Annotated in this window: 76 protein-coding genes and 1 pseudogene; 34 read left to right on the top strand and 43 right to left on the bottom strand. The window is 35.1% G+C overall.

What is annotated here, in order from left to right; translation table 11 throughout:
* Positions 1-307 precede the first annotated feature (307 nt).
* From EKM02_RS08370 to EKM02_RS08320, 11 genes are all read left to right on the top strand, one after another.
* On the top strand, positions 308-3,322 hold the full coding sequence (locus tag EKM02_RS08370; protein WP_126454111.1) for a tetratricopeptide repeat protein: 3,015 nt from the start codon (positions 308-310) through the stop codon (positions 3,320-3,322).
* A gap of 74 nt (positions 3,323-3,396) precedes the next feature.
* Positions 3,397-4,260: a PhzF family phenazine biosynthesis protein gene (locus EKM02_RS08365; protein ID WP_126454110.1), complete on the top strand. Its 864-nt coding sequence runs from the start codon at positions 3,397-3,399 to the stop codon at positions 4,258-4,260.
* 66 nt (positions 4,261-4,326) lie between these two features.
* A complete protein-coding gene (locus EKM02_RS08360; protein ID WP_158614732.1) occupies positions 4,327-6,132 on the top strand; it encodes a TonB-dependent receptor in 1,806 nt (601 codons plus the stop codon).
* A gap of 123 nt (positions 6,133-6,255) precedes the next feature.
* Positions 6,256-6,705 (top strand): hypothetical protein, encoded by a 450-nt coding sequence (locus EKM02_RS08355; RefSeq protein WP_126454108.1) that lies wholly within the window; start codon positions 6,256-6,258, stop codon positions 6,703-6,705.
* A 269-nt stretch (positions 6,706-6,974) separates the two neighbouring features.
* The gene (gene asnB / locus EKM02_RS08350; RefSeq protein WP_126454106.1) at positions 6,975-8,651 is read left to right on the top strand and encodes an asparagine synthase B; all 1,677 of its coding nucleotides are present in this window, start codon (positions 6,975-6,977) and stop codon (positions 8,649-8,651) included.
* A gap of 172 nt (positions 8,652-8,823) precedes the next feature.
* Complete coding sequence (locus tag EKM02_RS08345; protein WP_126454104.1) at positions 8,824-10,449, top strand: amidohydrolase; 1,626 nt, start codon at positions 8,824-8,826, stop codon at positions 10,447-10,449.
* Between the two features lie 442 nt (positions 10,450-10,891).
* Positions 10,892-12,508, top strand: a complete 1,617-nt coding sequence (asnB, locus tag EKM02_RS08340) for an asparagine synthase B (protein ID WP_126454102.1) — start codon at positions 10,892-10,894, stop codon at positions 12,506-12,508.
* Between the two features lie 184 nt (positions 12,509-12,692).
* Positions 12,693-14,636 carry a DNA topoisomerase (ATP-hydrolyzing) subunit B gene (gene gyrB / locus EKM02_RS08335; protein WP_126454100.1) on the top strand — a complete coding sequence of 648 codons (1,944 nt, stop codon included), beginning with the start codon at positions 12,693-12,695 and terminating at the stop codon, positions 14,634-14,636.
* Positions 14,637-14,722: 86 nt separating this feature from the next.
* The gene (gene mdh / locus EKM02_RS08330; RefSeq protein WP_126454098.1) at positions 14,723-15,658 is read left to right on the top strand and encodes a malate dehydrogenase; all 936 of its coding nucleotides are present in this window, start codon (positions 14,723-14,725) and stop codon (positions 15,656-15,658) included.
* Between the two features lie 226 nt (positions 15,659-15,884).
* Positions 15,885-18,857, top strand: coding sequence for a protein translocase subunit SecDF (secDF, locus tag EKM02_RS08325; protein ID WP_126454096.1), 2,973 nt, complete (start codon positions 15,885-15,887; stop codon positions 18,855-18,857).
* Between the two features lie 134 nt (positions 18,858-18,991).
* Positions 18,992-19,606, top strand: a complete 615-nt coding sequence (locus EKM02_RS08320) for an acyloxyacyl hydrolase (protein ID WP_126454094.1) — start codon at positions 18,992-18,994, stop codon at positions 19,604-19,606.
* Positions 19,607-19,666: 60 nt separating this feature from the next.
* Here EKM02_RS08320 and lgt read toward each other — a convergent pair whose 3' ends face one another.
* The 5 genes from lgt to EKM02_RS08295 form a co-directional block, all read right to left on the bottom strand.
* Positions 19,667-20,620, bottom strand: a complete 954-nt coding sequence (gene lgt, locus EKM02_RS08315; protein WP_126454092.1) for a prolipoprotein diacylglyceryl transferase — start codon at positions 20,618-20,620, stop codon at positions 19,667-19,669.
* 54 nt (positions 20,621-20,674) lie between these two features.
* Positions 20,675-20,932 carry a membrane protein insertion efficiency factor YidD gene (gene yidD, locus EKM02_RS08310; RefSeq protein WP_126454090.1) on the bottom strand — a complete coding sequence of 86 codons (258 nt, stop codon included), beginning with the start codon at positions 20,930-20,932 and terminating at the stop codon, positions 20,675-20,677.
* 75 nt (positions 20,933-21,007) lie between these two features.
* Positions 21,008-22,486, bottom strand: a complete 1,479-nt coding sequence (gene cysS / locus EKM02_RS08305; protein WP_126454088.1) for a cysteine--tRNA ligase — start codon at positions 22,484-22,486, stop codon at positions 21,008-21,010.
* Between the two features lie 141 nt (positions 22,487-22,627).
* Entirely contained in the window at positions 22,628-23,299 is a 672-nt protein-coding gene (folE, locus tag EKM02_RS08300) for a GTP cyclohydrolase I FolE (RefSeq protein ID WP_126454086.1), read from the bottom strand.
* 225 nt (positions 23,300-23,524) lie between these two features.
* A complete protein-coding gene (locus tag EKM02_RS08295) occupies positions 23,525-24,730 on the bottom strand; it encodes a pyridoxal phosphate-dependent aminotransferase (protein WP_126454084.1) in 1,206 nt (401 codons plus the stop codon).
* Positions 24,731-24,857: 127 nt separating this feature from the next.
* On the opposite strand from EKM02_RS08295, the gene EKM02_RS08290 reads away from it, so the two are divergent.
* Entirely contained in the window at positions 24,858-26,186 is a 1,329-nt protein-coding gene (locus tag EKM02_RS08290) for a PDZ domain-containing protein (RefSeq protein WP_126454082.1), read from the top strand.
* A 196-nt stretch (positions 26,187-26,382) separates the two neighbouring features.
* Here the strand turns inward: EKM02_RS08290 and EKM02_RS08285 are convergent, their stop codons facing one another.
* On the bottom strand, positions 26,383-26,769 hold the full coding sequence (locus EKM02_RS08285) for a DUF1573 domain-containing protein (RefSeq protein ID WP_126454080.1): 387 nt from the start codon (positions 26,767-26,769) through the stop codon (positions 26,383-26,385).
* Positions 26,770-26,986: 217 nt separating this feature from the next.
* Between EKM02_RS08285 and EKM02_RS08280 the strand changes: the two genes are divergently transcribed.
* Positions 26,987-29,680 carry a valine--tRNA ligase gene (locus EKM02_RS08280; RefSeq protein WP_126454119.1) on the top strand — a complete coding sequence of 898 codons (2,694 nt, stop codon included), beginning with the start codon at positions 26,987-26,989 and terminating at the stop codon, positions 29,678-29,680.
* A 91-nt stretch (positions 29,681-29,771) separates the two neighbouring features.
* On the opposite strand, the gene EKM02_RS08275 is transcribed toward EKM02_RS08280, so the two are convergent.
* The 5 genes from EKM02_RS08275 to EKM02_RS08255 all read right to left on the bottom strand — a co-directional run bounded on the left by EKM02_RS08275 (position 29,772) and on the right by EKM02_RS08255 (position 37,382).
* Positions 29,772-30,320: a PepSY-associated TM helix domain-containing protein gene (locus EKM02_RS08275; protein WP_126454078.1), complete on the bottom strand. Its 549-nt coding sequence runs from the start codon at positions 30,318-30,320 to the stop codon at positions 29,772-29,774.
* Positions 30,321-30,835: 515 nt separating this feature from the next.
* Complete coding sequence (locus tag EKM02_RS08270) at positions 30,836-31,963, bottom strand: PepSY-associated TM helix domain-containing protein (RefSeq protein WP_126454075.1); 1,128 nt, start codon at positions 31,961-31,963, stop codon at positions 30,836-30,838.
* A gap of 63 nt (positions 31,964-32,026) precedes the next feature.
* Positions 32,027-34,174, bottom strand: coding sequence for a TonB-dependent siderophore receptor (locus tag EKM02_RS08265; RefSeq protein WP_126454073.1), 2,148 nt, complete (start codon positions 34,172-34,174; stop codon positions 32,027-32,029).
* A gap of 188 nt (positions 34,175-34,362) precedes the next feature.
* Positions 34,363-34,842 (bottom strand): DUF6265 family protein, encoded by a 480-nt coding sequence (locus EKM02_RS08260; protein WP_126454071.1) that lies wholly within the window; start codon positions 34,840-34,842, stop codon positions 34,363-34,365.
* 248 nt (positions 34,843-35,090) lie between these two features.
* Positions 35,091-37,382 (bottom strand): DNA topoisomerase 3, encoded by a 2,292-nt coding sequence (locus tag EKM02_RS08255; protein WP_126454069.1) that lies wholly within the window; start codon positions 37,380-37,382, stop codon positions 35,091-35,093.
* A gap of 847 nt (positions 37,383-38,229) precedes the next feature.
* Between EKM02_RS08255 and EKM02_RS08250 the strand changes: the two genes are divergently transcribed.
* Positions 38,230-39,666 (top strand): glycosyltransferase, encoded by a 1,437-nt coding sequence (locus EKM02_RS08250; RefSeq protein WP_126454067.1) that lies wholly within the window; start codon positions 38,230-38,232, stop codon positions 39,664-39,666.
* Positions 39,667-40,129: 463 nt separating this feature from the next.
* Here the strand turns inward: EKM02_RS08250 and EKM02_RS08245 are convergent, their stop codons facing one another.
* Positions 40,130-40,429: a hypothetical protein gene (locus tag EKM02_RS08245; RefSeq protein ID WP_126454065.1), complete on the bottom strand. Its 300-nt coding sequence runs from the start codon at positions 40,427-40,429 to the stop codon at positions 40,130-40,132.
* Positions 40,430-40,780: 351 nt separating this feature from the next.
* Between EKM02_RS08245 and EKM02_RS08240 the strand changes: the two genes are divergently transcribed.
* From EKM02_RS08240 to EKM02_RS08225, 4 genes are all read left to right on the top strand, one after another.
* Positions 40,781-41,944, top strand: coding sequence for a helix-turn-helix domain-containing protein (locus tag EKM02_RS08240; RefSeq protein ID WP_126454064.1), 1,164 nt, complete (start codon positions 40,781-40,783; stop codon positions 41,942-41,944).
* Between the two features lie 701 nt (positions 41,945-42,645).
* Entirely contained in the window at positions 42,646-43,722 is a 1,077-nt protein-coding gene (gene prfA / locus EKM02_RS08235) for a peptide chain release factor 1 (protein WP_126454063.1), read from the top strand.
* A gap of 173 nt (positions 43,723-43,895) precedes the next feature.
* Entirely contained in the window at positions 43,896-44,723 is an 828-nt protein-coding gene (pyrF, locus tag EKM02_RS08230) for an orotidine-5'-phosphate decarboxylase (RefSeq protein WP_126454062.1), read from the top strand.
* Positions 44,724-44,924: 201 nt separating this feature from the next.
* Positions 44,925-45,737 (top strand): ABC transporter substrate-binding protein, encoded by an 813-nt coding sequence (locus EKM02_RS08225; RefSeq protein ID WP_199734623.1) that lies wholly within the window; start codon positions 44,925-44,927, stop codon positions 45,735-45,737.
* Here the strand turns inward: EKM02_RS08225 and EKM02_RS14905 are convergent.
* Entirely contained in the window at positions 45,732-45,881 is a 150-nt protein-coding gene (locus tag EKM02_RS14905; protein ID WP_199734621.1) for a hypothetical protein, read from the bottom strand. The two genes, EKM02_RS08225 and EKM02_RS14905, sit on opposite strands and share 6 nt — an antisense overlap.
* Before the next feature lie 106 nt (positions 45,882-45,987).
* On the opposite strand from EKM02_RS14905, the gene EKM02_RS08220 reads away from it, so the two are divergent.
* Positions 45,988-46,773 carry an alpha/beta fold hydrolase gene (locus tag EKM02_RS08220; RefSeq protein ID WP_126454115.1) on the top strand — a complete coding sequence of 262 codons (786 nt, stop codon included), beginning with the start codon at positions 45,988-45,990 and terminating at the stop codon, positions 46,771-46,773.
* Positions 46,774-47,046: 273 nt separating this feature from the next.
* On the opposite strand, the gene purU is transcribed toward EKM02_RS08220, so the two are convergent.
* Positions 47,047-47,901, bottom strand: coding sequence for a formyltetrahydrofolate deformylase (purU, locus tag EKM02_RS08215; protein WP_126454061.1), 855 nt, complete (start codon positions 47,899-47,901; stop codon positions 47,047-47,049).
* 240 nt (positions 47,902-48,141) lie between these two features.
* Between purU and EKM02_RS08210 the strand changes: the two genes are divergently transcribed.
* From EKM02_RS08210 to EKM02_RS08200, 3 genes are all read left to right on the top strand, one after another.
* The gene (locus tag EKM02_RS08210) at positions 48,142-51,594 is read left to right on the top strand and encodes a methylmalonyl-CoA mutase family protein (protein WP_126454060.1); all 3,453 of its coding nucleotides are present in this window, start codon (positions 48,142-48,144) and stop codon (positions 51,592-51,594) included.
* A 334-nt stretch (positions 51,595-51,928) separates the two neighbouring features.
* Complete coding sequence (locus EKM02_RS08205) at positions 51,929-52,801, top strand: alpha/beta hydrolase (RefSeq protein WP_126454059.1); 873 nt, start codon at positions 51,929-51,931, stop codon at positions 52,799-52,801.
* A gap of 194 nt (positions 52,802-52,995) precedes the next feature.
* Entirely contained in the window at positions 52,996-53,496 is a 501-nt protein-coding gene (locus EKM02_RS08200; RefSeq protein ID WP_126454057.1) for a hypothetical protein, read from the top strand.
* A gap of 59 nt (positions 53,497-53,555) precedes the next feature.
* Here the strand turns inward: EKM02_RS08200 and EKM02_RS08195 are convergent, their stop codons facing one another.
* Positions 53,556-54,521: a TerC family protein gene (locus tag EKM02_RS08195; protein WP_126454056.1), complete on the bottom strand. Its 966-nt coding sequence runs from the start codon at positions 54,519-54,521 to the stop codon at positions 53,556-53,558.
* A 299-nt stretch (positions 54,522-54,820) separates the two neighbouring features.
* Between EKM02_RS08195 and EKM02_RS08190 the strand changes: the two genes are divergently transcribed.
* The 3 genes from EKM02_RS08190 to EKM02_RS08180 all read left to right on the top strand — a co-directional run bounded on the left by EKM02_RS08190 (position 54,821) and on the right by EKM02_RS08180 (position 58,942).
* Positions 54,821-57,010 carry a glutamine synthetase III gene (locus tag EKM02_RS08190; RefSeq protein WP_126454054.1) on the top strand — a complete coding sequence of 730 codons (2,190 nt, stop codon included), beginning with the start codon at positions 54,821-54,823 and terminating at the stop codon, positions 57,008-57,010.
* A gap of 331 nt (positions 57,011-57,341) precedes the next feature.
* Positions 57,342-58,520: an AIR synthase related protein gene (locus EKM02_RS08185; RefSeq protein ID WP_126454052.1), complete on the top strand. Its 1,179-nt coding sequence runs from the start codon at positions 57,342-57,344 to the stop codon at positions 58,518-58,520.
* A gap of 62 nt (positions 58,521-58,582) precedes the next feature.
* Positions 58,583-58,942 (top strand): hypothetical protein, encoded by a 360-nt coding sequence (locus EKM02_RS08180; RefSeq protein WP_126454050.1) that lies wholly within the window; start codon positions 58,583-58,585, stop codon positions 58,940-58,942.
* Positions 58,943-59,458: 516 nt separating this feature from the next.
* On the opposite strand, the gene EKM02_RS08175 is transcribed toward EKM02_RS08180, so the two are convergent.
* The 3 genes and pseudogenes from EKM02_RS08175 to EKM02_RS08165 form a co-directional block, all read right to left on the bottom strand.
* A complete protein-coding gene (locus tag EKM02_RS08175) occupies positions 59,459-61,303 on the bottom strand; it encodes a PLP-dependent transferase (RefSeq protein WP_126454048.1) in 1,845 nt (614 codons plus the stop codon).
* A gap of 249 nt (positions 61,304-61,552) precedes the next feature.
* On the bottom strand, positions 61,553-62,020 hold the full coding sequence (locus EKM02_RS08170) for a hypothetical protein (RefSeq protein ID WP_126454046.1): 468 nt from the start codon (positions 62,018-62,020) through the stop codon (positions 61,553-61,555).
* Positions 62,021-62,101: 81 nt separating this feature from the next.
* Positions 62,102-62,429: pseudogene (locus EKM02_RS08165) on the bottom strand (IS1595 family transposase); the annotation flags it as partial.
* Positions 62,430-62,715: 286 nt separating this feature from the next.
* Between EKM02_RS08165 and EKM02_RS08160 the strand changes: the two are divergent.
* From EKM02_RS08160 to EKM02_RS08145, 3 genes are all read left to right on the top strand, one after another.
* Complete coding sequence (locus EKM02_RS08160) at positions 62,716-63,108, top strand: hypothetical protein (RefSeq protein WP_126454044.1); 393 nt, start codon at positions 62,716-62,718, stop codon at positions 63,106-63,108.
* 635 nt (positions 63,109-63,743) lie between these two features.
* Complete coding sequence (locus EKM02_RS08150) at positions 63,744-64,535, top strand: sensor histidine kinase (RefSeq protein WP_126454041.1); 792 nt, start codon at positions 63,744-63,746, stop codon at positions 64,533-64,535.
* Between the two features lie 3 nt (positions 64,536-64,538).
* Entirely contained in the window at positions 64,539-65,204 is a 666-nt protein-coding gene (locus EKM02_RS08145) for a response regulator transcription factor (RefSeq protein WP_126454039.1), read from the top strand.
* Between the two features lie 153 nt (positions 65,205-65,357).
* Here the strand turns inward: EKM02_RS08145 and EKM02_RS08140 are convergent, their stop codons facing one another.
* Positions 65,358-66,056 carry a DUF547 domain-containing protein gene (locus tag EKM02_RS08140; RefSeq protein ID WP_126454037.1) on the bottom strand — a complete coding sequence of 233 codons (699 nt, stop codon included), beginning with the start codon at positions 66,054-66,056 and terminating at the stop codon, positions 65,358-65,360.
* A 310-nt stretch (positions 66,057-66,366) separates the two neighbouring features.
* Here EKM02_RS08140 and EKM02_RS08135 point away from each other — a divergent pair, with 310 nt between their 5' ends.
* Positions 66,367-67,626: an asparagine synthetase B gene (locus EKM02_RS08135; protein ID WP_126454113.1), complete on the top strand. Its 1,260-nt coding sequence runs from the start codon at positions 66,367-66,369 to the stop codon at positions 67,624-67,626.
* A 194-nt stretch (positions 67,627-67,820) separates the two neighbouring features.
* Here EKM02_RS08135 and EKM02_RS08130 read toward each other — a convergent pair whose 3' ends face one another.
* The 7 genes from EKM02_RS08130 to EKM02_RS14775 all read right to left on the bottom strand — a co-directional run bounded on the left by EKM02_RS08130 (position 67,821) and on the right by EKM02_RS14775 (position 73,431).
* On the bottom strand, positions 67,821-68,624 hold the full coding sequence (locus EKM02_RS08130) for an endonuclease/exonuclease/phosphatase family protein (protein ID WP_126454035.1): 804 nt from the start codon (positions 68,622-68,624) through the stop codon (positions 67,821-67,823).
* 353 nt (positions 68,625-68,977) lie between these two features.
* Positions 68,978-69,394, bottom strand: coding sequence for a hypothetical protein (locus EKM02_RS08125; protein ID WP_126454033.1), 417 nt, complete (start codon positions 69,392-69,394; stop codon positions 68,978-68,980).
* Between the two features lie 128 nt (positions 69,395-69,522).
* On the bottom strand, positions 69,523-69,675 hold the full coding sequence (locus tag EKM02_RS14785; protein WP_158614731.1) for a hypothetical protein: 153 nt from the start codon (positions 69,673-69,675) through the stop codon (positions 69,523-69,525).
* Between the two features lie 171 nt (positions 69,676-69,846).
* Positions 69,847-70,299, bottom strand: coding sequence for a hypothetical protein (locus tag EKM02_RS14995; protein WP_148103538.1), 453 nt, complete (start codon positions 70,297-70,299; stop codon positions 69,847-69,849).
* A 507-nt stretch (positions 70,300-70,806) separates the two neighbouring features.
* Complete coding sequence (locus EKM02_RS08115; protein ID WP_126454029.1) at positions 70,807-71,475, bottom strand: response regulator transcription factor; 669 nt, start codon at positions 71,473-71,475, stop codon at positions 70,807-70,809.
* A 10-nt stretch (positions 71,476-71,485) separates the two neighbouring features.
* The gene (locus EKM02_RS08110; protein ID WP_126454027.1) at positions 71,486-73,210 is read right to left on the bottom strand and encodes a tetratricopeptide repeat protein; all 1,725 of its coding nucleotides are present in this window, start codon (positions 73,208-73,210) and stop codon (positions 71,486-71,488) included.
* 56 nt (positions 73,211-73,266) lie between these two features.
* Positions 73,267-73,431 carry a hypothetical protein gene (locus EKM02_RS14775; protein WP_156063249.1) on the bottom strand — a complete coding sequence of 55 codons (165 nt, stop codon included), beginning with the start codon at positions 73,429-73,431 and terminating at the stop codon, positions 73,267-73,269.
* Positions 73,432-73,769: 338 nt separating this feature from the next.
* On the opposite strand from EKM02_RS14775, the gene EKM02_RS08105 reads away from it, so the two are divergent.
* Positions 73,770-74,630 (top strand): hypothetical protein, encoded by an 861-nt coding sequence (locus tag EKM02_RS08105; RefSeq protein ID WP_126454025.1) that lies wholly within the window; start codon positions 73,770-73,772, stop codon positions 74,628-74,630.
* Between the two features lie 104 nt (positions 74,631-74,734).
* Here EKM02_RS08105 and rplT read toward each other — a convergent pair whose 3' ends face one another.
* The 4 genes from rplT to thrS all read right to left on the bottom strand — a co-directional run bounded on the left by rplT (position 74,735) and on the right by thrS (position 78,107).
* Complete coding sequence (gene rplT / locus EKM02_RS08100) at positions 74,735-75,079, bottom strand: 50S ribosomal protein L20 (protein ID WP_035633036.1); 345 nt, start codon at positions 75,077-75,079, stop codon at positions 74,735-74,737.
* A 171-nt stretch (positions 75,080-75,250) separates the two neighbouring features.
* A complete protein-coding gene (gene rpmI, locus EKM02_RS08095; RefSeq protein ID WP_022827375.1) occupies positions 75,251-75,448 on the bottom strand; it encodes a 50S ribosomal protein L35 in 198 nt (65 codons plus the stop codon).
* 138 nt (positions 75,449-75,586) lie between these two features.
* A complete protein-coding gene (gene infC / locus EKM02_RS08090; protein WP_370273076.1) occupies positions 75,587-76,144 on the bottom strand; it encodes a translation initiation factor IF-3 in 558 nt (185 codons plus the stop codon).
* Between the two features lie 16 nt (positions 76,145-76,160).
* Positions 76,161-78,107, bottom strand: coding sequence for a threonine--tRNA ligase (gene thrS, locus EKM02_RS08085; RefSeq protein WP_126454023.1), 1,947 nt, complete (start codon positions 78,105-78,107; stop codon positions 76,161-76,163).
* 430 nt (positions 78,108-78,537) lie between these two features.
* On the opposite strand from thrS, the gene EKM02_RS08080 reads away from it, so the two are divergent.
* Positions 78,538-79,110: an FAD-dependent oxidoreductase gene (locus tag EKM02_RS08080; protein ID WP_126454022.1), complete on the top strand. Its 573-nt coding sequence runs from the start codon at positions 78,538-78,540 to the stop codon at positions 79,108-79,110.
* Between the two features lie 529 nt (positions 79,111-79,639).
* On the opposite strand, the gene EKM02_RS08075 is transcribed toward EKM02_RS08080, so the two are convergent.
* Positions 79,640-80,701: a DUF3810 domain-containing protein gene (locus EKM02_RS08075; RefSeq protein ID WP_126454020.1), complete on the bottom strand. Its 1,062-nt coding sequence runs from the start codon at positions 80,699-80,701 to the stop codon at positions 79,640-79,642.
* Between the two features lie 109 nt (positions 80,702-80,810).
* Here EKM02_RS08075 and EKM02_RS08070 point away from each other — a divergent pair, with 109 nt between their 5' ends.
* Positions 80,811-82,274: an aminoacyl-histidine dipeptidase gene (locus tag EKM02_RS08070; protein WP_126454018.1), complete on the top strand. Its 1,464-nt coding sequence runs from the start codon at positions 80,811-80,813 to the stop codon at positions 82,272-82,274.
* Positions 82,275-82,628: 354 nt separating this feature from the next.
* Here the strand turns inward: EKM02_RS08070 and EKM02_RS08060 are convergent, their stop codons facing one another.
* From EKM02_RS08060 to EKM02_RS08030, 7 genes are all read right to left on the bottom strand, one after another.
* The gene (locus tag EKM02_RS08060; RefSeq protein WP_126454015.1) at positions 82,629-83,396 is read right to left on the bottom strand and encodes a carboxypeptidase-like regulatory domain-containing protein; all 768 of its coding nucleotides are present in this window, start codon (positions 83,394-83,396) and stop codon (positions 82,629-82,631) included.
* A gap of 88 nt (positions 83,397-83,484) precedes the next feature.
* Positions 83,485-85,407 (bottom strand): DEAD/DEAH box helicase, encoded by a 1,923-nt coding sequence (locus tag EKM02_RS08055; RefSeq protein WP_126454013.1) that lies wholly within the window; start codon positions 85,405-85,407, stop codon positions 83,485-83,487.
* Positions 85,408-85,611: 204 nt separating this feature from the next.
* The gene (locus EKM02_RS08050; protein ID WP_126454011.1) at positions 85,612-86,190 is read right to left on the bottom strand and encodes a non-canonical purine NTP diphosphatase; all 579 of its coding nucleotides are present in this window, start codon (positions 86,188-86,190) and stop codon (positions 85,612-85,614) included.
* A gap of 270 nt (positions 86,191-86,460) precedes the next feature.
* On the bottom strand, positions 86,461-87,474 hold the full coding sequence (locus tag EKM02_RS08045) for a M28 family metallopeptidase (RefSeq protein WP_126454009.1): 1,014 nt from the start codon (positions 87,472-87,474) through the stop codon (positions 86,461-86,463).
* 215 nt (positions 87,475-87,689) lie between these two features.
* Complete coding sequence (locus tag EKM02_RS08040; RefSeq protein WP_126454007.1) at positions 87,690-88,460, bottom strand: dienelactone hydrolase family protein; 771 nt, start codon at positions 88,458-88,460, stop codon at positions 87,690-87,692.
* Positions 88,461-88,571: 111 nt separating this feature from the next.
* A complete protein-coding gene (locus EKM02_RS08035; protein WP_234423165.1) occupies positions 88,572-90,665 on the bottom strand; it encodes a penicillin acylase family protein in 2,094 nt (697 codons plus the stop codon).
* 125 nt (positions 90,666-90,790) lie between these two features.
* On the bottom strand, positions 90,791-91,243 hold the full coding sequence (locus EKM02_RS08030) for an Lrp/AsnC family transcriptional regulator (RefSeq protein ID WP_126454003.1): 453 nt from the start codon (positions 91,241-91,243) through the stop codon (positions 90,791-90,793).
* A gap of 231 nt (positions 91,244-91,474) precedes the next feature.
* On the opposite strand from EKM02_RS08030, the gene rocD reads away from it, so the two are divergent.
* Together rocD and EKM02_RS08020 are read left to right on the top strand one after the other, a co-directional pair.
* Positions 91,475-92,758 (top strand): ornithine--oxo-acid transaminase, encoded by a 1,284-nt coding sequence (rocD, locus tag EKM02_RS08025; protein WP_126454000.1) that lies wholly within the window; start codon positions 91,475-91,477, stop codon positions 92,756-92,758.
* 11 nt (positions 92,759-92,769) lie between these two features.
* Positions 92,770-93,732, top strand: coding sequence for an arginase (locus tag EKM02_RS08020; protein ID WP_126453998.1), 963 nt, complete (start codon positions 92,770-92,772; stop codon positions 93,730-93,732).
* Positions 93,733-94,103: 371 nt separating this feature from the next.
* Here EKM02_RS08020 and arsB read toward each other — a convergent pair whose 3' ends face one another.
* The 5 genes from arsB to EKM02_RS07995 all read right to left on the bottom strand — a co-directional run bounded on the left by arsB (position 94,104) and on the right by EKM02_RS07995 (position 97,036).
* On the bottom strand, positions 94,104-95,198 hold the full coding sequence (gene arsB / locus EKM02_RS08015; RefSeq protein ID WP_126453996.1) for an ACR3 family arsenite efflux transporter: 1,095 nt from the start codon (positions 95,196-95,198) through the stop codon (positions 94,104-94,106).
* Between the two features lie 2 nt (positions 95,199-95,200).
* Positions 95,201-95,833 (bottom strand): low molecular weight phosphatase family protein, encoded by a 633-nt coding sequence (locus EKM02_RS08010; RefSeq protein WP_126453994.1) that lies wholly within the window; start codon positions 95,831-95,833, stop codon positions 95,201-95,203.
* 15 nt (positions 95,834-95,848) lie between these two features.
* Positions 95,849-96,319: a DUF6428 family protein gene (locus EKM02_RS08005; RefSeq protein WP_126453992.1), complete on the bottom strand. Its 471-nt coding sequence runs from the start codon at positions 96,317-96,319 to the stop codon at positions 95,849-95,851.
* 19 nt (positions 96,320-96,338) lie between these two features.
* Positions 96,339-96,671, bottom strand: coding sequence for an ArsR/SmtB family transcription factor (locus EKM02_RS08000; protein ID WP_126453990.1), 333 nt, complete (start codon positions 96,669-96,671; stop codon positions 96,339-96,341).
* A gap of 104 nt (positions 96,672-96,775) precedes the next feature.
* Positions 96,776-97,036, bottom strand: coding sequence for a heavy-metal-associated domain-containing protein (locus tag EKM02_RS07995; protein ID WP_126453988.1), 261 nt, complete (start codon positions 97,034-97,036; stop codon positions 96,776-96,778).
* Between the last annotated feature and the right edge of the window lie 422 nt (positions 97,037-97,458).

Raw genomic sequence — 97,458 nt, 5'->3', positions numbered from 1 at the left:
AAACAATGGAAAGACTAATCATTGCTGGAGTTAATCATCAATGGAATGAATTATAGGTAACTAAACGGACAAGCATAAATTTATTAAAGTAAAGATATTTTTAAGGTGTTAAGCCAAAACTCGTTGTCCGTTACTATTGTGTTAACGGATCCGGTGGTCAGGTTATTAAAAGGTATAATAATTGGTCAATCTGTTTTAAGAAGGTTAAATTATAAACGGTTAAAAAAAATATTCATAATAAAAACCAATCGCAATTCGTTATAAAGATCAGAATGCAATACATTTGAATTATTAAAATAAAACCACAATGCGTAAAATTTCTTGGCTTTTCTGTAGTTTCTTCATTAGTAGCACTATCAGTATTTCGGCACAAAAATCAACTATTTATACCCACGATTTAAAGGATTTCAACAAAGCGGTTTCGTTGTTTAACGAAGAACAATATGCATCGGCACAAATTATTTTTAATAAAGTAAAAGAATCCGCCGGCACCGATGAATTAAAATCAGATTGTGCCTATTATGTGGCAAATTGCGCCATTCGTACTAATCAAGCCAATGCAGATCAGATGATGGAACGCTTTGTTTCGGATTATCCTACGAGTGTCAAACAAAATCAAGCGTATATCGAGGTGGCACAGTATCATTTTAGTTTGGGAAATTACCCCCAAGCCCTGCAATGGTTTGACAAAGTGGATGAAAGGAATCTGAGCAGAAAGGAGCAAGACCAGTTTAATTTTCAAAAAGGGTATAGTTTTTTTAATGCCAAAAAGAAAAAAGAGGCAACTGTTTATTTTAATAAAGTGGTGAATGCTCCTGAATATGGTTCGCAAGCTAAATATTACTTGGGATTCATGGCCTATGAAGGAGATGATTATAAGCAAGCGACAAAATATTTTGACGCCGTTTCCGGAGAAGAAAAATACAAGGAAAAACTGTCTTATTATCAGGCGGATATGAATTTTAAATTAGGAAATTTCCAAAACGCAATTGATTTAGGGGAAAAAGCAATGGCCAAATCAAATCCTTTAGAAAAATCGGAATTTAATAAAATCATTGGCGAAAGCTATTTTAATTTAAAAAAATACGATACCGCAATTCCCTATTTAGTTGCTTATCAAGGTAAAAAAGGAAGATGGAATAATACGGATTTTTACCAATTAGGATATGCGTATTACAAACAAAAAGACTACGAAAACGCCATTTCTCAGTTCAATAAAATCATAGGTGGGAAAGATTTTGTTGCACAAAACGCCTATTATCATTTGGGGGAAAGTTACCTCAATACAAACAAGAAACAGCAAGCTTTAAATGCTTTCAAAAATGCTTCGGAAATGTCATTTGACGAAGCAATACAGGAAGATGCGGGTTTGAATTACGCTAAATTAAGCTATGAACTTGGAAATTCCTATCAAAGTGTGCCTGCAATTTTGCATGCTTTTTTGAAGAAATACCCCAATAATGCCAACCGTTCAGAAATAGAAAGACTCTTGATTGATTCTTATATTTCTTCTAAAAACTATAAAGAGGCCTTAGTAATATTGGAAAAAAACAAATCCCCTGAAAACAAATTAGCGTACCAGAAAGTTACTTTTTTCAATGGGTTAGAATTGTATACAGACGGTGATTATCCGGAAGCCTTGACTATGTTTACGCAGTCTATGAACGAACAGAAAGATCCGTATTTTACTGCCAGAGCGGCTTTCTGGAAAGCAGAAACAGAATATGTTTTGAATGATTTTAAAAATGCGTTGTTGAGTTTCAAACAATTTGCAGGCTTTGCACAAGCCTCAAAAACTCCTGAATATAAAAATCACAATTACACGATTGCGTATGCCTATTTCAAATTGAAAGAGTACGATCAGGCAGGGAATTATTTCGAAAATCAGATTGAAAAAGCACCAGAGGATAAAGTGCGTTTGAATGATTCGTATTTGCGTTTGGCAGATTGTCGTTTTGTAACCTCAAAATACGGTCCCGCAATGGATGCGTACTCTAAAGTGATAGCCTCTAAAAGTGTCGATGCGGATTATGCGTATTTTCAAAAAGCAATTTCCTATGGATTTATGGATAAAAACGATAAAAAAATAGAGGAATTGAATGCTTTTTTACAATTGTATCCAAAATCGGGTTACCGAGATGATGCTTTATTTGAACTAGGGAATACATATGTTGCCGAAAATAAAAATGATTTGGCTTTAAAAGCATATGAGCAACTGAATACAGAATTAAAAAAGAGTTCTTTTGCCTCAAAATCTATTTTGCGCCAGGGATTAATTTATTTTAATTCAGACAGGAATGATCAGGCAGTAGTGAAGTTTAAGAAAGTAGCGGCTGAATTTCCTCGGTCTCCGGAGGCATTAGAAGCAGTAGCTGCAGCCCGATTAATTTACGTAGATACGGGCCGAGTAGATGAATATGCAACTTGGGTACGTACCCTAGATTTTGTGGCTGTCACGGATGCAGAGCTGGATAATGATACATTTGAAGCTGCCGAAAAACAATTTCAACAAAACAATACCAAACAGGCAATTACAGGTTTTAGTGGGTATTTAAGTCAATTTTCGCCAGGAATACATGCCTTAAAGGCTAATTATTACCTGGCGCAATTGTATTTTTCTGAAGGATCTGAAAGCAAATCAATTCCTAATTATGAATTTGTAATAGCCCAATCCAGAAGTGAATTTACGGAGCCATCTTTAGTGCGTTTGGCACAGTTTTTTCTGAAAAATAAGGAATATGACAAAGCAATTCCGGTATTGTCCCGTCTAGAAAACGAAGCAGATGTTTCTCAGAATAAAACATTTGCACAATCCAATCTGATGAAATGTTTTTATGAAAATAAGGACTATTCAAATTCAGTAGTGTACGCGGAGAAAGTCTTAATGAATCCAAAGACTGATGATAATGTCAAAAGTGATGCGCAAATTATCATTGCACGCGCAGCAATGCAAACTGGTGATGAAGCCATAGCACGAGCGGCTTATGCCAAAGTAATGACAATTGCTAAGGGGGAATTAGCGGCCGAAGCCCTGTACTACGATGCTTATTTTAAAAATAAAGAAGAAAATTTTGAAGCTTCTAATGTTGCCGTTCAAAAATTAGCCGAAAATTATGCGAGCTATAAGTATTTTGGAGCCAAAGGATTAGTCTTAATGGCGAAAAATTTTTACGGACTCAAAGACAGCTATCAGGCGACTTACATTTTAGAAAACGTCATTCAGAATTTTACTGATTTTCAGGATGTAGTTTCAGAGGCACAAACTGAATTAGACAGAATCAAAGCGGAAGAGTCCAAAACAAATGCATCGATAACTAAATAAAGCTGTGAGTGGAAGTTAGAAAAACAACCAAAATCAACGCGAAAAAATAACTGAAAATCAAAAAAACATACGGAATGAATCTACCTTTTTACATCGTTGATGTTTTTGCAGAAAATAAATATACAGGCAATCAACTCGCGGTTTTTTTAGGGGCTGATTTCTTGAGCGACCAGCAGCTGCAGACAATTGCCCGCGAAATCAACTTTGCCGAAAGCACCTTTATTACTAAGCTTCAACCGGAGAATAAAACTGCTGCGATTAGGATTTTCACACCAGACCACGAAATGCAGTTTGCAGGCCATCCGATCATAGGAACATCATGGGTTTTGATGCATAAAATATTTGAGAATAAACCTGAAAAGATTTCGCTGTCGGTTCCAATTGGTGAAATTCCGGTACATCAATCGGGAGATTTGGTTTGGCTACAGGCGGCTCAACCGGAGTTTTTGAATACTTTTTTAACGGAAGATTTTTTATCCTTCAGCAATTTAAGCAAAGCTGATTTTGAGGATAAATTTCCCATTCAGGAAGTGACTACAGGAAGCGCTTTTGTGATTGTTCCTATTAAAAGTAAAAAGGCACTAGAGCATTTGATTCTTGATAAGGATAAAATGAACGAATGGCTGCATTCACACTGCAAAACCAGTCATAGAGCGTTGTATTTTTATTGTTTGGTAGAAAAAAAGCTGAGTAGCAGGATGTTTTGTATTGAAGCGAATCAGCTTATAGAAGACGCGGCTACGGGAAGTGCGAGCACGTGTTTACAGGCTTTTCTTTTAAAATATCACTCGCCGGAAATTCAAATGATTAATCATCAGGGCGATTTTATAAACAGAGCCTCTCAGATTTATTTCGATGGAAAATTAGCTGAAAATCAGTTTGATATTAAAATTGGGGGAAAAACACAATACCTCGCAAAAGGAGAATGGGAAGTGTAACGTACCGGTTAAAAATGCAGTAGTAAAAAAAGTAGCAGTAGGAAGTTAGCAGTAAAAAAATAAAACATGACATTTAAAAACAAAGTAATATCGGTTATAAATAATAGCGTAACGTTTTCGGATCCGTTCCCTTTGGGGAGCGTTGGGTTGGGGATTTTATTTCTTTTCGTTTCTCAAGTTTCATTTGCACAAAAGAAAGAGCAAATAGGTACCGAGACCGTAAATGTAGTCAAACCCTACACACCAACCATATTAGATGCTTTCAAAGTGAAGGAAACACCGCCGCTGGACCAAGAAGATAATACGAAAAAGGAAACCGTAAAGTATACTATTTTCTCTTTCCCGGTAGCATCAACTTTCACGCCGTCTAAAGGAAAAGCAGCAGGTGTAGAGAAAGAAAAAGAAGCCGTTTTGTTTCAAAACTACGCCACATTTGGTGTAGGGAATTACGGAACCTTTATAGGGGAATTATATGTGAATCATGACCTTAATGCTACGGATTATATTGGTGGCATGTTTCGGCATCACTCCTCCCAAGGGGGTATTGAAAATGTGATTCTGGACGATCGTTTTTATGACACTTCGATTGATTTGATGTATGGATCAAATCGAAAAGAAGTTTCATGGAATCTGGATTTAGGATATCAAAACCAAACTTACAATTGGTATGGATTACCGGCTGATTTTGGTACTACGCTGGCGCCTCAGGACAGAGCAATCTTGATCAGTGGAATCAGGCCACAGCAATCCTACAGTACGCTGACGTTAGGAGGAAATGTAGACTTTAACGAAAGTTTTTTTAATAAAATGAGTCTGAAATTTAATCATTTTTCTGATATTTTTGATTCTTCAGAAAATAGGTTTTACGCCAAGCCAACTGTAGAATTTGATGTGATGGATAGTGCTGTAAAAACGGACTTAATCGTAGATTATGTTGGTGGAAGTTTCAATAATAATTATTTAAATACCAATACAGAACCAATCAAATACGGTTTTACAAATCTGGGAATTGCACCTAGTTTTGTGATGCAGGAGGAGGATTGGACACTGAATATTGGTGCCGCTATTTTTTATAGTCTGGACAATCAAAACAGCAATAATAAATTTTTTGTGTATCCAAAATTTAACGCTTCCTATAATGTTGTTGGTGATTTGATGATTTTTTATGCGGGAGCCGAAGGAAATTTAAAACAAAACTCGTACCAGGACTTTGTAGATGAAAATCCTTTTTTGTCACCAACACTCGCTATTGCACCTACGGATCAGCAGTATGATGTTTTTGCAGGATTAAAAGGGAAATTGACTAATAATATGAGTTATAATATAAGAGGTTCCTATATTAATGAGCGCAATAAGGCGTTGTTTAAAAGCAATGATTACAATGAAAATGCAACCAATCAGGACTATGCTTTTGGGAATTCTTTTCAAGTGGTGTATGACGATATGAGAACATTGAATTTTTATGGAGAAGTAAAAGCTGATTTTTCTAAGAACGTGACTTTTGGAATCAACGGAAGCTTTAGCAGTTTTACAAATGATTTTCAACAAGAAGCGTGGAATTTGCCGGCTATAAAATTAAATTCAAGCTTGGATGTTAACATAACAGAGAAGTGGTTTGCTGGTACAAATGTGTTCTATGTGGGCGAGCGAAAAGATTTTCAGGTTAATACCAATGTGGTGACTAACGCTGCTCCTGTAACTTTGAAGTCTTATTTTGATGTCAATGCAAATGTTGGTTACAAATATAGCGACCGATTGACTGCTTTCGCCAGAGCCAATAATATCACTAATAATGCCTACCAAAAATGGCAAAATTATCCAGTGCAGGGATTTCAGGTGATTTTAGGCGTGAACTATAAATTTGATTTTTAATCCCTACCCCAGCCCTCCCCGAAGGAGAAGGAGCCGAAAAGTAAAACAATCTTCGCTTTTTTTATTTAAAAACTTTGAATGCCCGACAGGGTTTTGAACCCTTTCAGGCATGTAAATCTACTTATGACTTTCAAACAAAAAATACATACCCATTACCTGCAATTAGTTCAGGATCGAATCGATGTTTTCAAAGACATGATTGTGGCACTTACCGAAGATTCTAAAAACGATGCTAAAGGTTCAGCCGGAGATAAACATGAAACCGCTTTGTCTATGATGCACATTGAGCAGGAAAAACTCAATCGTAAATTGAGAGAAGTACTGGATCAAAAAACAGTTTTGGATAAAATTGATGCGACTGTAATCGCCGAAACGATTATTGTGGGGAGCTTGGTAAAAGCGAACGGAATCTATTTGTACCTGAGTGTGGCACTTCCTAAAATCAATGTCGAAGGAATCAATATTATCGCATTATCACCACAATCACCTTTGGGAAATAAACTGATGGGAAATCAAGAAGGATTTACTTTTGAGATAAATGGTACGAAGTATTTGGTTGAGGATATTAAATAAAAATCCGTTATTTACATCCGTCTCATCCGCGTCCCATTTTACAATCCGCAACTTCAATTCTATTTTTAGCGCCTTTCCATTACGGTTTAAACGTAAATTCTATTTTTTAGTTATAAATTATAACTAAAAAGAGTATTTGCGTTTTTCAATTAGAACTATAACTTCATCTTTGCCCTATCAAAATGAACAAAGCAGGTTTCTTTTATAACTTGACTCGAGAGTTTTACTCGAACAGGCGAAGCAAACCTTAAACTTTAAACAAAAAAATTATGTGCGGAATAGTATGTGCCTTTGATTTAAAACAAAAAGCGGAAGTTTTAAGACCGCAAGTATTAGAAATGTCTAAAATTATCCGTCATCGTGGACCGGACTGGAGTGGAATTTTTAGTAATGAAAAAGCCATTTTGTCTCACGAACGACTGGCAATCGTTGATCCTGCTTCAGGGAAACAACCGTTGTTCAGTGAAGACAAACAACTTGTTTTAGCCGCAAATGGTGAAATTTACAACCACAGAGAATTACGTAAACAATTTGAGGGTAAATATAACTTTCAAACCGAAAGTGACTGCGAAGTAATTCTAGCACTTTACAAAGAAAAAGGGCCTCATTTTATAGATGAAATGAATGGGATTTTTGGATTTGCTATTTATGATGTCGAAAAAGACGAGTATTTTGTTGCTCGGGATCACATGGGAATTATTCCATTATACATAGGTTGGGATGAACACGGAACTTTTTATGTGGCTTCTGAATTGAAAGCATTAGAAGGCTATTGTACTAAAATTCAATTGTTTCCTCCAGGACATTATATGTCAAGTAAAGATGGCGAATTTGTACAATGGTATAAAAGAGAATGGATAGATTATGATGCTGTAAAAGACAACGTAACCAGCATTGATGAAATCAAAGTGGCTTTAGAAGCTGCTGTTCACAGACAACTAATGAGCGATGTACCTTATGGTGTCTTGCTTTCAGGAGGTTTAGATTCCTCGATTACTTCGGCTGTCGCCAAAAAATATGCGCAAAAACGTATCGAATCCGGAGATGTTGCCGATGCTTGGTATCCGCAATTGCATTCTTTCTCGGTGGGATTAGAGGGCTCTCCGGATTTAGCTGCGGCGCAAATAGTTGCGGATCATATTGGAACCATTCACCACGAAATTAAATTCACTATTCAAGAAGGGTTAGATGCAATTAAAGATGTAATTTACAACTTGGAGACTTACGATGTGACTACAATAAGGGCGTCGACACCAATGTGGTTGATGGCAAGAGTTATTAAATCGATGGGTATCAAAATGGTATTGTCAGGTGAAGGAGCAGATGAACTTTTTGGAGGATATTTGTATTTCCACAAAGCGCCAAACGCGAGAGAGTTTCACGAAGAAAACGTACGTAAATTAGGTAAATTGCACATGTACGATTGTTTACGAGCGAACAAAAGTTTAGCCGCATGGGGAATTGAAGGACGTGTTCCATTTTTAGATAAAGAATTTATGGATGTGGCGATGCGCGTTAATCCACAAGATAAAATGATCAATACAGAACATCCTATGGAAAAGTGGGTGGTTCGTAAAGCTTTTGAAGAGATGTTGCCGCCAAGTGTAGCTTGGAGACAAAAGGAACAATTTAGTGATGGTGTCGGTTATGGGTGGATTGATACGTTAAAAGAAGTTGTCGCTGTTGAAATTTCGGATGAACAATTAGCAAATGCTAAATATAAATTTCCGTTGCAAACTCCTACTTCAAAAGAGGAATATTATTACCGTTCGATTTTTCATGAGCATTTTCCAAGTGATGCAGCTGCTTTGTGTGTGCCGCAAGAAGCAAGTGTGGCGTGTAGTACAAAAATTGCATTGGAATGGGATGAAGCGTTCAAAAACATGAATGATCCGTCCGGAAGAGCGGTGGCAAGTGTGCATGATGATGCGTATGCAAAAGCATAAATACAATTAAATAAGATTTTATAAATAGATAAAACGCTCTCCATTTTGAGAGCGTTTTTTTATGAGAAATATATTTCGAGAGTAGTTTAGAATTTGAAAAAACGTTATAATTACACATTGTCTAAAATAATTAGGAGGAGTTCTTTATATTAGCAAAACTAAAATGTTTATTATGAGAGATATTACTTTATTCTTTGTTTTATTTTTATTGATTTCGTGTGATCAAAAAAATAAGATTTCCGTTGATACCATTATTACCGGTGCCACTATTTACACTGTCAATAACTCCTTTGAGAAAGCTTCGGCTATGGCAATCGATGAAGGTAAAATTATCGCTATTGGGACTAATGGTGAAATTTCAAAACAATATGAATCCAAGAATACGATAGATGCGGAAGGCAAATTCATTTATCCAGGCCTGATTGATGCGCATTGCCATTTTTATAGCTATGGATTGAGCTTGCAGGAAGCGGATTTGCGCGGTACCAAAAGCATGAACGAAATAATTTCCCGTTTAAAGGCTTTTCAAAAAGATAAAAATCTAACCTTTATTGTGGGTAATGGTTGGGATCAAAACGATTGGAAAGTTAAAAAATATCCAACAAAAGCAGATTTAGATGTTGCGTTTCCTGATATTCCTGTAGTTTTAAATCGAATCGACGGTCATGCCATTATTGTGAATAGTAAAGCTTTGAAGTTAGCAGGAATCACAAAGGATACGAAAGCTGTTGGTGGTCAGATCGAAATTGCAAACGGGGAGCCAACAGGAATTTTAGTAGACAATCCAATGGAATTAGTGTTCAAAATAATTCCAAAACCAACTCGTAAAACACAAATAGCCGCTTTGCTTGATGCCGAAAAAGTGATGTTTGATTACGGATTGACGACTGTAAATGATGCAGGATTGGATCCGGACATTATTCACTTGATGGATAGTTTGCAAAAGGCAAAAGTGATGAAGCTTAATGTATATGCAATGATTACTGCAAATCAAAAAAACATTGATTTATACTTAAAAAAAGGAATTTATAAAACAGATAATCTAAATGTGCGTTCCTTTAAAATGTATGGTGATGGTGCCTTGGGTTCGCGTGGCGCGTGCATGCACAAACCGTATTCCGATAAGCCAGGCGAATATGGCGCTTTGTTGGCACCAATTTCTGGATTAAGCGATGTAGCTAGACAAATTGCAGCTTCAAATTTTCAGTTGAATACGCATGCCATTGGCGATTCAGCAAATACGGTGATTTTGAAAATTTACAGAGAAGTTTTGACAGGCACAAAAGACCGAAGATGGAAAATTGAGCACGCTCAAGTTTTGCGTGAAGCGGATTTTGACTATTTCAAATTTGGAATTATTCCTTCGGTTCAACCCACGCATGCCACATCTGATATGTATTGGGCTGAAGACAGATTGGGAAAAGCAAGATTGAAAAATGCCTATGCTTATAAAAAATTACTTCAAAAAGCTGGAATGGTAGCTCTTGGAACTGATTTCCCAGTAGAGGAAGTGAATCCGATGCTTACTTTTCATGCTGCTGTAGCCAGAAAAGACAGTAAGGAATATCCAAAAGGTGGTTTCCAAATGGAAAATGCGTTGACTAGAGTTGAAACTTTAAGAGGAATGACTATTTGGGCCGCCTATTCTAATTTTGAAGAAAAAGAAAAAGGAAGTCTGGAAGTAGGAAAATGGGCTGATTTTGTGATGTTTGACCAGGATTTAATTATGGTGAAAGAGAATATGATAGTAAAAATGAAACCAACGAATACCTATTTAAAAGGTCAGAAAGTGAAGTAATTGAATTGTCAGCCTTTTATAATTTACGATTAATTCTGCAAACAATAGCATTTTGTAGAATACATTGTTAAAACATAGGAGTCATATAAGTTTTTAATTTGAATAAAATTAAATAAAACTAAAAGTTCATTTAAGTAAAGTCACATAGCCTTGCAAAGAACTTTTTTAACTTATTTTCCTTTTAATAACGATTTGAGAAACTGACTTTTTTAAACTTACATGACTTATATGTTTAAAATTAATGCTGTTTATTTTAAAATGTAGCGATAATTTACAGCTGTAATAGAATATTTTAATTTATTGGTATTTGAATTACATTTTTAAGACAAAATGCATCTTTTTGTTTTAAATAGTAACTAAATATCATAATTGTGTTTTGTATTTGTAACTGCTATTGCATATTTGTCGACTTAGAATTGGGAAAAAATAAAAATATAGAGTTATGTGCGGAATATTAGCCATTATCGGAAGAGGAAAAGAGGAACAATTGTTTGGAGCACTTTCAAAAAGAATGACGCATCGTGGTCCGGATGAAAGTGATTTACATGTTACTGAAAAAGGGCATATTTTAAGTCACGAACGATTGTCTATAATTGATTTACATTCTGGAAAACAACCGATACAAGGCACAAAAACGGCCTATATGGTTCATAATGGCGAAATATACAATCATCAGGAATTGAGAGATGGTGTGTTGAAAAGGCATGCTTTTAGAACCAAATCAGATTCAGAGGTTATTGTGCATTTGTACGAAGAGTTTGGATACGATTTTTGCAATATGCTGGATGGCGACTGGTCTTTTGTGGTAGTAGATGGCGATGATTTTATTGCCGGCAGAGATCCAATGGGAGTGAAACCGTTGTATTATGGTTTGGACGAAAGAGGAAGGATCTATTTTTCCTCCGAAATGAAACCTATTGCGGATCAGTGTAAAACATTTTCTACTTTTCCTCCGGGACATTATTATACTCAAAAAACAGGTTTTGTGAAATATTACAAACCGGAATATGAAGATTATTTAAAAGCCGACCAAGAATTAGATTTGGATTTAATCAGGGAAACGTTGACTGAAGCAACTCGTAAGCGTTTAATGAGCGATGTACCCATTGGAGTGTTGCTTTCAGGAGGATTGGATTCTTCATTAACATCAGCAATTGCTTCTAGGTTATTGGCGGAAAGCGGCAAAAAATTACAATCATTTTCTATTGGATTAAATGCGGATGCGCCAGATGCTGCGGCTGCCAGAAAAGTAGCGGAATTTTTAGGGACTGAACATCATGAAATTCATTTTACTGTTGCAGAAGGAATAAAAATCTTAGATAAATTAATCTGGCATTTAGAAACGTATGACGTGACTTCGGTTAGAGCAAGTACACCAATGTATTTCTTGTCGAAAGCGATTACGGATTTAGGTGTAAAAGTGGTGCTCTCAGGCGAAGGAGCCGATGAGATTTTTGGGGGATATTTGTATTTTAGAAATGCACCTTCGGCGGAGGATTTCCAAAAGGAAACTATTGAAAGAGTACAGAAATTGTTTACCGCCGATTTGTTAAGAGCGGACAAATCAACGATGGCGCACGGATTAGAAACCAGAGTTCCGTTTTTAGACAAAGCGTTTTTGGATGTGTCAATTCGCATTAAAGCCGAAGAAAAGATGCCTAAAACGTACGATGGAAAAGAAAAATACATTTTAAGAAAAGCATTTGATACGCCTGACAATCCGTATCTGCCGGAAGAGGTTTTGTGGAGACAAAAAGAACAATTTTCGGATGGAGTAGGATACAATTGGATTGATGAATTAATTGATTATTGTGCTACGCAAGTTACGGATGAGCAATTAGCCGGAGCTGCAGCTGAATTTCCGTATAATTCTCCTACAACCAAAGAAGCGTATTTTTACAGGTCGGTATTTAATAAATATTATCCTCAAGTAAGTGCGGCACAAACGGTTAGGAAGTGGATTCCAAAATGGCAGGAAAACCTTGATCCAAGCGGAAGAGCGAATGCGGCACACGTTCAGGCAGATACTGAAATTGCCAAAATAGGAGTTGTAGTTTGAAACAATAATTTAAATTTTTTATAAATGAAGAACGCTCTCAATTTTGAGGGCGTTTTTTTGTAATTATATGAACAAATGTTAATAACTTAAGGGCTTAAAAAGGTAATTTAACGGTTATATAATTTGCGTTTTTATATATTTGCGTGTTAGACAAAAAGTACATTTTTTTTAGAATAAAATATATATGAGCGAAGAAATCAAGAAGGACAGTTATTCAGCAGATAGTATTCAGGCATTAGAAGGAATGGAACACGTAAGGATGCGTCCTTCGATGTATATTGGAGATGTGGGAGTTCGAGGTCTGCATCATTTAGTGTATGAGGTTGTGGATAACTCTATTGATGAGGCAATGGGAGGCCATTGTGATACCATAATAGTTGATATTAATGAAGATGGATCCGTTTCTGTTGAAGATAATGGGCGTGGTATTCCGGTAGGGATTCATAAAAAAGAAGGGGTTTCAGCGTTAGAGGTTGTAATGACCAAGATTGGTGCCGGAGGAAAATTTGACAAAGATTCGTATAAAGTTTCCGGAGGACTTCACGGTGTTGGGGTTTCGGTTGTAAATGCATTGTCAAACCATTTGAGAGCTACCGTTCACAGCAGTGATGGTAAAATATATGAACAAGAATACGAAAAAGGGAAAGCGTTATACCCGGTTAAGCAAATTGGTGAAACGACTAAGAGAGGGACAATTGTTACTTTTTATCCGGATCCAAGCATATTTACCCAAACTATTGAGTATTCGTATGATACTTTATCGGCTCGTATGCGTGAATTATCTTATTTGAATAAAGGAATCACGATTACATTTACGGATAAAAGAGAATTTGATAAAGACGGAAATTTTGTTTCAGAAGTATTTCATTCTGACGAAGGTTTAAAAGAATACATCCGTTACTTAGATGGGAACCGTGAGCCAATTATTGCGCACGTAATTTCTATGGATCATGAAAAAGGAGAAATTCCGGTTGAGGTGGCGTTAATTTACAACACCAGTTATACGGAAAATATTTTTTCTTATGTAAATAATATTAATACACACGAGGGAGGAACGCACTTGCAAGGTTTTAGAACCGGTCTTACAAGATCGTTAAAGAAATACGCAGATGCTTCCGGAATGTTAGACAAATTGAAATTTGATATTTCAGGAGACGATTTCCGGGAAGGATTGACCGCTATTATTTCGGTAAAAGTGCAGGAGCCACAATTTGAAGGACAAACGAAAACGAAACTTGGGAACAGAGAAGTTGTTTCTCCTGTAAGTCAAGCGGTAAGTGAGATGATTGAAAACTATTTGGAAGAAAATCCAAATGATGCCCGTATCATTGTTCAAAAAGTTATTCTTGCAGCACAAGCACGTCACGCAGCCAAAAAAGCACGTGAAATGGTACAACGCAAAACCGTAATGGGTGGCGGTGGATTGCCAGGAAAATTATCAGATTGTTCAGAACAGGATCCAGCAAAATGTGAAGTATACCTTGTCGAGGGAGATTCGGCGGGAGGAACCGCAAAACAAGGTCGTGATCGCATGTTTCAAGCTATTTTACCTTTGCGTGGTAAGATTTTGAACGTAGAAAAAGCAATGCATCATAAGGTTTTTGAAAACGAAGAGATTCGAAATATATTTACTGCGCTAGGCGTTACAATAGGAACTGCCGAAGACAGCAAAGCATTAAATATCGAAAAATTACGCTACCACAAAGTAATCATTATGTGTGATGCCGATGTCGATGGTAGTCATATTTCTACTTTAATCTTGACGTTCTTCTTTAGATTTATGAAAGAATTAATCGAACAAGGGCACGTATATATTGCCGCACCGCCTTTGTATTTGGTTAAAAAAGGAAACAAAAAAGAATACGCATGGAATGATTTACAACGTGATCAGGCAAATGAAAGAATGGGCGGAAGTGCAGGAATTCAACGTTATAAAGGTCTTGGAGAGATGAACGCAGAGCAATTATGGGAAACTACAATGGATCCAAGTTTTAGAACATTGCGTCAGGTAACTATTGACAGTTTGGCGGAAGCCGATAGAGTTTTCTCAATGTTAATGGGTGATGAAGTACCACCACGAAGAGAATTTATTGAGAAAAATGCAGTTTACGCAAATATTGATGCGTAACGTAACGTAATCATCCGTTTTTATTCTAATAGAATAACGCAAAAAAAAGTAACCAAATTAACAAATAACCGAATAAACTTTAAAATATGAAAGTTACCATTGTAGGAGCAGGAAATGTAGGAGCGACATGCGCGGATGTGATTTCTTATAGAGGAATTGCCAGCGAAGTAGTACTATTGGATATTAGAGAAGGTTTTGCTGAAGGAAAAGCGTTAGATATCATGCAATGTGCTACCAATACTGGTTTTAATACCAAAGTATCAGGTGTTACCAATGATTATGCTAAAACAGCAGGAAGTGATGTAGTGGTAATTACATCTGGAATTCCAAGAAAACCAGGAATGACTCGGGAAGAATTAATAGGAATTAATGCAGGAATAGTGAAAACGGTTGCTGAAAATGTATTGAAGCATTCACCGGAAACTATTATAGTGGTCGTTTCTAATCCTATGGATACCATGACATATTTGGCATTGAAATCTACGGGATTGCCAAAAAACAGAATTATTGGGATGGGTGGAGCGTTAGACAGTTCTCGTTTTAGAACGTATTTGTCTTTGGCTTTAGACAAACCGGCCAATGATATTTCAGCAATGGTTATTGGGGGACACGGAGATACTACTATGATTCCTTTGACACGATTAGCATCTTATAACGGAATTCCGGTTTCACAATTTCTATCGGAAGAGGAATTGCAAAAAGTAGCTGCCGATACTATGGTTGGTGGAGCTACACTTACAGGACTGCTTGGAACATCGGCATGGTATGCTCCAGGAGCTTCCGTTGCTTTCTTGGTGGATAGTATTTTAAATGATCAAAAGAAAATGATTGCATGTTCTGTTTTCGTTGAAGGAGAATATGGTCAGGATGATATCTGTATTGGTGTTCCGTGTATTATTGGTAAAAATGGAGTAGAAGAAATTCTTGACATTAAACTAAATGATGCTGAAAAAGCCTTGTTTGCTAAAAGTGCAGACGCTGTCAGACAAATGAATGACGCTTTAAAATCGATTTTGGTATAAAAATTTACATATAAAAAAGAGAAGACTGCATCTTTGCAGTCTTTTTCTTGAGATTAATCTATAAATAAATTGGTTAATCTTACCGTTAATTATATATTTGCTCGGTTTAAAAAAAATGAAGTAGCTCGATATATTCTTTTATAATATAAAAAACGAATGTAAAGTGTTCTTTTATAAGGTTTAAAGCAAAAATAAATAAATATAAAATAATTAATTTTTAGTAATAATGCAGAATAAAGGACTTATTAAATTTTTCGCAATTCTATTTGCATTGGTAAGTATTTACCAACTTTCGTTCACTTTTGTCGCGAGCAAAATTAAAAATGATGCGAAATCTTTTGCGGGTGGAAACCCTGATAAAGAAGCTAAATATTTAGATTCTATCGGTAAAGAAAAAGTATTTAGCCTTGGGTTTACTAATTTTACTTATAATGAAGTAAGTGATAAGCAAATCAACAAAGGTCTTGACTTAGAAGGAGGTATTAATGTAATACTTCAAATATCTGTTAAAGACATATTGAAAGGTTTATCGAATAACTCAAAAAATCCGGTTTTTAATAAATCTTTGGCTGATGCAACAGCAAATTTAAAAGGAAATCAAACCTATTTAGATGCATTTTTCAATGCTTTTGAAGCGAATTCAAAAGGGACCGTAAAATTAGCTTCTCCTGATATTTTTGCAAACAGAAGTTTGCAAGGTGAAGGTGGAGTCGATTTTCAAATGACCGATGCTGAGGTCGAAAAAGTAATCAAAAGAAAAGTAGATGAGTCTGTAGAAAGTGCTTTTGGTGTATTGAGAGAGCGTATAGACAAATTTGGTGTTACCCAACCTAACATTCAAAAATTAGGGGAGACGGGAAGAATTCTTGTAGAACTTCCAGGGGCTAAAGATGTAGACAGAATTAAAAGATTATTACAAAGTACCGCTCAACTAGAGTTTTGGGAAACATATAAAATAGAAGAAATTGGTAATTTTTTGATGGCAGCTAACGAGTCATTGAAGAAAACTGAAATCAATATTGCCGAAGCTAAACCTGTTGTGAAAGATTCTTTGAGCGCTTTGCTTTCGGATGGTAAAGATTCAGCTGATGCAAAAAAGGGGAATAATCCTTTGTTTGATAAAATCATTGGTCAAGGTGGAGGTCCAGTTTTGGGACTTTTCTCTCCAAAAGATACGGCTGTTGTAAACGGATATTTAAAAAGAGCGGATATTAGAGTTTTATTGGCTGCAGACCAGCGGTATGTGAAATTTGTTTGGGGAAAACCTTTGACTATTAAAGACGATAAAGCAAAAGCTGTTGAAGCAGTAGAATTATATGCTTTAAAAGGAAACCGAGACAATGTACCGGCAATGGCTGGTGGTGTGGTTACTGATGCAAAAGATACCTTTGACCAATCAGGTAAACCAGCGGTTTCAATGCAAATGAACGGACAAGGTGCAAAAGCATGGGAAGAATTAACTGGTAGAGCTTACACTCAAAAAAGTAATATTGCTATTGTTCTTGATAATGTGGTGTATTCTGCACCAGGAGTTTCTACAGGTCCAATTTCAGGTGGTAGGTCTGAAATTTCAGGAGCTTTCGATGTTACAGAAACTAAAGATTTAGCAAATGTATTGAGAGCAGGTAAATTGCCGGCTGCTGCAGATATTATTCAGTCAGAAGTGGTAGGGCCATCCTTAGGTCAGGAAGCAATTGACAACGGGACTAATTCTGCTTTGTTAGGATTGCTTTTAGTGTCACTCTGGATGATGATTTATTACGGTAGAGCAGGTTGGTATGCTAATATTGCATTAGCGGTTAACTTACTTTTCTTATTCGGAATTTTAGCAAGTATTGGTGCAGTTCTTACATTGCCAGGTATTGCAGGTATCGTATTGACAATGGGAACAGCTGTTGATGCGAACATCATTATCTACGAAAGAGCAAAAGAAGAGTTGCGTGCGGGTAAAACACTAGAAGAAGCCGTTAAAACTTCCTACAGCTGGAGAGGAGCAATGTCCTCGATTACGGATGCCAATGTTACGCATATTTTGACCGGAGCCGTATTGTTCATTTTTGGTTCAGGGCCAATTAAGGGGTTTGCTACTACGTTATTAATCGGTATTATAACCTCATTGTTTACTTCAATTTTTATTGCACGAATCTTTATTGACTGGAACATTAGTAAAAAGAACAATTTGACGTTTGTTACTAATTTCTCTAAAAATATGTTTGTCAATTTCAAGTTTAATTTCTTGGGAGTTAAAAAATGGACGTATTTATTTTCTAGTATTATAGTTGTTATCAGTTTTACTTCATTAGCAATTAACGGTCTTGATGAAGGAGTCGACTTTGTAGGAGGAAGAACTTTTCAAGTGCGTTTTGAAAAAGCAATTGAAACTGAAACAGTAAAAGCAGAGCTAGCGGAAGTTTTTGATGGTAGTGCCGAAGTAAAAGTTTTTGGTAGTGATAATCAATTGAAAATTACCACTAAATACAAAGTGGAAGAGCCAGGAATCAAAGCAGACGAAGAAGTAAATAAATTATTGTTTACTACTTTAAAACAACATTTTTCAGCTGATATGACGTATGATAAATTTGTTAATGCTTATGATGGTAAAAAACTCGGTATTTTACAAGCGTCTAAAGTAGGGCCAACAGTTGCTGAAGATATTAAAACGAATGCTTATTGGGCGGTTCTTGGAGCAATGGCAATCGTGTTTTTATATTTGATGATCAGTTATAGAAAATGGCAATACAGTTTAGGAGCGATTGCTGCTGTTGCCCACGATGTTATTTTTGTGCTAGGAATTTATTCATTGTGCTATAAATTTATGCCTTTTGGTATGGAAATCGATCAGCATTTTATTGCTGCGATTCTAACCGTTATTGGGTATTCTATGAATGATACAGTTATTGTATTTGACAGGGTTCGTGAATATTTAGCCGGAAAAACTAAAGGTTCTTTCTCTGAAATCGTAAATCAATCTATTAATACAACGATGTCAAGAACTATCAATACCTCTTTGACGATGATTGTGGTGTTGTTGATCATGTTTATTTTTGGAGGAGAATCTATCAGAGGATTTATATTTGCTATGTTAGTTGGTATCATTGTAGGGACGTACTCTTCATTGTTTATTGCAACACCAGTACTTGTAGACACCATCTCAAAAGAAGATAAAGACAGAGTCGAAAAGGCGCATCTAGAAAACTAGAAACAGTTTTTTACACCATCAAAAAAAAGAGATTCAGCGTAAGTTGAATCTCTTTTTTTATTTGTAACTTCAAAGCTGATTTTAATTCCTTTTTTGAAAACTGTATAATCAGATAAACCAAAATACTATTAGTTATGCGGATGAAAGTATTAGTTATTTTAGTTTTAGTCCTTTGTACAATTCCATTTTATGCCCAAGAAAAGGCAAGTAAAGTTGATTTGGGTTTTTCGTATGGAATAGGAGATGAATTTAAGAACAGAAATTATACCTTTACAAATAAGTCTTATAAGGTGCAAATTTATTATGTTGTAAAACAAACGAAGAATTTTAAATACGCACTAGTGCTTCAGCCAGAAATTAATTTTGCAAGCCATCAACTCCTAAATATTTATTTTGTGGAGCCCGATGATCCAGATTATATTGTAAAACGGGAGCGCTATACAAAGCTAAAAGATGTAAAAGAATACGTTCTTAATCTTGGTTTTTTAATGCGAAAACCGGTCTTTAAATCGGCGAGTATTTATGTTTTAGGGAGCATAGGTCCAATGATTACAGATACAGAAACGGAACGACTCTCCAAAGGTTTTGCTTTTTCAGATGTTTTAGCGTTAGGATTTACTTTCAGGCTCAAGGGTGTGACTTTAGACGTAAGACCAAATATTCGTCATGTGTCTAATGGGGGATTACAGAAAACCAATGCGGGATATACGACTAAAAACATTGACTTTGGGTTCTCATTTTCGTTATAAAGAAAGCGTTAGCTACTAAGATGCAGCTAACGCTTTTTTTTTGTTGTAACGTATTGTTATTTAGTTTGTTATTTCTTTTTCTGATGTAAGAATAAAATACAGTCCTATAAGAATAAAGGGGATACTAAGCCATTGTCCGGTTGAAAATAAACCTAAAGCACTTTCAAAACCGCCTTGACTTTCCTTAACAGATTCTACTATAAAACGGACTGTAAATAAAAGAACCAGGAACATACCAAATATAAATCCGGTATACCTTCTTTTTTCGGTTTTCCAATACAGGAAAAATAAGACTGCAAAGACAAAAATATAACAGAATGCCTCGTACAATTGAGTAGGATGTCTTACCGGAACTTGTTCCAGTAAAGAGACAAATTTAGGGTCGTTCGCAATGGCTGAGTACGCAGCTTGAGGATTGGGTATTTGAGTCGCATTGACCGCGTCCATAGCACTAAAATGGTCTTTCAAGAATTTTATTCCAAAGTCAGAAGTCGTTTTATGACCAATAATCTCCGAATTAAAAAAGTTACCCAATCTGACGAAAATAGCACCGCTTGCAACAGGAATAACCACCCGGTCCAAAATCCATAACTGGGGTTTTTTCAATATATTTTTACTGTAAAAATACATAGCAATAATTATTGATATGGCAGCACCATGACTTGCTAAACCTTGAAAACCTGTGAATTCCCATCCTTTTATAATGTATAAAATCGTTTCGTTTGGATTTTCTCGTATTGGCATAAAAATTTCCAATAAATGATTGCGATAATACTCCCAATCGTAAAAGAAAACGTGACCCAAACGTGCACCAAGTAAGGTCGCTAATACTGTCCAGATAAATAACGAATCTAATTTTTCTATTGATTCCCCTTCACGATCAAAGATATTTTTCATAATATACCAGCCTAATCCAAAAGCAATTACAAACATTAAACTGTAATAACGAATGATAAAAAAGCCTAAATCAATTCCTTCTGATGGATTCCAAACGATGTTTAAAGCGTGTGTCATGTATTGTATTTTATATGTTTGACGTAAAAATAGAGATTAAATGTAAAATTCGTATTAAAAAAGAGAATCTTTATGGGTACATGATTTTTTGGGAACCGGATCATAGCCGGTTTTTCCCCAAGGATGGCAACTAAAAATACGTTTTATACCTAAAAACCCGCCATAAAACAAACCGTGGGTTTGTAAAGCTTCAATCATATACGAGGAGCACGTGGGTTCAAATCTACAAGCCGCAGGTGTAAAGGGTGAAATAGCCACTTGATAGAAACGAACCAATAGTAAAAATGGGTAAATGATGATTTTTGATAACATGATTTTAAAATTAAAACTTCTCTGTTGTTACTCAAAATTATTTTTCAGTTGTAATCGATTTCGGTATTTAGCGAACTAGATACTAAACGAAGTTCCTTCTTTACCATCTTTTAACTGAATTCCTAATACAATTAATTGATCCCTTATTTGATCAGAAAGTGCAAAATTCTTATTGTCGCGAGCTTGTTTTCTCATTTCAATAAGCATATTGACCGTTCCTTCTAACTTATCGTTATTGCTGTCCGAGACTTTTTCGTCTTCTAATCCTAATACGTCAAACACAAATGCATGCATTGTTTTTGCAAAATGGTTTAAATCTTCCGCATTCAAGGTCTCTTTTTCATCCTTTAGTAAATTGATAAAACGTACACCTTCAAACAACTGCGCAATCAAAATAGGAGTATTAAAATCGTCATTCATTGCATCATAACAGGTTTGTTTCCAAGCCGGAATGTCAACGGTGCTTTTTGTGTGAACAGTGATTTCTTTCAACGAATTAATCGCTTCCATCAATCGTTTGTATCCTTTTTCGGCAGCAACAATGGCATCATCAGAAAAATCAAGAATACTTCTGTAATGCGCCTGGAGCATAAAAAATCGTGCTACTGATGCTGAAAAAGCTTTACTTAAAACGGTGTTTTCTCCAGTCAATATTTCTCTTGGCAAAATATTATTTCCCGTAGATTTTGCCATTTTTTTTCCGTTCAAAGTCAACATATTGGCGTGGAGCCAATAATTAACCGGAGTTTGACCGGTACAGGCTTCGTTTTGTGCAATTTCACACTCATGATGCGGGAATTTTAAGTCCATTCCGCCACCGTGAATGTCAAAATGATTGCCTAAGTATTTAGTGCTCATTGCTGTACATTCTAAATGCCATCCCGGAAATCCATCACTCCATGGCGAAGGCCAACGCATAATATGTTGAGTTTCCGCTTTTTTCCAAAGCGCAAAATCCTGTGGATTTCTCTTGTCACTTTGCCCGTCAAGATCCCTGGTATTGGCTAGCATATCCTCAATGTTTCGGCCACTTAATCTGCCGTAATGATTGGTTTCATTAAATTTTACCACATCAAAATAAACAGAGCCATTGGCTTCATAACCAATTCCTTTTTCAATTATGGTTTTGATAATTTCAATTTGCTCAATAATATGTCCCGTTGCAGTGGGTTCGATACTTGGTGACAAAAAGTTAAAAGCATTCAAAATTTCATGAAAATCAACCGTATAGCGTTGCACTACTTCCATTGGTTCCAGTTGTTCCAGACGTGCTTTTTTGGCAATTTTATCCTCACCTTCATCCACATCGTCTACAATATGCCCCACATCCGTAATGTTTCTAACGTAGCGTACCTTGTATTCTAAATGCAAAAAATACCTAAAAATCACGTCAAAAGACATAAAGGTACGCACATTTCCAAGATGTACATTGCTGTAAACTGTAGGTCCACAAACATACATTCCTACATTTCCTTCATGAATAGGTTTGAAAATTTCTTTTTCTCCTGAAAGAGAATTGTATATTTTTAGATTTTGGCTATTGTATAATGGCATTGTAGATTATTGTTTTCCCCACCCCAGCCCTCCCAAAGGGGAGGGAGTTGAGACGTGAATGCGTTATTAATAATTGTTGTAATCTTGTTCTCACCTTACCAAGCTAGGCTCCCGCTCCTTTGCAGAGGGTCGGGGAGAGGACTAGAACTTAGTTTCTAATTTAATATAATCTAAAAACTCTCTGCGAGTGACACTATCTTTAAATTTTCCGCCAAATTCAGAGGTTACGGTACTACTTTCAATATCACTGATTCCTCTTGAATTTACACAAAGGTGCTTGGCATCGATTACACAGGCTACATCTTCTGTACCTAATGCGATTTGTAATTCCTGAACAATTTGCATGGTTAAGCGCTCCTGAACCTGAGGTCTTTTAGCATAATATTCTACGATACGGTTCATTTTAGACAAACCAATAACTCTGCCGTTTGAAATATAAGCTACGTGCGCTCTTCCTATAATTGGTAATAAATGATGTTCACAGGTAGAATATACGATGATGTTTTTTTCAACTAACATTTCACCGTACTTGTAATTATTGTCAAATGTAGATGCTTTTGGTTTTTTAGCAGGATTTAAACCGCCAAAAATTTCCTTTACAAACATTTTGGCAACACGATTGGGCGTGCCTTTTAAACTATCATCGGTCAAGTCCATTCCAAGTGTGATTAGAATGCTCTCCACGTCCTTTTTTATTTTTTCAATTTTTTCCTCATCAGAAATGGCAAAAGCATCATCTCGTACTGGATTTTTTGCGGATAAACTAATATGGTTTTCTCCTATTTCGTCTTGAAATTCTTCGTTTTTTATCATTAAAAGCAACTATTATTGTTGGTGTAAATATTTAAGGGGTAAAGGTAAATAATAAAAATTAAAAAATTTCTATCGCTCCTACTATTTAAGACTACTTTATTGGTTCAGCCGCCCGTTATACTCTCTTTTTTGGATCTAAAAATAAAAGGCAATAACGAACTCGTTACTGCCTTTTATAAAATAGTTCCGGTTCCCTAAAGGGGATGTCTACCAAAATGTGTTTGATTATACGTTCGTTAGTGTCGCATTATAAACAGGGATCGCTGCTTTCAGGATTCGTACTGCGCTAATTAAATCTTCTTTCTTTAAAACATAAGCAATTCGAACCTGATTTAATCCCATTCCCGGAGTAGAGTAAAAACCGGCTGCTGGCGCTACCATTACTGTTTCTCCATTTAGGTCATAACTTTCTAATAGCCATTGCGCAAAAGCATCGGCATTAGCAACTGGTAGTTGCGCAATACAATAAAAAGCCCCTTTTGGTTTGCTTACAATAACGCCATCTATTTTATTTAATTCTTCAATCAAAGTGTCTCTGCGTTCTCTATATTCTGAAATTACTTCGTCAAAATAACTTTGTGGAGTGTCAAGAGCAGCTTCGCTTGCAATCTGTTCAATCGTTGGTGGACTTAATCTTGCTTGTGCAAATTTCATTGCAGTAGCCATCAGTTCCTTATTTTTAGAAACAATGCATCCTATTCTGGCACCGCACATGCTGTATCTTTTTGAAACAGAATCAATCATGATTGCATGTTCTTCAAGCCCGGGAACATTCATTACAGAATAATGGACATCACCATCATAAGTAAATTCACGATATACTTCATCAGAAATTAGAAATAAATCATGTTTTTTGACTAAGGCAGCCAGTTGCATGATTTCTTCTTTTGAATATAAATAACCCGTTGGATTTCCTGGATTACAAATCAGGATCGCTTTTGTTTTTGGCGTAATCAGCTTTTCAAAATCAGCTACGGCCGGTAATGCAAAGCCGGTTTCAATACTCGAGATTACTGGAACTACAGAAACTCCTGATGCGGTTGAAAATCCATTATAATTTGCATAAAATGGTTCCGGAATAATGATCTCATCACCATGATCCATCGTGCTGCCTATAGCAAACATCAAGGCTTCAGATCCTCCAGTGGAGATTATAATATCTTCAATATGTACAGGAATTCCTTGATTTGTATAATAGGCAGCTAATTTTTTTCTATAGCTTTCATTCCCGGCGGAATGGCTGTATTCTAAAATAGTTAAATCTATATTTTTAACCGCATTCATAGCAACTTCAGGAGTTCTGATATCGGGTTGGCCAATGTTTAAATGGTATACTTTATGGCCTTTATTTTTCGCTATTTCAGAGTAGGGAACCAATTTTCGTATTGGTGATTCAGGCATTTGTTTGCCTTTATTTGATATTGTTGGCATAGTTTTAAATTATTGAATTGCAAATTTGCGATTTTTTTTTCGAATTTATCACAATTTATGCCCGGATATATCATATAAAACAAGGTTTTGTTTTATATTTTTAGTATTTTTATAAAAAGCTAGCACAATGAAAAGAACGCTAAATTTATTTTTTTTAATCTTCTCGATATACAGTGTTTTGGCGCAGCAAGGATTTCAGTTTGAAAAAAATGGAGACAAAATTAGTGTGCCTTTCAAGTTGATCAATAATTTAGTGCTTCTGCCTATAAAAGTGAATGGAGTTGAATTGAATTTTTTATTGGATTCCGGTGTGGAAGAGACCATATTATTTAGTTTGGAAGAAAAAAAAGAAGTTCGTTTTTTTAACGCGGAAAAAGTACTATTAAGAGGATTAGGGAGTCAAGAGGCGGTCGAGGGATTGAAATCGACCAATAATATATTGCAATTCGGCAGCATGTTGTATGCGGATCATATGGTTTATATTGTTTTGAATCAGGATTTTAATTTATCCTCTCATATTGGGATTCCTGTAAACGGAATTATAGGATTTCAGTTTTTTAGAAATAATCTGGTTGAAATTAATTACTCTAAAAAGAGAGTTATAGTCTATAGCGATACCGCTAAAAATAGAAAAAAAATAGTTAGAAAGTTCAAAACTATTCCTATCGCTATCGAGAAATCAAAGCCGTATTTAAAAGGTACGGTGTTGTTGAATAATAAGGAATTGGTGGTCAAGTTGCTGATTGATATAGGAAATAGTGATGCAATATGGTTGTTTCAGGATCGCTCCGAATTTCTTAAAGTTCCCTCGAAAAATTTTTCTGATTTTTTGGGCAGAGGATTTAGTGGTGATGTTGAAGGAAAAAGAGCCAGAATTCAAAAATTCGCAATGAATCAGTTTGTATTTAATAATCCAATAGTAGCTTTCCCGGACTCTACTTCAATTAGGAATGTTACTATGGTTCCTGATCGGATGGGATCAGTAGGAGGAGAGATTATGAAAAGATTTACCGTTATTTTTAATTACCCCAAAAAAGAAATGTATGTAAAAAAAAATAGTCTTTACAACGATCCTTTTGCATACAATAAAAGCGGAGTAGAGATCCAGCACAACGGATTACAGTGGGTTCAGGAAACTGTTCGGATGGAAACCGTCCCTTTGTTACCAAAATATAATGAGTCAGGCGAAACTAAAGTACTCAATGACTTTAAGTATAAATTCCAATTAAAGCCTATTTATGAGATCGCAAATGTTAGAAATAATTCGCCAGCAGCAAATTCAGGAGTACAAAAAGGCGATATTATTATTTTAATCAATAACGCTCCTGCTTATAGATATTCGTTGCAAAAAGTTAATTCTCTCTTTAGATCTGAGGAGGAAAAATGGATAACATTGGAAGTGGAAAGAAACAGTCAGATTCTGAAATTTAGATTTCAGTTACAGGATTTTCTCTAACAAAAAACGCCTCCAGAGGGTTTCAGGAAGCGTATTGATGTGTACACATGGAATTTAAATCCATCAAGTAGGTCGGGTAAAAATCAAATAGGACACATTGGATTTAGAGGAATAGTGTTTTTGCTCATTGGCTCCTTAACGCGAAAGTCTGAGAAAGCAGTATCTCTTTGTTTTAAATAAATCACAATTGCGTGATTTAATTTGCAACTACTTCCCCTTTTATTTTTAAAGCGACTCTCCCGGAATCGTAATTCACGGCATTCGATTCAACAGTTATTGTTTTTCTAATTGGTCCGGGAGCCATATTGTATTTTATGGATATTTTTCCTGTTTTTCCCGGCATAATTGGCTCGGTTGGTTTTGTTGGAATGGTGCACCCACAAGTAGAAAGTACATCTGTAATAAGTAATGGCGCATTTCCAGTGTTCGTAAAAATAAAATTACGGGTTCCACTATCATTTTTGGTAACCCTCCCATAATCGATTGTATTGTCTTTTGCAGCAAATTCAATTTTAGGGCCATTTTGAGCAAATCCTACGGTGCTAATTAATGTGAATGCAAATAAAATTAATATTTTTTTCATTTTCATTTTTTTAAATTCATTAAAGTAAATATACTTTGTTTTAATTAACGCACAAATTTTTATTTCCCTTTTTATAGTCTACTTAATTATTTACTTTTGTGACCTATCAGAATTACAAATATCAGACCAAAGTCTACAAGGGTATTTGTTGATCTGGTTATTGGTTTAACGGAACCAACAAACAATTGAATTTAACGATTAAATGACCTACAATAAAATGATTATTCCTGCACAATTTGACGCTAAAACTATTGAGAATAAGTGGTATGACTACTGGATGAAAAATAAATATTTTCACTCAGAGCCGGATCAAAGAACACCATATACTATCGTAATTCCACCGCCTAATGTGACTGGAGTTTTACACATGGGACACATGTTGAACAATACTATTCAAGATGTATTAATAAGAAGAGCGCGTCTTAAAGGGTTCAATGCGTGCTGGGTTCCGGGAACGGATCATGCCTCAATAGCTACAGAAGCTAAGGTGGTCGCCAAATTAAAAGCTGAAGGAATCCATAAAAATGATTTAACACGTGAAGAATTTTTGGCGCATGCCTGGGAATGGACGGATAAATATGGCGGTGTAATTCTGGAACAACTCAAACAATTGGGCTGTTCATGTGATTGGGATCGAACAAAATTCACAATGGATCCTGATATGTCAGCCTCAGTGATTCGTTCTTTTGTAGATTTATACAACAAAGGTTTGATTTATCGAGGATACCGAATGGTAAACTGGGATCCGGAAGCCAAAACGACTTTGTCTGATGAAGAGGTAATTTATGAAGAACAACAAGGAAAGTTATATTACATACAATATAAAATCCTCACCCCAGCCCTCTCCGAAGGAGAGGGAGCCGAGACTTTTAACTCCCCTCCTTCTGAGGTGTTGGGGGAAGAATTTTTGACCATAGCAACTACGCGTCCGGAAACCATTTTTGGAGATAGTGCCATTTGTATTAATCCAAATGACGAACGTTTTGCTCATTTGAAAGGCAAAAAAGCGATTGTGCCTATTTGCGGAAGAGTAATTCCTATTATCGAAGATGACTATGTAGACATAGAATTTGGTACTGGTTGTTTGAAAGTGACCCCAGCTCACGACATGAATGACAAGGCATTGGGAGAAAAACATAATTTGGAGATTATTGATATTTTCAACGAAGATGCAACGATGAATAGTTTTGGTTTGCATTACCAAGGGAAAGATCGTTTTGTGGTTCGTGAAGAAATTGCAAAAGAACTAGGGACTATAGGTGCTTTAGCAAAAACAGAAACACACTTAAATAAAGTAGGTACTTCGGAAAGAACCAAAGCAGTTATCGAGCCTCGTTTATCAGACCAATGGTTCTTGAAAATGGAAGATTTGGTAAAACCGGCAATTCAATCCGTATTGGTTGATGGCGAAATTAAATTGCATCCAGCACGTTTTAACAATACGTACGCCCATTGGCTAAACAACATTCGCGATTGGAATATTTCGCGTCAATTGTGGTGGGGACAACAAATTCCAGCTTATTTTTATGGAGATGGAAAAGAAGATTTCGTTGTTGCCGAAAATATTGAGGATGCTTTGGCTTTAGCCAAAGAAAAAACGTCTAACTTCTCACTTCTCACTTCTGACTTGAAGCAAGATGTCGATGCTTTAGATACTTGGTTTTCTTCATGGCTGTGGCCAATGTCCGTTTTTGGAGGTATAATGAATCCGGAAAGTGAAGACTTTAAATACTATTATCCAACCAATGATTTAGTAACTGGTCCGGATATTTTGTTTTTCTGGGTAGCGAGAATGATTATTGCAGGATATGAGTACACAGGAAAAAAACCTTTTACAAATGTTTATTTGACTGGTTTAGTTCGGGATAAACAAAGACGTAAAATGTCTAAATCATTAGGGAATTCACCGGATCCTTTAGACTTAATAGAAAAATTTGGTGCCGATGGTGTTCGTGTTGGATTGCTTTTGAGCGCTTCTGCCGGAAATGACATTATGTTTGACGAAGAATTGTGCAACCAAGGAAAAGCATTCACCAATAAGATCTGGAATGCCTTTAAATTGATTAAAGGTTGGGAAGTTTCGGAAACGATTCCACAACCGGAATCTTCAAAAGTAGCAATCGAATGGTATGAAGCCAAGTTGCAACAAACACTTCTAGAAATCGAAGACAATTTCGAAAAATACAGAATTTCCGAAGCTTTAATGGGAATTTACAAACTGGTTTGGGATGATTTCTGCTCTTGGTTCCTGGAAATGATAAAACCGGCGTACCAACAGCCAATTGACAGCGTTACTTTGGCGAAAGCCATAGCAATGCTTGAAAATAATTTAAAATTATTGCATCCGTTTATGCCGTTCCTGACAGAGGAAATTTGGCAAATTCTTGCCGAAAGAACTACAGATGAAGCATTAATCGTTTCGACTTGGCCAGAAATAAAACCGTTTGATTCCCGTTTAATTGCTGATTTTGAAAACACAATGGAGGTTATTTCCGGAATTCGTACGATCCGTAAAGACAAGAATATTCCGTTTAAAGATGCAATTGAATTTAAAATTGTCAATAATGACAATACTTCGGCTTATTTTGATTCGGTGGTGACTAAATTAGGAAACTTGACTTCCTTAGAATATGTTTTGGATAAAGTGGATGGCGCCTTGTCTTTCCGTGTCAAATCGAATGAATATTTCATCCCAATCACCGGAAATATTGACGTACAAGCTGAAATTGCTAAACTGACGGCGGAGTTAGTCTATACGCAAGGTTTCTTGAAATCAGTACAAAATAAACTAGCCAACGAGAAATTTGTGGCTGGTGCACCGGAGAAAGTTTTAGCCAACGAAAGACAAAAAGAAGCAGATGCTCTGGCAAAAATGGAAACTATCGAGCACAGTTTGGCGGGTTTAAAATAGACATAGTTAAAATATATAAACCCGACCCATTTTGAATATGGGTCGGGTTCTTTTTTGTGTCAACTTGGTTTAGCAGGGTTGAAGCAGAAATTTAGCCAAATAAAAACAAGAATAATAACGGAAATATAATTCCGGCAACTGCCAGTTTCCAACCCCTGTTTTTCCAACTGAATTTTCCGGATTTAATCATAACCGTTCCTGTTAAGGCAATAATGATTAAGCTGATCGCAAAAATATCAGAATAATAAATCCAAAAATTAGAGGTGTTTTTATGCAATTTCATCGTTTGGCTGATAATTGGCGTTTTAGAGAAGGAAACAATTTCTCCTTTTCCAGTTTTCAGGTCAATTTCGACATCGTGTTTTTCAAAAGAAATTTTAAAGGTTCCTTTTTTTACCATTTGACGTCTCATTTTATCATCGATGCCCAATTGTTTGCCTAAATCTTCAGCAAATTTTTCATTAATTTCATTTTCAGCAAAAACTTTTACTTGGATCGCCTTGGTTTCGGTAGTGTATTTTTCCGGATGCCAGTATTCTCTGTGGTTCATCATAAGTCCTGAGATGGCAAAAGAAACAATTAATCCGATATAGAAATACCCTAAATCACGGTGTAAATTTCTTGCTTTTATTTTCATCATGGGTTTGAATTTTAGGTTTTGAATTATGTATCAGACTTTTTATTTGGTAAAAGGTTTAATTAGAATTTATATTTTAAGCTGGTCATCACTTGACGAGGTGCTGTTGGGTTTACACTGTAATTTTCATGTACGGTATAATTCAAAACATTTGTAATATTTGACAATCTGCAAAAAAAACTCAAATTGACTGTATGCTATGATGTTCTTGCTAAAATATCCTCTACTACAAGACTGCCGCTTGTACCAAAAGATTTAGAAATTTTCAGTTGTGTCAGGTGTTTCTTGTGCAAAGTCTTTTTTGGTGAACAGAAAAGTCAAAACGGGTATTAAACTATTTTTCATAATTATTTATTTGGATAGAATAAAAATAACAATGCAAATGTAGAATCAGAATTTCATTCAACAAAAATTATTTAATTAAATGATGAATAGTAAATTAAAATTATTTATGGCATCCTGAATAATAGTGTTTTAAAAAAAAACTTTCTTTTGTAACAGTTATCGTCATCAAAGTATTAAATTTTAACATTTGATTTTCGGTTTCTTCCCCACCAAATATAGCATCCGGTTATTGGAAGACTCGCAATAAGTAAACTGATTAAAAAGGCAAATATTTTTCCGGCTATTCCAAAAACGGCACCCGTATGAATGTCGTAATTCAAGAGCAGCAGTTTGTCGGCAATTTCAGCTTCTTTATACCTTCCGTAAAGGTGATCTACTTTTTGTTCTTCTAGGTTGTATTGGTCAAAATAACGATAGTCTATTTTCCAATACGTGCCTTCCTCAGGATTTGCATTTGCAGCAATAGAAGAACTGGCACTTTCCGGTGGATGCACTTCTATAGATTTTGCTTTTGGATATTCTTTTTGCATCAAAGTCCAAATTTGATCCAGCGGTTTATTTACTTTTTTTGTTTTTATAGTCGAAATAGGATCTTCATAAACCAATGATTTTTCTCCACCAAGAACCGTATAATAAGAATAAGCAAACCATTGGAAACCCCAGACTAAACCCGTAATTGCAAAAATAACGGCTATTATTAGCACGTATAAGCCAGTAATATTATGCAAGTCATAGTTTTTACGTTTCCATTTTAATCCTTTTTTCCATTTAAACCAAAACCGTTGTTTGGCAGCATTTTTATTTTTTGGATACCAAAGAATCATTCCCGTAATCAGCAGAATCAAAAATACTAAAGTTGCCGATGCTGTAACGGTTTGTCCAATTTCATGAGGCAGCCAAAGATAAAAATGACCGTCAAGAATAAAGTTAAAAAACCCATCATCCATATTGGTTTTTTCAAGGACTTCACCTGTATACGGATTGAGGTACACAATATAATGATAGGAAGGTTCGTAATGGAAAAATATAGCTTCCACTGATTTGACAGAACCATTGTATTTTATAGCATGTAACACTTTGTTCGGAATTTCTTTTCGGGCAATTTCTTCCAATTGCGTAGGTAATAGAAATGGTTTTTCCTGTTTTGAAACAAACCTGTACTCATCGGTGTAATCTTGTATTTCTTCCTGAAAGGCATACAAACTTCCCGTGATGGCAATTATGAAAACAAGTATGCCTGAGGATAAGCCAAGCCAAAGATGGATTTTTAGGATTGCTTTTTTTAAGGTGTTATTTTTCATTATAAATGGATTAAACTCCTCCAGGAAAAGAGGAGTTTAGTTAGACAAAACGAATTAGGAATCTTAAAATTTATACGTCAAACCGGCAGTTACACTTCTTAATCGCTGTGGAGTTACAGTAGACCAGCCTGAATAATATTTTTCGTTTAATATATTATTTAATTTTAAAGCTAAATTGAATTTATCATTCGAATACGACAAAGCCGAATTTAATATGGTATAACTTGGTAAGGCAAATGTTCCGATATTCGCTCTGTTCAACGTTTTATATTCACTGGCATGGTTTCCGCCAAATCCAAGACCGAATCCTTTTAATTTCCCGGAAGTCAACGTGTAATTTGCCCAAAAATTTACTAGCGTTTCTGGTCCGGCTTCTTCAGGTCTTAATCCTAAATATCCATCACCGGGATTGTCTTTTGTAACTTCACTTTTGTTATTACTGAATCCGGCAATCACATTAAATCCTTTCATTGGGTTTGCCGTAAAACTGATTTCAACTCCTTTACTGTTGACTTCACCGCCCTGAATTGCGTTATTAATATTGTTTGGATCCGTCATTAATCGGTTTTTCACATCAATGTTGTAGTAGCTAATCGATGCCGAAATGATGTCTTTGTATAAGTTTGTTTTTAATCCAAATTCATATTGATTAGCTTGCTCCGGATCAAAAGATTCCATTCTTGGATTAGAACCATCCACTTCAGAAACTTCTCGTGGCGTTACATTTACAAAGCCATTCATATAATTTGAAAAAACCGAAACTTTATCTTTAATCAACATATAAACCAGACCGAATTTTGGAGAAACGGCTGCTTGGCTGTTTTCTTCGGTCGCTGTTTTCGATTTGAAATGATCGACGCGCAAACTGATCATTGCCGATAATTTATCGGTAACATTCAACACATCAGAGGCGTACGCACTAATAACCTCAACTTCAGCAGTTGAATTTCCGTCAAACGAATCTACTAAAAGATTATCAACTCCCGCTTGGGTCAAATCTCCGGTATCTGATCCATCGATTAAGGAGACAATTCCGTTTCCAACCCAACCGGTACTCCCGTTTATAATATTTGATTTATAATAATCGACACCGGCAACCAATCGGTTTCTTAAGTTTCCAATTTTAAAGTCTCCAATAAAATTTTGTTGAATATCCGTTGCTAAAGTTTCTCCGTTTCTTTTAGAAATGAATCGTGTAAAATCATTTCCGTTTGATGCATCAAATAAATAGGAATAATACCCATTTGTTTTACTGTTACTTCTGGATAATACGGTTTGCGAAGTCCACTGATCCGATATTTTATAAAACATTTGAGCCTGTAAATTATAAGTAGGATTGCTGATGGACAGCTCGTTTGAAGTGAATGATTTTGTATAGTTTTTTTCGAATAATTCCATCGAATCAAATGATAGAGCGGAATTTCTGTTCAAGAAAAGCATCGGGGCATTTGATGAATTTCGGTTCGTAAATTCAGTATTGATCAAGAACGAAAGTTTATCACTAACTTTATAACTCAAGGAAGGCGCAAAGAAAAAGGATTTGCCAAAACCGGCATCCTGAAACGAATTTTCTTTTTGGTAGGCTGTATTGATTCGTACGGAAACATCCGTGTTTAGCGGGATATTTACATCTGCAGTAAGGCGATCCATACCATACGATCCGGCATTATAACTGATTTCTCCGCCAAATCTTGAATAAGGTTTTTTAGTTACAATATTTATTAAACCTCCGTATGAAATCAAACTACTGCCAAATAATGTTCCTGAAGGTCCTTTGATCACTTCAATATTGTCCACGTTGGCCGGATCAATACTTCCGTTGTTGATTCCGGGAAGCCCGTTGATCATTGTTGGCTGAACTGAAAAACCTCTCATAGAAAAATATTCAGCACCGTCGCCGCCACGCCCGGTTGATTCCCAAAGACGCGTGATTCCAGTTGCATTTTTTAGCGCATCACTAAAGTTAGTGACCACTTGTTCTTTCATTAACTCGCTGGTAACTGTATTGTACACCTGTGGATTTTCAATATTATTCAAAGGCATTTTAGAGACGGTGGTGCTTTTTTCTCTTTTATACCTGTATTTGTTGGTGTTTATAATCACTTCTTTCAATGTTTTTAAGGTATCTTTTTCTTGCTCTTTCTTTTCTTGAGCAGTAACCGTTATTCCAAAAAGCAAAACGAACAGGTAAAAGGCAGGTATCTTTTTCATTTATTTAGATTAATTAAAAATAAGTTGCAAATATAAGAGTGCTTTTGTTCTTAACAAAACTTATTTAGACTAATTATAGATAATATTTAAAATTAATTTTTATTCCACTGCAAAACAGTTTTTTAACGGCATAAAAAAACCTTGCTTATTTCGAGCAAGGTTTTGATTGGAACTAAAATGTTAAAATTTTAGTTGATTTTTTTCATTGAATATTGTTCGGAACTGGGTTTTCCTTGCTGGATTCCTGAAATTTTTACCACTATACTGTCTGGATTGATTTCACTATAAATAATTTTTTGAGGATAATCATGTTTCGGGTTTTCAAAAACCAGTTGTTTCTCAGTTGTCGTTGTCAACTTGAATGCGACTGCTTTATCCTCGTTTTGTCCTTTTACCATAGTTGAATACGTTAATTCTTCTCCTTTTTGTTGCAAAATAATAGATTCAAAATGCAAAGTGTCTTTTTCTTTGATAAAATAGGATTGCGCTTCAAAAGTACTGTCGTTTACTTTTTTCCAAGTTTCAGAAAGATTTCCATCAACGGATTTATTTTCCCAATTTCCTAAAATCCAATTGGCGGCTTTCATTTTTTCTAATTCATTTGCATCCGATTCTTTGCAGGAAAAAATGGTTAACAAAAGTAATATAAGAGTTGTTTTTTGAAACATTGGTGTAAATATTTGGTTTTATTTTGAACTGCTAAATTAATAAAAAATAGAATAACGTCACTTTTTTAGTTTTGGAATCAAAGGTTTACCATATAAGTCATATAAGTTTTTAATTTGAATAGAATAAAGGACAAAACAGTTCATTTAAGGAAAGTCGCATAGTTTATAAAGAATGTTTTAACCAACGGTCTCTTCAGCCAATGTAACAAAATATCTCTCTTTTATGACTTATATGGTTAAAACAAAATTTAAACACTTTCATTCAAAATAATATAAACCAATTCTTTAGTTGGTTTTTGATCTTTCAGTTTTGCTCTGACCACATCAAAAGGTACTTTGAAATCACAGCCTGATTTATAACCGCTGCAGCCATAAGCCGTTTTTCCTTTTAGCACCGTTCCTTTCTTGCATTTCGGACAGGCTAATTCGTCCGGAATGACATTTTTTAAAGCTTTCTTGGCTTCTAATTTGAGTTGGAAATTTTCGTCAAAACGAAGTAAACCTTCCACAGTGCCGGCATCAGTTTTAAAATCTTTTAAGTTTACAGTAGATCCTTTTTGTAGTAATCGCAAATATTGGTTCTCGGATATTTTTTTCTCTGCAAAAGTGTAAGGCAATAGGAACGTGCAGCCAGCTTTATAATTGGTACATCCAAAGGAAGATTTTCCTTTGATAAGTGTTCCTTTTCTGCATTTTGGACAGGCTTCCGCCAAAATTCCCGCGGCTTTCTTTTTCTCGACTTTAACAACTTCTTTTTGAATGCTTCCTGCATGCGAGATATTGGCACGTCTGGTTTCACTTCGCACTTCATAGACCAAAGCTTCTACCATGTTTTTCATGTTCTTAATAAACGCAGCAGCGGTAAAAGTTCCTTTTTCAATATCTTTCAACTGCTTTTCCCAAGAGCCGGTGAGTTCAGCTGATTTCACCAAATCATTTTGAATCGTATCAATAAGCTGAACTCCCGTAGGTGTTGGCAATACCTGTTTTTTGTTTCTTACAATATATTGGCGTCTAAAAAGCGTTTCAATAATATTAGCTCGCGTGGAGGGACGCCCAATACCGTTTTCTTTCATCAATTCGCGTAAATCCTCGTCGTCTACTTGCTTGCCTGCGGTTTCCATAGCGCGCAATAAAGTAGCTTCGGTGAACTGATTCGGTGGTTTGGTTTCCTTTTCTAAAAACGAGGGTTCGTGTGGCCCTTTTTCACCTACAACAAAACTCGGTAAAATGTCGGCTTCTTTTTCTTTGGCGTTTGGGTCTTCAAAGACTATGCGAAATCCCTTTTTCATGATTTCTTTTCCTGTCGTTTTGAAGGCTACATCTGCTGCTTTCCCAATAACGGTTGTATTGGCAACCAAACAATCGTCATAAAATACGGCTATAAATCGCTTGGTAATTATGTCATATACTTGCTGCTGATTGTATTGCAAGTTGGATTGAATCCCCGTTGGAATAATCGCATGGTGATCCGTAACTTTTTTATCGTTGAAAACTTTGGGTGATTTTTTTATCTTTTTTTCCAAAAGCGGTTGCGTCAACACAGCATAATTTGTCAAGTTTTTCAGAATCCCAGCCACTTTAGGATAGATATCATTGGGCAAAAACGTCGTATCAACTCTGGGATATGTGACCACTTTTTGTTCGTACAAAGTTTGGACAATTTTGAGTGTTTCATCTGCCGTAAAACCAAATTTGGTATTGCAAAACACCTGTAATCCTGTTAAATCAAATAGTTTAGGTGCGAACTCATTGCCATTCTTTTTTTCGACAGAAACTATTTCAAACTCACTTTCCTTGACCTTATTGGCCAAGAGTTCGCCATCTTCTTTTTTTAAAAAGCGTCCTTCTTCATAGCTGAAAAGCGTTTCTCTGTATAAAGTTTGCAACTCCCAATACGGTTGCGGTTTGAAATTCTCGATTTCCTTGAATCGGTCCACAACCATTGCCAATGTTGGGGTTTGCACCCTGCCAATAGACAAAACTTGTTTGTATCCGCCATGTTTTACGGTGTACAAGCGCGTGGCATTCATGCCCAGTAACCAGTCGCCAATGGCTCTGGAAAATCCTGCATAGTATAAATTATCATAGTTGGCAGATGGTTTCAAGTTCTGGAAACCCTCTTTTATGGCTTCGGTGGTCAAGGAAGAAATCCACAAGCGTTGTACCTCACCTTTGTACTTTGCTTCGTTCATCACCCAGCGTTGAATAAGTTCACCCTCTTGCCCGGCATCCCCGCAGTTGATGACCAACTCGGCTTTGTCGAAAAGGCTTTTTATGATTCGGAATTGCTTTTGGATCCCCGAATTCTCGACCACTTTGGTTTCGAATTTGTCGGGAAGCATGGGCAGATTGTTCAAATCCCAACTTTTCCAATGGGGCTTGTAATCGTTAGGTTCTTTTAGTGTGCATAAATGCCCAAAAGTGTAGGTGACCGCATAACCATTGCCTTCATAATATCCGTCATGCTTGGTATTAGCTCCCAAAACGGATGCGATTTCGCGTGCGACACTTGGTTTTTCGGCAATACAGACCTTCATTTTTTCCTACTGATTTAAGGGGTGCAAAGTAGGAATTTAGAAATTGGTATTAAAAAGAAATCGACAGGAGTTATGAACTGGTATGTGATTCATTGCGAGGAACGAAGCAATCCCATTCAGTTGGTCTATTATTTATTTGCTTATCGTTATGGGCACAGAATACAATTCTGCGCTAACGATTATGGATATTCGAGCGATCGGTAATACAGACCTTCATTTTTGCTACTTATTTTGAGGGCGCAAATTAGGAATTTACAAATTGGTATTAAAAAGAAATTTTGTGGAGTTATGAACGGTTAGGACGTGCTGTTTATTAGGAGCAGAACGACTGTTTTTCTATACGAAGAACCGTCCTGCTGTCCGCTGTATTCCCGATTAATAAAATCTACGGCTGAAAAAGCCTTGTTTTTCTATATCGGGAGATGCCGCTTCCATTAGGGCTAAAGATTTTGTTTTGTTTTCATAATAACGAAAAAAAATATAAAATAGTGAAACAGATTTTTCTAGTAATAGCAGAAATAAGCGTTCCGGTCTTGCAATATTTTATGCATTTATATCTGTTTGTGTGCAAGAGTGGAAAGCTTCTGATAACGAGGTTTTAGTGGGGAAATAGTTGTGTAAATAAATTTAAATTGTGTAATTATTGCTCACTTTTTTTTTATTTTTTTTCGTAATCTATTGATTATCATCTACAAATAAAATTGGAACAAGTGTTGCTAAATCGAACTATATAATTGCTTCTGTCCATTTTAATGAATTGTTTATTTGCATAAGCTGTAAATAAATTGAAAATGAATAAGGCAATTTTAATAAAAATCAATTACCTATAATTTTTAGCAATACAATTATGAAAAATGAAACACGTATTTTAAAACAAACTTATGCTCCTAGTCCTGATATCAGTTCCGTTTTTCGAATTAATTTAAGATCACTAATGATACGATTTAAGAGAAACAGCAGCCTGTCAGCTGTCTCAGTGCTGCTGGGCACTTTTTTACTACTGATAGCTGGAGCATTGCTGGTCTATAATTTGCAATCTGATTTTGAAGCCCTACATCTTGACCGGGTTAATTCTGCGTGGGGACTATCATTTCTGATTTTGACCACCGTACTGTTTTTCTTTTACGGAAGTGTTTTTGTATACAACCTATACCACCACTTCACTTATAAACCTATCGAATCCGTTACGGACGAATTATTGCCTACTTGTACTGTGATTGTTCCTGCTTATAATGAAGGAAAACTGGTTTGGAATACCTTGATCAGCTTAGCTGCAAGTGACTATCCGAAACATAAATTGGAGCTATTTGCCATTGATGATGGTAGTAACGACGATACGTGGTACTGGATGCAGCAAGCTAAATTGAGATTAGGGGATCGTTTATCCATTTATCAGCAACCTAAAAACCGAGGAAAACGTCAGGCATTACATCGTGGATTTGAAATGGGTACCGGAGAAATCTTTGTAACAGTAGATAGTGATTCAATTGTCAAAGTAGATACTTTGCGCAATCTTGTAAGTCCGTTTATCACTAATAAAGAATGTGGTGCTGTTGCCGGAAATGTTCATGTATTGAATAACCAAAAGGCTATTATACCTAAAATGTTAAATGTGAGTTTCGTAATGAGTTTTGAATTCATGCGCTCTGCAGAAAGTAGTTTGGGATCTGTTTTATGTACTCCGGGAGCCGCCGCCGCTTATCGTAAATCGGCAGTGCTTGCTTGTCTTCCGGAATGGATTAACCAAACCTTTATGGGAAACCCATCTGATATTGGCGAGGATCGAGCGATGACGAATATGATACTAAAACAAGGGTCTCAGGTATTATTTCAAAGCAATGCATTGGTTTTGACTAACGTACCAGAAGAATATACGGGTTTGTATAAAATGTTCATTAGATGGGGCAGAAGTAATGTTCGTGAAAATATTATGATGGCTAAATATGTTTTTAAGAATTTTAGAAAGGGACCAAAATTCGGAACCAGACTTTTGTTCTTAAATCAGTCGCTAAAAATCATAATGGCTATTCCGTTTCTGCTATTTATGGTGTTTCTAATCGTTACGCATCCGGTATTGCTGATTAGTTCTACGCTACTAGGAATATTGATTTTATCCAGTTTTCCGGCTTTATTTTATGCTAAGCGCTATTCGGTAAGGGAGTCTTTTTGGGCCTATTCCTATAGTATTTTTTATACCTTTAGTTTGTTTTGGATATTGCCTTATGCTCTTTTTACCGCTAATAAAAGTGGATGGTTAACACGAGGTTTGTCCCAAAAAAAATAAGTCATTGTTCCGAAATTAAATATAAAACGACTTGAAATATGTAGTAGCTATTTCGAGTTGTTTTTTTTGCTTGATCATTTTTACTTAAGCAATCGGATAAGCGAATCGGTGTTCAAGAGTGAAAGAAAACACTAAAAAACCAAGCTGAAACCACTCCACAAAGAAAGAGGAACAAAATTCTCTTAACAATACTTATAAAATCTTTACGATAAGTACATAATGTTACCGGACGTACAATCGGTTTTCCCGTAAAAGCGGGACAGCCTGCTCAATACAGGTTTTACTGTTCGTACCACGCACGTAATCCTAGCTGTTGTGAGCACAGTCTTCAAAACCGCACTAACGATTGTGGGTGTCTGAGTGATCTGGTTCGTGCTTTTTTGCTGCTTTTGAGTTTGTTCCCTTGCGATTGCGTTACGTGATTGCGTGGAATGAAGCAATCTCATCCTTTTTGTCTCTTGTTTTATTTGCTTCTCGTTTGTTCTTCCGACACTTCGGAGCTATCTTTTTTTAGATTTACGATAGAGCAAAATTGATTGTTAAGATAATTTTCAATCAAGGTTTCATCTTCATCACCTTTTTTTTTATTTAACGAGCTACTTTCACCAAAACATTTTACTGCAAATTTTTGTGGATTCATTTCAAATTTAACTATCAAAAAACCCGCAGAAATTACATCAGACATAACATCGCAATGCGGAATATCTTTACTAAAAATGACGGGTATTTTTTTTTCGTTAATAACGTACTTTAAAATATGCATGTTTATTTGGGTTTAATAAATCAAAAATAACAAGCAATATTTAATATTAAAATAATCTGCAATATTTTTTAGTTCGCTTTTGAATTTTTTGAACTAAAATGTATTTTACAGAACTCATATTTTTAAATAAACACTTACATTTTTTAAATAAATACTTATTAAAAAAATAATAAAATATTGATTATCAATACTTTAAAATAAAAATTACGAATTTTAAACAGAAGTGGAAATTAATTCTAGAATTAATTTTTTATCTTAGTTCTTTTTTTTATTTTTTGAACTGCTGTTGTTGTTTTTTTACAATTTTCATCAAGATATTATTGTATAATTGCACTCCAAAATTAAAAATTAATGACTTTATTCATTTCAACATCTGTAATTATTTTGTGTGTATTGTTGTTGCGCAATAATGTACATAAAAACAAGAATTCTTTATATATCTGTTTTAGTTTAATTTTCATTAGCCTAATCGCTATGTTGCATTATTTTAATTTTACAGAGCCCAATCAATTTTGTTTGGCTGTACTTGCGGTACATATTATACCTTTAGGATATCTAATTGGTCCATTTCTATATTTTTATACCAGAAACACCTTAATTCACACAACTAAATTAAGTAAAACTGATTACTTACATTTTTTGCCATTTGTAATAAGTTTAATTTCTATATTCCCTTATTTTTTTACGGATTTCGATTCTAAACTTAAAATTGCACAAGTTTTATTAGACAGACCACATTACATATCAAAAATTAATACCAGTTGGCTTTATCCAAGCTATATAAATATTCTATTACGACCAATAAACATATTATTGTATTCTACATATAATTTATTAATGTTATTTGTGTTTTACAAGAAAAACAAAAAAGTATTACTGGATAAAAAACAAGATTATATTGTTTTTAAATGGTTGATAGTAATAAATAGCATAATAGTTTTAATGTCGATCGGATACACTAATTTAACACTAAATTTCCACAACACAACAAATGATTTAACAACAAGTGAGGAAATAATTAATTCAAGATTACTTTTAAATTATATCTTAAGTATGTTGTTTTGTTTAATTCCAATACTGATGCTAGTTTTTCCAGTAATATTGTATGGAGATAATAAACTTACTAATAAAGTAAAATCTAAAGTTGTATTTAATAAAGATGATCATGAATCATTGATAACTACAGCAGCATTAATTTTAGATTTTGTCAAAAAAGAAAAAAATCTACTCAATCCTAATTTTGCTATTACTGATATTAGTAGTGCATTAAACTTAAAGAGTAAAGAGGTATTATATTGCTTTAATGTAATATTGGAAATAAAATTTACAACTCTAAGAAAAGAACTTCGAATTGATTTTGCAAAAAAGGAATTAAGTAGTGACGCATTATTATTCCATTCTATGGAAGGTATTTGGATGAAATCCGGGTTTTCGTCTAGGACTTCATTTTTTGTAGCCTTTAAGGAAGTAACCGGTATGACACCATTAGAATATTTAAAATCCTTAGAAATCTAAATTGAAGAATTAAAACCACTTACATTACATTTTTTAACAATAGAAGAACTGCTACTAGAGACGAAAATTTCCCCAACGGTTTTACAAACTCCGTACACGTATGATTGCTGTCGGAATTATTTTCAAATAAAATGCAAAACCCATCAGATACGGATCGCCCATTTACTTTAAGAATTTATTTTTTTGAGCCCTAGCCCTGATAGCAGCGGCATCCTTTTTCTGGCTTTTTTTGTCAGAAAAAGATACAGCGGATAGCAGGAAATAGCTCCTGAAAAAGTTAAAAATAAAATAAGTAATAGCTGTTTTAAGAGAGATGTCAAATCACTTGCGGAAAATGTTTTGGTAGTTGAATTATCTCTAGATTATCGTGTTATATCAATAAGATGATTAGGAATCACATAGGTCATTTGAATTATGAGATTTCTCTTGCCTCGAAATGACAAATAGTTGCTAAAAATATTTAAAAACGAATTTTGGTATGCGAGATCACACGGGTTACGCCCGTTATGAGTTTCCTCGTGCTTCGGAATGACAAATAGCTGCTGAAATAGCAAAAAACGAACCTTGCAAACTGAATACTTTTTTCGTAATTTTGCAGTCTTAACCAAAAGGTGATTTTGATTTAATTAAAAAAATCGTCTTTAGAGGTTATTTCTGCCTCTGGGCAAAATATAAACGAGAAGAAATAAAGGACTAAGAAAATGTTAGATAGACTTCAAATAGTAAAACAACGTTTCGATGAGATTTCGGATTTGATTATTCAGCCGGATGTTATTATGGATCAGAAGCGTTATGTGCAATTGAATCAAGAGTACAAAAGTTTAAAAGCTTTGGCTGAAAAACGCGATGAATATGTTGTTTTGATGGCAAACATCGACGAAGCAAACGAAATAATTGCCGATAACAGTGATGCGGATATGACCGAAATGGCCAAAATGCAACTGGACGAAGCTAAGGAAAGATTGCCGGAACTGGAGGATGAAATCAAGTTTATGTTGATTCCTAAAGATCCCGAAGATGCCAAAAATGTTATGGTGGAGATTCGTGCCGGAACAGGTGGGGATGAAGCGAGTATTTTTGCCGGGGATTTGTTCCGTATGTACACGAAATATTGTGAGAACAGAGGTTGGAGAACTTCGGTGGTCGATATGAATGAGGGAACTTCGGGTGGTTTCAAAGAGGTGATTTTTGAAGTTACCGGTGAGGATGTTTATGGAACCTTGAAGTTTGAAGCGGGTGTTCACCGTGTACAACGGGTACCGCAAACGGAAACGCAAGGACGTGTTCACACATCAGCGGCGACTGTTATGGTATTGCCGGAAGCAGAGGAATTTGATGTGCAAATTGATATGAATGATGTGCGTGTAGATTTCTTTTGTTCGTCAGGACCTGGTGGACAATCCGTAAATACAACTAAATCAGCGGTTCGTTTGACACACATTCCAACTGGATTGGTGGCGCAATGTCAGGATCAGAAATCACAACACAAGAATAAAGATAAAGCTTTTGGTGTTTTGCGTTCCCGTTTGTACGAACAGGAATTAGCCAAAAAACAAGCGGAAGATGCTACAACGCGTACGTCTCAGGTAAGTTCTGGTGACCGTTCTGCGAAAATTCGCACGTATAATTATGCACAAGGCCGTGTAACGGATCACCGTGTAGGTTTGACGTTGTACGATTTAGGAAATATCATGAATGGTGATATTCAGAAAATAGTAGATGAGTTGGCGTTAGTCAACAACATGGAAAAACTGAAAGAAGCCAGCGAAGTATATTAATAACTAAGCCTCATTTATTGAGGCTTTTTTTGGAGCTATTTCCCGCTTTTACCTTTATCTCTTCGTTTCACTGCGAGGATATCGGCTCAATAGGGGCTAAAAACGGATAGTAGTAAAATAATATTGTAATCTTTGCTAAAAACTTTGCGAACTTTGCGTTTAAACACACAATAATGACTACACAACAACTTATTGACCAAATCAGAAGCAAGAAATCATTCCTAACAGTAGGACTCGATATCGATTTGACTAAAATTCCACAGCATCTACTAGAATTGGAAGATCCCATTTTCGAATTCAATAAAGCGATAATCGATGCAACGCATGATTTGGCTGTGGCTTATAAACCAAATGTTGCGTTTTATGAAGCGTATGGTTTGAAAGGATGGACGTCTCTACAAAAAACAATCGATTACATCAACTCAACGTATCCGGATATTTTTACTATTGCCGATGCCAAACGTGGTGATATTGGTAATACGTCTGCCATGTATGCCAAAGCTTTTTTTGAAGATTTGAATTTTGACAGTATTACCGTTGCTCCTTATATGGGAAAAGATTCAGTGGAGCCTTTTCTGGCTTTCAAAAATAAACATACGATTATGTTGGCTTTGACTTCTAACGAAGGTGCTTTTGATTTTCAGATTTTAAACTTAAACGGAAAAGAATTGTACAAACAAGTTTTGGAAGTATCTAAAAACTGGAAAAACAGCGAAAACCTGATGTATGTTGTAGGTGCAACAAAAGCCGAATATTTCACTGAAATTCGCAAAATTGTTCCTGACAGTTTCTTGCTTGTTCCCGGAGTAGGAGCACAAGGCGGAAGTCTGGCTGAAGTTTGCAAATATGGAATGAATGCAGATGTTGGGTTACTGATCAATTCTTCCAGAGCGATTATTTATGCTTCAAACGGAACTAATTTTGTCGAAAAAGCAAGAGCTGAAGCGTTGAAAATGCAACAGGAAATGGAGGAAATTATGAGTTTGAAGTTTAACGTTTAACGTTATTGGGTTTTTATAAAACATTTTGAATTAAATCATTCTTCATTTTAAACCATTAAGAAATTAAGTCTTATTACCCTTGCGCTAAGATTTGAATCAAAAATTTTACCTCTAAACTTTTTACGCCTTAATTTTTCTAAATTTCTAAATGGTTTAAAAATATAATTTTTGATTAGATTTACTAAACATTAAACATTAAACTTGAGACAAAAAACTTTAATCGATCAAATCGGAATAATACATTCTTTTGAAACTTCGCCAAAACGCATTATATCATTGGTTCCCTCACAAACGGAATTACTCTCTGATTTAGGTTTGGAAGACCGAATCATCGGAATTACCAAATTCTGCGTGCATCCGTATCATTTTAAGTCTACCAAGAAAATCGTTGGCGGAACCAAAAAGGTGCATTTTGAAAAAATCAGATTGTTGAAACCCGATATCATCATTTGTAACAAAGAGGAAAACACACAGGAGATTGTGGAAGAGTTGCGTAACATTTGTCCGGTTTGGGTAACAAATATCATTACAATCGAAGATAATTTTCAGATGATTACTGACTTTGGTCAGCTCTTTAATTGTAGGACCGAAGCCCAGAAATGGAACGATAAATTGGCTTTTGCCCTGAGCGATTTTAAAAACTTTATAAAAGATAAGCCGCAACAAAAGGTAGCATATTTTATTTGGAAAAATCCTTTTATGGTTGCCGGTTCTAATAATTTTATCAATGAATTACTGAAAATAAACCATTTTCAAAACATATATGCAGGTCATGCCGAGACTTCTGGACGTTACCCCGAAATTGAACTCAAAAAAATGCGTTTGGAAGGGGACCCAGATTTGGTTTTTCTTTCATCAGAGCCGTATCCTTTCAAAGAGGAAGATGCTTTCGAAATAGGAAGGCACACACACCACGCAAAAACGGTATTTGTAGATGGTGAAATGTTTTCTTGGTATGGAAGCCGATTGCTAAAAGCGTTTGACTATTTTAAAAAAATGCATCAAAAACTATAATTCGCATTCCTCTAAAATCAATTTTTCTGTTGTTACGATCGATTTAGCAGAAGACTTTTCGATAAGGAAATTTAGTTCTGATAATTTTTGGTACTCTTTTTTAAGCTCTTCTATTTCACTTTTCTCTTTCAATAATCCTTTCATGGGTGTAATTTTTGTGCAAACTTACGTTTTACAATCGCAAAAGAAGCATTATTATTTGTTAAGATTGGGATTTAAAATTAATGTGCTATTTTTACAAAAAAAAGACGTGATCAATTATACCATTTATGAAAATAAAAACAGCGACCAATGGGTAACTTTTGTTCACGGTGCTGGTGGGAGTTCGTCTATATGGTTTAAACAAATACGGGATTTTAAGAAACAGCATAACGTTTTATTATTGGATTTACGCGGTCACGGGGAATCAAAACCTACGCTGAAAACTGCTTTCAAACAAAAATATACTTTTTCGGCTTTGGCCAATGATATTTTGGAAGTCTTAGATTTTCTCACAATCAAAAAATCACATTTTGTTGGCATTTCATTGGGTACCATTCTTATCAGACAATTGGCTGAAATGTATCCGGAACGAGTTCAAAGTATGATTCTTGGTGGTGCGATATTGAAAATGAATTTCCGTTCCCAAGTATTGATGCGATTGGGTAATTTGTTTAAATATGTACTGCCTTATTTGGTTCTATATCAGTTTTTTGCCTTTGTCATCATGCCGAAAAAAAGTCACAAACAATCTCGGGTTCTTTTTATCAATGAGGCCAAGAAATTATACCAAAAAGAATTTATCAAATGGTTTAAACTCACCGCCGAAATAAATCCGGTGCTCAAATGGTTCCGTCAGGTTGAGTTAAACATTCCAACGCTTTATGTGATGGGTGAAGAGGATTATATGTTTTTACCATCAGTTAAAAAAGTGGTCGAAAATCATTATAAATCGTCTACGTTGTTTGTAATACAAAACTGTGGACATGTAGTCAATGTGGAACAGCCTAATGTTTTTAACGATGCTGTTCTCTCTTTTATAAACACTGCTAAATAAAAATTGCCTGCATGAAAAATGCAGGCAATTCTTTAACTAACCAAAACCAAAATAATAAATAACCAGTTTATTACCCTACAAAGATCACACTTACAGAGGCGTTTTGCTGTTAAGATTTTGTTATTACTTTGTTGTATATACGTTAAGTTTTTTACTTTATTTCAATGCATACTTTTTGGTCACTCGGCAGCAAGTGACACAATGGACTGTCTTAGGTTTTAATTTTGGAGTTATCTTTTTGTTTTAAGACCGAGGTTTTAAAGGGTAATGAGCCTATAAAAACATGATCGTTTTATTGTCATAAACTATTGTTTTTCTCTCGGCATGCAGTTTTATGGCTCTTGCCAAAACCGTACGTTCCAGATCACGTCCTTTCATGATGAAATTTTCAATAGAATGACTGTGCGTAACTCGGGTAATATCCTGCTCGATAATTGGACCTTCATCCAATTCCTCAGTCACATAATGACTGGTGGTGCCTATGATTTTTACACCTCTCTTGAAAGCTGAGTGATAGGGTTTTGCTCCGGGAAACGCAGGGAGAAAGGAATGATGAATGTTGATGATTTGATTCGGGTATTGCGCAATTAATTTAGGGGTGATAATCTGCATGTAGCGAGCCAAAACAATAAAGTCAATAGTATACTGCTTCAGTAAATCCAGTTGTTTTTGCTCGCCTTCGGCTTTCGTATCTGTGGTAAAAGGTACATAATGAAACGGAATATTAAAACGATCTGCTACGGGTTTTAAATCCTTGTGGTTACTTATTATCAAAGGAATTTCAAGTGGCAATTCACCAGCGCTGTGGCGTCCTAAAATATCATACAAACAATGGTCGTATTTTGAAACAAATAATGCCATTTTTGGTTTTTCATCTTGGGTGTACATTGCCCAGGTCATATTAAACGGTGAAGCCAACTTTGTTTGAAAATCATTTTTAATAGCTTCAATATTCCAATTTTTGAAAGTGAATTCACATTCTAAACGCATGAAAAACACATTCTCATTGGCATCAACGTGTTGGTCAAGGTAAATTATATTGCCATCAATGGAGGCAATATAATTTGTAACTGAAGCAATAATTGCTTTTTGATCTTTGCAATGGATTAGGATTGTAATTTTTTGCATTAGCATTCTGTTTTTAGCTTTGTTTTTTAGTAATAATTAATGTTTTTCAAAACTAAAGGTATTTGTGCTTATAAAAAAGTTAGATAGCGTTGTTTTATGTTTAAAAAAAACAGCCCGATTTTAATCTATTTGTTGTCCTGCATGGCGAAAATTTTATTATTTATTAATAACCAACAGTAACAACGGATAATTTTTAAAATAAAATTGTAAATTGCAGTCTTAAATTATCATATTCATAAAATGGAACAACAAAAACCATATATCCCTAACAATAAAGTAAGAATTGTTACCGCAGCTGCGCTTTTTGACGGTCACGATGCTGCAATCAATATTATGCGTAGAATCATTCAGTCTACAGGCGTTGAGGTAATCCATTTGGGGCACGATCGCAGTGTGGAAGAAGTGGTCAACACCGCGATTCAGGAAGATGCGAATGCTATTGCAATAACTTCCTATCAAGGTGGACACAACGAATATTTCAAATACATGTATGACTTGCTTCAGGAAAAAGGAGCAGGGCAAATCAAGATATTTGGCGGGGGAGGAGGAGTAATCCTGCCTACTGAAATTGCCGAATTGCAAGCGTACGGAATCACCCGTATTTATGCGCCGGATGACGGTCGCGCGATGGGATTACAGGGAATGATAAACGATTTAGTACAACAATCTGATTATCCTGTTGGCGATAAACTGACGGATGAAATCAAATATTTGGAAGAAAAAAATCCTAAAGCAATTGCCAGAATTATTTCATCAGCAGAAAATTTTCCTAATGTTGCGGCTAAAACTTTGGAAGCCATCCAAAAAAAGAACAAGGGTTGTAAAACTCCAGTTCTTGGAATCACAGGAACCGGTGGATCAGGAAAATCCTCTTTAGTGGATGAATTAGTACGTCGTTTTCTGATTGATTTTCCGGAAAAAACAATCGGATTAATCTCTGTGGATCCATCCAAACGGAAAACGGGTGGCGCACTATTAGGTGATAGAATCCGAATGAACGCCATCAATAATCCTCGTGTTTATATGCGTTCTTTGGCCACACGCCAATCAAATCTGGCTTTATCTAAATATGTTGCCGATGCAATCCAAGTGATTAAAGCGGCAAATTATGACATTATAATCCTGGAAACCTCAGGTATAGGACAATCCGATACAGAAATCATGGATCACTCTGATGTATCCTTATATGTAATGACACCGGAATTTGGTGCGGCAACGCAATTGGAAAAAATCGACATGCTTGATTTTGCTGATTTGGTAGCGATAAACAAATTTGACAAACGCGGATCTCTGGATGCATTGAGGGACGTGAAAAAACAATACCAACGCAACCATAATTTATGGGATGCGAATTTAGATTCACTTCCGGTTTTTGGGACGATTGCTTCGCAGTTTAACGATCCGGGAATGAATACGCTGTACAAAGCGATAATGGATAAAGTCCATGAAAAAACGAATTCTGATTTGAAATCAACATTCCAAATCACACGTGAAATGAGCGAGAAGATTTTCGTTATTCCGCCACACAGAACCCGTTATTTATCTGAAATTGCCGAAAGTAACCGAAAATACGATGATACAGCGGTTAGCCAAGAACAAGTTGCCCAGAAATTATACGGAATTTTTAAAACGATTGAAACTGTAGCCAAGAAAATACCTGAAATAAACAAAGCAGGAATTAATGACGATTCAGTTTTGCCAACAGCTTTAGAATCTGAAAAACCGGGTGCTGCCGAGGATAAAATATTTTTGAATCTTTTACTGAATCAATTTGATAAATTAAAAATGGATTTGGATCCGTACAACTGGGAAATTATTTTGACTTGGGACGAGAAAGTAAACAAGTACAAGAATCCGGTGTATACGTTCAAAGTTCGGGATAGAGAAATCAAAATGGCTACGCATACCGAGTCCCTTTCCCATTCTCAAATCCCGAAAATTGCATTGCCAAAGTACAAAGCGTGGGGTGATATTTTACGTTGGTGTTTGCAGGAAAATGTTCCTGGAGAATTTCCTTTTACCGCTGGATTGTATCCTTTCAAACGTGAAGGAGAAGATCCTTCCCGTATGTTTGCCGGAGAAGGCGGACCGGAAAGAACGAACAAACGTTTTCATTATGTAAGTGCGGGATTACCGGCAAAACGATTATCAACTGCTTTTGACAGCGTAACTTTATACGGAAATGATCCACATGTACGTCCTGATATTTACGGGAAAATAGGTAATGCCGGAGTTTCGATTTGTTGTTTGGATGATGCCAAGAAATTATATTCTGGTTTTGATTTGGTTCATGCCATGACTTCGGTGAGTATGACAATTAATGGGCCGGCACCTATGTTATTAGGGTTTTTTATGAATGCAGCGATTGACCAACAATGTGAGTTTTACATCAAAGAAAATGGCCTTGAAAAAGAAGTTGAAACAAAAATTAACAAAATATATGCAGTAAAAGGAGTTGAAAGACCACATTATCAAGGGGATTTGCCTCAAGGGAATAATGGTTTAGGATTGATGCTTTTGGGCGTTACCGGAGATCAGGTTTTGTCTTTGGAAGTGTATGACGAAATTAAAGCAAGAACCTTGTCGCAAGTTCGGGGAACTGTTCAAGCTGATATTCTAAAAGAAGATCAAGCGCAAAATACCTGCATTTTCTCTACTGAATTTGCGTTGCGATTAATGGGTGACGTACAGGAATATTTTATTACTAAGAATGTAAGGAACTTTTATTCAGTTTCTATTTCAGGGTATCATATTGCCGAAGCGGGAGCAAATCCAATTACACAATTGGCTTTTACCTTATCAAATGGTTTTACCTATGTAGAATATTATTTGAGTCGTGGTATGAATATTAACGATTTTGGACCCAACTTATCCTTCTTTTTTTCGAATGGTGTAGATCCTGAATATGCGGTTATTGGTCGTGTGGCACGTAAAATTTGGGCGAAAGCCATGAAAAATAAATATGGCGCAAACGAGCGTGCTCAAATGTTGAAATATCATATTCAGACTTCTGGACGTTCTTTGCACGCACAGGAAATTGATTTCAATGATATTCGCACTACTTTGCAAGCGTTATATGCCATTTACGACAACTGTAATTCCTTGCATACCAATGCGTATGATGAAGCCATTACAACACCTACAGAAGAATCTGTGCGTCGTGCGATGGCAATTCAGTTGATTATCAATAAAGAATTAGGACTGGCCAAAAATGAAAATCCAATTCAAGGTGCTTTCATTATTGAAGAGCTAACGGATTTAGTCGAAGCGGCAGTTTTATTAGAATTTGACCGTATTACAGAACGTGGTGGCGTGCTTGGAGCTATGGAAACCATGTACCAAAGAAGTAAAATTCAAGAAGAAAGTTTGTATTATGAGACTTTGAAACATACAGGTGAATTCCCAATCATTGGTGTGAATACGTTTTTGAGTTCTAAAGGTTCTCCAACGGTAATTCCAGCCGAAGTAATTCGTGCCACAGAGGAAGAAAAACAATACCAAATTGATATGTTGAACCATTTGCACCAATCGAATCAGGATGTAGTGAATGCGCATCTCAATACGCTTCAGGAAGCAGCCATTAAAAACGAAAACTTATTTGAGCATTTAATGGAAGCGACCAAGGTTTGTTCCTTGGGACAAATAACAGCTGCTTTATTTGAAGTAGGTGGACAATACAGAAGAAATATGTAAGCAGAGAACCACTTTTTGCATCGCAAAAAGTGAGTGAATCGCTTATCCCGCTTTTGGGCGGGATTTAAGGTAATCAGTATTGAATAGCATCGCAAAAAGTAAGTGAATCGCTTATCCCGCTTTTGGGCGGGATCTAAGGTAATCAGTATTGAATAGCATCGCAAAAAGTGAGTGAATCGCTTATCCCGCTTTTGGGCGGTAGAGGGATTTTCATAAAATATTTAAAAAGACCTTTCAGCAATGAGAGGTCTTTTGGTGTTTAGTAAGTATTGCGAATTCATTTTATTTATTCGAAAGTAGTATATTTACTTATCCATTACAAAAAAATGTTTCAATGAAAAAACTTCAAATAATATTCTTATTTTTTCTTTTTGGCCATGTTGCCGTTTCTTATGCCGCAAAAGTCGATACATTGCAAATTCCTAGTATGGCAATGAATAAAACGTATAAAGCTGCGGTAGTATTACCAAGTTCGTATACAAAAAGCAAGATTAATTATCCCGTGCTTTATCTGTTGCATGGCGCTTATGGTCATTTTAATGATTGGTTGTCTAAAACTCCAGATAAGAATTTATTGCACAATTTAGCCGATCAGTATAATATCATAATCGTAATGCCGGAAGGAGAAACATTCAGTTTTTATCTTGATAGTCCTGTGAATAAGGGAAGTCAGTTTGAAACCTACATTACAAAAGAAGTAATTCAGAAAGTAGACAATACCTATCGGACAATAAATAACAGAAAAGGACGTGTTATTACGGGACTTTCTATGGGAGGTCACGGAGCATTGTATCTTTCGACAAGACATCCGGAATTATTTTGTGCAGCAGGAAGTATGAGCGGCGCTGTTGATATGGGAAGCATGATTAATTCGGAATCTAAGGAAAGAATTACTAAATTAATGGAACCTGTTTTTGGGACTCAAGGAGCGCCACAGGAAGTATATGCTTCCAATGCGGTTTTGAATATGTTGGATAAAATAAAAAACAACAAAATGGAATTGATTATAGATTGCGGAGTAGATGATTTTTTGATTGAATCCAACAGAGAATTACACCGAAGGCTTGTTTATAATAAAATTGCTCACGATTATACAGAACGGCCAGGAGCCCATACGTGGGAATATTGGGAAAATGCGTTGCCTTTTCATGTATTGTTTTTTAGCAAAATTTTAAACAATAATGGTGTCGCTGTTGCGGAGAAATAATAACTGAATAGTAATAAAATTTTTAAAAAAAAAAGCCTTTCATCTGAGAGGCTTTTTTAGTTCCTTTTAAGCCCAGGATTATTAGGTATAATTTAAGTTTTTTTTCCATAATTGAAAAGCACTTTTTTTTGAAAACAAAGTTTGGCATAATTCATGAATAGAGTTTTTTAATATAAATTATAAAACGATAACGAATGAAAAAAATTACTTTATTTTTAGTTTTCATCGGGATGATGACACTACAAAGTTGTGAAGTGACAGAACTATATGATACCGTTGATAACGGTCCTCGAACTGAAGTGTATGAAGTTACAACTTCGTTCAACTCCAATAATAATTATAGCAGCTTGGTTGTATTTGATCCGCCAATTTATTCCTCGGATTCCGTTTTAGTATACCATTTGTATGATACAGTAAATGGCGAAGATATTTGGAAATTGATGCCTCAGACGTATTATCTGAATAATGGTGGCGAATTGGATTTTAATTTTGATTATTCCAGGTTTAATGTTAAAATTTTTCTTGCGGCTAATTTTAATCTGAATACTTTAGATTCCAGTTGGACACAAAATCAAACTTTTAGAATAGTAATTATACCGGCAAATTTTGCCTCTACAATAAACAAAAATAATATGGATGCAGTTATGTCCTCATTGAAGGTTAGTAAAAGTGGAATTCAAAAAATAAATTTATAATTCCAGAGAAGTCAAAAAAAAGGAAATCGAAAGATTTCCTTTTTTTATAGACTTTAAACTTAAGAGACAAACTCTTTGCTGTTTTTTCTAAGTGAAACTACAATTCCCACTATAAGAGCCACCGCTATAAAAGCCAGTGACATCCATTCCGGAATTTCATAATTGTATTTTTTTAGTATGTCATGGGTTAACATTTTCACGCCAACAAAACTTAAAATAGCGATTAGACTGTATTCCAGATAACTAAATTTAGCTAACATATTAGCCAGAAAGAAATACATGGATCGCAATCCCAGAATGGCAAAAATATTAGAACTGAAAACTAAAAAGGGGTCATTAGTAATAGCTAAAATAGCAGGAACACTATCAATGGCAAAAACCACATCCATGACTTCAATAACCACAAGAGCTACAAACAGAGGGGTTGCAGCAGTAATGTGTCTTCTTTTGACAAAGAAATGCTCCTCATCCATATGATTAGATATGGGCATTATTTTTTTTAGGCTTTTATAGACGAATGATTTTTTAGGTTCAAATTTTTCATTTTCATTTCCAAACAACATTTTCATGGCAGTATAGATTAGGAAAGCACCAAAAATATATGTCATCCAAGAAAATTTATTGATTAGCATAACGCCAAAAAAGATCATTAAGCCTCTAAAGAATATTGCCCCTAATATTCCCCAAAATAAAACACGATGCTGGTATTTTTGCGGAATTTTAAAAGCAGAAAAGATTATGGCTATGACAAAGATGTTGTCAATGCTTAATGATAATTCAATTAAATATCCGGTAATGAACTTTATGGATGCTGTTGTGGGAGTTAATTGATCCGGATTTGCAATATAATTATTGTTGTAAAGCCAATAAATAACGCCAGAAAATAGGAATGATAAAGTAACCCATATTGCAGTCCATTTTCCCGCTTCTTTTGAACTAATAATATGTGGCGTTTTGTTGAAAACACCTAAATCAAGAGCCAAGAAAATCATTACGGCCACTAAGAAAGAAATCCAGACAATCATATATCATATATTTATAATGTTGCACAAAGATACTTTTAGATCGTGTAACTTCAATAATTATTTAATGGAAAGTTTCCTGTTGTTAATGATTGTCGATTATATTTTTTTACGAAAATATCAGTAAAAATAAATAGGGGTGTTTTAATTGCTAAGTTGTTACTATAATTAATTTTTTTTATGAATTTGATAAATTTCACGTGAATCCCCATAAAAAATAGAGGTAATATTTTATAAAAGTAATTATTAAATTATATTTGCATCAAAATAATAGGGGGTTTAATAAATTAAAACAAAATTGTATGTCATCATTACGTTTTCAAGCTTTGAAAGAAGCATCAAACAGAGTTCCAGTAAAATTTGAAGAGACTGATAGAAAATCAACTATTTTTGGTTCAAATGTCTTTAATGACAAAGCGATGAAGCAATTTTTAACTTCAGATGCTTTTAAAGGAGTGCGCGATGCAGTTCAACATGGAACTAAAATAGACAGAAAATTAGCGGATTATATCGCAATGGGAATGAAAGAGTGGGCCTTGGCTAAAGGGGTGACTCATTATACGCACTGGTTTCAGCCACTTACAGGAACAACCGCTGAAAAACATGATGCTTTCTTTGAAACTTCATATGATGGCAGCGATCCAGTAGAGAAATTTGGTGGCGCTCAATTAGTACAACAAGAACCGGACGCATCTAGTTTTCCAAATGGTGGAATCAGAAATACATTTGAAGCTAGAGGATATACAGCTTGGGATCCAACATCTCCAGCATTTATTTTTGGAACTACTTTGTGTATTCCAACGGTTTTTATTTCTTATACCGGAGAAGCTTTAGACTATAAAACACCGTTGTTAAGAGCTTTGACCGCTATGGATGACGCTGCTACCGAAGTATGTAAATATTTTGATAAAAATGTAAAAAAGGTAACTGCAACTTTAGGTTGGGAACAAGAATATTTCTTGATTGATAGATCTTTAGCAAATTCTCGTCCTGATCTCATGATGACCGGTAGGACTTTGTTAGGACATACATCGGCTAAGGGGCAACAATTAGATGACCATTATTTTGGATCTATACCTACTCGTGCCTTAATGTATATGAGAGACTTGGAACAAGAATGCATGTTGTTAGGAATTCCTGTGAAAACACGTCATAATGAAGTAGCGCCAAATCAATTTGAATTGGCTCCTATTTTTGAAGAAACAAATCTTGCTGTTGATCATAACTGCTTGTTAATGGATGTGATGCAAAAAGTAGGAGAACGCCATGATTTGAAAGTGTTGTTTCATGAAAAACCTTTCAAGGGAGTGAATGGTTCCGGAAAGCATAATAACTGGTCCTTGGCAACAGATACAGGAGTAAATTTATTGAGTCCTAGTAAGACTCCAATGAGTAATTTACAGTTTCTGACGTTCTTTATCAATACAATAAAAGCAGTAAATGATTATGAATCTTTATTAAGAGGAGCAATTGCAACTGCAAGTAATGATCACAGATTAGGGGCTAATGAAGCACCACCTGCAATTATATCCGTATTTATTGGCGCGCAATTGACTAAAGTTCTGGCAGAATTAGAAGGTGTTACTGCGGGTAAACTATCTCCGGAAGAAAAAACAGACTTAAAACTAAATGTAGTAGGAAAAATTCCAGATGTTCTTTTGGACAATACAGATAGAAATAGAACATCACCATTTGCTTTTACAGGAAATAAATTTGAGTTCAGAGCAGTAGGATCATCAGCAAACTGTTCTAATTCAATGACGACTTTGAATACAATTGTAGCAAAACAATTAAAAGATTTCAAAATTGAAGTAGATGCGCTGATAGAATCTAAAGACATGAAAAAAGATGATGCTATTTTCAATGTTTTGAGAGAGTACATCAAAGTTTCTAAGAAAATCCTTTTTGAAGGAGACGGATATAGTGAAGCATGGGAAATTGAAGCAGGTAAAAGAGGGTTGAGTAACTTTAAAACAACTCCTGAAGCACTAAAAGCAAGAGCTTCTAAGCAAGCTTTAGATTTGTTTTCTGAAATGGGTATCATGAATCATATTGAAGTGGAGGCACGTTATGAAATAGAATTAGAGGAGTATACTAAGAAAATTCAAATTGAAGGTAGAGTTTTAGGAGATCTTTCTCAAAACCATGTTATTCCAACAGCCATTCGCTACCAAAACACTTTGATTGAAAATGTGAAGGGACTAAAAGAGATTTTTGGTGCTGATTTTGAAAAAATTGCAAAAGAACAAATCATTTTAATCAAAGAAATTTCCGGACATATTGAGGGGATCAATTCTAAAGTTCATGAAATGACCGAAGCTAGAAAGAAAGCCAATGCAATTGCTGATGCACATGAAATGGCTCTAGCTTATTGTGATAAAGTAAAACCGTTTTTTGAAGAAATTAGAAGCCACTGCGATAAACTGGAGTTGTTAGTGGATGATGAGATTTGGACACTAACAAAATACAGAGAATTGTTATTTACGAAGTAATCTACTTATTAACATCGAGTGTCATAATAAGTCAAATAATATCTGGATTTACCGGCGCCAAAGGGTAGTATTATTTTTTGACCCATGCATGCTTGATTGGGAGTAATTTATTGCGCCATTGAAATTTAATAAAAATGTCTATCTGTTTCAGGTAGACATTTTTTTGATGTTTTGCACCTTGAAAGGCAAAATTGAAGGGTGTAGACAAATATTCTTAGTATGACAATTTTAGCAAGAAACACTTCTGATGACTCGATAGGCAAAACCCAAAAAAATAATTATCTTTGCCGCACAACTACCTGCATAAAAGCAGACTTCACAACTAGACTACATGAGTTCAGATACTTCAAAAAGATATGCGCTTCGCGGTGTTTCGGCATCTAAAGAAGATGTTCATAATGCGATAAAAAATATTGATAAAGGATTATATCCACAAGCTTTCTGTAAAATTGTCCCTGATTATTTAACTCAAGACGAAGAATATTGTCTGATCATGCATGCTGACGGAGCGGGAACTAAATCCTCTTTGGCCTACATGTATTGGAAAGAAACAGGCGATATTTCTGTTTGGAAAGGCATTGCCCAAGATGCTTTAATCATGAATATTGACGATTTATTGTGCGTGGGTGCAACGGATAATATTTTGCTTTCATCCACCATTGGAAGAAATAAAAATTTGATTACCGCTGAAGTAATTTCAGCAATTATCAACGGAACCGAAGAACTGATTAAAGAACTGGAATCTTTTGGGGTGACCATTCATTCAACAGGCGGAGAAACTGCTGATGTAGGTGATATTGTTCGAACTATTATTGTAGATTCAACAGTAACTGCTCGTATGAAACGCAGCAAAGTAATTGATAATGCTAATATTAAAGCCGGTGATGTAATTGTAGGATTGGCTTCTTTTGGTCAGGCTACTTACGAGAAAAGCTATAATGGCGGAATGGGAAGCAACGGGTTAACATCGGCGCGTCATGATGTTTTCGGGAAATATTTGGCAACCAAATATCCGGAGAGTTTCGATGCTTTAGTTCCTGAAGAATTAATCTATTCTGGACAAGTAAAATTGACTGACGCCGTTGAAAATTCACCAATCGATGCCGGACAATTAGTGCTTTCGCCAACCAGAACGTATGCACCTATCATTAAGAAAATTTTAGACCAATATTCTTCCAATCAAATTCACGGAATGGTGCATTGCAGTGGAGGAGCCCAAACTAAAATTTTACACTTTGTAGAAAATCTACACATTATAAAAAACAATTTATTTCCAGTTCCGCCATTGTTTCAGTTAATTCAAGAACAATCTAAAACGGATTGGAAAGAAATGTACCAAGTTTTCAATTGCGGTCACCGTATGGAAATTTATGTTCCGGAAGCTGTTGCACAAGACATTATTGCGATTTCAAAATCATTTAATGTTGATGCGCAAATCGTAGGTAGAGTAGAAGCTGCTACTTCAAAAAAACTGACTATTACCAGTGAATACGGAACTTTTGAATATTAAAAAGCTTCAATTGAAGTTCATTTTTCAATCTTTCAATTCTTTAATCTTTTAATTTTTTATCTATGTACGAATTGGTTTTTTGGAAATATCTGGAGGGAATTTATCTCAACCATCACGAAGTTTATGAAGCTGTTTCAGAAGAACAAGCTGAAATTGAAGGTCTTGAAGAACTTCCGGTACAAGTCATTTTGAACAGAATTGCTTCTGTATTCTCCAAATGGGAAAAAGTAGACGAGAACAGTTGGAAAAATAACAATGGTGCAGGTGCTTTTCATATCAGGATGACGCCCCAAAGTGTAAAAATTGATTGTTATGGCACTGAAGGAAAAACAATGGATACTTTAGTGAATATAATGGATGAATTCAAATGCTCGCTGTATGATCCCCAAGTTCCGGAGCGATATGATGAAATGAGTGAATAAAATTTTCACGTCTATCGCGGCTATGAGAATCAGTGATGTAAGTAAGTCGAAAGTTTAAAAGTCGTAAAGTCAAAAGAATTAACTTTAAGTAAAACAGCTTTAAATCATATTGTTACATAATTTTATCCTGATTTTAAAATACGACATTATACCATGGTTATTACTTATAACCCAAATTAGTTTTAAATCAGCTTATTTACCGCTGGTGTATTCAGAAGAATTGGCGTTCCATAACCAATTTGCTTCAGTTTTTTTAACTGCGTTTCAGCATCACCTACCACTTAATAGATCATTTTATCAGCATTCAAATACTTTTCTGAAAGCTTTTTTATGGAGCCAATAGTAATTTTGTTTGGTATTAATAACCAAATCTATGACCTATCCCTCCACCGTGGTTTACTTGTAATGGTTGTCTGTTTCTGTAAAAATAATTCAGAAAATTCTATTTTAGTTAATATGGATCATTACTTAGTTTTTTTCTTCAAGGTTAAATAGAAGAATGGTATCGGATCAGAATTAAATTTGGCTGACAAAATCTAAAAAAACTTTTTTGTGAAGTTCTAAATCCATGGTAGGAGAAAGTGCTACACGTACGATGTAATCTTTGTCACCCTCTTTAGTCGTCCCTTGAGTTGATGTTGCCGGAATTGTCCAGTAACATCCTTTTAACTGCCCATAACTCACACAAAACTTACTTTCATTTGGTATTTCTCTAATCATTAAATTTATTAATCTAAGATTTAACTCTCTTTTATTAGCTTCTTTTTCTTCCGTTGTGTTCCCTTTACTGGGAAGGTCTAATGAAAACACAGAGGGGGTAAATCCTTGGTCTGCCAATGCTGACGAAACAAAATTAATTTTCGCCGCTGGTAAAGTTTTTTTTATGAAGTTTACAAATTCATGTGTATTATGATATGCATCCTTTATTCTTTGATTCATAGAAGGCAATTGTTTTGCCAAAATCTCCATTTGAAGATTGGTAGCCTCATTATCGCAAAGTTTTAGATGAAATTCTATTTTTTTCATCAACCCTTCCGTTTTTTTATTTCCCACACAATAGCCCGCAGTACATTGCCCGCCACTTGGAAATTTAGACCCGCTTACATATGAAATGGTCCTAATTGGTGATAATATATCCTCTTCACCTAAAAAGTGTACATTTGGACAAAAGGTTTGATCTAACACAAAAATAGGATCTGTAGCAATTTTACCAGTTGCAGTTTTTCGCTGTTTACTCAAAGTTGCGCTTAATTTGAAAAGATCCGGAACTTCAACTCTGGGATTTGTTGGAATTTCAGCAATTATGATTGGAATAGCATCCTCGTCAGCAATTTTATCTAAAAGAAGCGCAATACTTTCAACCATATCTTTACCACCGTCAACCAGTAAATCCAGTATTTCAACAGAGTCAATGCAAGCAGCAACTCGTCTGGCTTGGTCGTTTGTACCACCGTAACAATTGGGGGGAACAATAATTTTGATCGCCTTTCCTTTATGGTTTTCCTTCGCATCATGAATTAATCCCATGACAACCGCATATTGAATTGATAGTCCACTGGAAGCAATTAGTGCTTTTGTCTTGCTTCCGGTAATGGACGCAATCGAATCTAAAACCATTGCTTTGTTTGTCTCGATAGTATTCTCTTTTGGTTCTAAAGAAGATTGTGCTGTCAGAATTTTCAGCACAGCAAGACAATTGGCTGGCGTCATTGCAATGGTCTCTCTTCTTCGGACATGCTGAATTTCGGGGATATAACTTTCGTTTTGGTCTCCATTTACAACTAAAATACTTCCAAAGTCAGAATGAACATTGATAAAAAAGTCAATGTTTTTGGTAAAATCAAAAGTGCTAATTTCATCTTGCTGTGTAATGAAAATGGTACTCCCGTCAAACTTGGAAATGGCTGTTTCTTTCTCAATCTTCTTTAAATCAAATGTATAGCCATAAATTTGCTGAAGTACTTCAACATCAAAAAATTCTGGTAATTCACCAGTGTAAATAATTTGAGTGTTTTTGCCATCTAATAAATTTTTCCTTAGTACTGCCAAAATCGGAGTCGTCTTTGAGGAAAAACTAATTACATTTTCTGGTTTTAAATGATGTAAGTGGGCAATCACCCATTCTAATATACAAGATAATGGATGCCCTAATCGAATATAGTCATAAGCAGTGGGTAACTCTCCTAATGCCTTTGATTCAGAATTATTGCTATTAAATAAGATTTCAAACTGTTCTAAGAATTGAGTTTTCGCCAATTTTTCGTCATAAATATCTAGTCTGTGAGTTGTTAGATTGAGCCAGCCAGTTGGCTTATTTGCTAACACGTCTTTAATATAACCTACTATTTTATTGTCTTTCATAATTTCCATCTTTAGATAAGATGGTAATATACAGTAATTAGATTTATTTAAAAGTGTTACAAGAGGTTTTATTATTACATATCTGTTGTCAGTGTTGTGAAAGTGTCAGTGATAAATCCTCTAGGAGTGTTCTTTTTGGTTAGTCAGTAAATAAATATATGGCATAGAAAATCCACTAAGAATTCATTAACAAAAATTATTTCGTCGGTCTTAAAAAAGATACTATTAAAAAAAATAGGTTACCCGTAATTAAAAAATCCCTAAACGAATGCTCGGAGTGCTTACTCGCACCGGAGTGTTTATTATAGTACGATTTGGTCTTCTCTGGTAGTTGTGTCTGTTATCGTATTGGTAATAATAAAACTGGGCATTGCTATAAAAATAATCGCTGTGGTGATCGTGATTGCAATGTTGGTGATGTTCTGCGTATGCGTCTTTTTTTCCTTGAATGTAGGCGCGATAGGCTTTTTTGTTGTTCTTCTTTAATTGTTTTTCATATTTTTTTTGTTCTTTCCAAAAAGCTTTGTCCTCGCTGTCATTTTGAGCAGTAAACTCCTGCTCATATTTTGCATCATCTGCAGCGCGTTCCTGGTAATAAGTTACCGTAGCTTGTTTTGTATTTTTTTTGGGTTCATCAGTTCTATTGGCTTTTTGTGCATTTACATTTATGGTAAAACCAATAGTGATCAAAATGAATAAGGCTTTAAATGTGTTCATAATTTTTATTTTAGTGATTATTGAGTGCTTTTTTATAGATAGCATTCTCAAGTAAGACAACTCTAAAGCAATTTACCCTACCAAGGGTTCATAATGTTTGTAGCCCAACATACGTTGCATTTCTAATGCCGAAAAACTCTTTTGTGACAGCATCACGAGTTCAATACAGAGCATCCAATATTGAAAAAGACAAATTAGTATTCTCCATAACGGTGCCTGAACGAAGACTGACACGACTACCGCATTTTTTGCATTGAAATTTTAAATCTTTCTTACGAAAGTAATGTTCGGTGTGTTTACACTTTTTACATACAATTTCCATTTCAAGTCGTTTAGCTTTGAATCCCTTATTACGTGTGGCTTAATCAGGGTATTTCTCGAAAAATTCAGGTAGGTTCATAGCTCGTATTCAATAGGTTGATGACTCAAAAACAAGCTATTTTTAGCATTGGTACAAGTGACGGATAGTCATATTAAATTAATACCATTCAGCAAAGCTATTACAAATTAGATTGTCTAGAAACCAAATTCAGGGTTACAAGAACTAAATAAGCGACCTGAGCAATCGGTGCTTATTTTGAAAACGAACATTGTTGCTTTTATAAGTACTAAGTTGGTTTTGTAAAAACAATAAAAAACAGTAATTTAGCTAATAATTTTTTGTTTAAAAAACGTAATCTGCAAACCTAAAAAATATGTCACAAGAAACTACTTCTGGAAGCCCAAAAAAAGGAAAAGTTGTGAATGTCATTCCGTTAAAAACAGCCCAAAGATGGGCAAAACGATGGTCTAAACGAGAAGGGGATTATAACAAACACCATCATTTAAATGCTTTTTTGATCCCTAAAATTGATTTAGTAGAAGTCCTCAAAGAAGGGGTCGATGCAGTTAGAGCGTACATAGGAGTTGATGACGATGGAGTAGAAAAATTATTGATTGTGGGAACAAAATATGATCCGATCACTCAAATTTATGTCGATATGATAACTGAAGACAATGGTGACGCTGGTGCAACGGAAGATGCTATTTATGATTTTACGTCTCCTTGTCCATCTACTTGTGATCCTGAAACTCTAATGCTGCAATAGATGTTAAATGTATTTATATATGTAGGTCTCTTTGTTTTATTTTTGAATTTTGTTTTATTTATCCGGTACTTTTATCATCAGGATAAAGTCTTTAAGATTTTTACAGGATATTTAGGGTTGGTTTTAGTTATCCAAATAATTTCGAATGTCTTGGCAAGAGTTAATATTAATAATCTTTATTTGTCTCATTTTTATTTTGTGGGTCAGTTTATCGCACTCAGTTTTTTTTACAAAGTTTTATTAAAAGAGACGTATCAAAAAAAGATTGTTACAGTGGGTTTGTATGCTGGTTTAGCAGTCATTGGAATTCAATACGTACTCGATCCGAGTTTGTTTTTTAAATTCAATTTATTCGAAATATTCATTACCTCTTTTTTAATAGTTAGCTACGCAACCCTGCATCTTTACAATATATTAAATGAGAAAAAAGAGTATTATTATATAAATATGGGAATTTTACTCTATTTATTTGGAAGTACCATTTTATTTATAGGGGGGAATTTGACAAATATATTGAGACCCGAATACACAAAAATACCTTGGGTATTGAACTCAGGACTCTATATAATCTACCAATTATTCATTTTACAAGAGTGGAAAAAAAGTTTTTTCGAAAAGTAATTAAATAAATATTTATGAAGGCAGAATTAATAAATGAAAGTGATATAATCGAAATAATTATTTATTCCTGTGTTGCTTTTCTTTTGATGGGATTTGTCTTAATCTTGTTTTTCTATTTTTCGAGAAAAAAAATTATCCAGAAAGAATTAGAAAAAAAAGATTTAGAAATCCAGTATCAAAAAGAACTATTGAGTGCCGTAATTATTACACAAGAAGAAGAGCGCAAGCGTATTGCCCAAGATTTACATGACGATATCAGTTCTCAGCTTAATATTGTGTCTTTGAACAGTCATTTGTTAAATACTCCAAATTTGACCAATGATGAGGTAGGGATAATTACCGCAAATATCATCAATCTAACCGCCAAAGCGCTGGATAGTTCCAGGAAAATCGCACACGGTTTGCTACCTCCGGTTTTAGATAAATTTGGATTAGATGCAGGAGTGGGAGAATTATGCTTGGAATGTAGCAGCTCTCAAGTTGTTACAGTGAATTATGAAAATACAACCTTCTTTGATATTAAAGATAATACAAAGCATTTACATGTATTTAGAATCTTGCAAGAGTTGATCAATAATTCCATTAGGCACGGTAAGGCAACTGTCATATCTATTCTTTTTGAGGATAATTACGGACTCAAAAAGTGCTCTTATTCTGATAATGGAATTGGTTTTGATATGAAAAATAAAGACATGCAAAAAGGTCTTGGGATGAAAAATATTGATAGTAGAGTCGCTTTTTTAAACAGCACCATTGTCATTAATTCAGCTGTAAATAAAGGGATTACGGCCACTTTTAATTTTTAAATAATGAATGATGTTATTCAAATAATTTTAGTAGATGATGAAATTCTTTTTAGGAAAGGAATCTCTTTTTTGCTGGAACAGGAAACAAATATTGAGATTGTTTTTGAAGCTTCCAATGGGGATGAATTGATTTCCTTCCTTCGCAGTACTAAAAATCATCCCGATATTATTATCATGGATCTGAAAATGCCAATTTTAAATGGAGTTGAAGCTACTAAGATCATCCACAAAGAATTCCCTGAAATAAAAATTATAGCGCTAACCAGCTATGATTCTAAATCTTTTGTGGCGAATATGATTGATGTTGGTGCTGTTTCCTATTTGATAAAAAATACGACACCACAAGAATTGCTTACCACCGTAAATGAAGTGGCTTTAAAAGGATTTTACTATACGGAATATGTCATGAGAATTATTCAAACCAATATTTTGAGTACTAGAAAAACGAAAAGTAACTTTGATAGTGGCTTTTTGAGCGTACGTGAATTGGAAGTGCTGAAACTTATTTGCTATCAAAAAAGTACCTTAGAAATTGCAGAGCAACTTTTTATAAGTCCAAGAACGGTGGAAGGACATCGAAATAACTTGTTGCTTAAAACAGAATCCAGGAATATTGCAGGATTGGTTGTGTATGCGGTTCAAAATGAAATTATGTCGTTTGAGTATTAATTTGAACCCATTTGCACTAAGAACAATGTAGGATGTACTTTTTTTCTACAAAAAAAGAGAAGATTTTTTAAATTTCAAACAGCTTAAATTCAAATTTTAAGCTAAGGGATTCCTTTAGCAGATGCGAATGCATTATGAGATACGGTGCTTTTTTTAGATTCGGTAATACGGCTTGAACTTTAACGAATATCCTTTGAAATCTTTTTTAAAAATAGTTTTCAGCATTTTTTTTATGGATTGTATTCCGCCAAAATCCCGTAAATAGGTAAACAAAAATTGCGATACGATCATTTTTTTTGATTCATGGTCAAATTCAGTTTCAAATTTGATAAAATCAGTGGTGACAATGGCAAGCTGCACTTCAATTTCTTCGCAGTTAAAACAATCAAATGGTGTAGGATTTAAATTTGTAGTTCTTAACGCAAAGTGGATTCGGTAGTCTAGTTTGCTGACGGCTAAGGTTTTTATAAAATCACAATAAAATGGGTTGGTTACATATCCTAATCCCATTTTGAATTTATTTTTTCTTAAAATCCCATGTTCAATATCATTTAACGAGAATATGTGACGTGCAATCTTAATCCTTTTAAGACGATACATAGTGTCGTCTTGTTTTGTTTCATTTAGAATAATGAGATAAAATGCATTATAGATATTAATCCAAAAAGTTTTTTTTAAAGCATCAGTGTCTAGACTCTTTTCGATTTTTGTATGTCTGATATAATAAAGTTGTCTTCTGAGAGAAGTCGTATCTTTTCCTAATTTTGCAGTTGATAGGATTTCTTCTGATAACGCGGCATAATAATTTTTTGAAACAATAGTTTGTGGTGTTTTTTGGTCTCGATTTAGCATTACAGGAGAAAATAATTAAAACATAAAGTGTAAAAAACAACAATAAGTCCTACTAACAAAGAAAACCCAATTTTTTTTAAAATAGTTTTAAAATTAAAATGGTTATTGTTTTCCTTTGAATTTAGTGCTAAATTTTTCATTTAATGTAGATTAGGTTATAGTTACAAATTTATAGATACTAATTCGTCTGGCTATAGGTGTTTTTACGTGGTTTTATTTAAATTAGATTGGTGCATTCATTTTAAAGTTAAATTATTCTCATTTGAACGGCTTCCTTTCTATCTTTGAAATATAAAAAGGCAATACAATGATGTACAAGCGATTTATATATATTCTGATTTTTCTACTATCAATTTCCGCAAAAGCTTCTTTTATTTTGTTGCCAATGGATGAAACCACGCAACAAAATCACTTGAAGGCGTATGGAATTACATTTTGGTGTTTGGAAAAAAATTACAAAGTCAGCTGGCTACTCAACTACCGTGGCGGTTCTTTTTTAGTGCCTGATGGGCAGGAAATACGCAAAGAGTGCCAGATTAGGGGAGTGAGTTTTGAAATAATCTCTGATGAGGAAGAAGTGATACTCTTAAATGAAATCTCCAGTCCATCCCAGAATATGGAATCCGTTATTTTAGAGAAAGCACCAAAGATTGCCGTGTATACACCAAAAGGGAAACAACCGTGGGATGATGCGGTTACGCTGGTCTTGACCTATGCTGAAATTCCTTTTACAGCTATATATGATCAGGAAGTGTTGGGAGACCAATTGTTGCTTTACGACTGGTTGCACTTGCATCACGAAGATTTTACCGGGCAATACGGTAAGTTTTATGGGGCGTATAAAAATGTACCTTGGTATATTGAACAAAAGAAAGAAGCTGAAATACTGGCAACAAAATTAGGGTTTTCAAAAGTATCTGACGAAAAGGGAGCTGTGGCTAAAAAGATTAGAGACTTTGTAATAGGAGGTGGGTTTATGTTTGCCATGTGCTCTGCAACAGATAGTTTTGATATTGCTCTTGCTGCGGATGGAGTAGATATTTGCGAAGCTATGTTTGATGGGGATGTGAGTGAAGGGAATTACCAATCGAAGATGAATTACGGTAATTCTTTTGCTTTCAAAGATTTTATCTTAGAGCGAAGACCTGAACAATATGAGTTCTCTGATATTGATATGACTTCTAAACGAAGAATTCCCATGGAAAAAGATTATTTTACCTTAATGGAATTTTCGGCAAAATGGGATCCTATTCCCACTATGTTGTGTCAAAATCACACACAACTTGTTAAAGGATTTATGGGACAAACCACATCATTTGATGCGGTACTTGTAAAATCGAATGTTTTAGTCATGGGGACCTGCGAGCTTAATGGCGAAGCCCGTTACATTCATGGGCAGAAGGGGAAAGGGATATTCACTTTTTATGGGGGTCATGATCCGGAGGATTTTCAGCATCAGGTAGGCGATCCCCCTACAGTTTTGGACTTGCATGCAAATTCACCCGGATACCGTTTGATTTTGAACAATGTGTTGTTCCCTGCAGCTAAAAAGAAAAAATTAAAGACATAAGTAAGTCGAAAGTTTAAAAGTCGTAAAGTCAAAAGAATTAACTTTAAGTAAAACAGCTTTAAATAAGATTGTTATGTAATTTTATGTGCTAAAAGATAAATGATTAAACGCTTCCATCTTCATTTTCCTTGTCTAAATATTTCTGAATAACATCAATTGCATTAGTCATAACAGCACTTAATGCGGTGTGGATATCAATTCAAAGAAAATTCAAACCAAATAGGAACGTGATCGGATATTTTTCGGGCTTCTTTTAGTGTACTAAAATTTTTATAAAAAGGAATAATACCGGAATTTAGAAGTGTAGTTTTAGAAGTTTTGTAATACATATTATCAAATTCAGAAGCGAGACAAATCTCTTTTTTGCATTCTTGTTTCAATGAGGTTTTTTGGTTTACTAAAATAGATTGAAATCCCATTTTTTTCAACGAATTGAAAACCGAATGTGATTGCGGACAGTTGAAGTCTCCTGCAAAAATTAAATTCAAGGTGGGATATTCATCAGGTAAAAATTTGAAATATTTAATCTCGGATTCGGGTTGCATTTTTTTAGTAATAGCATGAAAATTGACTAGCGTGAATTGTTTATTTTTATATTGAAAAGTGCAAAAATAGGGCTCTCTTTCAATCTCTAGCTGGTATTTTTTTTCGAGCCAAGCTTTTCCTATTTTCTTTACTTTGCTCGATTTCCAAATGAAGGCATATCTTTCGGTTTTATAGGCACTGCTGCTGGTGGGGTCACTGATCACATACTCCCATTTAGCTCCTTTTCGGTTGAGCTCATCCGCTAATCGTGCTACTGCCTGTGCGCCGCCATATCCGGCAACCACTTCCTGAATGGCAATTATGTCATAATCTTTCAGCGTTTTTGCAATATAAGTAATGGTTTCTTCGGATTTCGATTTTCCAAAATTGGCTATGTTCCAGGAAAGGATTTTGGTTTGAGCGAAAGTAAAAGTGGCTAGGAAGAGGAACAGTATGGAAAATAGGAGTTTCATTTAATTAGGAGAATAGTAGTATCACTTTTTACGGATAGAATTAGAGTAGCTCAAACGTATGATAATTAAATGGAATTTGAGGAATTTTTCGAGTCTTATGGATTGTTTAATATTGTTTTCTGATGTATTTTATTTTGGTTATATCGACAAAGAAGAAATTTCATTACTTATACTTGTTATATGATTCTGCTTTTTCGAGAAAAAGTTTAATTATCTGCACAAGAAGCAGTATGTTACATATAGCGGGTAGTCAACGATAATTACAGTTTTAATATTTGATTTTTTTTGAGATTCATATAATTTTTTTTAAAGTTTGGCGTAAACAGTCAAATGACCATAGTTAGGAACTAAAGCTAATTCTTGTTGTTATTTATTTTATAGTTGTAGATCCCTTTTTGGACTTCATTGATACTGTTGATAGTCTCCAGTTTTAATTTTGCCAATATTTTTTCTTCTATAATTTCACCATTTTTCAAACGGATTTTTATGCTATAGCTTTTGTGTTCATTCATTTTTAAAAAAATAAATACAATCAAAAAAAAAGGAATCAGTAAGATTAGGTCTATTTGCAGGTACAAATAGGAAAGAAAACCCAAGGATAATGATACCAAAATAATTACAAGAGTATAACTTGGCCTCATTTTATTTACTTTTACGTACGTTTTGTCTAACTCAGAAAATAATATTTTTTTTATTTTTTGTGTTTTATAAGTCAAAACTATTCCGTTTTCTGTTACCGTTATTTTTCTGAAATTGTTATTGTAAATCATTTGTTTAATTATAATTTATATTCTTGTCAACTTTTAGAATTTATGGTGCAACACGTACTTTAATGACTTAGGTCAAAAGGTCATAATACAGGATTTATTTCGTACTGTAAATACTTTTACAAAGCAAATCACTTCCCTTCATAAGCCCCAACAGTTTCCAGTAATTCCTTTTCAAATTGATAAATGTCATCAATTGACTGAATGTGATGTTTTATTTCGATTTTGTCTTTTAACTGAATGATTTTATCCGCTAGGGATTTTAGTTGAATGGTTAATTCCATAGTATTTTGTTGCTAATTGGTTTCAAAATTACTTCCGTAAAAGATAACTTCTTTACGGTTTTCCTCATTTGGATTGTTTTTTCCAAATTTTTTATACTAAATAAATAATAAATATTCCGCCGATACTCAGTACAACTATTTGTATTGAAAACAACAGGATGTATTTTATAATTATAATTTTTTCCATTGATTCTTTTTTTTACGTTCCGATGTGTAAATAACTTTACCTTTTCGTTGTCTTGAAGAGGTTTTTAGCTTTTCTTGAGGTATAGCAATCCCAATTGGACTTTGTATTGGATTTGCAAGAGGTATTTGATTTTTTCTTTTTAACGAATCAGTTTGCCTATTTGTTTTTTTGTCTATAGCTGTATCCGTTTGTTTTGGTACTACTAACACATCGTCATCATATTTTATATATGTCTGGTTGTGAAGTATTTGTCGGTGTTGAGGTTGTTTTTTTGGTTCTGATTTGCAAGAGGTTAGGATGCAAAATGACAGTATAAAAAAGATGGGTTTTTTTATTTGGTTTTTGAACTCTCGATAGTTGTCCTTTGTCAAGATCCTTCCTTCGGAATATCGAGCGAATACTAATTTGGTTATTGTAAACTGGAGCATTTGTTTCATTTGATTTTTTATAAACCAAATCTAGCAACTTTTGAAATCTATTTTTTACGGGAAACCGTAAAGACATCATTTTTATTAAAATCAGGCTATGATTTACCAATACAATGGTCAAAAGAAGAAGTTAATTTAAGCTAATTTCGCAAACTTAAGTAGCAAGAAAGATATATTGTCGCAATTATTAAAAAGATTTTTTGCCACAGATTGTAAGGATTAAAAAGATTTTTAAAATTACATAACGAATTAATCTGTGCTAATCTGTGAAATCTGTGGCAAAGAAATTTAGTACTTTATTAAAATACGACATTAAATTTTAGTCATCACTTATCTTTGGTACAACCGTAAAAAATATATCAATTCTACCGCTATGTTTTAGGATTTAATCACCGTGTCAAAAATCTTTGGAGCGCTGTAAATGACCTTAGCAATTGATTGTTTTTGATGCTTTTAAATTGCAGTAATAACGTTATTGGAATATTTTTTTTAGTTTTTAATAGTCTGAAATGCGAATTAGACTAATCCTAAATCTTTAGTGATGGCTATAAGATGTACGTTATTGTTTGCTTTGAAATATATTTTAAGCCTATTGATGCGTTTTTCAAGACTACTGGTGCCACTAGGAATAATTCCGGAATTTTTAAATTCCGAGGCAATATCCTCCAGGGTTAATCCATTGGATAAAGATTTTAAAAGTAAAATATCATAGGCTTCAATTTCAAAAAGGGATTTGTTTCTTAAAGCATGGCGTACTTCCTCAGATGGATGAAGGTTCTTATTATTATAAATATTTTGTATCGTTTTCTTGAGTTCCGGAATACTGTCTCTTCCTTTTGATACATAGGCATTTATTCCTAAATTAGTATACAGTGATTTTATTCTAAAGGATTTGTCTTCTATCGAAAACACAATGGTTTTAAGTTCAGGCTGTTCTTTTTTTACGGCTTCAATGAGTTCCTCACCAGAGGATAATTGATCCTGACGGTGATCGGGTTTAAATGATAAATCACTAATCAACAAGTCATAGGGAACTTTGTCATGAAGGGCTCTTTTTATTTTTAGGAAAGCTTCATCACAGTATTTGGCATGGTGAATTTCTAAAATAGAAAGCTCTCCTAGTGCTTGAATTATTGCGATGCTTATAGTGTCTAAATCTTCGGCAACTAAAACTTTATGGAACATATGGACTAGATTATATTGGAAAAATAAAACGGACTCTAAATCCTTTGTTGGATTTACTGTCAAAATTAAGGGTTCCTTTTATAGCATGAATACGGTTTTCCACATTTTGAAGTCCATTTGTTGAAGTTAATTCTTCAAGCGTGGCTCCAATACCATTATCAGTGTAATCGACTTGTAATTTATTTTTATTTTTTTTGAAAGTTAATACAACTAAACTGCATTGGCTGTGCTTTTTCATGTTGACCAGTAACTCTTGTACCACTCGGTAAAGCGTTATTTTTTTAGTACTGTTTATAGCGTTCCACTGAATTGTATCCATTCCATTGGTTAATATATTGATTTCATTTGTTTGAAAACCGGACATCATTTCTTTTAAACTAGTTTCAAACAGTGCTCCTGCTTCAATAGTGCTGTTTTCTCTGGAAATGTTTCGTGTCCGGGAATAAATAGTGTCTAGGCTGGTTAGTAAAACTTCTTTATTTTGTGCGGTGGATAAATCTTGTGTTTCTGCAAATGCCATGGTTTGATACACATCGTTAGCTAGTTCATCATGTAGTTTTTTTGAAATTCGAATTTCAGTGGTATATGAAATTTTCACCTTTTCTCTTCGGTTTTTAGCCATAAGAAAATTTGCTGCGGAAATGCTTATTATTAAGGTGAATACGATTACAAAGGATAAAATTAGATTTCTATTTTTTTGCTTTTCTAATAAAAGTGCATTTTCTATTTTTTGTGTTTTTAGTTCTAAATTTTCATTTTTATCTTTTTTAGAATCATATTTTATTTTTGCAAATTGATTTTTTGCTTTTTGTCGGGCTTTATTGATGCTGTCATTGATGTGGAGGTGAAGAATGGAAAATTTTTTTGTTTCCTTCCCAACGCTATTTCGTATTAATAATGCGATTGCTTTCAATCGGTCATCAACATTGTTAATTTTTGTTGCTTTTTCGTAAGCTAATTGTGCATATTTATAAGATAATACAGGATTGGGTTTTTTATAGAACTCAGCAATATTAAGATAACTGGTGGTAATTCCAAAGTCATCTTTTATTTTTTTTCTTATGATTAAAGCGGTATTCAGATAATGAAGACTTCTTGCATCACCCATTTTGAAATAGCAATAGCCCAAATTATCAAGAACCCTGGCATTATTTTCCTCATCGTTTGAAATGTTTGTATGGAGAGTTAATGGCAACAAAAGCTGCAGTGCGCTTTTGTAATCATTTTTGCCTATATACGCTACGGCAATATTATTTGTAAGGATTGTTTTTTGTGATTCATCCGGGATTTGATTGAGTGCTTTATTATAGTAGAGTATTGCATTGTCATAGTCATAGAGTCGCTCGTAATTAATACCTAATATGTTATATACAGCACATTTGTAGTAGCGATTTGTTGTTTTTTGGAATAATGAAATAGCCTCAGTAGCCGTGGTTTCACTACTCATATAATCCCCTTGTATTTGCTGAATTACAGCCATTTTTAATAAGGAATAAATTATTTTTTCAGTATCCGTTCCTTCATTACAAACTAATTTTGATTCGTTGTAGTAATAAAAAGCACTATCATAAACTTGGTTTTCAAAATGTTTTTCTGCTCGTAAAAAATGCTGTTGGTAGTGCGGGTTGCTTTTGATTTGTGTTGCAATGGTACTTTCTTTTTTGCAAGATATAAATCCTGTAAATAATAGGATGAGTGAAATTAAAAACGGGGAATTCAACTTTTTAAGTTTCATACCCCGAAAATACACAAATTAATTTTAGATATGGATGTAATTCTATATTTGTATTTTTATTTTGGAGGAGGAATTTTAGTTTGTCCATTCGCACCTCCTCCTGTATCATCAGCGGATACTTGTTGTTTGTTATCTGGAGTGGTTTGTACTTCGTCATTGGTACAGGAAACCATTGCAATTCCGGCAATGATTAAACACGATACTAGTAGTATTCTTTTCATTTTTTTTTGAATTAAAATTAAATATGGGTTGGTCAGTCCGATTTCGAAATTGAATTGTTATCAGGATTAGCCTACCATAAAAGATTAGCTTTTTTGGGAAGTAAGTGTGCTGAAAACAGAATAGGACCATCTATACTTCCCGAATAGACCGACCAGGCTGTTTTGTAACACTTTTTTTAAGAACTAGTTTTGTACATTTGTCTTGATTGCAATTCAAGACAGCAAAGAATTCTTAAGCAAAGGAATGAGGATAGTGCAGTTTGTTCTCAAAGGAATTCCGGTAATTCCGGTAATTCTGATAGTTTCCGACTAATGCTTATAAATACCAAAATAGGAGTATGAATAAAATTACTTTTGAGGAGTATAAACGTGCCATTAAAGCAGAATATCAAGTCTCTAAAATGGATGAAGTGTCGGGAATATTATTAAATCCAACCCCTGCACAATTGCGGAATCTATGCTTGATGAAATTGGGTAATGGCCTGTCTAATGCAGATGAAAATGTATTTAAAATGTTTTTTGATGCTAAAGCGGAGGATACTTTGAGACGGGTAATTGAAAATTTTGATCTCGGAAAATTTAAACCCATTATATCCTTTCTAAAAGGACAGAAAGATTCTGATACTGCGGCTAGAATAGAATTAGCAGCCATTTTGGTAGATTTTATTCCAAGGCCTTATAATACGTATTTACTCCATGGTAAGAGTAGCGAAAGAGATGCTCAAGAAAGTGTTAAAGCGTTTCAAAAAAAGAGAATAACTGATGTTGGTATTCAATTAGTGAACCCTACTAATAATGTTCTAGCAGGAATCTCTCAATATACGCATTGGAGAAAATCAGGAATTATTCTTGCTATTTTGATGGCATTATTTTTTATGGGATATACTGTAAAAGGAATTTTTTTTCCAGAGAAGGACTGTATGAAATGGGAGGGGAATTATTATGTAGCAGTAGATTGCTTGAAAGACAATGGACAGTTTGGAATTAGTAGTTCCATTGATGAGGAGGTAATGAAATTAAAGAAAGTAGATTGTAGTAGTACGTTGCAATTCTTTAATAAAGAGACACCTATCGTGTGGTATTGTAAGCGTGATGGAGTGATAGAACTTTTCAATATGGCAGGATTTCACCCAGTAACGGGAAAACCACTAAAGCCTATTACCAAGTACATTATCAAAAAGTATAATTTAATGCAATGATGGTGCAGAAGCAGTTAAGCTGAACCGTATGTAAACAAAAAAACCCAATCTTTCGGATTGGGTTTTTTATATAAGTAAGTAATCTAAATTGAGTTATAAAACGTTTATTTTACTTTATTAAGTACTGCTTTGAAAGCTTCTGGGTGATTCATTGCTAAATCAGCAAGCACTTTACGGTTCAATTCGATTCCGTTAGCTTTTACTTTACCCATGAATTGTGAATAAGACATTCCTTCCAATCTAGCTCCAGCGTTGATACGTTGAATCCATAATGCACGGAAATTTCTTTTGTTCACTTTTCTGTCACGGTAAGCGTAGCACATTGCTTTCTCTACCGCATTCTTAGCGACTGTCCAAACGTTTTTACGTCTACCAAAGAAACCTTTGGCTTGCTTCATTATTTTTTTTCTTCTTGCTCTTTTTGCAACTGAATTTACCGATCTTGGCATAATTTTTATTGTTTTTTTGTAGCAGGCGGCTTGAATTAAATCAAAAGCGCTTAATGGCCGTACTCCAAGGTTATTTTAAATTGTTTTAACCTAAAGACTATTTAGTCAAAAGTTTTTAAAGTCGAATGTCCAAAGGCTTTAAGACCTTTGACTTTGCAACTTTAAGACTTATTAAATAATTCTTAATTGTTGTTTGATGCTTTTCATATCTGTTTTGTGAACTAGCGCAGAGTGAGTCAATGCTAATTTACGTTTTTTAGACTTTTTAGTCAAAATGTGACTTTTAAAAGCATGCTTTCTTTTAATCTTTCCAGAACCAGTAACTTTAAAACGTTTCTTGGCGCTAGATTTGGTTTTCATTTTAGGCATTTTTTCCTAGTGTTTTAATTTATTCGTACTTACTTATTTTTTCCTCTCCCCAGCCCTCCCCAAAGGGGAGGGTGACGAGAAGTTATATTTGTTTCTCTTTTTTTTGTTCCCTTCCTTCGGAGGGGTTAGGGGAGGATATTACTTTTTCTTTTTAGGAGCGATGAACATGATCATTCTCTTTCCTTCCAGAACAGGCATGGCTTCTACTTTTCCAAATTCTTCAAGATCTGTTGCCAATCTCAACAATAAGATTTGACCTTGATCCTTGTATATGATTGAACGCCCTTTGAAGAAAACGAATGCTTTCAATTTGGCTCCTTCTTTCAAGAATTTTTCTGCATTCTTTCTCTTAAATTCATAATCATGTTCATCTGTTTGAGGGCCAAAACGGATTTCCTTAACGACTACTTGTGTAGATTTCGCTTTTAGGATCTTATCACGTTTCTTTTGCTCGTAAACAAATTTCTTGTAATCCATGATTTTGCACACCGGTGGTTCTGCATTTGGAGAAATCTCAACAAGATCCAATTCAAATTGATCCGCTAATCTTAGAGCTTCCGAAAGTTTAAAAACTCCCGGCTCAATGTTTTCTCCTACAAGTCTTACTTCTTGTACACCACGAATAAGACTGTTTATTCTGTGTGCATCTTTTTTTTCTACGCGAGGTTGGTAACCTCTGTTGCTTCTTATTGCTATGACTTTATAATTTAAGTTAAACTGTAAATACTTTTAATGTTTTATTGATCTCTTCATTTACAATAGCAACAAATTCGTCTATTGTAACGCTGATATTTCCCTTTCCTTCTTGTCCGTGACGACGGATAGAGATGGTTCCGTTTCTCTCTTCTTCCTCGCCTACGATCAACATAAACGGGGTTTTTTGCATTTCGGCATCTCTGATTTTCTTCCCGATTGTCTCGTTTCTATTATCTATGAGGGCGCGAATTTCGTGATTTTCTAGCAAATCTAAAACTTTTTTCGCATATATTTCATATTTCTCGCTCAAAGACAATATTATAGCTTGTTCCGGCATTAACCAAAGAGGGAAATTTCCTGCAGTATGTTCTAATAAAATAGCAATAAATCGTTCCATTGATCCAAAAGGAGCTCTGTGAATCATCACCGGTCTGTGTAATTCATTGTCAGATCCTTTGTAGGTCAAATCAAAACGTTCCGGCAGGTTATAATCTACTTGAATGGTTCCTAATTGCCATTGTCTTCCCAAAGCATCTTTTACCATGAAATCCAATTTTGGACCATAGAAAGCGGCTTCACCATATTCAACGATGGTGTTCAGCCCTTTATCTGCAGCAGCATTAATAATCGCATTTTCTGCTTTTTCCCAATTTTCATCACTACCGATATACTTATCTCTGTTTTCTTTGTCTCTCAAAGAAATCTGAGCGGTAAAGTTTTCGAATCCTAATGAACCAAATACATACAATACCAAGTCAATTACTTTCTTGAATTCTTCATCCAGTTGTTCCGGTGTACAAAAAATATGAGCGTCATCCTGAGTAAATCCTCTTACACGGGTTAATCCGTGTAATTCACCACTTTGTTCGTACCTATAAACGGTTCCAAATTCAGCATAACGTTTTGGTAAATCTTTGTAGGACCATGGTCTTACATTATAAATTTCGCAGTGATGGGGACAGTTCATAGGTTTCAATAAAAACTCTTCACCTTCAGCAGGAGTGCTTATAGGTTGAAAACTATCAGCACCATACTTAGCATAATGTCCTGAAGTGACATACAATTCCTTCTGACCTATATGTGGCGTAATTACTTGCTCATAACCCGCTTTCTTCTGTGCTTTTTTTAAAAACTGTTCTAAACGATCTCTCAATGCAGCTCCTTTTGGCAACCATAACGGTAAGCCTGCTCCAACTTTTTGTGAAAAAGCAAATAACTCTAATTCCTTTCCTAGTTTTCTATGGTCGCGACGCTTTGCCTCTTCTAGTAATAAAAGGTATTCCGTAAGATCCTTTTGTTTCGGAAACGAAGTTCCGTAAACCCGGGTCAACTGTTTGTTTTTTTCATCACCGCGCCAGTAGGCACCGGCAACACTCATTATTTTCATCGCTTTGATGATTCCAGTATTTGGAATATGACCACCGCGGCATAAGTCAGTAAACGTATCATGATCGCAAAACGTAATCGTTCCGTCCTCAAGATTGGTTATCATTTCTGTTTTATAAACGTTGTCTTTGTATAATTCTAAAGCGGCTTTTTTAGATACAGGACGCAGCTTGAATTCATGTTTTCCTCTTGCTATTTCAAGAACACGATCCTCAATTTTCTTAAAATCCGCGTCCGTTATTTTTTGATCTTCAAAATCCACATCATAATAAAATCCATTAGATATTGCTGGTCCGAGCGTTAATTTGATTCCTGGGTACATTTCCTCCAGAACCTGTGCCATAACATGCGAAGTAGAGTGCCAGAATGCTTTTTTTCCGCCCTCGTCATTCCAGGTATACAAGATAAGACTGCCGTCTGTCGTCAAAGGAGTTGTGGTTTCAATAGTTGTATCATCAAAAGAAGCCGAAATCACATTTCTGGCAAATCCTTCACTAATGCTTTTAGCAACATCCATCGGTGTTACCCCTGAAGCAAACTCTTTAACTGACCCGTCGGGCAAAGTAATCTTAATCATTGTTTATTATTTTAAGAATGCAAATATAGCGCATTGCAGAAATACACACAATATATAAGTAAGGTTTGTTGCTATATGGGTGTAAATACAAAATCATAACGGATTATAAACGAATGAAAAGCAATCATTTATTTTGGGGGAGTTGTCTGCTTTTTTAGTTCGTTTCGTTCGTTTTCTACTATCTATTGCACGCTTTTCTTTCGTAAAACAAAGGAAAAGCCTTTTCACATTTATCAAAACTCAATTACACGATTAGTTTTCTGACGGACTTTAAAAAAATAAAATCCTGATCTTGCGGAATAAAATCCAATTTTTAAAATGTTTAATTTGACTCTTTACCATTTACTTCTCACCCTTCACTTTGTCAATTCACATTTTAAAACGTTGTATCTTTGATTCTTTAGCACCTTTAAAAAATATTTCAATAAAAATGAACATCCCAAACTCACCTTTACCCAGAATAGTTATTATAGGCGGTGGCTTTGCCGGAATTGCGTTAGCTAAAAAACTCAAAAATAAGAAAGTCCAAGTTGTCCTTTTAGATAAACACAATTACCATACTTTCCAACCACTGCTGTATCAAGTTGCTACAGGCGGTCTTGAAGCTGGTTCTATTGCTTCCATGGAATCCGAAACCTATCCGCAAGGACATCCCATGATGGCGCAACCTGCGATGCAGCAAGGGAAATTATTGGGCGAAAACTTAATAAAATTAATTGAAAATAAACCCATGGAAGCTTTTGAATACAATGATAAAGGTTCTATGGCAACCATAGGAAGGAATAAAGCGGTAGTCGATTTGCCTGGATACCATTTCAGCGGCGTTTTTGCCTGGTTTGTCTGGATGTTTGTCCACTTGTTTTCACTGATTGGTTTCAAAAATAAAGCCGTCGTATTCCTGAATTGGGTCTACAACTACATTCGTTTTGATCAGGAAGAAAGACTAATCATAAGACCCTACAAAAAGAAAAGTTTTATAATTTTCGCAAGTGACGAGGTTTAATTGTGTAAAGTCTTAAAGTCAAATGTTGAAAGTCTTTTTAAGTTTATTGTCTTTCGACTTTAACCTTTTTGCTTTCATTAGTCTGCAATAAAAATCAAATTAAGTACTTTAAAATAGTGCTTTAAATTCTCTTTTTTCTTTGTAAATATTTAAATCTGTCTCAAAAATTAGTATTAAAAACCCGTTGGGTGTAATTATTTAAAACGTCAGTTCGAGTGTTTTTTGTGTAGTAAAACGGAACAAAAAATGTATCGAGAACAGTTTTTAATACTAATTTTCTAGTTCTCGATATAATCCCGCCCAAAAGCGGGATCACTCGAACTGACGAAAATTATCATCAAAAATTAATTGCACCCAACGGCAGTCTGTCTAAAAACCTAAAACAAGTCTCTGAGAATCCCATATTTGAGATTTTTCAAAGATAGGAGTCCGAGAACAAAAACTCAAAATGGAGGTTTTTAGACAGTTTGACGGGTTATTGAAAGGATAATCATTTTACTTTAAGACTTTTTACTTTCAAACTTTAGGACTAAAAATCCTTTTCTTTGTAATAATTTACCATCAAATTTATAAATTTACTATAGCCCTCGATGCCGTCTTTTTGCTGGTTTGCTTTCAGGAATTGATCATAAAAAGCATGGAATCCTTTGTCGATAATCGTGTCGTATTGCTTCCAGAAATGCTCACTTTCTTTGTAGTTTTTAATAATACCGGGATGAACAGTGTTTAATAATTGTTTAAAAACCACCTCGTCTCGGGCCTTCCAGTTGCTTAAACAATATCGCAAAGCCATGCTGTACCCTGAATATTGAATATACAAATCATCATTTTTGACCGAAGCTAAATACCCAATAAAATTGCATTCACTTTCGCTTGCAAAGCCTATTTGGTGTGCCATTTCATGATTAGTAGTCATGGGGAAACTGTACATTGGACCCAGGTAATTAACCTGTGCTTCATTGGTAAACGGATTCAAATAGCCTCCAAAACCCATGTAGGTCAAGGGCAAACTAATTAACGATTTTTTAGCACTTAGGTTTGAATAGGCGAAGTAAGGATGTTCCGCTTCCAGGTTTTTATATCCATTCATACTCATTTCAAAAACCTGTTCTTGAGAGTACGGGAATACCACTTTCAAGCTGTCATTTTTTGTGAGTTGGTTTTGAACGGCATTGGTTTTGGCAATTATTTTTTTGGTGAAAGCCAATAAATCAGCATCTGAATAGTCTTTTTGAATTTCCATTTTTTCAAAAAGCGGTTCACGGTAATAATTCAGTGCCCAAAGTACATGAAACAAAAAGTAAAAAACCGAAACAAAGCTCAATATACTCAAAAGGGTGTCTTTCCAATTGGATTTCCATGTTTTTCGTTTGTTCCAAAGCCATTTGAAAACAAATAAAATAACTATGAAATAGAGACAATCGCCTATGGAAAATGGAATTTCTCCCAGAATGGTTCTCGAGAACAACGAAAGTATCGGGTAGAGACCATTGCTATACCATTCTTCTACCTGTTCCGGATAGAAGGAAATAATTTGTAAAAGCAGTATTTGGATAAATAGAAAGGAGGAAAGGAAATATTTTGTTTTCAATGGTTGAATTTTGGAAATGTAAATATAATTACAATATCAATTACTACCGTAAGGAATTTAAACTTTGTAACTTTGGGACTTGTAAATGTTAAACCTCAAACACAAATAAATGAGTCAAGAAATAAGAAGTCTGGAACCAAAAGCACTTTGGAACAAGTTTGCCGATTTGAATGCCGTGCCTCGTCCTTCTAAAAAGGAAGATCGTGTGATTGCGTTCATAAAAAAATTTGGCGAAAGCCTTGGATTAGAGACTTTTGAAGATGAAATTCGCAACGTAATTATCCGAAAACCGGCAACTGCTGGTATGGAAAACCGAAAAGCTATCGTACTTCAAGGACATTTGGATATGGTGCACCAAAAAAATGCTGATACTGTTTTTGATTTTGATACCCAAGGAATCGATATGTATGTAGATGGAGATTGGGTTCGTGCTCGAGGAACAACGCTTGGTGCTGATAACGGTCTTGGAGTTGCTGCGATTATGGCAATTTTAGAAAGTACTGATATTCCGCATCCTGCAATAGAAGCTTTGTTTACTATTGACGAAGAAACAGGAATGACAGGAGCACTGAACTTAAAAGGAGGTATTCTGCAAGGTCAAATTCTTTTAAATATGGATACGGAAGAAGATGATGAAATAGATATTGGTTGTGCAGGAGGAATTGATGTGACGGCCACTGCAGAGTATGATGAAGAGGCCACTCCCGAAGGTTCTGTGGGGTATACAATTACTGTAAAAGGCCTGAAAGGCGGTCACTCCGGAATGGATATTCATAAAGGGTTAGGTAATGCCAATAAAATCATGAACCGATTGTTATTTGATGGTTTTGATAATTTTGGTTTGCAAATCTCCGAAATAAAAGGAGGAAGTTTACGCAATGCAATTCCGCGTGAAAGTCAAGCTAAAGTAATTATTGCCGAAGTGTATGATGAAGCTTTTGTTTTTGACATGCAGCAAATTGTAAACGAAATCAAAACGGAACTTAAAACGACAGAGCCAAATTTAGAAGTTGTTTTTGAAAAAATGGAGGCAGCTCCTGCTAGAGTAATGCCGACAATTGCTCAGTTTTATTTTGTACGATCTATGTATACGGCGCACAACGGAGTGTACAGCATGAGTGCTGATTTTGCAGATTTAGTAGAAACATCGAATAATATTGCCAAAGTAATTGTAGGTGATGGACAACTTTCAGTACAATGTTTAACACGTTCTTCTGTTGAAACGGCTAAATTTGATTTGGCCAATGCGTTGCGTTCCGCTTTTGAACTAATGGGTTGTGAAGTAGAATTTTCAGGTGCATATCCTGGTTGGACACCAAATTCAGAATCTGAAATTTTGGATGTTTTGGTGCCAATATACGAAAAACAAAACGGTGAAAAACCAAAAGTAGTGGCGTGTCACGCAGGATTAGAATGTGGAATTCTAGGGACAAATTATCCGGATATGGACATGATTTCCTTTGGGCCAACCATTCACGGAGCGCATTCCCCTGATGAAAGAGCTAGTATTTCTTCTTCTCAGAAATTTTGGAAATTTGTTTTGGAAATTTTAGCTACTATTCCAGTCAAATAAAACAAAGTGTTCAGTAATCAGTTTTTAGTATTCAGTCTATTTGTAACTGAATACTAAAAACTGCTCACTGCTCACTAATAATTAGTCTCTTTTGGGAGTGTTTTTCTTGTCTCTTTTTTCTTCTTTCTTTTCTTTAGCCGTTTTTAAAGGCTCTTTCTTTGCGGTTTTCTTCGCGTCTTGACTTTTTGCCATAATAGGAGTATTTAGGTTTTGTTTTTAATTCTTGATGTAGGTAAATGTATATAATATTTTTGATTTGTTTGAAATATTACTTTAAAAAAGCCCCAATTTCTTTAAGAATTGAGGAATGATTTAATTTATGGAAATGGCAAAATTTCAATATAAGAGTATGTTTTATTTTATCTTTAAAACTTTATATTCTTCATAACAGCCACTGATAGCATCCATGATTTGTAGGTCGTTTGCTGTTTTTATAAACGATTCAGAGTAGTTGCAGCGTTGCAAAATTTCAGGAATTTCATTTTTGTCAATACCTAAAAGTACCGCAATAGTTTCTCTGTCAAATTTTGATTCCAATAGATTTCGAACGGTATCATCCTTTTTTAATTCTTTTAGTTTCTTGAGTTCTTTGGGGTTGTTACCAAAGAAATTATAGAGCATATCTGCTGGATTAAAGATGGAGCCCAATACTCTTCCAAATGCATTTGGGGAATATTGACCCGCTTCGTATCCTTGTGTTAATCCGGAAATACTGTAGCGGTAATTTTCACTGATAGGAATAATTTTAGTATCTACTTCAAGATATCCGGTTAGATTAAAAGGTCTTATAACTATTTCTTCAAGAGCAATTGCTTTTTCTGTTAGCTGTATTTTGGTGCTTTTATTTTTTATCCAGTCATTAGTAACCCGGACACGAAGCGATTGGAATCCGAGACTGGTAATGTGAAGTGTGTCATTTAGTTGTACATCGATTTCAAAATGGCCTCTTGAATCGGTTGTCGCTCCTCTGACTTTATTAATATTAATGATGTTTACACTAGACAATGGTTCTCTAGTTGTGTTACTGATGATGACACCATCAACTTTTTGGGAAGGTTTCTTAACTTGCGCAAAAGCAGGTACAGATAGTACTAAAAAAAAGAAAACTACAAAATATTTCATAAACTGATTTAAGACTTTAAAAGTAATAAAACAGGATTAAATATTTTGTAGTTTCAGTATATAATTATAAGAATATTAACAATGAATGTTAGTCTCTTCTTGGTCTTCTTGGTCTTGGTGTGTCACCAAAGCTTTCAGAACGTCTTGGTGCTCTGTCAGAACCTTCTGTTCGAGGTCTGTCAGATGAAAAACCACCTTCTCTTCTTGCTCCGAAACCACCTTCTCTAGGAGCAGAATTTCTGTCGCTTCTAAATCCACCAGAACCTTCTCTTCTTGGAGCAAAACTACCTTCTCTTCTTGGAGCTGAACTTCTTTCGCCACCAGAACGACCTCCGCCAAAACTTCCGCCAGAACTTCTTCCATTGTGATCTCGTCTTCCGCCACCATCATTCTTAGAAATTTCTACATTGATTCTGCGTCCTTCTAATTGTACGTTATTCAATACTTCCATTACTTTATCGGTATGTTCCGGATCTGTGTTAAAGAAAGAGAATCCTTCTTTTACATCAACTTTGAAAACGTCATCACGACCTAAGTCCAATGTTTCTTTCAAGTAATCCTTCAATGACATCCAGTCAAAGTTATCTCTGGAACCTATGTTCACAAAATATCGTGTTGCACCACCATTGTTGTTTTCTCTCGGAGCACCATCTCTGTCGTCGCGCTCACGTCTTTCAGAACCGGAAGCTTGATTAGAAATATCTCTGGTTTTCTTGTAATAATTGATAAAACGATTAAATTCAACCGATACCATTTTCTTGATTAATTCCTCTTTTGATAAACCTTCAAGAACGCTATTAATTGCAGGAAGATAGTTGTCAATTTCGTGATCAACTTCGGTATCTTTAATTTTATTAGCTAAGTGTAATAATTGGATTTCGCAGATTTCAATTCCAGAAGGAATCGTTTTTTCTTCGAATTTTTGTTTGATGATTCTTTCAATTGAAGAAATCTTACGCAATTCACTTTTAGTTACGATTACGATAGAAGTCCCTAATTTACCAGCACGGCCAGTACGACCTGAACGGTGGTTGTAGGTTTCAATTTCGTCTGGTAATTGGTAATTTACTACGTGAGTAATGTTATCAACGTCAATTCCACGTGCAGCAACATCAGTAGCTACAAGCATTTGGATTTGTCTTCCTCTAAAAGATTTCATTACACCATCACGTTGCGCTTGAGATAAATCTCCGTGCAATGCAGCAGCACTGTATCCGTCTTCAACTAATTTTTCAGCAACAGCTTGCGTATCTCTTTTGGTACGACAAAATACTACTGAGAAAATATCTGGATTAGCATCGGCTAAACGTTTCAAAGCTTCGTAACGATCACGAGCATTTACAAGGTAAAATTCATGCGATACTGTTGCAGAACCTGAATTTTTAGCTCCAACTGTAATTTCAATTGGGTCTTTCATGAATTGTTTTCCAATTCGTGCTACTTCGGCAGGCATTGTAGCTGAAAACAACCAAGTGCTTTTTTCGTCTGGCGTAGTAGACAGGATGTTTACGATATCTTCGTAAAAACCCATGTTCAACATTTCGTCAGCTTCGTCAAGAATACAATAGTTGATTTGAGAGATGTTTACCAGACCTCTATTAATCATATCTTGCATTCTTCCTGGAGTTGCTACAATAATTTGCGCGCCTCTCTTTATGTCTCTCGCTTGATCTGTAATGCTAGCTCCACCGTAAACTGCTACCACATTAATACCTTTTTCGTATTTAGAGTAGTTTTTAATTTCGTTGGTAATCTGCAAACAAAGTTCGCGTGTTGGAGATAAAATTAATGCTTGAGTATTTCTGTTGTTGGCATCAATTTTCTGAATAACTGGAAATCCAAATGCTGCCGTTTTCCCTGTCCCTGTCTGAGCCAACGCAACCATATCTGTGTCTTTTTCCAATAATAGGGGAATCGCTTTCTCCTGTACTTCGGTCGGATTTTCAAATCCTAGATCTAAAATCGCCTTCAGTAACGATTCACTCAATCCTAATTGTTCAAATTTATTCATATGTATTTTTAAAATAGGGTGCAAAATTACTGTTTATAATTCATATAAACTAATGCTATTTTAAGATTTTACAATTTATTATAATTTGATTATCAGAATGTTATCGTTTTGTTTGAAAATTAATCGTTTTGATTTGGTGTATTTAGTGTGAAATTTTTATTTGGAATTCAAATTTTTGTTATAAAAATAGTACAATTGAATCGTTTATTTATTCATCTTTAGAAAATGAATCAGTTGTTGTGTTGCTTTTCCTCTATGGCTTATTTTATTTTTTATATCTAATGATAATTCGGCAAAAGTTTCCTGATAGCCATCAGGTTGAAAGATCGGATCGTAACCAAAACCTTGATTACCAGTTTTCTTTAAGGTTATTTCACCACCAGCAATTCCGGTAAACAGATGTTGTTTCCCGTTTAGATTTAGTGCTATAACTGTCTTGAATTGTGCTTTTCTATCCTCTTTATCCAAAAGGGCATCTAATAATTTAGTCATATTATCATTTGCATCGCGTTGCTCGCCTGCATATCTGGCAGAATAAACGCCGGGTGCTCCATTTAAGGAATGGACTTCGAGTCCAGTATCGTCTGCAAAACAATCGCATCCATATTTTTCAGTGATGTAATTTGCTTTCTGAATGGCATTGCCTTCAATCGTATCGCTTGTTTCCGGTATGTCTTCAAGACAACCGATACTTTCTAAACTTACAATGGTTATGGTTTTAGGAAGCATGCTTTGTAATTCGAAAATTTTATTTTTATTGCTGGAAGCGAAAACGAGTTGCATTTTTTTAGTTTAGGTTGTCAAATATACATTTTTTAAAAACAGTGTTGTCCGGTAAAATTATTTAGATAGAATTTGAAGTTTTTTATTGGATAGCCAATGAATTAATAAATGAGACAATCCGTTCCTTGTGGGTTTGCACAAGGGATAGCAGTGGAAATCCTTTTATATTTTGTCAGTGTTTTTAATCCTGACAAGATATAAAAGATTGTAACGAATAGCCCGACCACGCTGTAACGCTAGTGAAAGCGTGGATGTGCCCAAATACAAACTTTATTTTTTATCTACTATAGGTCTTTCGGCGCGGTTTGCCAGTTCCCAGGCGGTTACAAATGCAAACTGGGCTCTTTTAGTCAAGGCATCATATTCAATTTTGTCCGGACTATCAGTAGGTTTGTGGTAATCAGCATGGACGCCATTAAAAAAGAAAACAGAAGGCACACCGTTTTTGGCAAAATTATAATGGTCAGAACGTTCGTAAAAATGATTTGGATCTTCTGGGTCATTGAATTTGTAATCCAAAACAAGATTGGTGTATTTAGCATTTGCAATGGTACAAATGTTATCCAGATCAGTTGATAATCGATTGGCTCCAATGACGTATACGTAATTATTGCTGCTGGCGTGGGCATCATCGCGACGGCCTATCATGTCAATATTGATATTGGTTATGGTATTGGCTAATGGGAATAGAGGATTTTCAGAATAATATCGGGAACCATGTAGACCATGTTCTTCGCCGGTAACATGGAGAAATAGGATGGAGCGTTTTGGACCATGACCTGCTTTTTTAGCGATTTGGAATGCTTGTGCAATTTCTAATAATGCAACAGTTCCGGAACCATCATCATCAGCGCCGTTATAAATTTCTCCGTTTTTTGTCCCTACGTGGTCGTAATGGGCAGAAATGACCAAGACCTCATTTGGTTTTTCAGAACCCTCAATATAGGCCCAAATGTTTTCAGAATCCGGTAAGTTTTCATTGCGTTTTGCATTTAGGAAGGCGGCAGGAATTTTTTGGTAATAGTCAGAAGCGTCTGTAGGAAAGGAAATTGCATTTTCCTTATATTGATCAATGAGGTACATCCCCGCTTTTTTTTGCCCGGCAGATCCTGTTTCACGGCCTTCCATTTCGTCTGAAGCAACAATATAAAGGTGCGTTTTTAGTTCGCTAGCTGTTATTGTATTCATGTATTTTGTAGGATCAACGCGAGCAACGCTAGATTCTTGAGAAGCACAGCTGATGGTTAGAAGAACCATGAAGGATAATAAAGAGATTTTTTTCATTTTTTTTACTGTTGATTAATAAAGGCGTATCGGGCAAAAAAAGGGATACTATAATAAGGAATAGAATAAAGTTAATAAAAAATAACAGGCAGCTTTTTAGGAAAGAAATGGCTCTTCGCCTAAATTAGTGGAATTGTATTTTTAGACAATTTAATTTATAAAACTAACAAAAAAACGGAACTTTTACTGTTTTTGGAAAAATTATATTTTCTAAATTATTTTAAAACTTCTTTTAAGAAAGAATTCATGCGCTCCCAAGAACGTGTAGCGGCTTTTTCGTTATACGCTGCTCCTTTTGAATTATCATTGCCAGCTTCAATTTCAGTAAAAGCATGTACGGAATTTGCATAATAAATCATTTCCCATTCTGCTTTTGTATCTCTCATTTCTTGTTGAAAGGCCGATACTTCCGTTGCTGGCACATAGGTGTCGTCAGCGCCATGTAAAACCAGGATTTCAGCCGTGATTGGATTATTTACCCTTGCGGCATCATGTCCTAAACCTCCGTGAAAAGAAACCGCACCTTGAATTTTCATTCCTGCTCTTGCAGCTTCAAGTGCTCCTGTTCCTCCAAAACAATAGCCTATTACTACGATATTGGCAGGATTTGCGCCTTCTTTTACTAATTGGTCTAAAGCAAGTTGAATACGTCTTTGATAATCAGCCACATTGTTTTTGTAAAAACCAGCTTGCTTTCCGGCTTCTTGTGTGGTTACGGGATAATTCCCTTGGCCATAAATATCAGCTACAAATGCATAATAGCCCATGCTTGAAAGTTTCTCAGCAGATTGTTTTGAATGTGTATCGATTCCTTTCCAAGCAGGAAGGATTAAAATTCCGGGTTTAGTTTTGCTTCCTTTTTTTGGTGCAATAAACAAGCCGTTTAATTGTTGGTTTCCATCCGTGTATTTGACGGATTTTAATTGTGCAAATGTGTCATTGGAAAACAAAAAGAATCCTAAAAAGACAAAGAAAATATTTTTCATATTAGATGTTTTTATTTTTACAAATGTCTCAATCAATTTATCCTAAAACTAAGGTTTTGATTTTTTAATTGATGACGTAATTTTTAATTCTTATGGCGTACAGACAAGCGATTACTCGCCGGGATGATATGTTTTTTCGGCATTTTTCTGGACATCCTCTTTATAAAATAATACGTCTTTGAATTGTCCTTTTCGGTACATTTCAGCTTGATCGTAAAAATGTTTCGATTTTGAATCACCGCTATTTCCTCCCGCAAGTAACGATTTGGCTTTTATTTTTGGTCCAAATTCCACCGCACACACAAAACTATTTCCGTTAAATCCGTAGCGTTTTTTGGTATCTTTTTGATAATTGCTTTTAAAAGCAGGTAAACTTCCCCAAAGCGCTGGTCCATAACTAATAGGTAAACTTTCCAAAGCATCACTATAAACCAGATTTATGTCGCCTGATGTTCTCTGGAAACGATTGATTTCGCCCCAAGGAATTTGCCAAGCACCAAATTTTATTTTCAATTCGTTTATCACCATTTGCAATTGTGGAATCAGTTGATCTGGAAACGCATTTTTAGCAAAATCACGGGTATTTTCTACTTGGTCCTTTTGGCCCTGATCAATATATACTTTTTGAATAATGGGGTCTAATTTATAAGCCCATTCCACAGCTAAGGTGGTAGCCACAGAATTTTCCCGGGCATAATAATCCCAGTTTTTCAATAAGGTTATCGGTTCTGACAGTTCTGTATAAAGCGGATCTTCGGGACTGATGTTTTTCTCAAAACTGGAAATTAAGGATGGAATTAACACTTCGAGAGCCGTTAGTTTCGTGTCGTAACCGTCAGCAATCACTTTGTCTAGTGTATATTTATTGCCTTTGTTCAATAATCGTACAGCATTTAATCCTCTGAAACTTTCTCCGTCTGGAGCCATATAAGGCAAGTAATTTTCTTCTTTTGGACTATAATCTCCTGCCACGGTATATGGTGTAGAATTACAGTTTTGTAACCAGCCGTTTATAGGATTGTAAGAATGTACTGTTTCTGAAACTTCATGTAATCCTTTCCATTGTGTAGACGGTGTCGTACCGTCCATTACTTTTGACCAATTTAGGTTTTTGTCCCGAATGGGAACAAAATTCCCATGCCAGTAGGCAATGTTTCCTTCTTTATCGGCATAAACAGTATTGTTTGAGGTATTGGCTTTCAAATCCATTGCAGTTTTATAGTCCTCAAAACTTTTTGATTTTGTTCGTATCCAACTTTGTTCCAGACTTTTCATCGAACGGTTATTGGATTTTAAGCTAATCCATTTCCCGTCTCTTTTGGCCATGATTGGACCGTGATTGGTATAATAAGTATTGAATGTTTTAGGAATCAATTTTCCATTTTCCAGATACTTGATGGTTATTTTTTTCTCGACAACCGGAACTAATTTGGTATCGTATTCGTAAAATAGTTTGTTGTTTTTGGTCACGATTTTCTCGGCATACATATCCGCAACATCAACACTTGAGGAGGTATGCATCCAGCCACAGTTTTCGTTAAATCCTTGGTAAATAAAAAATTGTCCCCAAGTAACGGCTCCATACGCATTCAGCCCTTCTTGACTGCTCATCTGTATTTCTGGCCTGAAATAAAAAGTGGTATGCGGATTAATGTATAAAATGGCATTCCCAGACGCTGTTTTTGAAGGTGCAATTGCAAATCCGTTAGAACCCGTTTGTACGTCTTTTTCTCGTTCTATATAGGCCACTTTATCGGTGTTTCCCGAATAAAAAGCTTTCAATTCTCCAGTAGAAAGATCAGCTGTGCTTATGGCTCCAATACTTCCGTCAGTCCAAAGCAATGGAAACCAAGGCTCAAAATGAGTTAATAAAGCGGGTTTTACTTCGGGGTGATTGTGTAGATAAAAGTTGATCCCGTCCGCATAACTGTTTAATAATTTTTTCAACCAAGGCGCCGCTTTTTTAAAATCGTTTTTAGCATCTTCGGTATCGATTAAAAGTTTAATTTCTAAATCATTGTACAAAACGGACTGTCCTTTGATTTCGGAAAGACGGCCCAGTTTTTCAATGTAATTCATTTCTACCCGTTTGAAATCGTCTTCACATTGTGCGTACAGCATTCCAAAAACGGCATCTGCATCCGTTTTGCCATACACATGCGCAATTCCCCAATTGTCTCTGATAATAGTGACTTGTTGCGACATTTTTTTTAGTCTTTCTAGTTCTTGGTTTGATATCTTTTGTGAAAACAGGGAGCAACTAAAACAAAAAATTAAAACTGCAAGGGGTAAATGGTTCTTGAAATACGTCATTATTATTGAATTTTAAATTAGAGACTTACGTTTCGTTTAAATGCACACCCCAGTTCAATTATGGAATCTGTTTTGGCAATACCCGGAATAGTGTCTATTTTTTCATACAGAACTTTACGCATGTGCTCATGATTTTTGGCAATTATTTTTATATAAAGGGTAAAAGATCCGGTGATATAATAGCATTCCGTTATTTCTGGAATGTTTTTCAGTTCCTCAATAATCCGGTCAGAATCTTGGTCTTTATTCAAGGTAATTCCTGTGAATGATCCCCAATCATATCCAATTTTCTTTTCATTGATGACCGGTTTTATTCCGATAAGTATTCCTTGTTCTGTTAATCTGTTCATGCGCTGATGCACCATTGTATTTGATATTTTTAGATTGGCTGCAATAGCAGAATACGCCATTCTTCCGTCTTTCTCTAATTCTTTGATAATGTTGATATCAAACTCGTCTAGTATATCCATGTTGGTTTAATTATAAATGATGCTTTTGTGTTTGTATAAAAGTACTTATTTTTATTTATATGGGAATAGTTCTATTATTTGAATTTTATATTTAAAAAATGACTTTTTTTCTTGTAAATTAAGTAATTTATTTAAAATAATACTTTTAAAAAAGTCAAAATATTTATTTTTATTGTCAATTTAAAAAAAGATCTGTAGTTTTGTACTTTGTAATATCAAAATAGGAATATCATGACACACACAGAACAAAACCTTTCTTCAAAATCGGAAGCGTTAATAGCTAAAGAAAATCAATACGGAGCACACAATTACCATCCTTTACCTGTGGTTTTAGAAAGAGGCGAAGGGGTTTATGTCTGGGATGTAGACGGAAAAAAATATTATGATTTTTTATCGGCCTATTCTGCCGTAAACCAAGGGCATTGTCATCCAAAAATTGTGGATGCAATGATAAAACAAGCACAAACATTGACCTTAACTTCACGTGCTTTTCATAATGATCAACTAGGACCTTTTGAGGAATATGTGACTAAGTATTTTGGTTTTGATAAAGTGTTGCCCATGAATACAGGTGCTGAAGCAGTGGAAACTGCTTTAAAATTATGTAGAAAATGGGCCTATGAGGTAAAAGGAATTCCTGAAAATCAAGCACAAATCATTGTTTGTGAAAACAATTTTCACGGAAGAACAACAACAATCATTTCATTTTCGAATGATGAGAGTGCCCGTAAAAACTTTGGACCATTCACTGCTGGATTTATTAAAATTCCGTACGATGATGTTGACGCTCTAGAAAACGTATTAAAATCAATCCCAAATATTGCCGGATTTTTAGTGGAACCAATTCAAGGAGAAGCGGGAGTGTATGTTCCTGCCGAAGGATATTTAGCAAAAACGAAAGCGCTTTGTGAAGCACATAACGTTCTATTTATCGCGGATGAAGTGCAAACAGGAATTGCACGCACGGGAAGATTATTAGCAACTTGTGGAAATTGTGACTGTAAAAAAGGATGTGAAGGCAGACCGGAAGTAAAACCAGACATCCTTATTCTAGGAAAAGCTATTTCGGGCGGTGTGTACCCAGTTTCGGCAGTTTTAGCGAATGATCCCATTATGAATGTGATTAAACCAGGACAACACGGGTCCACTTTTGGAGGAAATCCTGTTGCAGCGGCTGTGGCTATTGCTGCACTGGAAGTTGTAAAAGAGGAAAATTTAGCACAAAATGCGGCGTACTTAGGAGAAGTTTTAAGAACAGGACTTAATGAGATTGCTTCCAGAAATCCATTAATCACGTTGGTTAGAGGAAAAGGATTACTGAACGCCATAGTCATCAATAGTGACGAAGAATCTGATTTGGCCTGGAATATTTGTATGAAATTTAGAGATTATGGATTATTGGCAAAACCAACACACGGCAACAAAATTCGATTTGCACCACCATTAGTAATTTCAGAACCTCAAATACAGGAATGTTTGGGTATAATTGAGCGAGCTCTAAACGATTTCAAATAATCTTAAGTACAATGGGAAAATCTATAAAATTAATAAAGAACAGATCCGATATAGGTGCTGGTACACGAGGATCCGACTTAGGGATTGATGCTATCGAAATTGCGGCAATCAATCAAAACAGTGATTATTTTAATCAGTTTGAGTTTGAAGATGTCAAAACGCACAACGAATCCATATATGATAAAAACCGAAGTTCTTCGGCTAAACGAATTGAGCATGTAGTGGAGCAATGCACCAGAGTTTGTAATGCAGTACAGAAAAATTTAGCAGGAAATTATTTTCCAATTGTTTTATCAGGGGATCATTCTTCGGCATTAGGAACATTAAGTGGTATAAAAGCAGCTTTTCCGGAACAAAATATCGGGGTGTTTTGGATTGATGCCCATGCGGATTTACATTCTCCTTATACTTCGCCATCCGGTAATATTCATGGAATGCCCCTATCTGCGGCTCTTGCGGATGATAATTTGAGTTCCCAGAATAACGAAGTGCCTCCGGAAACCCAACAGCACTGGGAAGACATGAAAAATATAGGATGTAAGGGACCGAAAGTTTTGGCAGAAAACCTGGTATATTTTGGCGTTCGGGATACCGAAGAAGAGGAGGATAAGCAAATTGAAAAATTGCAAATCAAAAATTATAAAGTTGATGAAGTGCGGTATCGCGGTTTACGAAAGTGTGTCGCGGAAGCATTAACTAAACTATCGCATTGTGAAGTGCTATATGTTTCTTTTGATGTGGATTCTATGGATTGTGATATGATTTCTTACGGGACCGGAACACCGGTTTCCAAAGGTTTTGATCAGTATGAAGTAATAGCGATCATCAAACAAATTGTTCAAACCAAAAAAGTGGTTTGCATCGAATTTGTCGAGATTAACCCATTATTAGACACCAAAGGAAATAAAATGGCAGAAACTGCTTTTGAAGTTTTAGAAGCCATTACTTCAGAACTAGTTATTTCTGCAGAATAATTTTTTTTAGCGTGTATAAAAAAACCCGAAATCAGTTTTAGATTTTTTGGCATCAGCCAGCCGGGCAATGAATTGTGTTCGGCAGGATAAAAAAGCGTTAGGCTATCCCCAGCATGTTGCCCGGCACCACCACATTTTTTTTATTCAGGGAGAAAAACGTTTAATTTATTGCGTTTTAAATAGTGTCAACAAGATAATCCGCTTTGTCCGCCACCAGTGATAATGACCTCTTTAATTTCATTCATTCTGTTTTGAATCTGGATTAAATTCTATTTTAGTTTTTTAGATCTCCACAGATTTACTGTTTTAAAACAAGTTTAAAATAAAGAGAGGCTTTAATAAAATAGTTGAGTTCTTTAGTAGCGGAACACTTAAGAGGTTTCAGTTTTTGGGTCTAATTCGGGTTTTGTATAATATTTTTTTCTAAACCAAAAAGCGACGTTTACCAATGCAATTAGCGCCGGAACTTCGACCAGTGGGCCAATAACGCCGGCAAATGCTTGTCCGCTGTTGATTCCAAAAACGCCAATTGCAACTGCAATAGCCAATTCAAAATTGTTTCCGGTTGCCGTAAAAGCGATTGCGGTAGATTTAGAATAATCAGCACCAAAATACTTTCCGAGAAAAAAACTGATCACAAACATTAAGGTGAAATAAATGACAAGAGGAATAGCTATCCGAACTACATCCAGGGGGATTTGCACAATTAATGCACCCTTCAGACTAAACATTAATATGATGGTAAATAACAAGGCCACTAAAGTAATAGGAGAAATAAAAGGTATATACTTGTTTTGAAACCAAGTTTCGCCTTTGAGTTTTATAAGGCCATACCGGCTGATTATTCCCAAAGCAAATGGAATTCCTAAATAAATACCTACGCTTTCTGCAATTTGACCAATACTGATTGTCACATCAAAACCGGTATAACCAAAATACGGTGGCAAAATGGTTATGAAAACATACGCATATACGCTGTAAAGTAATACCTGAAAAATACTATTCAAAGCGATTAATCCAGCGGCATATTCTCTATTACCGTCGGCCAGATCATTCCAAACCACTACCATCGCAATGCATCGCGCTAATCCGATCAAGATGACTCCAATCATATATTCCGGATATCCATTAAGGAAAAGTAGAGCTAATGAAAACATGAGGATTGGGCCTACCACCCAATTCAGGAACAGGGAAGCACCCAATACTTTGGTATTTTGGAATACGTCCCCCATTTTACTATAATTCACTTTGGCTAATGGCGGATACATCATTAAGATTAAACCAATGGCGAGTGGGATATTAGTTGTTCCGCTGGAAAAAGCGTTAATAAAATTTCCACTGGAAGGGATGAAATTCCCTATAGCGACACCAAGTGCCATTGCAAGGAAGATCCAGAGGGTTAAAAATCGATCTAGGAAACCTAGTTTTTTTCTTTCTGCTGCGGGAAAACAAGTAGATGCTGACATATTTATAATTTTATTTGGGAGAAGACATAAAACAGTTCGGTGGCAATCTGTAAACTTCGCTCCTGATATTTTTCGGCTTGTTGTGGAGTGTTGTCAAATGCTTTTGGATCTTCAAAAGTAATTGGGATACGTTTTTCAGCACCAGCGATAAAAGGACAGCCTCCATCTGCTTGAGAGCAAGTCATAATCGCTGCAAATTCATTTTGCGGATTAAAATCATCATCGTAGGTCTTGGAAAAACCAATAATAGGAGGCTCATTTTCTCCATATTTTATGGTGTAAATGGGATTATTTCCTGCTGTGATTGCTTTGATTTTGAATCCTGATTGTACTAAAGTTTGGGCAACCACAGGAAATAAAGCAGTTGCTTCGGTCCCACCAGAATAGCAAAATACATTTTTTACATTGAAATGTGCTGCGGCAGTTTGTGCCCAAACTTGTGCCAGATGACTTCTTCTGGAATTGTGTGTGCAAATCAAATTCAATCTGATCTCTTGTTGATGGGCTACTTTTGTCTGAATAAAGTCAATTAGCGGTTGCAAAATAATTTTGCGTTCAACTGAAATATCTTCAAAACCAAAGGCAGCTATTTGTGTTTCTATTTCTGGAAATATGTTTGTTTTGATTAATGTCATATCTTAGTTTTAAAATTAGCAACAGCCACCACCAGGGGTGCAAGTATTGGTTTGACTTGGGATTTCGGATAATTTTACTTTTTGTTTCTCGGAAGGAATTCCGCATTGATCCTCTGCCAAACAAGCCGTTTGCTTGTTGATTAAGGTAAATGCTGTTCCGTTGAAACGAATGTCGTATTTCCCAATAGTTTCTGATTGGAATTCGACTTCGACTTCATAATCATCAATGCCCAGTATTTTTTCTGAAAGCGAAATGATTTCTAAAAGTTTTTTTGGTTTTAGGCGGTGATCAAAGTCATTGGCATCCCATAATTGAAAATTTACCACAGTTTCTTTTCTAACTTTTCCACCGCAGTCAATAAATTTTTTAGTGATCAAACCCACTTCTGTTACATGAAAATGTTCAGGAACAAAGGTTCCGTTTGGTAATACAAAAGCAACATTGTCTAATGTGATCAACTCTTTTTTAATTTCGGATAGTTTCATTATTTTTGTAATTTAAAAATTAACAGCATTGATTTTTCTTGTTTTCTAAATAAGTATTGATGTGCTGAAAAAAGCCTTTTATTTTATTAAAGCCTTCTTCGTTTAGGCAATAACAAATTGCATTTCCTTCAAAATTGCCTTTTATAAGTCCGGCATTTTTAAGTTCCTTCAAGTGCTGCGAAACCGTAGGCTGGGCTAGAGGCAGTTCGTTTACAATATCACCACACACACAACTATTTACCTTGATGAGGTGTTGAATAATAGCAATACGTGCAGGATGGCCTATGGCTTTGGCTAAAGTTGCCAATTCGTTTTGCTCGTCTGTGAAATGGTCTGATTTAGTAATTCCCATCGTTATATATTTATATTGCAATATTACGATATAGATTTAAAACAAACAAACTAAATTGATTTTTTTTTTAAATAGTGTTAATTTTTAAAAGCTACCTATGAAAATTAAAGTTCAAATACTTCTTTTGGAATGGCGTGAAATCCAACTGATCGGACCTGATATTCAATTGCACTTACGGGAATCATCTTGGAGGTATGTACTGTAAATTCTCTCGGAAAAAGATTAGTATTCAAAAGGACGTCTTTTACTCCGTCTAATTTTAGCAGACATGCTTTAATTTCTAATAAATCCAAATATTTGATCGCATTGGTGCCAAAAATTTTACCATGATTTCCCGGAATTACATTGTCAGTGAGTATGCTCATGATTTTTTTTTTTAAGATTTGTTTTTTTAGGTACTTAAGTAGTTTAAAGTTAGTTATTTATAGGATATAAAACCAATAAATAATCATTTTTTAAATTTTAAAAAAGCAATAGTCTTAGTAAGAAAAAACACGAATGCGACGAAACGGTTTGGAAAAGGATATTGCTACTCTAGTGTTAAATAAATTAGCGTTAGAGAGCACATTATTTACTTGTCATAATCTATTGATACGCTAATGTAAGTAGTACAAAAGGTATATTGACACAATTATTAAAAAGAGTTTTTGTCACATCTTATGAAGTTTTGAAACGATTTTTAAAGCTACATGACTAATTAATGGGTATTAATACCAAACACATGTATTATATGGTCCAAATTTTATCTAAAAAAATATAGTTATATCCACAGATACTCATCACCTCT

It is taken from the genome of Flavobacterium sp. RSP49, from assembly GCF_003968735.1.
Classification (GTDB): Bacteria; Bacteroidota; Bacteroidia; order Flavobacteriales; family Flavobacteriaceae; genus Flavobacterium.
This window is presented reverse-complemented; position numbering and strand designations above follow the sequence as displayed.

Coding starts and splice junctions, on each gene's coding strand:
- EKM02_RS08370 (WP_126454111.1), top strand. CDS start 308: ATGCGTAAAATTTCTTGGCTTTTCTGTAGTTTCTTCATTAGTAGCACT.
- EKM02_RS08365 (WP_126454110.1), top strand. CDS start 3,397: ATGAATCTACCTTTTTACATCGTTGATGTTTTTGCAGAAAATAAATAT.
- EKM02_RS08360 (WP_158614732.1), top strand. CDS start 4,327: ATGACATTTAAAAACAAAGTAATATCGGTTATAAATAATAGCGTAACG.
- EKM02_RS08355 (WP_126454108.1), top strand. CDS start 6,256: ATGACTTTCAAACAAAAAATACATACCCATTACCTGCAATTAGTTCAG.
- asnB (WP_126454106.1), top strand. CDS start 6,975: ATGTGCGGAATAGTATGTGCCTTTGATTTAAAACAAAAAGCGGAAGTT.
- EKM02_RS08345 (WP_126454104.1), top strand. CDS start 8,824: ATGAGAGATATTACTTTATTCTTTGTTTTATTTTTATTGATTTCGTGT.
- asnB (WP_126454102.1), top strand. CDS start 10,892: ATGTGCGGAATATTAGCCATTATCGGAAGAGGAAAAGAGGAACAATTG.
- gyrB (WP_126454100.1), top strand. CDS start 12,693: ATGAGCGAAGAAATCAAGAAGGACAGTTATTCAGCAGATAGTATTCAG.
- mdh (WP_126454098.1), top strand. CDS start 14,723: ATGAAAGTTACCATTGTAGGAGCAGGAAATGTAGGAGCGACATGCGCG.
- secDF (WP_126454096.1), top strand. CDS start 15,885: ATGCAGAATAAAGGACTTATTAAATTTTTCGCAATTCTATTTGCATTG.
- EKM02_RS08320 (WP_126454094.1), top strand. CDS start 18,992: ATGCGGATGAAAGTATTAGTTATTTTAGTTTTAGTCCTTTGTACAATT.
- lgt (WP_126454092.1), bottom strand. CDS start 20,620: ATGACACACGCTTTAAACATCGTTTGGAATCCATCAGAAGGAATTGAT.
- yidD (WP_126454090.1), bottom strand. CDS start 20,932: ATGTTATCAAAAATCATCATTTACCCATTTTTACTATTGGTTCGTTTC.
- cysS (WP_126454088.1), bottom strand. CDS start 22,486: ATGCCATTATACAATAGCCAAAATCTAAAAATATACAATTCTCTTTCA.
- folE (WP_126454086.1), bottom strand. CDS start 23,299: ATGATAAAAAACGAAGAATTTCAAGACGAAATAGGAGAAAACCATATT.
- EKM02_RS08295 (WP_126454084.1), bottom strand. CDS start 24,730: ATGCCAACAATATCAAATAAAGGCAAACAAATGCCTGAATCACCAATA.
- EKM02_RS08290 (WP_126454082.1), top strand. CDS start 24,858: ATGAAAAGAACGCTAAATTTATTTTTTTTAATCTTCTCGATATACAGT.
- EKM02_RS08285 (WP_126454080.1), bottom strand. CDS start 26,769: ATGAAAAAAATATTAATTTTATTTGCATTCACATTAATTAGCACCGTA.
- EKM02_RS08280 (WP_126454119.1), top strand. CDS start 26,987: ATGATTATTCCTGCACAATTTGACGCTAAAACTATTGAGAATAAGTGG.
- EKM02_RS08275 (WP_126454078.1), bottom strand. CDS start 30,320: ATGATGAAAATAAAAGCAAGAAATTTACACCGTGATTTAGGGTATTTC.
- EKM02_RS08270 (WP_126454075.1), bottom strand. CDS start 31,963: ATGAAAAATAACACCTTAAAAAAAGCAATCCTAAAAATCCATCTTTGG.
- EKM02_RS08265 (WP_126454073.1), bottom strand. CDS start 34,174: ATGAAAAAGATACCTGCCTTTTACCTGTTCGTTTTGCTTTTTGGAATA.
- EKM02_RS08260 (WP_126454071.1), bottom strand. CDS start 34,842: ATGTTTCAAAAAACAACTCTTATATTACTTTTGTTAACCATTTTTTCC.
- EKM02_RS08255 (WP_126454069.1), bottom strand. CDS start 37,382: ATGAAGGTCTGTATTGCCGAAAAACCAAGTGTCGCACGCGAAATCGCA.
- EKM02_RS08250 (WP_126454067.1), top strand. CDS start 38,230: ATGAAAAATGAAACACGTATTTTAAAACAAACTTATGCTCCTAGTCCT.
- EKM02_RS08245 (WP_126454065.1), bottom strand. CDS start 40,429: ATGCATATTTTAAAGTACGTTATTAACGAAAAAAAAATACCCGTCATT.
- EKM02_RS08240 (WP_126454064.1), top strand. CDS start 40,781: ATGACTTTATTCATTTCAACATCTGTAATTATTTTGTGTGTATTGTTG.
- prfA (WP_126454063.1), top strand. CDS start 42,646: ATGTTAGATAGACTTCAAATAGTAAAACAACGTTTCGATGAGATTTCG.
- pyrF (WP_126454062.1), top strand. CDS start 43,896: ATGACTACACAACAACTTATTGACCAAATCAGAAGCAAGAAATCATTC.
- EKM02_RS14905 (WP_199734621.1), bottom strand. CDS start 45,881: ATGAAAGGATTATTGAAAGAGAAAAGTGAAATAGAAGAGCTTAAAAAA.
- purU (WP_126454061.1), bottom strand. CDS start 47,901: ATGCAAAAAATTACAATCCTAATCCATTGCAAAGATCAAAAAGCAATT.
- EKM02_RS08210 (WP_126454060.1), top strand. CDS start 48,142: ATGGAACAACAAAAACCATATATCCCTAACAATAAAGTAAGAATTGTT.
- EKM02_RS08205 (WP_126454059.1), top strand. CDS start 51,929: ATGAAAAAACTTCAAATAATATTCTTATTTTTTCTTTTTGGCCATGTT.
- EKM02_RS08200 (WP_126454057.1), top strand. CDS start 52,996: ATGAAAAAAATTACTTTATTTTTAGTTTTCATCGGGATGATGACACTA.
- EKM02_RS08195 (WP_126454056.1), bottom strand. CDS start 54,521: ATGATTGTCTGGATTTCTTTCTTAGTGGCCGTAATGATTTTCTTGGCT.
- EKM02_RS08190 (WP_126454054.1), top strand. CDS start 54,821: ATGTCATCATTACGTTTTCAAGCTTTGAAAGAAGCATCAAACAGAGTT.
- EKM02_RS08185 (WP_126454052.1), top strand. CDS start 57,342: ATGAGTTCAGATACTTCAAAAAGATATGCGCTTCGCGGTGTTTCGGCA.
- EKM02_RS08180 (WP_126454050.1), top strand. CDS start 58,583: ATGTACGAATTGGTTTTTTGGAAATATCTGGAGGGAATTTATCTCAAC.
- EKM02_RS08175 (WP_126454048.1), bottom strand. CDS start 61,303: ATGAAAGACAATAAAATAGTAGGTTATATTAAAGACGTGTTAGCAAAT.
- EKM02_RS08170 (WP_126454046.1), bottom strand. CDS start 62,020: ATGAACACATTTAAAGCCTTATTCATTTTGATCACTATTGGTTTTACC.
- EKM02_RS08160 (WP_126454044.1), top strand. CDS start 62,716: ATGTCACAAGAAACTACTTCTGGAAGCCCAAAAAAAGGAAAAGTTGTG.
- EKM02_RS08150 (WP_126454041.1), top strand. CDS start 63,744: ATGAAGGCAGAATTAATAAATGAAAGTGATATAATCGAAATAATTATT.
- EKM02_RS08145 (WP_126454039.1), top strand. CDS start 64,539: ATGAATGATGTTATTCAAATAATTTTAGTAGATGATGAAATTCTTTTT.
- EKM02_RS08140 (WP_126454037.1), bottom strand. CDS start 66,056: ATGCTAAATCGAGACCAAAAAACACCACAAACTATTGTTTCAAAAAAT.
- EKM02_RS08135 (WP_126454113.1), top strand. CDS start 66,367: ATGTACAAGCGATTTATATATATTCTGATTTTTCTACTATCAATTTCC.
- EKM02_RS08130 (WP_126454035.1), bottom strand. CDS start 68,624: ATGAAACTCCTATTTTCCATACTGTTCCTCTTCCTAGCCACTTTTACT.
- EKM02_RS08125 (WP_126454033.1), bottom strand. CDS start 69,394: ATGATTTACAATAACAATTTCAGAAAAATAACGGTAACAGAAAACGGA.
- EKM02_RS14785 (WP_158614731.1), bottom strand. CDS start 69,675: ATGGAATTAACCATTCAACTAAAATCCCTAGCGGATAAAATCATTCAG.
- EKM02_RS14995 (WP_148103538.1), bottom strand. CDS start 70,299: ATGAAACAAATGCTCCAGTTTACAATAACCAAATTAGTATTCGCTCGA.
- EKM02_RS08115 (WP_126454029.1), bottom strand. CDS start 71,475: ATGTTCCATAAAGTTTTAGTTGCCGAAGATTTAGACACTATAAGCATC.
- EKM02_RS08110 (WP_126454027.1), bottom strand. CDS start 73,210: ATGAAACTTAAAAAGTTGAATTCCCCGTTTTTAATTTCACTCATCCTA.
- EKM02_RS14775 (WP_156063249.1), bottom strand. CDS start 73,431: ATGAAAAGAATACTACTAGTATCGTGTTTAATCATTGCCGGAATTGCA.
- EKM02_RS08105 (WP_126454025.1), top strand. CDS start 73,770: ATGAATAAAATTACTTTTGAGGAGTATAAACGTGCCATTAAAGCAGAA.
- rplT (WP_035633036.1), bottom strand. CDS start 75,079: ATGCCAAGATCGGTAAATTCAGTTGCAAAAAGAGCAAGAAGAAAAAAA.
- rpmI (WP_022827375.1), bottom strand. CDS start 75,448: ATGCCTAAAATGAAAACCAAATCTAGCGCCAAGAAACGTTTTAAAGTT.
- thrS (WP_126454023.1), bottom strand. CDS start 78,107: ATGATTAAGATTACTTTGCCCGACGGGTCAGTTAAAGAGTTTGCTTCA.
- EKM02_RS08080 (WP_126454022.1), top strand. CDS start 78,538: ATGAACATCCCAAACTCACCTTTACCCAGAATAGTTATTATAGGCGGT.
- EKM02_RS08070 (WP_126454018.1), top strand. CDS start 80,811: ATGAGTCAAGAAATAAGAAGTCTGGAACCAAAAGCACTTTGGAACAAG.
- EKM02_RS08060 (WP_126454015.1), bottom strand. CDS start 83,396: ATGAAATATTTTGTAGTTTTCTTTTTTTTAGTACTATCTGTACCTGCT.
- EKM02_RS08055 (WP_126454013.1), bottom strand. CDS start 85,407: ATGAATAAATTTGAACAATTAGGATTGAGTGAATCGTTACTGAAGGCG.
- EKM02_RS08050 (WP_126454011.1), bottom strand. CDS start 86,190: ATGCAACTCGTTTTCGCTTCCAGCAATAAAAATAAAATTTTCGAATTA.
- EKM02_RS08045 (WP_126454009.1), bottom strand. CDS start 87,474: ATGAAAAAAATCTCTTTATTATCCTTCATGGTTCTTCTAACCATCAGC.
- EKM02_RS08040 (WP_126454007.1), bottom strand. CDS start 88,460: ATGAAAAATATTTTCTTTGTCTTTTTAGGATTCTTTTTGTTTTCCAAT.
- EKM02_RS08035 (WP_234423165.1), bottom strand. CDS start 90,665: ATGTCGCAACAAGTCACTATTATCAGAGACAATTGGGGAATTGCGCAT.
- EKM02_RS08030 (WP_126454003.1), bottom strand. CDS start 91,243: ATGGATATACTAGACGAGTTTGATATCAACATTATCAAAGAATTAGAG.
- rocD (WP_126454000.1), top strand. CDS start 91,475: ATGACACACACAGAACAAAACCTTTCTTCAAAATCGGAAGCGTTAATA.
- EKM02_RS08020 (WP_126453998.1), top strand. CDS start 92,770: ATGGGAAAATCTATAAAATTAATAAAGAACAGATCCGATATAGGTGCT.
- arsB (WP_126453996.1), bottom strand. CDS start 95,198: ATGTCAGCATCTACTTGTTTTCCCGCAGCAGAAAGAAAAAAACTAGGT.
- EKM02_RS08010 (WP_126453994.1), bottom strand. CDS start 95,833: ATGACATTAATCAAAACAAACATATTTCCAGAAATAGAAACACAAATA.
- EKM02_RS08005 (WP_126453992.1), bottom strand. CDS start 96,319: ATGAAACTATCCGAAATTAAAAAAGAGTTGATCACATTAGACAATGTT.
- EKM02_RS08000 (WP_126453990.1), bottom strand. CDS start 96,671: ATGGGAATTACTAAATCAGACCATTTCACAGACGAGCAAAACGAATTG.
- EKM02_RS07995 (WP_126453988.1), bottom strand. CDS start 97,036: ATGAGCATACTCACTGACAATGTAATTCCGGGAAATCATGGTAAAATT.